At 62.6% G+C, this 112593-nt stretch carries 106 protein-coding genes (2 of these 106 running past the window's edge); 39 read left to right on the top strand and 67 right to left on the bottom strand.

All coding sequences use genetic code 11. The features are described 5' to 3' along the window. Positions 1 to 387, top strand: the final stretch of a protein-coding gene (locus HU737_RS24400) for an MFS transporter (RefSeq protein WP_186556578.1). The gene continues 858 nt to the left of window position 1, outside the view; only the last 387 of its 1245 coding nucleotides appear in the window; its start codon lies off the left edge, out of view; the stop codon is at positions 385 to 387. A gap of 111 nt (positions 388 to 498) precedes the next feature. Here HU737_RS24400 and HU737_RS24395 read toward each other — a convergent pair whose 3' ends face one another. The 11 genes from HU737_RS24395 to pilM all read right to left on the bottom strand — a co-directional run bounded on the left by HU737_RS24395 (position 499) and on the right by pilM (position 15586). Beyond that, entirely contained in the window at positions 499 to 846 is a 348-nt protein-coding gene (locus HU737_RS24395) for a YgiW/YdeI family stress tolerance OB fold protein (protein WP_186556577.1), read from the bottom strand. Between the two features lie 156 nt (positions 847 to 1002). Continuing rightward, complete coding sequence (hemE, locus tag HU737_RS24390) at positions 1003 to 2067, bottom strand: uroporphyrinogen decarboxylase (protein WP_186556576.1); 1065 nt, start codon at positions 2065 to 2067, stop codon at positions 1003 to 1005. Positions 2068 to 2250: 183 nt separating this feature from the next. After that, on the bottom strand, positions 2251 to 3669 hold the full coding sequence (locus HU737_RS24385) for an FAD-dependent oxidoreductase (protein WP_186556575.1): 1419 nt from the start codon (positions 3667 to 3669) through the stop codon (positions 2251 to 2253). A gap of 123 nt (positions 3670 to 3792) precedes the next feature. Beyond that, positions 3793 to 8238 carry a glutamate synthase large subunit gene (gltB, locus tag HU737_RS24380; protein ID WP_186556574.1) on the bottom strand — a complete coding sequence of 1482 codons (4446 nt, stop codon included), beginning with the start codon at positions 8236 to 8238 and terminating at the stop codon, positions 3793 to 3795. Between the two features lie 374 nt (positions 8239 to 8612). Next, the gene (locus HU737_RS24375) at positions 8613 to 10229 is read right to left on the bottom strand and encodes an AAA family ATPase (protein ID WP_186556573.1); all 1617 of its coding nucleotides are present in this window, start codon (positions 10227 to 10229) and stop codon (positions 8613 to 8615) included. A 15-nt stretch (positions 10230 to 10244) separates the two neighbouring features. Beyond that, the gene (aroB, locus tag HU737_RS24370; protein ID WP_186556572.1) at positions 10245 to 11342 is read right to left on the bottom strand and encodes a 3-dehydroquinate synthase; all 1098 of its coding nucleotides are present in this window, start codon (positions 11340 to 11342) and stop codon (positions 10245 to 10247) included. Positions 11343 to 11440: 98 nt separating this feature from the next. After that, a complete protein-coding gene (gene aroK / locus HU737_RS24365) occupies positions 11441 to 11959 on the bottom strand; it encodes a shikimate kinase AroK (protein ID WP_186556571.1) in 519 nt (172 codons plus the stop codon). Positions 11960 to 11963: 4 nt separating this feature from the next. Beyond that, entirely contained in the window at positions 11964 to 13235 is a 1272-nt protein-coding gene (locus HU737_RS24360; protein ID WP_225915642.1) for a type IV pilus secretin PilQ, read from the bottom strand. Then, positions 13153 to 14169, bottom strand: coding sequence for a pilus assembly protein PilP (locus HU737_RS24355; RefSeq protein WP_217838543.1), 1017 nt, complete (start codon positions 14167 to 14169; stop codon positions 13153 to 13155). Before HU737_RS24355 ends, HU737_RS24360 begins: the two co-directional genes overlap by 83 nt. After that, positions 14166 to 14702 (bottom strand): PilN domain-containing protein, encoded by a 537-nt coding sequence (locus HU737_RS24350; protein ID WP_186556612.1) that lies wholly within the window; start codon positions 14700 to 14702, stop codon positions 14166 to 14168. Before HU737_RS24350 ends, HU737_RS24355 begins: the two co-directional genes overlap by 4 nt. Continuing rightward, a complete protein-coding gene (pilM, locus tag HU737_RS24345; protein ID WP_186556611.1) occupies positions 14702 to 15586 on the bottom strand; it encodes a type IV pilus biogenesis protein PilM in 885 nt (294 codons plus the stop codon). Before pilM ends, HU737_RS24350 begins: the two co-directional genes overlap by 1 nt. 162 nt (positions 15587 to 15748) lie before the next feature. Here pilM and HU737_RS24340 point away from each other — a divergent pair, with 162 nt between their 5' ends. Beyond that, a complete protein-coding gene (locus HU737_RS24340) occupies positions 15749 to 18205 on the top strand; it encodes a penicillin-binding protein 1A (protein ID WP_186556569.1) in 2457 nt (818 codons plus the stop codon). Positions 18206 to 18327: 122 nt separating this feature from the next. On the opposite strand, the gene HU737_RS24335 is transcribed toward HU737_RS24340, so the two are convergent. The 3 genes from HU737_RS24335 to rpmE all read right to left on the bottom strand — a co-directional run bounded on the left by HU737_RS24335 (position 18328) and on the right by rpmE (position 20815). Next, positions 18328 to 19596, bottom strand: a complete 1269-nt coding sequence (locus tag HU737_RS24335) for a malic enzyme-like NAD(P)-binding protein (RefSeq protein ID WP_186556568.1) — start codon at positions 19594 to 19596, stop codon at positions 18328 to 18330. Positions 19597 to 19775: 179 nt separating this feature from the next. Continuing rightward, positions 19776 to 20597: a thermonuclease family protein gene (locus HU737_RS24330; protein WP_186556567.1), complete on the bottom strand. Its 822-nt coding sequence runs from the start codon at positions 20595 to 20597 to the stop codon at positions 19776 to 19778. Positions 20598 to 20599: 2 nt separating this feature from the next. Continuing rightward, on the bottom strand, positions 20600 to 20815 hold the full coding sequence (rpmE, locus tag HU737_RS24325) for a 50S ribosomal protein L31 (protein ID WP_029614303.1): 216 nt from the start codon (positions 20813 to 20815) through the stop codon (positions 20600 to 20602). A 179-nt stretch (positions 20816 to 20994) separates the two neighbouring features. Between rpmE and HU737_RS24320 the strand changes: the two genes are divergently transcribed. From HU737_RS24320 to HU737_RS24310, 3 genes are all read left to right on the top strand, one after another. After that, complete coding sequence (locus tag HU737_RS24320; protein WP_186556566.1) at positions 20995 to 23214, top strand: primosomal protein N'; 2220 nt, start codon at positions 20995 to 20997, stop codon at positions 23212 to 23214. 202 nt (positions 23215 to 23416) lie between these two features. Next, a complete protein-coding gene (gene argS, locus HU737_RS24315) occupies positions 23417 to 25153 on the top strand; it encodes an arginine--tRNA ligase (protein ID WP_186556565.1) in 1737 nt (578 codons plus the stop codon). Between the two features lies 1 nt (position 25154). After that, positions 25155 to 25853, top strand: coding sequence for an SPOR domain-containing protein (locus tag HU737_RS24310; RefSeq protein ID WP_186556564.1), 699 nt, complete (start codon positions 25155 to 25157; stop codon positions 25851 to 25853). Positions 25854 to 25895: 42 nt separating this feature from the next. On the opposite strand, the gene HU737_RS24305 is transcribed toward HU737_RS24310, so the two are convergent. Next, the gene (locus HU737_RS24305; protein ID WP_186556563.1) at positions 25896 to 26315 is read right to left on the bottom strand and encodes an NINE protein; all 420 of its coding nucleotides are present in this window, start codon (positions 26313 to 26315) and stop codon (positions 25896 to 25898) included. Between the two features lie 169 nt (positions 26316 to 26484). Here HU737_RS24305 and HU737_RS24300 point away from each other — a divergent pair, with 169 nt between their 5' ends. Then, positions 26485 to 27114: a C40 family peptidase gene (locus HU737_RS24300; RefSeq protein ID WP_186556562.1), complete on the top strand. Its 630-nt coding sequence runs from the start codon at positions 26485 to 26487 to the stop codon at positions 27112 to 27114. Positions 27115 to 27208: 94 nt separating this feature from the next. Here the strand turns inward: HU737_RS24300 and HU737_RS24295 are convergent, their stop codons facing one another. Further along, a complete protein-coding gene (locus HU737_RS24295; protein WP_186556561.1) occupies positions 27209 to 28207 on the bottom strand; it encodes a type IV pilus twitching motility protein PilT in 999 nt (332 codons plus the stop codon). A 65-nt stretch (positions 28208 to 28272) separates the two neighbouring features. On the opposite strand from HU737_RS24295, the gene HU737_RS24290 reads away from it, so the two are divergent. From HU737_RS24290 to HU737_RS24250, 9 genes are all read left to right on the top strand, one after another. Further along, positions 28273 to 28959, top strand: coding sequence for a YggS family pyridoxal phosphate-dependent enzyme (locus HU737_RS24290; protein ID WP_186556560.1), 687 nt, complete (start codon positions 28273 to 28275; stop codon positions 28957 to 28959). A gap of 38 nt (positions 28960 to 28997) precedes the next feature. Continuing rightward, complete coding sequence (proC, locus tag HU737_RS24285) at positions 28998 to 29816, top strand: pyrroline-5-carboxylate reductase (RefSeq protein ID WP_186556559.1); 819 nt, start codon at positions 28998 to 29000, stop codon at positions 29814 to 29816. 10 nt (positions 29817 to 29826) lie between these two features. Beyond that, on the top strand, positions 29827 to 30417 hold the full coding sequence (locus tag HU737_RS24280; protein WP_186556558.1) for a YggT family protein: 591 nt from the start codon (positions 29827 to 29829) through the stop codon (positions 30415 to 30417). Positions 30418 to 30504: 87 nt separating this feature from the next. Next, entirely contained in the window at positions 30505 to 31644 is a 1140-nt protein-coding gene (gene metX / locus HU737_RS24275; protein WP_186556557.1) for a homoserine O-succinyltransferase MetX, read from the top strand. Between the two features lie 7 nt (positions 31645 to 31651). Continuing rightward, the gene (metW, locus tag HU737_RS24270) at positions 31652 to 32272 is read left to right on the top strand and encodes a methionine biosynthesis protein MetW (RefSeq protein WP_186556556.1); all 621 of its coding nucleotides are present in this window, start codon (positions 31652 to 31654) and stop codon (positions 32270 to 32272) included. A gap of 26 nt (positions 32273 to 32298) precedes the next feature. Further along, a complete protein-coding gene (locus tag HU737_RS24265; protein WP_186556555.1) occupies positions 32299 to 32733 on the top strand; it encodes a DUF4426 domain-containing protein in 435 nt (144 codons plus the stop codon). Beyond that, positions 32730 to 33326 (top strand): RdgB/HAM1 family non-canonical purine NTP pyrophosphatase, encoded by a 597-nt coding sequence (gene rdgB / locus HU737_RS24260; RefSeq protein ID WP_186556554.1) that lies wholly within the window; start codon positions 32730 to 32732, stop codon positions 33324 to 33326. Before HU737_RS24265 ends, rdgB begins: the two co-directional genes overlap by 4 nt. After that, entirely contained in the window at positions 33323 to 34537 is a 1215-nt protein-coding gene (gene hemW, locus HU737_RS24255) for a radical SAM family heme chaperone HemW (protein ID WP_225915641.1), read from the top strand. Before rdgB ends, hemW begins: the two co-directional genes overlap by 4 nt. A gap of 9 nt (positions 34538 to 34546) precedes the next feature. Beyond that, positions 34547 to 34873, top strand: a complete 327-nt coding sequence (locus HU737_RS24250; RefSeq protein WP_016393360.1) for a DUF3392 domain-containing protein — start codon at positions 34547 to 34549, stop codon at positions 34871 to 34873. 262 nt (positions 34874 to 35135) lie between these two features. Here the strand turns inward: HU737_RS24250 and trmB are convergent, their stop codons facing one another. From trmB to HU737_RS24230, 4 genes are all read right to left on the bottom strand, one after another. Continuing rightward, the gene (trmB, locus tag HU737_RS24245) at positions 35136 to 35858 is read right to left on the bottom strand and encodes a tRNA (guanosine(46)-N7)-methyltransferase TrmB (RefSeq protein ID WP_186556553.1); all 723 of its coding nucleotides are present in this window, start codon (positions 35856 to 35858) and stop codon (positions 35136 to 35138) included. Positions 35859 to 35867: 9 nt separating this feature from the next. Next, a complete protein-coding gene (locus HU737_RS24240; protein ID WP_186556552.1) occupies positions 35868 to 36662 on the bottom strand; it encodes a thiazole synthase in 795 nt (264 codons plus the stop codon). A gap of 52 nt (positions 36663 to 36714) precedes the next feature. Beyond that, complete coding sequence (gene thiS / locus HU737_RS24235) at positions 36715 to 36915, bottom strand: sulfur carrier protein ThiS (protein ID WP_099814494.1); 201 nt, start codon at positions 36913 to 36915, stop codon at positions 36715 to 36717. 102 nt (positions 36916 to 37017) lie between these two features. Then, a complete protein-coding gene (locus tag HU737_RS24230; RefSeq protein ID WP_186556551.1) occupies positions 37018 to 37389 on the bottom strand; it encodes a DUF423 domain-containing protein in 372 nt (123 codons plus the stop codon). Between the two features lie 64 nt (positions 37390 to 37453). Between HU737_RS24230 and mtgA the strand changes: the two genes are divergently transcribed. Beyond that, positions 37454 to 38164, top strand: coding sequence for a monofunctional biosynthetic peptidoglycan transglycosylase (gene mtgA, locus HU737_RS24225; RefSeq protein ID WP_186556550.1), 711 nt, complete (start codon positions 37454 to 37456; stop codon positions 38162 to 38164). Positions 38165 to 38319: 155 nt separating this feature from the next. On the opposite strand, the gene rpoH is transcribed toward mtgA, so the two are convergent. The 4 genes from rpoH to ftsY all read right to left on the bottom strand — a co-directional run bounded on the left by rpoH (position 38320) and on the right by ftsY (position 42548). Next, on the bottom strand, positions 38320 to 39174 hold the full coding sequence (rpoH, locus tag HU737_RS24220) for an RNA polymerase sigma factor RpoH (protein WP_186556549.1): 855 nt from the start codon (positions 39172 to 39174) through the stop codon (positions 38320 to 38322). 112 nt (positions 39175 to 39286) lie between these two features. Further along, a complete protein-coding gene (ftsX, locus tag HU737_RS24215; RefSeq protein ID WP_186556548.1) occupies positions 39287 to 40312 on the bottom strand; it encodes a permease-like cell division protein FtsX in 1026 nt (341 codons plus the stop codon). Beyond that, the gene (gene ftsE, locus HU737_RS24210) at positions 40309 to 40980 is read right to left on the bottom strand and encodes a cell division ATP-binding protein FtsE (RefSeq protein WP_186556547.1); all 672 of its coding nucleotides are present in this window, start codon (positions 40978 to 40980) and stop codon (positions 40309 to 40311) included. Before ftsE ends, ftsX begins: the two co-directional genes overlap by 4 nt. Further along, positions 40977 to 42548 (bottom strand): signal recognition particle-docking protein FtsY, encoded by a 1572-nt coding sequence (gene ftsY / locus HU737_RS24205; protein WP_186556546.1) that lies wholly within the window; start codon positions 42546 to 42548, stop codon positions 40977 to 40979. Before ftsY ends, ftsE begins: the two co-directional genes overlap by 4 nt. Positions 42549 to 42780: 232 nt before the next feature. Between ftsY and HU737_RS24200 the strand changes: the two genes are divergently transcribed. The 4 genes from HU737_RS24200 (at position 42781) to HU737_RS24185 (ending at position 47294) form a co-directional block, all read left to right on the top strand. Next, the gene (locus tag HU737_RS24200) at positions 42781 to 44136 is read left to right on the top strand and encodes a M16 family metallopeptidase (protein ID WP_186556545.1); all 1356 of its coding nucleotides are present in this window, start codon (positions 42781 to 42783) and stop codon (positions 44134 to 44136) included. After that, entirely contained in the window at positions 44129 to 45625 is a 1497-nt protein-coding gene (locus HU737_RS24195; RefSeq protein ID WP_186556544.1) for a M16 family metallopeptidase, read from the top strand. The genes HU737_RS24200 and HU737_RS24195 overlap by 8 nt, the downstream gene beginning before the upstream one ends. Beyond that, positions 45625 to 46227 (top strand): 16S rRNA (guanine(966)-N(2))-methyltransferase RsmD, encoded by a 603-nt coding sequence (rsmD, locus tag HU737_RS24190; RefSeq protein WP_186556543.1) that lies wholly within the window; start codon positions 45625 to 45627, stop codon positions 46225 to 46227. Before HU737_RS24195 ends, rsmD begins: the two co-directional genes overlap by 1 nt. Before the next feature lie 74 nt (positions 46228 to 46301). After that, positions 46302 to 47294 (top strand): hydrolase, encoded by a 993-nt coding sequence (locus HU737_RS24185; protein WP_186556542.1) that lies wholly within the window; start codon positions 46302 to 46304, stop codon positions 47292 to 47294. A 37-nt stretch (positions 47295 to 47331) separates the two neighbouring features. Here the strand turns inward: HU737_RS24185 and HU737_RS24180 are convergent, their stop codons facing one another. Further along, complete coding sequence (locus HU737_RS24180) at positions 47332 to 48186, bottom strand: sulfurtransferase (RefSeq protein ID WP_186556541.1); 855 nt, start codon at positions 48184 to 48186, stop codon at positions 47332 to 47334. A 35-nt stretch (positions 48187 to 48221) separates the two neighbouring features. Continuing rightward, on the bottom strand, positions 48222 to 48887 hold the full coding sequence (locus HU737_RS24175) for a TetR/AcrR family transcriptional regulator (protein ID WP_186556540.1): 666 nt from the start codon (positions 48885 to 48887) through the stop codon (positions 48222 to 48224). A gap of 147 nt (positions 48888 to 49034) precedes the next feature. Between HU737_RS24175 and HU737_RS24170 the strand changes: the two genes are divergently transcribed. From HU737_RS24170 to ggt, 4 genes are all read left to right on the top strand, one after another. Continuing rightward, complete coding sequence (locus HU737_RS24170; protein WP_186556539.1) at positions 49035 to 50465, top strand: coniferyl aldehyde dehydrogenase; 1431 nt, start codon at positions 49035 to 49037, stop codon at positions 50463 to 50465. Positions 50466 to 50685: 220 nt separating this feature from the next. After that, positions 50686 to 51165 (top strand): pantetheine-phosphate adenylyltransferase, encoded by a 480-nt coding sequence (gene coaD, locus HU737_RS24165; protein WP_186556538.1) that lies wholly within the window; start codon positions 50686 to 50688, stop codon positions 51163 to 51165. A 109-nt stretch (positions 51166 to 51274) separates the two neighbouring features. Next, positions 51275 to 51526, top strand: a complete 252-nt coding sequence (locus tag HU737_RS24160) for a YfhL family 4Fe-4S dicluster ferredoxin (RefSeq protein ID WP_011531711.1) — start codon at positions 51275 to 51277, stop codon at positions 51524 to 51526. Continuing rightward, entirely contained in the window at positions 51526 to 53208 is a 1683-nt protein-coding gene (ggt, locus tag HU737_RS24155) for a gamma-glutamyltransferase (RefSeq protein ID WP_186556537.1), read from the top strand. Before HU737_RS24160 ends, ggt begins: the two co-directional genes overlap by 1 nt. Positions 53209 to 53302: 94 nt before the next feature. On the opposite strand, the gene mutM is transcribed toward ggt, so the two are convergent. Both mutM and HU737_RS24145 read right to left on the bottom strand, forming a co-directional pair. Continuing rightward, positions 53303 to 54115, bottom strand: coding sequence for a bifunctional DNA-formamidopyrimidine glycosylase/DNA-(apurinic or apyrimidinic site) lyase (gene mutM / locus HU737_RS24150; protein ID WP_186556536.1), 813 nt, complete (start codon positions 54113 to 54115; stop codon positions 53303 to 53305). 3 nt (positions 54116 to 54118) lie between these two features. After that, complete coding sequence (locus tag HU737_RS24145) at positions 54119 to 54937, bottom strand: HDOD domain-containing protein (RefSeq protein WP_186556609.1); 819 nt, start codon at positions 54935 to 54937, stop codon at positions 54119 to 54121. Between the two features lie 293 nt (positions 54938 to 55230). On the opposite strand from HU737_RS24145, the gene HU737_RS24140 reads away from it, so the two are divergent. Then, entirely contained in the window at positions 55231 to 56427 is a 1197-nt protein-coding gene (locus tag HU737_RS24140; RefSeq protein ID WP_186556535.1) for a class I SAM-dependent rRNA methyltransferase, read from the top strand. A gap of 505 nt (positions 56428 to 56932) precedes the next feature. On the opposite strand, the gene mgtE is transcribed toward HU737_RS24140, so the two are convergent. Then, positions 56933 to 57988, bottom strand: a complete 1056-nt coding sequence (gene mgtE / locus HU737_RS24135) for a magnesium transporter (protein ID WP_186555919.1) — start codon at positions 57986 to 57988, stop codon at positions 56933 to 56935. Positions 57989 to 58482: 494 nt separating this feature from the next. Here mgtE and ilvD point away from each other — a divergent pair, with 494 nt between their 5' ends. Then, positions 58483 to 60324: a dihydroxy-acid dehydratase gene (gene ilvD / locus HU737_RS24130; RefSeq protein ID WP_186555918.1), complete on the top strand. Its 1842-nt coding sequence runs from the start codon at positions 58483 to 58485 to the stop codon at positions 60322 to 60324. Positions 60325 to 60485: 161 nt separating this feature from the next. On the opposite strand, the gene HU737_RS24125 is transcribed toward ilvD, so the two are convergent. Continuing rightward, complete coding sequence (locus tag HU737_RS24125; RefSeq protein ID WP_186555917.1) at positions 60486 to 61541, bottom strand: HAD family hydrolase; 1056 nt, start codon at positions 61539 to 61541, stop codon at positions 60486 to 60488. 243 nt (positions 61542 to 61784) lie between these two features. Between HU737_RS24125 and HU737_RS24120 the strand changes: the two genes are divergently transcribed. Next, positions 61785 to 63176, top strand: a complete 1392-nt coding sequence (locus HU737_RS24120; protein WP_186555916.1) for an L-cystine transporter — start codon at positions 61785 to 61787, stop codon at positions 63174 to 63176. 31 nt (positions 63177 to 63207) lie between these two features. On the opposite strand, the gene HU737_RS24115 is transcribed toward HU737_RS24120, so the two are convergent. Then, entirely contained in the window at positions 63208 to 63726 is a 519-nt protein-coding gene (locus HU737_RS24115; protein ID WP_186555915.1) for a dihydrofolate reductase, read from the bottom strand. Positions 63727 to 63780: 54 nt separating this feature from the next. Between HU737_RS24115 and HU737_RS24110 the strand changes: the two genes are divergently transcribed. Then, positions 63781 to 65172 carry a DUF2868 domain-containing protein gene (locus tag HU737_RS24110; RefSeq protein ID WP_186555914.1) on the top strand — a complete coding sequence of 464 codons (1392 nt, stop codon included), beginning with the start codon at positions 63781 to 63783 and terminating at the stop codon, positions 65170 to 65172. After that, entirely contained in the window at positions 65165 to 66529 is a 1365-nt protein-coding gene (locus tag HU737_RS24105) for a GTPase/DUF3482 domain-containing protein (protein ID WP_186555913.1), read from the top strand. Before HU737_RS24110 ends, HU737_RS24105 begins: the two co-directional genes overlap by 8 nt. Before the next feature lie 264 nt (positions 66530 to 66793). Here HU737_RS24105 and HU737_RS24100 read toward each other — a convergent pair whose 3' ends face one another. The 5 genes from HU737_RS24100 to HU737_RS24080 form a co-directional block, all read right to left on the bottom strand. After that, the gene (locus HU737_RS24100) at positions 66794 to 67819 is read right to left on the bottom strand and encodes a putative 2-aminoethylphosphonate ABC transporter substrate-binding protein (RefSeq protein WP_186555912.1); all 1026 of its coding nucleotides are present in this window, start codon (positions 67817 to 67819) and stop codon (positions 66794 to 66796) included. 30 nt (positions 67820 to 67849) lie between these two features. After that, complete coding sequence (locus HU737_RS24095) at positions 67850 to 69574, bottom strand: putative 2-aminoethylphosphonate ABC transporter permease subunit (protein WP_186555911.1); 1725 nt, start codon at positions 69572 to 69574, stop codon at positions 67850 to 67852. A gap of 1 nt (position 69575) precedes the next feature. Beyond that, positions 69576 to 70640, bottom strand: a complete 1065-nt coding sequence (locus tag HU737_RS24090) for a putative 2-aminoethylphosphonate ABC transporter ATP-binding protein (protein WP_186555910.1) — start codon at positions 70638 to 70640, stop codon at positions 69576 to 69578. A gap of 257 nt (positions 70641 to 70897) precedes the next feature. Then, on the bottom strand, positions 70898 to 71761 hold the full coding sequence (locus HU737_RS24085) for a LysR family transcriptional regulator (protein WP_186555909.1): 864 nt from the start codon (positions 71759 to 71761) through the stop codon (positions 70898 to 70900). 9 nt (positions 71762 to 71770) lie between these two features. Beyond that, on the bottom strand, positions 71771 to 74032 hold the full coding sequence (locus HU737_RS24080) for a heavy metal translocating P-type ATPase (RefSeq protein ID WP_186555908.1): 2262 nt from the start codon (positions 74030 to 74032) through the stop codon (positions 71771 to 71773). Between the two features lie 82 nt (positions 74033 to 74114). On the opposite strand from HU737_RS24080, the gene cadR reads away from it, so the two are divergent. After that, positions 74115 to 74558, top strand: a complete 444-nt coding sequence (gene cadR, locus HU737_RS24075; protein ID WP_186555907.1) for a cadmium resistance transcriptional regulator CadR — start codon at positions 74115 to 74117, stop codon at positions 74556 to 74558. A gap of 35 nt (positions 74559 to 74593) precedes the next feature. Here cadR and HU737_RS24070 read toward each other — a convergent pair whose 3' ends face one another. The 3 genes from HU737_RS24070 to HU737_RS24060 are packed head-to-tail and all read right to left on the bottom strand — an operon-like array spanning position 74594 to position 77221. Then, entirely contained in the window at positions 74594 to 75565 is a 972-nt protein-coding gene (locus HU737_RS24070; protein WP_186555906.1) for a thymidylate synthase, read from the bottom strand. A 48-nt stretch (positions 75566 to 75613) separates the two neighbouring features. Then, complete coding sequence (gene lgt / locus HU737_RS24065; protein WP_186555905.1) at positions 75614 to 76423, bottom strand: prolipoprotein diacylglyceryl transferase; 810 nt, start codon at positions 76421 to 76423, stop codon at positions 75614 to 75616. A 15-nt stretch (positions 76424 to 76438) separates the two neighbouring features. Then, positions 76439 to 77221: a sulfite exporter TauE/SafE family protein gene (locus HU737_RS24060; protein WP_186555904.1), complete on the bottom strand. Its 783-nt coding sequence runs from the start codon at positions 77219 to 77221 to the stop codon at positions 76439 to 76441. 151 nt (positions 77222 to 77372) lie between these two features. Here HU737_RS24060 and HU737_RS24055 point away from each other — a divergent pair, with 151 nt between their 5' ends. Continuing rightward, on the top strand, positions 77373 to 78119 hold the full coding sequence (locus tag HU737_RS24055) for an NRDE family protein (RefSeq protein WP_186555903.1): 747 nt from the start codon (positions 77373 to 77375) through the stop codon (positions 78117 to 78119). Between the two features lie 157 nt (positions 78120 to 78276). Here the strand turns inward: HU737_RS24055 and ptsP are convergent, their stop codons facing one another. Both ptsP and HU737_RS24045 read right to left on the bottom strand, forming a co-directional pair. Continuing rightward, positions 78277 to 80556, bottom strand: a complete 2280-nt coding sequence (gene ptsP, locus HU737_RS24050) for a phosphoenolpyruvate--protein phosphotransferase (RefSeq protein WP_186555902.1) — start codon at positions 80554 to 80556, stop codon at positions 78277 to 78279. A gap of 22 nt (positions 80557 to 80578) precedes the next feature. Next, the gene (locus tag HU737_RS24045) at positions 80579 to 81058 is read right to left on the bottom strand and encodes an RNA pyrophosphohydrolase (protein ID WP_186555901.1); all 480 of its coding nucleotides are present in this window, start codon (positions 81056 to 81058) and stop codon (positions 80579 to 80581) included. Between the two features lie 141 nt (positions 81059 to 81199). Here HU737_RS24045 and HU737_RS24040 point away from each other — a divergent pair, with 141 nt between their 5' ends. Then, positions 81200 to 81856, top strand: coding sequence for a histidinol-phosphatase (locus HU737_RS24040; RefSeq protein ID WP_186555900.1), 657 nt, complete (start codon positions 81200 to 81202; stop codon positions 81854 to 81856). Positions 81857 to 81941: 85 nt separating this feature from the next. On the opposite strand, the gene HU737_RS24035 is transcribed toward HU737_RS24040, so the two are convergent. Together HU737_RS24035 and ilvA are read right to left on the bottom strand one after the other, a co-directional pair. Further along, entirely contained in the window at positions 81942 to 82367 is a 426-nt protein-coding gene (locus HU737_RS24035; protein ID WP_186555899.1) for a DUF2269 family protein, read from the bottom strand. Positions 82368 to 82501: 134 nt separating this feature from the next. Next, positions 82502 to 84016, bottom strand: coding sequence for a threonine ammonia-lyase, biosynthetic (ilvA, locus tag HU737_RS24030; protein WP_186555898.1), 1515 nt, complete (start codon positions 84014 to 84016; stop codon positions 82502 to 82504). A gap of 146 nt (positions 84017 to 84162) precedes the next feature. Here ilvA and rpiA point away from each other — a divergent pair, with 146 nt between their 5' ends. After that, entirely contained in the window at positions 84163 to 84837 is a 675-nt protein-coding gene (gene rpiA, locus HU737_RS24025; RefSeq protein WP_186555897.1) for a ribose-5-phosphate isomerase RpiA, read from the top strand. Positions 84838 to 84968: 131 nt separating this feature from the next. On the opposite strand, the gene HU737_RS24020 is transcribed toward rpiA, so the two are convergent. From HU737_RS24020 to HU737_RS24005, 4 genes are all read right to left on the bottom strand, one after another. Further along, the gene (locus HU737_RS24020; RefSeq protein WP_186555896.1) at positions 84969 to 85880 is read right to left on the bottom strand and encodes an SdiA-regulated domain-containing protein; all 912 of its coding nucleotides are present in this window, start codon (positions 85878 to 85880) and stop codon (positions 84969 to 84971) included. Between the two features lie 90 nt (positions 85881 to 85970). After that, positions 85971 to 86897 (bottom strand): SdiA-regulated domain-containing protein, encoded by a 927-nt coding sequence (locus tag HU737_RS24015; RefSeq protein WP_186555895.1) that lies wholly within the window; start codon positions 86895 to 86897, stop codon positions 85971 to 85973. A 221-nt stretch (positions 86898 to 87118) separates the two neighbouring features. Further along, positions 87119 to 87784 (bottom strand): fumarylacetoacetate hydrolase family protein, encoded by a 666-nt coding sequence (locus tag HU737_RS24010; RefSeq protein ID WP_186555894.1) that lies wholly within the window; start codon positions 87782 to 87784, stop codon positions 87119 to 87121. 25 nt (positions 87785 to 87809) lie between these two features. Then, positions 87810 to 89207, bottom strand: coding sequence for a D-2-hydroxyglutarate dehydrogenase (locus HU737_RS24005; RefSeq protein ID WP_186555893.1), 1398 nt, complete (start codon positions 89205 to 89207; stop codon positions 87810 to 87812). Between the two features lie 170 nt (positions 89208 to 89377). Here HU737_RS24005 and serA point away from each other — a divergent pair, with 170 nt between their 5' ends. Next, positions 89378 to 90607: a phosphoglycerate dehydrogenase gene (gene serA / locus HU737_RS24000; protein WP_186555892.1), complete on the top strand. Its 1230-nt coding sequence runs from the start codon at positions 89378 to 89380 to the stop codon at positions 90605 to 90607. Positions 90608 to 90748: 141 nt separating this feature from the next. Here the strand turns inward: serA and HU737_RS23995 are convergent, their stop codons facing one another. After that, entirely contained in the window at positions 90749 to 91225 is a 477-nt protein-coding gene (locus tag HU737_RS23995; RefSeq protein ID WP_186555891.1) for a DUF4399 domain-containing protein, read from the bottom strand. 225 nt (positions 91226 to 91450) lie between these two features. Between HU737_RS23995 and HU737_RS23990 the strand changes: the two genes are divergently transcribed. Continuing rightward, positions 91451 to 91939: a transporter substrate-binding domain-containing protein gene (locus tag HU737_RS23990; protein WP_186555890.1), complete on the top strand. Its 489-nt coding sequence runs from the start codon at positions 91451 to 91453 to the stop codon at positions 91937 to 91939. Between the two features lie 100 nt (positions 91940 to 92039). On the opposite strand, the gene HU737_RS23985 is transcribed toward HU737_RS23990, so the two are convergent. Together HU737_RS23985 and HU737_RS23980 are read right to left on the bottom strand one after the other, a co-directional pair. Beyond that, positions 92040 to 92543, bottom strand: a complete 504-nt coding sequence (locus HU737_RS23985) for a 2-thiouracil desulfurase family protein (protein WP_186555889.1) — start codon at positions 92541 to 92543, stop codon at positions 92040 to 92042. Then, positions 92530 to 93153 (bottom strand): 2OG-Fe(II) oxygenase, encoded by a 624-nt coding sequence (locus tag HU737_RS23980; protein WP_186555888.1) that lies wholly within the window; start codon positions 93151 to 93153, stop codon positions 92530 to 92532. Before HU737_RS23980 ends, HU737_RS23985 begins: the two co-directional genes overlap by 14 nt. Before the next feature lie 120 nt (positions 93154 to 93273). On the opposite strand from HU737_RS23980, the gene HU737_RS23975 reads away from it, so the two are divergent. Continuing rightward, positions 93274 to 94026 (top strand): DUF2059 domain-containing protein, encoded by a 753-nt coding sequence (locus tag HU737_RS23975; RefSeq protein WP_186555887.1) that lies wholly within the window; start codon positions 93274 to 93276, stop codon positions 94024 to 94026. Here HU737_RS23975 and bipL read toward each other — a convergent pair whose 3' ends face one another. Beyond that, complete coding sequence (gene bipL, locus HU737_RS23970) at positions 94027 to 94953, bottom strand: phospholipase BipL (protein ID WP_186555886.1); 927 nt, start codon at positions 94951 to 94953, stop codon at positions 94027 to 94029. It lies immediately after the preceding gene. Positions 94954 to 95083: 130 nt separating this feature from the next. Between bipL and HU737_RS23965 the strand changes: the two genes are divergently transcribed. Together HU737_RS23965 and HU737_RS23960 are read left to right on the top strand one after the other, a co-directional pair. After that, positions 95084 to 95665: a DUF6436 domain-containing protein gene (locus HU737_RS23965; protein WP_186555885.1), complete on the top strand. Its 582-nt coding sequence runs from the start codon at positions 95084 to 95086 to the stop codon at positions 95663 to 95665. A gap of 65 nt (positions 95666 to 95730) precedes the next feature. After that, positions 95731 to 96978 carry an S-type pyocin domain-containing protein gene (locus HU737_RS23960; protein WP_186555884.1) on the top strand — a complete coding sequence of 416 codons (1248 nt, stop codon included), beginning with the start codon at positions 95731 to 95733 and terminating at the stop codon, positions 96976 to 96978. A 41-nt stretch (positions 96979 to 97019) separates the two neighbouring features. Here HU737_RS23960 and HU737_RS23955 read toward each other — a convergent pair whose 3' ends face one another. Then, a complete protein-coding gene (locus tag HU737_RS23955; RefSeq protein WP_186555883.1) occupies positions 97020 to 97571 on the bottom strand; it encodes a sugar O-acetyltransferase in 552 nt (183 codons plus the stop codon). Positions 97572 to 97656: 85 nt separating this feature from the next. Here HU737_RS23955 and HU737_RS23950 point away from each other — a divergent pair, with 85 nt between their 5' ends. Then, on the top strand, positions 97657 to 100020 hold the full coding sequence (locus tag HU737_RS23950; protein ID WP_186555882.1) for a penicillin acylase family protein: 2364 nt from the start codon (positions 97657 to 97659) through the stop codon (positions 100018 to 100020). 36 nt (positions 100021 to 100056) lie between these two features. On the opposite strand, the gene HU737_RS23945 is transcribed toward HU737_RS23950, so the two are convergent. The 15 genes from HU737_RS23945 to oscA form a co-directional block, all read right to left on the bottom strand. Beyond that, positions 100057 to 100935, bottom strand: coding sequence for a transporter substrate-binding domain-containing protein (locus HU737_RS23945; protein ID WP_186555881.1), 879 nt, complete (start codon positions 100933 to 100935; stop codon positions 100057 to 100059). Then, on the bottom strand, positions 100932 to 101705 hold the full coding sequence (locus HU737_RS23940) for an amino acid ABC transporter ATP-binding protein (protein WP_186555880.1): 774 nt from the start codon (positions 101703 to 101705) through the stop codon (positions 100932 to 100934). The genes HU737_RS23945 and HU737_RS23940 overlap by 4 nt, the downstream gene beginning before the upstream one ends. Next, the gene (locus tag HU737_RS23935; RefSeq protein ID WP_186555879.1) at positions 101702 to 102361 is read right to left on the bottom strand and encodes an amino acid ABC transporter permease; all 660 of its coding nucleotides are present in this window, start codon (positions 102359 to 102361) and stop codon (positions 101702 to 101704) included. The genes HU737_RS23940 and HU737_RS23935 overlap by 4 nt, the downstream gene beginning before the upstream one ends. After that, on the bottom strand, positions 102342 to 103007 hold the full coding sequence (locus HU737_RS23930; RefSeq protein WP_186555878.1) for an amino acid ABC transporter permease: 666 nt from the start codon (positions 103005 to 103007) through the stop codon (positions 102342 to 102344). Before HU737_RS23930 ends, HU737_RS23935 begins: the two co-directional genes overlap by 20 nt. Before the next feature lie 566 nt (positions 103008 to 103573). Then, positions 103574 to 104359, bottom strand: coding sequence for a MetQ/NlpA family ABC transporter substrate-binding protein (locus tag HU737_RS23925; protein WP_186555877.1), 786 nt, complete (start codon positions 104357 to 104359; stop codon positions 103574 to 103576). Between the two features lie 183 nt (positions 104360 to 104542). After that, positions 104543 to 105490: a sigma 54-interacting transcriptional regulator gene (locus tag HU737_RS23920; RefSeq protein ID WP_186555876.1), complete on the bottom strand. Its 948-nt coding sequence runs from the start codon at positions 105488 to 105490 to the stop codon at positions 104543 to 104545. Between the two features lie 65 nt (positions 105491 to 105555). Next, positions 105556 to 106137: an alpha/beta hydrolase gene (locus tag HU737_RS23915; RefSeq protein ID WP_186555875.1), complete on the bottom strand. Its 582-nt coding sequence runs from the start codon at positions 106135 to 106137 to the stop codon at positions 105556 to 105558. A 267-nt stretch (positions 106138 to 106404) separates the two neighbouring features. After that, positions 106405 to 106806 (bottom strand): ExbD/TolR family protein, encoded by a 402-nt coding sequence (locus HU737_RS23910; RefSeq protein WP_186555874.1) that lies wholly within the window; start codon positions 106804 to 106806, stop codon positions 106405 to 106407. 1 nt (position 106807) lies between these two features. Further along, positions 106808 to 107530 (bottom strand): MotA/TolQ/ExbB proton channel family protein, encoded by a 723-nt coding sequence (locus tag HU737_RS23905; RefSeq protein ID WP_186555873.1) that lies wholly within the window; start codon positions 107528 to 107530, stop codon positions 106808 to 106810. A 45-nt stretch (positions 107531 to 107575) separates the two neighbouring features. Then, positions 107576 to 108370, bottom strand: a complete 795-nt coding sequence (locus HU737_RS23900; RefSeq protein ID WP_186555872.1) for an energy transducer TonB — start codon at positions 108368 to 108370, stop codon at positions 107576 to 107578. Positions 108371 to 108688: 318 nt separating this feature from the next. Next, on the bottom strand, positions 108689 to 109678 hold the full coding sequence (locus HU737_RS23895) for a sulfate/molybdate ABC transporter ATP-binding protein (protein WP_186555871.1): 990 nt from the start codon (positions 109676 to 109678) through the stop codon (positions 108689 to 108691). Positions 109679 to 109681: 3 nt separating this feature from the next. After that, the gene (cysW, locus tag HU737_RS23890) at positions 109682 to 110554 is read right to left on the bottom strand and encodes a sulfate ABC transporter permease subunit CysW (protein ID WP_186555870.1); all 873 of its coding nucleotides are present in this window, start codon (positions 110552 to 110554) and stop codon (positions 109682 to 109684) included. Between the two features lie 14 nt (positions 110555 to 110568). Then, positions 110569 to 111387, bottom strand: a complete 819-nt coding sequence (gene cysT / locus HU737_RS23885; protein ID WP_186555869.1) for a sulfate ABC transporter permease subunit CysT — start codon at positions 111385 to 111387, stop codon at positions 110569 to 110571. 96 nt (positions 111388 to 111483) lie between these two features. Continuing rightward, entirely contained in the window at positions 111484 to 112491 is a 1008-nt protein-coding gene (locus HU737_RS23880; RefSeq protein WP_186555868.1) for a sulfate ABC transporter substrate-binding protein, read from the bottom strand. Positions 112492 to 112538: 47 nt separating this feature from the next. Then, positions 112539 to 112593, bottom strand: the 3' end of a protein-coding gene (oscA, locus tag HU737_RS23875; RefSeq protein WP_016489716.1) for a sulfur starvation response protein OscA. It continues 128 nt past the right edge of the window; only the last 55 of its 183 coding nucleotides appear in the window; the start codon falls outside the window, past its right edge; its stop codon occupies positions 112539 to 112541.

Genomic DNA, 112593 nt, shown 5'->3' with positions numbered 1-112593 from the left:
GCGCAGGTCGGTGCCCTTGCTGACAAGCTGGGGCGGCGCAAGGTGTTCTGGGCGAGCATCCTGGTGATGGCAGGTGGTCTGTTGCTGACCCTGGCCAGCCCGTTGGCGATGGTGATCCTGGGCATGCTGGTGTTCACCTTTGGCTTCTTTGGTGCGCACTCGGTGGCCAGCAGCTGGATTGGTCGACGCGCATTGAAGGCCAAGGGCCAGGCGTCTTCGCTGTACCTGTTCTGCTATTACGCCGGATCGAGTGTTGCCGGGACGGCCGGTGGGGTGTTCTGGCACATGGCCGGATGGAATGGGATTGGCCTGTTCATTGGCAGCCTGTTGGCGGTGGCGTTGCTGGTGGCGTTGCACTTGAGCCGGCTACAACCCAAGTCCCTCTGATCGAAGTGGCGCAACGTGAGAGCGAGCTTGCCCCGCGATAGCGCAGAAGACCTCTGCATCGCCATCGCGGGGCAAGCCCGCTCCCACGTTTTGATCAGGCATCAATGCTGATCAGTTAATGATCTCGACGATATCCACATCCACTTCGCGGCTCATCAGGTTCTTCTCGACTTCACCGGTCAGCTTGACCTTGGTCTTGTCGTTGAAGCCTGCCGCTGGCATGTCCTCATCGTCGATCTCGACTTTGATGGTGCCGGTGTTGTCCTTGAATTCGTACTTGTCGTCGTTATCCAGCTTCTTGGTCACGAAGCCTTGCAGGACCACGCGGGTGTCGTCAGCGGCGTCGTTGGCAGCAGCCACAGTGGTGACCGGTTGAGCACCTGGACCGGTGTAGGTATTGGCCAGGGCAGCGGTGCTGAACAGCGGCGCGAGAATCAGGGCGAAGTAGCGAGCCTTCATGAGGTCAGGTCCTGTATCGGTTGAGATGGGACCAGATTAACGACGATCGCTGAATTAAACCTTAATCCAAACGTATCGCGGGGCAAGCCCACTCCCACGCCTCGTCCCTGAGGACTTTTGCGTGGGAGCGGGCTTGCCCCGCGATAGATTCAACGCTTACTGATGATACTGCGCGGACAGCTCGTGCACCGCGTTGATGAACGCGCCTGCATGCTCTGGATCGACCTCTGGGGTAATGCCATGCCCCAGGTTGAATACATGCCCAGTGCCCTTGCCGTAGCTAGCCAGAATCCGCGCAACTTCCTGGCGAATCGCGGCAGGCTTGGCATACAGCACGGTTGGGTCCATGTTGCCCTGCAGGGCCACCTTGTCGCCGACCCGGCGGCGGGCATCGCCAATCTCGCAGGTCCAGTCCAGGCCCAACGCGTCAGCGCCAGCCTCGGCGATGCTTTCCAGCCACATGCCGCCGTTCTTGGTGAACAGGATCACCGGCACCTTGCGCCCGTCGTGCTCGCGGATCAGGCCGCTGACGATTTTGCGCATGTAGGCCAGGGAGAACTCCTGGTAGGCCGCCGCCGACAGGTTGCCACCCCAGGTGTCGAAGATCTGCACCGCCTGAGCACCGGCCTGGATCTGGCCGTTGAGGTAGCTGGTGACCGACTGGGCCAGCTTGTCCAACAGCAGGTGCAGGGCCTGCGGGTTGTCGTAGAGCATGGCCTTGGTCTTGCGAAAATCCTTGGAGGAGCCGCCTTCGACCATGTAGGTAGCCAGGGTCCAGGGGCTGCCGGAGAAGCCGATCAGCGGTACACGGCCATTGAGCTCACGGCGGATGGTGCTGACCGCGTCCATCACGTAGCCCAGGTCCTTGTGCGGATCAGGGATCGGCAGCGCTTCGATGTCCGCCAGGGTGCTGATGACCTTCTTGAAACGCGGGCCCTCGCCAGTTTCGAAGTACAGGCCCTGGCCCATGGCATCGGGGATGGTGAGGATGTCCGAGAAGAGGATCGCTGCGTCCAGCGGGTAACGGTCCAGCGGCTGCAGGGTGACCTCGCAGGCGAACTGCGGGTTCATGCACAGGCTCATGAAGTCACCCGCCTTGGCCCGGCTGGCGCGGTACTCCGGCAGGTAGCGGCCGGCCTGGCGCATCATCCAGACTGGAGTGACGTCTACGGGTTGCTTGAGCAGTGCACGCAGGAAACGATCGTTCTTCAGGGCAGTCATGTCGGCATCCGGAAAAAAAGTGCGGGCATTTTCTCAGACGTACAGAGAAAAGGCACGGTTGTTTGTCTATCCGTCTGCCTTGGATCAATTATTTTTGTATACAAAAAGCATCGCGGGGCAAGCCCGCTCCCACGCAGCACACACTTCTGCATGGCAGCGGGCTTACCCCGCGATAGCGATCGATCAGACTTCGAGGTAGTCCAGGATCCCTTCCGCAGCGGTGCGCCCTTCGAAGATCGCCGTCACCACCAGGTCAGAACCGCGCACCATGTCGCCACCGGCAAACACTTTAGGGTTGCTGGTCTGGTGCTTGAACTTGGCCTTCTCAGGTGCAACCACCCGCCCTTGGCTGTCGGTTTGAATGCCGTACTGCTCGAACCACGGCGCTGGGCTCGGACGGAAACCGAAGGCGATCACCACGGCATCGGCCGGCAGGATCTCCTCGGAGCCCGGAATCGGCTCAGGGCTACGACGGCCACGGGCATCCGGCTCGCCGAGACGGGTCTCGACCACCTTCACCCCTTCAACCTTGTCTTCGCCAACGATGGCGATCGGCTGGCGGTTGTAGAGGAATTTCACCCCCTCTTCCTTGGCGTTCTTCACCTCTTTGCGCGAACCGGGCATGTTCGCCTCGTCACGACGATAGGCACAGGTCACCGACTTGGCGCCCTGGCGGATCGAGGTGCGGTTGCAGTCCATCGCGGTATCGCCACCGCCAAGCACCACCACCTTCTTGCCCTGCATGTCGACGAAGTCTTCCGGCGACTTTTCAAAGCCCAGGTTGCGGTTGACGTTGGCGATCAGGAAGTCCAACGCATCGTGCACGCCCGGAAGGTCTTCACCTGGGAAACCGCCCTTCATGTAGGTGTAGGTGCCCATGCCCATGAACACTGCGTCGTACTCGGCGAGCAGTTGTTCCAAGGTGATGTCCTTGCCCACTTCGGTGTTCAGGCGGAACTCGATGCCCATGCCGGTGAAGACTTCGCGGCGATTGCTCAGCACGGTCTTTTCCAGCTTGAACTCGGGGATGCCGAAGGTCAGCAGGCCACCGATTTCAGGGTTGCGGTCGAACACCACCGGAGTCACCCCGGCACGCACCAGCACGTCAGCGCAACCCAGGCCGGCCGGGCCGGCACCGATGATGGCGACACGCTTGCCGGTCGGCTTGACCTTGGACATGTCCGGACGCCAGCCCATGGCGAAGGCGGTGTCGGTGATGTACTTCTCCACCGAGCCGATGGTGACGGCGCCAAAGCCGTCGTTGAGGGTGCAGGCACCTTCGCACAGACGATCCTGCGGGCACACGCGGCCACAGACTTCCGGCAGGGTGTTGGTCTGGTGCGACAGTTCCGCCGCGGCCAGGATGTTGCCTTCGGAGACCAGCTTCAACCAGTTGGGGATGAAGTTGTGCACCGGGCATTTCCATTCGCAGTACGGGTTGCCGCAACCCAGGCAACGGTGCGCCTGGTCGACGGACTGCTGGGGCTTGAAGGGTTCGTAGATCTCGACGAACTCCTTCTTGCGCTGACGCAGCAGCTTTTTCTTCGGGTCTTTGCGCCCGACTTCGATGAACTGGAAGTCGTTATTCAGACGTTCAGCCATTTTTCAAAACCTCTCAACAGCAGCTGCAAGCGATAAGCTGCAAGCCGCAAGACGATCACGTAAGCCCGGCAAACCTCGCACTGCGGTCACTTGCAGCTTGAGGCTTGCCACTTGCAGCTGCTTTTACTGCGGGTTGGCACGGGTACTGGACAGCAACTGCTTGAGATTGGCCGCCTTCGGCTTGACCAACCAGAAGCGCCGCACGTAGTCGTCCAGGTTCTCCGAGAGCTCACGCCCCCACTCGCTGCCGGTCTCTTCGACGTATTCGGCAAGGACCCGCGCCAGGTGGCTACGGTAAGCCTCCATCGCTTCACCACTGATACGCTGGATTTCCACCAGCTCGTGGTTGAGCTTGTCGACGAAGCTGTTGTCCATGTCGAGCACGTAGGCGAAGCCGCCAGTCATGCCAGAACCGAAGTTGTAACCGGTCTTGCCCAAGACGCAGACAAAGCCGCCGGTCATATATTCACAGCAGTGATCGCCGGTGCCCTCGACCACAGCGTGGGCGCCGGAGTTACGTACAGCGAAGCGCTCACCTGCGGTACCGGCGGCGAACAGCTTGCCGCCAGTGGCACCGTACAGGCAGGTATTGCCGACGATGGCGCTGTCCTGGGTTTTGAACGGGCTGCCAGCAGGCGGCACGATGGTCACCTTGCCACCGGTCATGCCCTTGCCGACGTAGTCGTTGGCATCGCCTTCGAGCAGCAGGTTCAGGCCACCGGCGTTCCACACGCCGAAGCTCTGCCCGGCAGTACCCTTGAAGCGGAAGGTGATCGGCTTGGCGGCCATGCCCTGGTTGCCGTACAGCTTGGCGATTTCGCCAGAGATGCGCGCACCAATCGAACGGTCGCAGTTGCAGATGTCCAGGCTGAACTCACCACCGGCCTGGTCGCGGATCGCCGGCAAGGCCATCTCGACCATCTTCTCGGCCAGCTCGCCTTGGTCGAACGGCGGGTTCTTGTCGACTTCGCAGAACTGCGGCTTGTCAGCCGGGATGTGCGAGCTGCCCAACAGCGGGCTGAGGTCGAGGTACTGCTGACGCTCGGTGTCGCCTGGCAATACTTCGAGCAGGTCGGTGCGACCGATCAGCTCGCCGAGGCTGCTGACGCCGAGCTTGGCCAGCCACTCACGGGTTTCTTCGGCGACGAAGGTGAAGAAGTTGATCACCATGTCGACCGTGCCGATGTAGTGATCCTTGCGCAGCTTGTCGTTCTGGGTGGCGACGCCAGTGGCGCAGTTGTTCAGATGGCAGATACGCAGGTATTTGCAGCCCAGGGCGATCATCGGCGCGGTGCCGAAACCGAAGCTTTCGGCGCCGAGAATGGCGGCCTTGATCACGTCCAGGCCGGTTTTCAGGCCACCGTCGGTCTGCACCCGAACCTTGCCGCGCAGGTCGTTGCCGCGCAGGGTCTGGTGGGTCTCGGCCAGGCCCAGCTCCCACGGTGCACCGGCGTACTTGATCGAGGTCAGCGGCGAAGCGCCGGTACCGCCGTCGTAGCCGGAGATGGTGATCAGGTCGGCATAGGCCTTGGCCACGCCGGCGGCGATGGTGCCCACGCCAGCTTCAGCGACCAGCTTGACCGAGACCAGCGCCTGCGGGTTGACCTGCTTGAGATCGTAGATCAGCTGGGCCAAGTCTTCGATCGAGTAGATGTCATGGTGCGGCGGCGGCGAGATCAGGGTCACGCCCGGAACCGCATACCGCAGCTTGGCGATCAGGCCATTGACCTTGCCGCCCGGCAGCTGACCACCTTCGCCCGGCTTGGCACCCTGGGCCACCTTGATCTGCAGCACTTCGGCGTTGACCAGGTATTCGGGGGTGACACCAAAGCGGCCAGTGGCGACCTGCTTGATCTTGGAGCTACGCACGGTGCCGTAACGCGACGGGTCTTCACCGCCCTCACCGGAGTTGGAGCGCGCGCCCAGGCGGTTCATCGCCTCGGCCAGGGCCTCGTGGGCTTCTGGCGACAGCGCGCCCAGGGAGATACCGGCAGAGTCGAAGCGCTTGAGGATCGCCTCCAGCGGCTCGACCTGATCCAGCGCCAGCGGCTGCTCGGCCACCTTGACCTTGAGCAGGTCGCGGATCATCGACACCGGCCGGGTGTCGACCAGCGTGGTGTATTCCTTGAACTTGGCGTAGTCGCCCTGCTGCACGGCGGCCTGCAAGGTGTTGACCACATCCGGGTTGTAGGCGTGGTATTCGCCACCATGGACGAACTTGAGCAGCCCGCCTTGCTGGATCGGCTTGCGCGCGCTCCAGGCTTCGGCGGCGAGCAGCTTCTGGTCACCTTCCAGGTCGACGAAACGCGCGCCCTTGATGCGGCTCGGCACGCCCTTGAAGCTCAGCCCGACCACTTCGTCGGACAGGCCGATGGCTTCGAACAACTGCGCGCCACGGTACGAGGCGATGGTCGAGATCCCCATCTTCGACAGGATCTTCAGCAGACCCTTGGAGATGCCCTTGCGGTAGTACTTGAACACTTCGTCCAGATCGCCCAGCACTTCGCCGGTACGGATCAGGTCGGCCAGCACTTCGTAGGCCAGGTAGGGGTACACCGCCGAGGCACCGAAGCCCAGCAGCACGGCGAAGTGATGCGGGTCACGGGCGGTAGCGGTTTCTACCAGGATGTTGCTGTCGCAGCGCAGGCCCTGTTCGGTCAGGCGGTGATGCACCGCGCCCACGGCCAGCGAAGCGTGCACCGGCAGTTTGCCAGGGGCGATGTAACGGTCGCTCAGCACCAGCTGGGTCTTGCCTGCCCGCACCGCTTCTTCAGCCTGATCGGCGATGTTGCGGATGGCAGCTTCCAGGCCAATGCTTTGTTCGTAGTTGAGGTCGATCAGCTGACGCTCGAAGCCTTCGCGCTCCAGGTTCATCAGCGAGCGCCACTTGGCTGGCGAGATCACTGGCGAGCTGAGGATCACCCGCGAAGCATGCTCCGGGGACTCCTGGAAGATATTGCGCTCGGCCCCCAGGCAGATCTCCAGCGACATCACGATCGCTTCGCGCAGCGGGTCGATCGGTGGGTTGGTCACCTGGGCGAACTGCTGGCGGAAGAAGTCGTACGGCGAACGCACGCGCTGCGACAATACTGCCATCGGCGTGTCGTCACCCATCGAACCGACCGCTTCCTGGCCCTGCTCGCCGAGCGGACGCAGGACCTGGTCACGCTCTTCGAAGGTGACCTGGAACATCTTCATGAATTGCTTGAGCTGGTCAGCATCGTAGCTGGCGGCGCCCTGGTCATCGCTCAGGGTCGCCTGGATGCGCGTGGCGTGCTGGCGCAACCAGCGCTTGTACGGATGGCGCGACTTGAGGCGGTTGTCGATGGCGTCGGTGTCGAGGATCTGCCCGGTCTCGGTGTCCACGGCAAAGATCTGCCCCGGACCAACCCGGCCCTTGGCGACCACGTCCTCTGGTTTGTAGTCCCACACGCCGATTTCCGAGGCGAGGGTGATGTAGCCGTTGCGCGTGGTGACCCAGCGCGCCGGGCGCAGGCCGTTGCGGTCGAGCAGGCAGACGGCATGGCGACCTTCGGTCATGACGATACCGGCCGGGCCGTCCCACGGCTCCATGTGCATGGAGTTGTATTCGTAGAAGGCACGCAGGTCGGCGTCCATGGTCTCGACGTTCTGCCACGCTGGCGGCACCAGCATGCGCACGCCGCGGAACAGGTCGATGCCGCCGGTGACCATCAGTTCGAGCATGTTGTCCATGCTCGAGGAGTCCGAACCTACGCGGTTGACCAGCGGGCCAAGCTCTTCGAGATCGGGAATCAGGTCGTTGGCGAATTTGGTGCGACGGGCCATGGCCCAGTTGCGGTTGCCGGTGATGGTGTTGATCTCGCCGTTGTGGGCGAGGAAGCGGAACGGCTGGGCCAACGGCCACTTCGGCAGGGTGTTGGTCGAGAAACGCTGGTGGAACACGCAGATCGCGGTTTGCAGGCGTGGGTCATCGAGGTCTGGATAGAACGCCGCGAGATCGCGCGGCATCATCAGGCCTTTGTAGATGATGGTCTTGTGCGAGAAGCTACAGATGTAGTGGTCGCTGTCGTGGGCGTTGGCCACAGACGAGCGACGACGGGCACTGAACAGCTTGATGGCGAACTCTTGGTCGCTCAGGCCTTCACCGCCGATGAATACCTGCTCGATCTGCGGCAGGCGCTCCAGGGCCAGGCGGCCAAGCACGCTGGTGTCGATCGGCACTTTGCGCCAGCCGACCAGCTTCAGGCCAGCGGCGAGGATCTCGCGGTCCATGTTGGCGCGTGCGGCTTGCGCTTTAACCGGGTCCTGGTTGAAGAACACCATGCCTACCGCGTACTGCTTGGGCAGCTCGACGGCGAAATGCTCTTGGGCCACGGCGCGCAAGAACTGATCGGGCTTCTGCATGAGCAAGCCGCAACCGTCGCCGGTCTTGCCGTCGGCGTTGATCCCACCGCGGTGGGTCATGCAGGTCAACGCCTGCATGGCAGTTTGCAGAAGGTGGTGACTTGGCTCGCCCGTCATATGGGCGATCAGGCCGAAACCACAGTTGTCCTTGAATTCTTCCGGATGGTACAGACCTGTTTTCATAGACACATTCTCACCAGGTTCACCTCTCGACGGAGGCAAATCTCTTTTTAGTACAACCACTTACCATCCACACCGGTCGAATGCCAGCTTTTTTGCGGGGGGCAACGTGAAACCATTGTTGCACAGCGACAGTGAAGCTCACAAATTCTAACGACGAATCGTTGTAAATTTATGTCGCAATTTTGAATGTTTTTGACCTGTCGCCGTGGTACGGCATTGGTCGGAGTCTGAAGCGTTTCAGCCTGGACTGCAAGAGAGGGCTTGTGGCCGGCAGTCTGGGACAGAAAAGCCTGCCGCGTTTGAACGCAGCAGGCTAGACGAAAGTCAGGAGTCGCTCAGCATCTGGGCAGCGGGGTGGTGCCGCCCGGAAGGTATCAGCGAGCCGTAGCCAGCTCTTGTTGGACGCTGGCAACGGTACGTGGCCAAGGTTTACCAGCCTGGACCTTCGCTGGCAAGTTCTTGATTGCCGCAACCGCTGCATCACGGTTGGCGAAGTTGCCGTAAGTGACGACGTACAGTGGCTTGCCCTGCAGGGTTTTCTTGAAGTAGCGATAGTCGCCACCCTGCGCTTTGACGAACGACTGGGCCGATGCTTCGGAGCTGGTGCCGAGGATCTGCACCACGTAATTGCCAGGTTTTTGGCCCGAGTACCAGCCGCTGTTACCACTACCACCAGCAGCAGGTTTAGCCGCTGGCTTGGCGGTTGCAACCTGAGTCGGAGCGGGCGCTGGCTTGGCAGGCGCTACCGGTTTGGCCGGCTGGGTTGCAACAGGCTTTGGCGCAGGCGCAACCGGCTGGCTTGGCGCGCTGGCGATTGGCTGCGCAGGCGCCGCAGCTGGCCCCGCAGGAACACCTTCAGGCGGCGCAATGGTGGTAACGGTCGGCGGGTTGGCGGGTTGTAACGCAGTGTTGCCAGCTGGACCGCCCTCTTCGCCATCGCCCATGCCTGCGGCCTGGGCTAGCGGCTCGCGCATGACCGGCTGCGACTGACCTACCAGCGGCAGTGGCATTGGCTGGGAGGAGCCGGAGAACTCGATGGCAGGGTTGCCATTGTTGGCCTGGGCGTTGCCCGGCTGGCCTTCACCCAACGGCAGCTGGGCCTGGGCCGCAGGCGCGTCGGTAGGGGCTTTATCGGCGCCCTTCTTGGGCATCAGGACCGCCGCAGCAACGGCGACCACTACGACAGCAGACAGCGCGAGCACGTGTTTTTTAGGCATTTTGAACCCCATGGATGGTCGCTTCGCCGTACTGCGGGTGGCGATCATGGCTTCGATCAAGGTATCGCGGGCGACCTGGTTGATAGTGCCAGGCCAGCCGTCCGAATGTTCATGGATATCGACGATCTGTTCAGCGCTGAACACCTCGATGCCCCGGCCAGCGCCCTCCAGGCGTTGCTCCAGATACTCGCGGGTTTCTTCCTCGCTGTAGGGGGCAAGCTCGATGACGTGGAAACGATCACCATCAGCATTGAGCTCATCCAACCCTGCGATCAGCGAGGGCTCACCGAACAGGAACACGTGCGGACGCCCTTCCGGAACCCCCGCCGCCAACTCCAGCAACGCTTGGAGTGCCGACTCGCCGAGTTGTTCCGCATCGTCCACCAACAGATAGACTTCCTGGCCGGTCAGCGCCAGTTGTACCACCTGGGACAGAATGGCTTGCACCTCGGCCTGGGCTACCCCAAGCGCCTGGGCCACCTGGCCGAGCACGCTGGCAGCATCGCTGGCGCCACGGGCAGAAACCACCACGCTCTGTACCGACTGTTTGTTGGTGCTTGCCACCAGCGCCTGGCGCAGCAGGGTCTTGCCGCTGCCCACCGGGCCGGTGACTACCAGCATCAGCTGGCTGTAGCGGGCCAGGTGATGCAGTTGCCCCAACACCGGCTTGCGCTGGGCGGGGAAGAACTTGAAGCCGGGCACACGCGGCGCGAACGGATCGTGGCTCAGTTGGTAATGGTCGAGAAACGCCTCATCGGCATGCAAACTGGTCATTGCGCTGTCACAACCTCAAAGCTGGGCCACGATCGCGCGGTAATCCGCTGCCAGCGTGGCCTGAAGGATCTCTTTCGGATAGTCGTCGGTAATCACGGCACCGCCCAGCTGGCGCAACAGCACCAGGCGCAAGCGACCGTCGAGAACCTTTTTGTCGACCGCCATATGCTCCATGAAATGCGCCGGGGTCATTTCCTGTGGGGGCACCACCGGCAATCCTGCGTCCTGCAGCAGGCGAATAGCGCGATCACGCGCCGGCTGGTCGATCCAGCCCAGGCGCATGGACATTTCCAGGGCCATTACCGTGCCTGCTGCCACGGCTTCGCCGTGCAGCCAGACGCCGTAGCCCATGTGGGTCTCGATGGCATGGCCAAAGGTATGACCCAGGTTGAGGGTCGCACGCACGCCAGACTCACGCTCGTCAGCCCCGACCACCGCAGCCTTGGCCGCGCAGGAGCGGCGAATGGCCTCGGTCAGGGCAGCGTTATCCAGGCCACGCAGGGCCGTCATATTTTCTTCGAGCCAGTCAAGGAACGGCTTGTCGCAGATCAGGCCGTACTTGATGACTTCGGCAAGCCCTGCCGACAGCTCGCGCTCTGGCAGGGTCTTGAGGGTAGTGGTGTCGATCAGCACCGCATTGGGCTGATAGAAGGCACCGACCATGTTCTTGCCAAGCGGGTGGTTGATGCCGGTCTTGCCGCCAACCGAGGAATCGACCTGGGACAACAGCGTGGTCGGCACTTGAATGAAATCGACACCGCGCTGATAGCAAGCGGCAGCGAAACCCGCCATGTCACCGATCACCCCTCCGCCCAGTGCGACCACGGTGGTACGCCGATCATGGCGTGCGCTGAGCAGGCCATCGAAGATCAGTTGCAGGGTTTCCCAGTTCTTGTAGGCTTCGCCGTCGGGCAGCACCACATGCACCACCGAGTAGGCGCCCAGGGTGCGACTCAAGCGTTCGAGATACAGCGGCGCGACGGTCTCGTTGGAAACGATGGCGACTTGCCGGCCGGCAATGTGCGGTGCCAGCAACTCAGGCTGGTCCAACAGGCCTTCGCCAATGTAGATCGGGTAGCTGCGTTCGCCCAGATCGACCTTTAGTGTCTGCATGTATCCCCACAATGTGCTTGGGCGCGGCATCGCCAGTGCAATCCGCGCGGTAACGTTGAACCCTGCCTCGGCATTGGCTGCCGAGGATAGTCCCCGGCTCAGCGGGGCGGCAACTTCTCCAGGCGCTCGAGGATGTCGAGCACCACCATGCGCGGTGGCCGTTCGTCGGTTTCCACCACCAGGTCAGCGATCTCGCGGTAGAGCGGATCGCGCGATTCCAGCAGCGCACGCAAGGTCGCCTCGGGATTGGCTGTGCGCAACAGCGGGCGATTGCGATCACGTGCGGTGCGGCCGACCTGCTGCTCCACCGAGGCGTGCAGGTAGATCACTCGTCCGCCGGCGTGCAGTGCCTGGCGATTGGCCTCACGCATCACTGCGCCGCCACCGGTGGCCACGACCACGCCGTCCAGCTCGCAGAGCTCGGCGATCATCGCCTCTTCACGATCACGGAAACCCGGTTCGCCTTCCTTGTCGAAGATCCACGGGATATTGGCGCCGGTTCGCAGCTCGATTTCCTTGTCGGAATCCTTGAACAGCAAACGCAGCTCTTTGGCCAAAAGGCGACCGATGGTGCTTTTACCAGCACCCATGGGGCCTACAAGTATCAAATTTCGCACAGAATCAACGACTCACAGCAATCGCCTGGTCACTCATGATACGCGGAGTCAGGAAGACCAGCAGCTCGGATTTTTTCTCTTGTAATGCATCGCGTCGAAACAGCCGCCCAACATACGGCAGATCGCCGAAAAATGGCACCTTGTCGACCACATTGTTTTGCGAAGTCGAGTAGACGCCACCGATGACAATGGTTTGGCCATCCGCCACCCGGACCTTGGCATTGACCTCGTTCTTGCGAATCGGCGGTACGTTGTTCAAGGCATTGACGAAGTCTGGCTCGTCCTTGGTCACCTTGACCGTCATGATAACGCTACCGTCTGGCGTAATTTGTGGTGTGACCTCCAGCGACAGCGATGCTTCGCGAAAGGAGATAGAGGTCGCGCCGTTTCTGCTGGTCTCCTGATAGGGCACCTCGGTGCCCTTGAGGATGCGGGCGGTCTCCTTGTCTGCCGTAACCACTTTGGGCTGGGAGATGATCTCGCCATTGCCGCTTTTTTCCATGGCACTGAGCTCAAGATCGAGCAACGTATCGCCACGCAGCAACCCCAAACCCACCCCGGATGTGGCGCGATCGACACCAAGGTCGACAAACAGGCCGTTAGTCAGCTGCGCATCGCCCGCCGAGAATGACGCGCCCCAACGCACACCCAGGCTTTTCTCGTAATCGACATTGGCCTCGACGATGCGCGCCTCGATCATGACCTGACGCACAGGCACATCCAGTTGCGCGACCAAGCGTCGCAACTCTTTGAGTCGCGCTGCCGGCTGGTGGGCAACCAAGGTGTTGGTGCGCACATCCACGCTCAGGCTGCCGCGCCCAGCTTCTCCCGCTTCGGCGAGCGTGGCCCGCAACAGCTCGGCAAGTTCGCTCGCCTTGGCGTGATGGATGGGCAGCAGCTCGCGAACCAGCGGCTGCAACTGTGCATCGAGCTCCAGCCCCAACTGCGCCTCGCGTGACTGCCCCGCCAACTCGGCCACTGGCGCTACCAGCAGGACACTCCCCTCTTGGCGCCGGGCCAGCCCCTTGCTGCGCAGTACCAGGTCCAAGGCCTTATCCCAGGGCACCTGCTCCAGCCGCAAGGTGATGTTGCCAGTGACCGAGTCGCTGACCACCAGATTGATCCCGGCGTAGTCAGCCAGCACTTGTAGGATCGAGCGCACTTCTACGTCCTGGAAGTTCAACGACAACGGTTCACCCTCGTAAGTCGCCGCTGACGCCCCCTGAATCCACAGGATCATTGCCACTACCCACACCGACAGCTGCTTCACGCTCATCCTTGACCCCTTTGCCCGCGCGCTTCCTGAGCGCGAGATACGTCGACCGGTGCTGCCAGGCACCCCCGAGGAACACTCGTTCAAGCACTTCTATCTGGCGCTCATCGATGCGCGTGACGACGCCCTCATCCCTGCCCAGGGGATCGCCCACCTTGACCCGATAGATTCGGCCCGCTGACCACACCAGCGCCTGCGATTGGCCAGCACGCGAAAGGCTGCCGACCATTTCCAGTTGTGCCAGCGGCACCCTGGCCAAACCATCCACTGCGAGCCTCGATGACCAAGATTGGAACGGATCTGAGCGAGGCGCCTCGGTGGCTTCCCGGGCTGGTTCATGAGCCAGCGACAATGGCAGCGGCAGCGTATGCCCGGCGTGATAAGCCTGAACCTGCAGACGCATCCGCAACACGCCTGTGCGGCCCTGCGCTGCTTCCAGGCGCAGCCCTGAGGGGCGCAACAAGCGCATTTGCCCCAGCCACTCGTCGAGCCACATGCGCAACGCCGAATAGCTACCCATGACTTCAATCTGCAAAGGCGCAACCCAATAGTCGCTGGCCTGGACCTCCTCCAGCACATCGAGCCGTTCGAACGACAGTCCATGGGCGTGTCCGGAACTGGCCAATTGGTCGAGCAGATCACTCATGTCCTCTCCCGCCGCGAGGCGCCAACGGGCGTCTTGTAGCTGGACTTGGCTATCAGCCAGCGCGGCCTTGATAGTCGGCAGATCCTGCATCTGCTGCGACTTTTGCGCGTGCGCCCGCGCCAACTCGACGAGCACCTCAGAACCCTGCCGATACGATTGCTGTGGCTCTTGCAGTCGTAACAGCCAGCCCAGGCCCAACACCAGCAAGGCGGGAGCAGCCAGGGCCACTACCTTGAACGCTCGAGAACTGACAGCAAGCCCCTGCCATTCGGGCAACCACGCGCCAATCACTTGGAAAGCGCCGGCAAACGGGCCAGCAGCAGGAACTCATCGCCCTGGGAATGCGCCTTGATTTGCTTGAGTTCCAACCCTTCAAGTAGCCGTGACTGTTGCAGTTCGCGCATAAACTGAGCGACCACAGCCGAAGACGCCGCCAGCCCGGTCAATTCAAGCTGCCCGTCTTGCAAGGACAGGTCGGTGAGTTGCAGCCCCTCCGACAACGCCCTTTCCAACTCGGCGAACAGTCTTGGCAGTACGCCCTGGTCCACCCTCAAGGCCGCCAGGGCAACTGATTGTGCCAGCGTGCGCTCACGCGCCTGGCGCAACTGAGCAAGGCTCTCCAGTTGTCCATCCAGCTGCGCGAGGCCAGCTTGGCGCTCAGCAATCCTTGAGGCTTGCTGGAGCCCACGCTGACGCGCCATATGGTCCAGCACCATGACCGCGCAAAGCGCGAACAGTAGGCTAACCACTAGACCACGCTGAAACCGTCGCACTGCCGCCAGTCGCTGTCGCTCACGCCAGGGCAATAGATTGAGGCGAACCATCATTGTCCCCCTCCCAGCGCCAAGCCGCAGGCCAGTGCCATGGACGGCGCGAGCAAAGAGAGTTCTTTTACATCGCCCCGCACCCCATGTAGAGCGCGGAACTGATCGCAAGGTATCCCCAAGCGCTGCTGTAAGCCGTCGATCCAGCCAGGCTCTATAGGTTGCGTTGCAACCATCAGCCCCTGCGGGGTGGCACCATGGAAAAGCTGGGCAACCCGCTCCAGACGCGCTTCGCAAGGTTCAGATGGGGCAAAGCGCACCTCCTGACGTTGCGGCAAGCCCGTGTCAGACCAGGTATGCAGAGCTGCACCAGCCGATTCAATCCGCAGCAAAGCGTGGTTGCCAGCCGGTAGAACCCGTCGCAGGGCGATACTGTCGACCTCCACCGCTACGGCCTGCAAACCTGCCTCTTCAAACATCTGCTCCAACAGCTCGAGTGAGCGCTGACGACAGGCAGCCACCAGGACATCCACATGTCCCTCAGCCTGCGGCGAAACGCCCATGACCTGAAAATCCATGGCCAGGTCTTCGAGTGGAAAAGGAAACAGCCGCTCTGCGTCTGCGAGCAGCCGCTCCTCCAGCTGCGCGGCGGTCAGCCCTGCCGGTAGAGAGCAAACCTTGCAGATCACCTCAGCACCAGGCAGCGCTACGGCGACTTGCGGGCGCTTGCAGCCACTGCGCAGATAGGCGCTGCGCAGCGCTTTGATCAGTGGCTGATAGTCTTTTGACCAATCTGCGTGCAATGGCACGTCCAGCGCTTCTTGCGCCCAGGCGAGTACCCGGTAGCGCCCTTGTCGACGCTGCACTTGCAGCATGCGTATCGAGTCATGGGCTATTTCCACCCCCAGTAGTGAACCGGCATCCTTGCCAAAGCGTCCAAGCATCGCTGCCTCCCTGCTCCATCGTCGCCAAACCGCGCCCACCGATCCGGTGGCCAGGGCCGGCCGGTCGCCCGGAAAGGCGAAAAATGCTTATAATGCCCAGCGTTTTTTTCTGTCCGCCGGACCCGCGTGCAATCCACTTCTCAATCTGGACACCCCAAAGCCTTGATACGCCTGCTGAAGTTTTTCTGGTGGTCTTTCGTCGCAGTCATCTGTGCGCTCGTACTCGGTCTGAGCGGTGCGTTTCTGTATCTTAGCCCCAGCCTGCCTTCGGTCGAGTCGCTACGAAGCATCCAGTTGCAGATCCCCCTGAGGGTGTACAGCAGCGATGGCAAGCTGATTGCCGAGTTCGGCGAAATGCGGCGGTCTCCAATCCGTTTTGCGGAAATTCCCCCACAGTTCATTCAGGCGCTTCTGTCAGCCGAGGACGACAATTTCCTCAATCACTATGGCGTCGATCCGAGCAGCTTGATGCGCGCCGCGACCCAGTTGGTGAAGTCTGGTCACATCCAGACTGGCGGCAGCACCATTACCATGCAGGTGGCGAAGAACTTCTTCCTCACTAGCGAGCGCAGCTTCTCGCGCAAGACCAACGAAATTCTCCTGGCCCTGCAGATCGAACGCGAGCTAACCAAGGACGAGATCCTTGAGCTGTACGTCAACAAGATCTACCTGGGCAACCGCGCCTACGGCATCGACGCCGCCGCACAGGTCTACTACGGCAAATCGATCCGCGATGTCAGCCTGGCGCAGATGGCCATGATCGCCGGCCTGCCCAAGGCGCCGTCACGTTTCAACCCGCTGGCCAATCCGGTGCGCGCCAAAGAGCGCCGCGACTGGATCCTGGGCCGCATGTACAAGCTGGGCAAAATCGACGAAGCCAGCTATCAGGCCGCCTTGGCCGAGCCGCTCAACGCCAGCTATCACGTGCCAACCCCGGAAGTGAGCGCGCCCTACATCGCCGAAATGGCCCGCGCCGAAATGGTTGGCCGCTATGGCAGCGATGCCTACACCGAAGGTTTCCGCGTGACCACCACGGTGCCGAGCGACATGCAGAACATGGCCAACAGTGCCGTGCTCAATGGTTTGTCCGACTATGACGAGCGCCATGGCTACCGCGGGCCGGAATCGCGCTTCCCCGGCAAGACCCACGCCGCCTGGCTGCAAGAGCTGAGCAAGCAGCGCACCCTCGGCGGCCTGGAGCCGGCCATCGTCACCCAGGTCGACAAGGCTGGGCTGAAGGTGCTGACCCGCAATGGCGAAGAGCAGGATGTCGCCTGGGACACCATGAAATGGGCCCGGCCGTATCTGAACAACAATGCCCAGGGCCGTGCACCGCAGTCGCCGGCAGACGTGGCCCAGATCGGCGACCTGATCCGCGTCCAGCGCCTGGAAGAAGGCAAGCTCAAGTTCAGCCAGGTGCCTGCCGCGCAGAGTGCGCTGGTCACCCTCGACCCTTATAACGGTGCTATCCGCGCCCTGGTCGGCGGCTTCTCGTTCGAGCAAAGCAACTACAACCGCGCCATGCAGGCCAAGCGCCAACCGGGCTCGAGCTTCAAGCCGTTCGTTTATAGCGCGGCCCTGGACAACGGCTACACCGCCGCCAGCCTGGTCAACGACGCACCGATCGTGTTCGTCGACGAGTACCTGGACAAAGTCTGGCGACCGAAGAACGACACCAACACCTTCCTCGGGCCGATCCGCATGCGTGAGGCGCTGTACAAGTCGCGCAACCTGGTGTCGATCCGCCTGCTGCAAGCGATGGGCGTAGACCGCACCATCGACTACATCGCCAAGTTCGGTTTCAACAAGCAGGACCTGCCGCGCAACCTCTCGCTGGCGCTGGGCACCGCGACCCTGACGCCCATGGAGATCGCTACCGGTTGGAGCACCTTTGCCAACGGCGGCTACAAGATCAGCCCGTACCTGATCGAGCGCATCGAGAGCCGCAGCGGTGAAACCCTGTTCACCGCCAACCCGGCTCACGTGCCGCAAGGTGGTGGCGAAGACCAGGCCGGCATTGCCGCGCCAGAGCAGCCGATCAGCACCGTCGCCATGCCGGGCGAAGCGCCGTCGGCCCTTGGCCAGGTCGCTCCGGCCCCGCAGACACCGGTGATTGCCGAGCAGATCATCGATGGGCGCACCAGCTACATTCTGACCAGCATGCTTCAAGACGTGATCAAGCGCGGTACCGGGCGCCGCGCCTTGGCGCTGGGCCGTACTGACCTGGCAGGCAAGACCGGTACCACCAACGAGTCCAAGGACGCTTGGTTCTCTGGCTATAACGCTGATTACGTGACCACTGTGTGGGTCGGTTTCGACCAGCCGGAAACCCTGGGCCGGCGTGAGTACGGTGGTACGGCAGCGCTGCCGATCTGGATGAGCTTCATGGGTGCCGCCCTGAAGGACAAACCGAACCATCCACCTGCCGAGCCTGAGGGCATTCTCAGTCTGCGGGTCGACCCGGTTAGCGGTCGTGCGGCTACGCCGAATACGCCCAATGCCTACTTCGAGCTATTCAAGGCTGAAGACTCGCCGCCGTCGGTGGATGAGCTGGGCAATGGTGCAGCGCCGGGCAGCCCGCTGCCAGCGGATGAAGCGGCGCCGATGGATTTGTTCTGATACCGGCCCGGTCTCTCCTTATCAAACGACGCTAGTATTTGGGGCTGCTTTGCAGCCCCAAAATCCCCACAAAAAAGCCCCGACTCTCACGAGCCGGGGCTTTTTCATGACGCTACGGACAATCAGCCGTTGAACACGTCATCCACGCTTTTCAGCGGGTAGTGCTGCGGGTACGGCAGGGTCGCCACGCCGCTTTCGATCGCGGCCTTGGCCACGGCATCGGATACCAGGGTGATCAGGCGTGGGTCCATTGGCTTCGGAATGATGTACTCACGACCGAATTCCAGGGCCTGAACGCCGTAGGCCTCGCACACTTCCTTCGGCACTGGCTGCTTGGCCAGGTCTTTCAGGGCAATGGCAGCGGCGATCTTCATTTCTTCGTTGATGCGCTTGGCGCGAACGTCCAGGGCACCACGGAAGATGAACGGGAAGCCCAGTACGTTGTTGACCTGGTTCGGGTAGTCGGAGCGACCGGTAGCCATGATCACGTCGTTACGCGTGGCGTGGGCCAGCTCAGGCTTGATCTCTGGGTCCGGGTTCGAGCAGGCGAACACGATCGGGTTGGCAGCCATCGACTTCAGGCCTTCAGGGCTCAGCAGGTTCGGGCCGGACAGGCCAACGAACACGTCTGCGCCTTGCAGGGCGTCGGCCAGGGTGCGCTTGTCGGTAGCGTGGGCGAACTGGGCCTTGTACTGGTTCAGGTCGTCGCGGCCAGCGTGGATCACGCCGGTACGGTCGATCATGAAGATGTTCTCGACCTTGGCACCCATGCTGACCAGCAGCTTCATGCAGGAGATAGCGGCAGCACCGGCGCCGAGGCAGACGATCTTCGCCTCTTCGAGGGTTTTGCCAGCGATTTCCAGGGCGTTGATCATGCCGGCCGCGGTGACGATGGCGGTGCCATGCTGGTCATCGTGGAAGACCGGGATGTCGCACTGCTCGATCAGGGTGCGTTCGATTTCAAAGCACTCAGGCGCCTTGATGTCTTCCAGGTTGATGCCACCGAAGGTGATCGAGATGCGGCGCACGGTGTCGATGAACGCTTGCGGGCTTTCCGACTCGACTTCGATGTCGAATACATCGATACCTGCGAAACGCTTGAACAGCACCCCCTTGCCTTCCATGACCGGTTTGGAGGCCAGTGGGCCGAGGTCACCCAGGCCAAGAATGGCGGTACCGTCGGAAATCACTGCGACCAGGTTGCCCTTGCCGGTGTACTTGTAGGCCAGCTCTGGATCACGACCGATCTCGCGCACGGGTTCGGCGACGCCCGGGCTGTAGGCCAGGGACAGGTCACGCGCGGTGGCGGTCGGTTTGGTGAGCTCGACGCTCAGTTTCCCCGGACGAGGCTGAGCATGGTATTCGAGAGCGGCGGTTTTCAGGTCTGACATGGTGGGCAATTCCGCTATTTACTGTTCTGACGGACCGCCGAGGATACGCAAAGAGCCGGGGGGCGACAAGACTGCCCGGTCACTTGTGTCAAGGCCCTTGGCCTACGACTTTACGCTATAACCCACGGGGCATGCGGGCTTCAGTGTGTACAATCCAATATTGAAATGTCTACAATTTTTTAGTCAGAAGTGCGCTCCAGCATGCTCGGGTCGGTCAGCGGCAAAACCCAGCGCCGCTGTCCGGGCTGCAAACCACCCTTGCGGGAACGATCCAGCACCCAGCCGCGCGCTTCGACCTGGCGCCCTTTGAGGTTATCGAAGAAGCTGGCGGGGAAGTTGCGTTGCAGACGAGCGGGTACTTGCAGCACCAGAGCATCGTCAAGTTCCAACCAGACTCCACCACGATTGCGCTGGATACCTTGAATTTTGCCGCTGATAACCGCAAAGCCCGATTGTTGGATATCGCGATCGCGCTGCACCGGTGATTGCCGCCAAAGCCCTGCACGGACAGCGCGGGCAGCCTGTTCGGCATCCTGCTGGCAGCCGGCAAGGCTGACATTAGGGGCCACTGCAACGCGGTAGCCGAGCCCCTCACTGAGCAGCACAGCCTCGAAATTGTCGCCACGCTTGCCGTAGATGTGGGCCAGGGTCCGCCCATATTTGTCCTTGGCTTCTACCCCAGGGACCAAGCCCACCTGGCCATCACTGGCTTTCACCAAGGCCTGGAGACGCCGCTTGGCCGCCTCGGCATAGGGCTCGCTGGTGCGCCCCTTGCGGCCGATCTCAGGGGCGTTGATGCCAATCAGGCGCACGCTGCGCCCGTCGTTCAAGCGCAGGGTATCGCCATCCACCACCTGGCGAACGGCTACCCGTTGGGGCTGCTCAGGCAGCGGACAAAATGCCAGGGCTGGCAACTGCCAGATCGCGCCCACAAAAAAAGCGCCCACAAGGGGCGCCTTTTTTAGCAGCAGCGCGAAACCCGAAGGATTCGCCATGCGCATGATTACTTCTTGGTACCGAACATACCGAAGCGATCGGCGAACTTCTGTACGCGACCACCGGTGTCCAGGACTTTCTGCTTACCAGTGTAGAACGGGTGGCACTGGGAGCACACGTCGATCGCCAGCGGCTTGGCCAGGGTCGAACGGGTTTCGAATTTGCTGCCGCAGCTGCAGGTGACTGCAACTACTTCGTAGTTCGGATGAATATCTGCTTTCATGGTCACTTCCTCGAGCTGCGTGCCGCCACCCAACACCTATTGTTGAATACCGCACGTAATTAGGCGGCGAATAATACCAGAGCTCAGCCTCAGCGCAAGTTGTCGCTTGCACCGACTGTCGTCTGCTAGGCTCGGCGCATTCCGTACCCGTCCCCAAATGCCCTTCAGAGACCTTCTGCGTGTCCGACGTCATCCTGCGCCTTGCCCTGCCCTCGCCCCTGCGTCGCCTGTTCGACTACCGGGCCACGGCCGCGATGGCGCGCCTGCCGCTGACGCCGGGAATGCGCTTTCGGGTGCCATTTGGCCGGCGCGAGATGATCGGCGTGCTGGTGGAGGTGTGCGACAAGAGCGAAGTGCCCGCCGACAAACTCAAGCCCGCCAGCGCCCTGCTCGACCCGGTCTCACCGCTGCCGCCAGCACTGTTCAAGCTGTGCCTGTGGACTGCCCAGTACTATCAGCACAGCCTGGGCGACACCTTGAGCTGGGCCTTGCCGGTGCTGCTGCGCCAGGGCGAGCCGGCCGAGATACGCCAGGAGCGCTTCTGGCAGGTGACCCCGGGCGCGCGCCTGGAAGATCCGCGCATCGCCCGCGCACCGCGTCAGCGTGATGCCCTCAAGACCTTGTCCCAGCACCCGCACGGCGTGGCTCATAGCCTGTTGAGCAAGCTGGGGCTGAACAAAGACAGCCTCGACCTGCTGCTGGCCAAGGAGCTGGTCCAGCTCGAAGTGCGCCGGCACCTGCCGGCCGCGCGCCATGAACACTGGCTGGCCCAGCCTGAACTGCCGCTCAACGAAGAGCAACTGGCCGCATTCGAAGCCGTGCGTTCCGGCTTCGGCAGTTTCCACGCATTTCTCCTCGCTGGGGTCACCGGCAGCGGCAAGACCGAGGTCTACCTGCAACTGATCCGCGAAACCCTGGAGGCCGGCAAGCAGGCGCTGATCCTGATCCCGGAGATCAACCTCGGCCCGCAAACCCTGGCGCGCTTCGAGCAGCGCTTCAACGCGCGCATCGCGCTGCTGCACTCGGCGGTCAACGACCGCGAGCGCCTGGATGCCTGGCTGGCGGCCCGCGACGGCGAGGCCGATATCATCATCGGCACCCGCTCAGCGTTGTTCACACCGATGAAAAACCCCGGCCTGATCATCATCGACGAAGAACACGACGGCTCGTATAAACAGCAAGAAGGCCTGCGCTATCACGCCCGCGACCTGGCGCTGGTACGCGCACACCAGGAAAACATCCCGATCCTGCTCGGCTCCGCCACGCCGTCGCTGGAAAGCCTGCACAACGCCCATACCGGACGCTATGGCCTGCTGCGCATGAATCAACGCGCCGGCGGCGCCCGGCAGCCACGTTTCATGCGTCTGGACGTTCGCAGCCGGCCGCTGGACAGCGGCATCAGCGGCCCCTTGCAGCAGGCTATCGGCCAGACCCTGCAAGCCGGGCAGCAGGTGCTGGTGTTTCTCAACCGTCGTGGCTTTGCCCCGACCCTGTTGTGCCACGACTGCGGCTGGCTGTCCGAATGCCCGCGCTGCGATGCGCGAATGACCGTGCACCAGCGCTCCAATGTGCTGCGCTGCCACCACTGCGGTTACGACGAGCGGCTGCCGCTGCAGTGCCCCAAGTGCGCGCATGTCGACCTGCGGCCGGTAGGCGCTGGCACCGAACGCGCCGAGGAGCGGTTGAAGATTCTGTTCCCGGACTACCCAGTCCTGCGCGTCGACCGCGACAGCACCTCGCGCAAGGACGCCATGCACAACCTGTTCACCACCATCCAGCGTGGCCAACCGAGCATCCTGGTCGGCACCCAGATGCTGGCCAAGGGGCACCACTTCCCTCGGGTGACCCTGGTGGCCATTCTCGATGCTGACGGCGGGCTGTTCTCGGGCGATTTTCGCGCCAGCGAACGCATGGCTCAGCTGATCGTCCAGGTCGCGGGCCGCGCCGGTCGCGCCGAAGAGCCCGGCAAGGTGATCATCCAGACCCACCTGGCCGAGCATCCCTTACTGGTGCAACTGACCGAGCAAGGCTACTTCGCCTTTGCCGAGCAAGCGCTGAGCGAGCGCCGCGCTGCCGGCCTGCCGCCGTTTGCCCACCTCGCCTTGCTGCGCGCCGAAGCGCACAAGCCAGGCCAGGCCGAAGGCTTCCTCGATGAGGCGTGCAGCGCTGCCGAGCGCATCGTGGCGGAACAAGGCCTGCAAGGCATCGAACTGCTCGGCCCGGTGCCCGCCCCGATGGAGCGACGAGCGGGGCGTTTTCGCGCGCAACTATTGCTCCAGGCCAATGCCCGGGCGCCCTTGCATCGACTGATCAGTGCCTGGTTGCTAGTGTTGGAGCAGATGCCAGCAGGGCGCCAAGTACGCTGGTCGCTAGACGTGGATCCAGTCGATCTCTATTGACGCCGTGGGAGCGGGCTTGCCTCGCGATTACCAAGCATCGTTCACCTCCGCAATCGCGGGTCAAGCCCGCTCCCACACGGCACCCGCTCAGCCGGACATGCCCTGAAAGGTTGGCAACCGCGGCCCAGCCACGGATAATGCTCAGTTTTTCCACCTGCGCATCGAAGCGCCCCGCCGCGCTTGCGGTCGAAAAGAGAATCTCATGAAAGACACCATTCGCCAGCTGATCCAGCAAGCCCTCACCCAACTCGTCACCGACGGTGTGCTGCCTGAAGGGCTGACGCCGGCGATCCAGGTGGAAAACGCCCGTGACAAGACCCACGGCGACTTCGCCAGCAACATCGCCATGATGCTGGCCAAGCCAGCCGGCATGAAGCCGCGCGACCTGGCCGACAAACTGATCGCCGCCCTGCCTGCCAGCGCCGACATCAGCAAGGTCGAGATCGCCGGCCCCGGCTTCCTCAACTTCTTCCAGAACACCGACGCCCTGGCCAATCGCCTCGACGCCGCCCTGGCAGACGCCCACCTGGGCGTGCGCAAGGCCGGCCCGGCCGAGAAAGTCGTCATCGACATGTCGGCGCCAAACCTTGCCAAAGAGATGCACGTTGGCCACCTGCGCTCGACCATCATCGGCGACAGCGTTGCCCGCGTGCTGGAGTTCCTCGGTGACAACGTCATCCGCCAGAACCATGTTGGCGACTGGGGCACGCAGTTCGGCATGCTGATGGCCTACCTGGAAGAAAACCCGATCACCAGCGACGAGCTGTCGGACCTGGAGAATTTCTACCGCGCGGCGAAAAAGCGCTTCGACGAGTCCGAAGAGTTCGCCACCCGCGCCCGTGGCCTGGTGGTCAAGCTGCAAGCTGGCGACGCGGAATGCCTGGCCTTGTGGACGCGCTTCAAAGACATCTCGCTGTCGCACTGCCAGAAGACCTACGAGCTACTCAACGTCAAACTGACCATGGCCGACGTGATGGGCGAGAGTGCCTATAACGACGACCTGGCCAACGTCGTCGCCGACCTCAAGGCCAAGGGCCTGCTGGTCGAGAGCCAAGGCGCCCAGTGCGTATTCCTCGACGAATTCAAGAATGCCGAAGGCGAACCGCTGCCAGTGATCGTGCAGAAGGCCGACGGCGGCTACCTGTACGCCACCACCGACCTGGCGGCTGTGCGCTATCGCAGCAACACCCTGCAAGCCGATCGCGCCCTGTACTTCGTCGACCAGCGCCAGGCCCTGCACTTCAACCAAGTGTTCGAAGTGGCCCGTCGTGCCGGCTTCGTCGGCCACCCGATGCAAATGGAACACATGGGCTTCGGCACCATGAACGGCGCCGATGGCCGTCCGTTCAAGACCCGTGACGGCGGCACCGTCAAGCTGATCGACCTGCTCACCGAAGCCAAGGAGCGTGCGTACGCCCTGGTCAAGGAAAAGAACCCGAGCCTGGCCGAAGACGAGCTGCGCCATATCGCTGAAGTGGTTGGCATCGGCGCGGTCAAGTACGCCGACCTGTCCAAGCACCGCACCAGCGACTACAGCTTCAACTTCGAGCTGATGCTCAACTTCGAAGGCAACACCGCGCCTTACCTGCTGTACGCCTACACCCGTGTGGCGGGCGTGTTCCGCAAACTGGGCAAGGGCTACCATGAAGTCGACGGCCAGATCGTATTGCAGGCAGCTCACGAGCAGGACCTCGCGGCGCGCCTGGCGCAGTTCGGCGAAGTGCTCAACAACGTGGCTGAAAAAGGCACTCCACACGTGCTGTGCAGCTACCTGTACGACATCGCCGGTTTGTTCTCCAGCTTCTACGAGAACTGCCCGATCCTCTCTGCCGAAACTGCCGAACAGCAGCAAAGCCGCCTGCGCTTGGCTGCGCTGACCGGTCGTACGCTCAAGCAAGGCCTGGAGCTGCTCGGCCTGGAAACCCTGGAGCGTATGTAAGTTGGCTGCCAAGAAAAAACCCGCACCCAAGCGCGGCGCCAGCCGCCAACAGGCGCCGGCCAAACAGCCGATCCCAGGCTGGGTTTGGCTGGCGGTCGGCCTCACCGTGGGCGCGTTCATCGTCTTCCTGATGAAGCTTGAGCCCGGCGGCGATGACATCAAGCGCGCCAAGCCTGAACAGCAGAAGCCGGCCAAAGTCGCCGAAACGGCGAAAAACACCGCCCCGACGCCACAGCAGCCGGTCAAGCCGAAGTACGACTTCTATACCCTGCTGCCAGAGTCGGAAGTGATCGTGCCGCCTGAAGCGGTGCCGGAGAAAACGCCGCCCGTGCCTGCCCAACCGGTCACCCCCGTGACGCCGGCGGAAGCGGCCAAGATCGATACCGCTCGCGCCCAGGCTGCGCTGCTGGGGCAAACCCCACCACCGCCACCACCGGTGATCAAGCCGGCAGCGACCACCCTGTTCTTCCTCCAGGCCGGCTCGTTCCGCAAGCAGGCCGATGCCGACAAGGTCCGCGCACAGATCATTCTGCTCGGCCAGGCGGTGAAGGTGGAGTCGGGAACGGTCAAGGAAGAGACGTGGTACCGGGTTTTGGTCGGCCCGTTCAGCAACCGCGAACAGCTGACCGTGGCGCAGAAGCAGTTGGCCGGCGCAGGGTTCAGCAACCTGCTCTTGCAACAGCGACAGACCCGCCAGTAATGAAAAAGGCCTTGCCGCTCCCGTGCGACAAGGCCTTTTTTCTTAAGCTCTACCAGCGTTGACTTCGGAAACCTGCCGGTTCAGCGTCCAGAAGTCGTAGAGCACACCCAGCAGGAACAACCCACCGGTGAAGAAGTAGATGATCGCGCTGATCCACTTGCCCTGGTACAGCCGGTGCGCGCCGAAGATGCCGAGGAAGGTCAACAGGATCCAGGCCAGGTTGTAGTCCACCCGCCCGCCCTGGAAGCGCATATCGGCCTCACGATCCATCGACGGGATCAGGAACAGGTCAATCAGCCAGCCAATTCCGAGCAGCCCCAAGGTGAAGAACCAGATGGTCCCGGTAATCGGCTTGCCGTAGTAGAACCGGTGCGAGCCGGTGAAGCCGAAAATCCACAGCAAATAGCCGAGGACCTTGCTGTGGGTGTCGTGAAACGGCCCCCCTTGTTGATAACTGTTCATTCTTAGCCCTCGTGGCTTAGCCAAAAATTTTCCAAGAAAAAATGTGACTTTTTCGTGTGAAGTCGACGTGTGGCACCCTGCCAGTCGACCAACGGATCATTTTTTGAGCAAAAAGCTGTTATAAAGTTGCGCGCCAATACCTAATTCAAACATATCAAGAGCTTCAACTATGCCGCCTTTGTTCAAGACATGGCTGACCCTCTGCCTATTATTGCCCCTGGCCGCCCACGCCACCAACCGTGAGCAACGTCTTCCCAACGGCTTCACTGGCTATACCACCAACGCCACCGTGAAGCGCGCTCCGGTCAAACATGCCAACACCCTGCGTGCTCGCCCAAGCAATGCCGCCAAGGCTCGTGACGGCTTGCCTGCCGTCGCCATGTCGGCCAAGCAAAGCAGCGATGTACTCAGCCGCGCCGTCAATGTCCTCGGTACCCCCTATCGTTGGGGCGGCAGCAGCCCAAGTAAAGGCTTCGACTGCAGCGGGCTGGTCAAATATGCCTTCAACGACGTGGCTGACGTCGACCTGCCGCGCACCTCCAATGCCATGGCCCAAGGCCACGGGGTCAAGGTGGCACGCAGCGATCTCAAGCCTGGCGACCTGATCTTCTTCAACATCAAGAGCCGCCGGGTCAATCACGTTGCCATCTACCTGGGCAACGACCGCTTCATCCACGCACCGCGCCGTGGCAAGCGAGTGAGCATCGATCAACTGAGCAAGCCGTATTGGCAGAAGCACTATGTAGTGGCCAAGCGAGTGCTGCCTAAAGACCAGCAGCTGAGCCTGGCCAAACGCTGATCATTTCCACCTTATCGCGGGGCAAGCCCGCTCCCACGCAACTCGACCTCACGCGTGGGAGCGGGCTTGCCCCGCGATAAGGTCGCTGCTCAAATCAGAGCGACTCGATGACACCCTGCGCACGCAAACACTGCAACGCCGCCTCCATCGTCTGCATCCCCGCCGCCCCACCCGCCTGCATCACTGAATACAGCTGCGCCATCCGCCCCTCGCGAATCAGGTTACGCACCGCAGCAGTGGCCACTAGCACCTCCCTGGCCGCCACCCGCCCGCCACCAACGCGCTTGACCAGCACCTGCGCCACCACCATGCGCAGCGACTCGGCGAGCATGGCCCGCACCAGCGGCTTTTCCTCGGCAGCGAACACCTCTACCAGCCGGTCGATGCTGTTGACCGCAGAACGCGTATGCACGGTGGCCAGCACCAAATGCCCCGTCTCCGCAGCCCGCAACGCCAGGCGGATGGACTCAAGATCACGCAGCTCGCCGATCATGATCACATCAGGGTCCTGGCGCAGGGCACTGCGCAGCGCCTGGGCAAAGTCGCGACTATCGCGGCCAATCTCACGCTGGGTGAGCAGGCTGCGCTGGCCGCTGTGGATAACTTCGACGGGATCTTCAAGGGTGATGATGTGCAGCGAGCGCTCGCGATTGAGCCAATCGATCAGCGCGGCGAGGGTGCTCGACTTGCCACTGCCAGTTGGGCCACCCACCAGCACCAGCCCGTCCGTGCAGTGCGCAATAGGTTGAAACACATCAGCCAAGCCCAGTTCATCCAGCGTCGGCACGCCACTGGGGATCAGCCGGAAACTGGCTGCCAAGCCATTGCGCTGGCGAAACAGATTCACGCGCAGGCGACCCAGTTGGGGCAGGCTCAAGGCCAGGTCGAGCTCATCGCCCGCCAGCCATTGGCGCCGCTGCTCCTGCTCCAGCCAAGGGGCCAGGCCCTCCTCCAGCTGGCAGGCCTGCAACGGCGGTAGCTGTATACGCTGCAATTGCCCATCCAGGCGCAGCATCGGTTTCTCGCCCACGGCCAGGTGCAAGTCGGATGCCCTTGCAGCTGCGGCGTGGGCCAACAGGTCAGTCACGTCCATGAGACTCCCCAAAGGCCTTCAAGCAGGTAGAATGCCGCAGACCCCTGAGCCGTCGGCATAGATCCATGTCCACCATAGCAGACAACCTTTGCGCGCTCGCCGCACGCATCAGCCAGGCAGCGCAAGCCTGCGGGCGCGATCCAGCCAGCATCCAGTTGCTGGCCGTGAGCAAGACCAAACCCGCCGCCGCCGTACGCGAGGCCTACGCTGCCGGCGTGCGCGACGTCGGCGAAAACTACCTGCAAGAAGCCCTGGCCAAGCAGCAAGAATTAACCGACCTGCCCTTGACCTGGCACTTCATCGGCCCCATCCAGTCGAACAAGACCCGTGCAATTGCCGAACATTTCGACTGGGTACATTCCGTGGATCGCCTGAAGATTGCCCAACGCCTGTCAGAGCAACGCCCTGCCGAGCTGCCAGCGCTGAACATCTGCCTGCAAGTCAACGTCAGCGGCGAGGACAGCAAGTCTGGCTGCGCACCGGCCGACCTGCCGGCGCTGGCCGCTGCCGTTGCGGCCCTGCCCGGCCTGCGCCTGCGCGGACTGATGGCGATCCCCGAACCGACTGATGACCGCGCCGCCCAAGAAGCTGCCTTCGCTCGCCTGCGTGAGTTGCAAGAGCAACTCACGCTCGGCCTGGACACCCTTTCGATGGGCATGAGCCACGACCTGGAAGCGGCGATCGCCCAGGGTGCGACCTGGGTACGCATCGGCACCGCCCTGTTTGGCGCGCGTGATTACGGGCGCGCCTGAAACCATGCTTTACTCACTCTTTCCCTCAAGGACCTGACATGAGCAACACACGTATTGCCTTTATCGGCGCCGGCAACATGGCCGCCAGCCTGATCGGTGGCCTGCGTGCGCAGGGCCTGGATGCCACGCAGATCCGCGCCAGCGACCCGGGCGCAGAGACCCGCAGCCGCGTCCACGCCGAGCACGGCATCGAGGTATTCGAAGACAACGCCCAGGCTGTCGCTGGCGCTGACGTGATCGTCCTGGCGGTCAAGCCACAGGTCATGAAGAGCGTCTGCCAGGCCCTGCAGCCGAGCCTGCACGAAGGCCAGCTGATCGTTTCCATTGCCGCCGGCATTACCTGCGCCAGCCTGCAAGATTGGCTGGGCGCCCGCCCGGTGGTGCGCTGCATGCCTAATACGCCGGCGCTGCTGCGCCAGGGCGTCAGCGGCCTGTACGCGACCGCCCAGGTGTCGCCTACGCAACGCCAGCAGGCCCAGGAGCTACTCTCGGCCGTGGGCACTGCCTTGTGGCTGGACCAGGAGCAGCAACTGGACGCCGTCACGGCTGTTTCCGGCAGTGGCCCGGCCTATTTCTTCCTGCTGATCGAGGCCATGACCGCTGCTGGCGAGAAACTCGGCCTGCCACGTGAGACGGCCTCCCAGCTGACCCTGCAAACCGCGTTGGGCGCCGCACACATGGCCGTGGCCAGTGATGTCGACGCTGCCGAACTGCGCCGCCGGGTGACCTCGCCAGCTGGCACCACCGAGGCGGCAATCAAGTCCTTCCAAGGCAACGCTTTCGAGGCCATCGTGGAACAGGCGCTGCAGGCTGCGGCTACCCGTTCCGCCGAGTTGGCCGAACAATTGGGCAAATAAGGAGCTGTTGATGAATGCACTGTCCGGCGCCGCGATCTTCGTGGTGCAAACCCTGGTCAGCCTGTACCTGGTGATCGTCCTGCTGCGCTTCGTCCTGCAGCTGGTCAAGGCCGATTTCTACAACCCGCTGAGCCAGTTCGCGGTGCGCGCCACCCAGCCACTGCTCAAGCCGATCCGCCGGATCATCCCGAGCATTGCCGGCCTGGACACCTCGTCGCTGTTGCTGGCGATCCTGATCCAGGCGTTGCTGATGGCCTTCGTGCTGATGGTCAGCTACGGCACTTTCGGCGATGTCCTGCACCTGCTGCTGTGGGCGATCATTGGCATCACCTCGCTGTTCCTGAAGATCTTCTGGGTGGCGATGATCGTCATGGTGATCGTTTCCTGGGTCGCGCCTAACAGCCACAACCCTGCTGCCGAGCTTGCCTACCAGATCAGCGAGCCGGTGCTGGCGCCGTTCCGCCGCCTGGTGCCGAACTTGGGCGGCATGGACATTTCGCCGATCTTCGCCTTCCTGGCGATCCAGGTGATCCAGTCGTTCGTCATGCCGCCGCTGGCTGCCTATGCCGGCATGCCGCAAGAGCTGTGGCGGATGATTTGACCCACATCCCCCTAGCGGCAAGCCTTTGCTTGCCGCTAAGGGGAGTGCTCTTTAGACTTACGCCTCCGTCAAGCGTGAGCAGGGTCGATGTCCACTGTCCTTCCCGAAGATTCCGTCGGTCTGGTAACACCGCAGATCGCCCGGTTCGATGAACCGCTGGCCCTGGCCTGTGGCCGATCGCTGGCCAGCTACGAGCTGGTCTATGAAACCTATGGCACGCTCAACAGCACGGCCAGCAACGCTGTGCTGATCTGCCATGCGCTGTCCGGCCATCACCATGCCGCGGGCTACCATGCCGACACCGACCGCAAGCCCGGCTGGTGGGACAGCTGCATTGGCCCCGGCAAGCCGATCGATACCAATCGCTTCTTCGTGGTCAGCCTGAACAACCTCGGCGGCTGCAATGGCAGCACCGGTCCGAGCAGCGTCAACCCGGCCACCGGCAAGCCCTATGGCGCCGACTTCCCGGTGCTGACCGTGGAAGACTGGGTGCACAGCCAGGTGCGCCTGGCCGACCGCCTGGGCATCGGCCAGTGGGCTGCGGTGGTCGGCGGCAGCCTGGGTGGCATGCAGGCGCTGCAATGGACCATCACCTACCCGGATCGAGTGCGTCACTGCGTCGACATCGCCTCGGCGCCGAAACTGTCGGCACAGAACATCGCCTTCAACGAGGTGGCGCGCCAGGCGATCCTCACCGACCCGGAGTTTCACGGCGGCTCGTTCCAGGACCAGGGCGTGATCCCCAAGCGCGGCCTGATGCTGGCGCGCATGGTTGGCCACATCACCTACCTGTCGGACGACTCGATGGGTGAGAAATTCGGTCGTGAGCTCAAGAGCGACAAACTCAACTACGACTTCCACAGCGTGGAATTCCAAGTCGAGAGCTACCTGCGCTATCAAGGTGAGGAGTTCTCCGGGCGCTTCGACGCCAACACCTACCTGCTGATGACCAAGGCCCTGGACTACTTCGACCCGGCCGCAGCGCACGCTGGCGATCTTGCCGCGACCCTGGCCCACGTTAGCGCCGACTACTGCATCATGTCGTTCACCACCGACTGGCGGTTCTCGCCGGCCCGCTCGCGGGAGATCGTCGATGCCCTGATGGCGGCGCGCAAGAACGTCTGTTACCTGGAAATCGACTCCCCCTACGGGCACGATGCCTTCCTGATCCCCACGCCTCGCTACATGCAGGGATTCTCGAACTACATGAACCGCATCGCCATCTGAGGACAGCATGAGAGCCGACCTGGAAATCATCCACGACTGGATCCCCGCCGGCAGCCGGGTACTTGACCTTGGCTGCGGCAACGGCGAGCTGCTGGCTTCGTTGCGCGACCGTAAAGGCGTTACCGGCTACGGCCTGGAAATCGACGCCGACAACATCGCCGCCTGCGTGGCCAAGGGCGTCAACGTCATCGAGCAGGACCTGGACAAAGGCCTGGGCAACTTCGCCAGCAACAGCTTCGACGTAGTGGTCATGACCCAAGCGCTGCAGGCCGTCGAGTATCCCGACCGGATTCTCTCGGAGATGCTGCGAGTGGGCCGCGAGTGCATCATCACCTTCCCCAACTTCGGCCACTGGCGCTGCCGTTGGTACCTGGCGACCAAAGGCCGCATGCCGGTCTCGGACTTCATGCCGTATACCTGGTACAACACGCCGAACATTCACTTCTGTACCTTCGCCGACTTCGAGAACCTGTGCCACGAGCACCGGGCCAAGGTCCTCGACCGTTTGGCGGTCGACCGTTTGCACCGTAATGGGTTGGGCGGGCGGGTATGGCCTAATCTTCTAGGTGAGATCGGCATCTATCGCCTCAGCAGCCCGGGCCTGACGGAACATCAGGTCGCGGTCTGATCTGCCCACCCCGGAGGAATGGCACCATGCGTCGTCTAGCTCTTTTCCTGATCAGCCTGTGCCTGGCCCTGCCAGTACTGGCTGCCGATGCTGCCAAGCCTGAGCGCAAGCAGGACTTCGGCGACGTCACGGTGCACTACAGCGCCTTTACCTCGAGCATGCTGCAGCCAGAGATCGCCGCCGCCACCGGCCTGACCCGCAGCAAGAATCAGGGCGTACTGAACATTGCCGTGCTCAAGGCCGGCAAGCCGGGCATGGCGGTGGTCAGCGGCACCGTCAAAGACCTGACCGGACGCAGCAGCCCGCTGTCGTTCAAGCAGATCGCCGACCAGGGCGCGGTGTACTACATCGCGCAGTTCAAGATCGACCAGGCAGAAACCCTGACCTTCGACTTGAACATCGAGACTGGCGGCGTCAGTCATAAACTCAGCTTCAACCAGGAAGTGTTCCCAGGCGAATGATGAATTTCCAGCAACTCGTATTGGCCAGCCATAACGCTGGCAAGCTCAAGGAGCTCCAGGCCATGCTCGGCGCGTCCGTGCAGCTGCGCTCGATCGGTGAATTCAGCCAGGTCGAGCCGGAAGAGACCGGCCTCTCGTTCGTCGAGAACGCCATCCTCAAGGCCCGTAACGCTGCGCGTATTTCCGGCTTGCCGGCGCTGGCCGATGACTCGGGGCTGGCGGTGGACTACCTTGGCGGCGCACCCGGGATCTACTCGGCTCGCTACGCTGACGGCAAGGGCGACGCGGCGAATAACGCCAAGCTGCTCGACGCCCTCAAGGATGTCCCGGACGATCAGCGCGGCGCGCAGTTCGTCTGCGTCCTGGCCTTGGTTAGGCATGCCGACGACCCGCTGCCTATCCTCTGCGAAGGCCTGTGGCACGGCAGCATCCTGCATGCCGCCAGCGGCGAACACGGCTTTGGCTATGACCCGCTGTTCTGGGTTCCGGAGCGCGAGTGCTCCAGCGCCGAGTTGAGCCCTGTCGAAAAGAACCAGCTCAGCCATCGCGCCCGCGCCATGGTCCTGCTGCGTCAGCGTTTGGGACTGGCATGACCGAAAAGCCGTCCATCCAGCTGCTCCACCCCGGAGCGGTTGGGGCCAGTCTGCACGTGCCACGCCTGGCGCTGCCGGAACTGCCGCCGCTGTCGCTGTACATCCATATCCCCTGGTGCGTGCGCAAGTGCCCTTACTGCGACTTCAACTCGCACCAGGCCGGCCCACAGCTGCCAGAGGCTGAATACGTCGACGCGCTGCTGGCCGATCTCGATCAAGAGCTGACTGCCGTTCAGGGCCGAGCGATCAGTTCGATCTTCTTTGGTGGCGGCACGCCGAGCCTGTTCAGCGCCGATGCGCTGGGGCGCCTGCTGCGCGGGGTGGAGCAACGTATCCCGTTCGCTGCGGATATCGAGATCACCCTGGAAGCCAACCCCGGGACCTTCGAGCAGGACAAGTTCAAGGCCTACCGGCAGACCGGTATCAATCGGCTGTCGATTGGCGTGCAGAGCTTCCAGCCAGCCAAGCTTCAGAAGCTGGGCCGCATCCATAATGGCGACGAAGCAATTCGAGCAGCCGACATGGCCCGTGCAGCGGGCTTCGACAACTTCAACATGGACCTCATGCACGGCCTGCCTGAGCAGTCGCTGGACGACGCCCTGGGCGACCTGCAACAGGCCATCGACCTCGGCCCCACGCACTTGTCCTGGTACCAGCTGACCGTGGAGCCGAACACGGTGTTCTGGAACCAGCCACCGGAGCTGCCCGAAGACGATATCCTCTGGGATATCCAGGAAGCCGGCCAGGCGCTGCTCGCCCAGCACGGCTTCGCTCAATACGAAGTCTCCGCCTACGCCCAGCCAGACCGGGCAGCGCGGCACAACCTCAATTACTGGCGCTTTGGCGACTTCATCGGCATTGGCGCGGGTGCCCACGGCAAGCTGTCGTTCGCCGATGGGCGCATCCTGCGCACCTGGAAGACCCGCCTGCCCAAGGACTACCTGAACCCGGCCAAGCCGTACAAAGCTGGCGAGAAGCTGCTGCCAGTCGATGAGCTGCCGTTCGAGTTCCTGATGAACGCCCTGCGCCTGACCCACGGAGTGGAAGCCGAGCTGTTCAGCCGCCGTACCGGCCTGCCGTTGGAGCAGCTTGCCCAAGCCCGTCGCGAGGCCGAACAAAAGGGCCTTTTGCAGGTCGAACCGGATCGACTGGCCGCGACCCCACGCGGCCAGCTGTTCCTCAATGACCTGCTGCAGTATTTCTTGACCTAAGGATGACCCATGGACCTGGTACTTGACCTGCTTGCGACCGTATCGCGCTGGAGCCGCAGCAATTTGTCGGAGATTTCCCTGGCACTGGTAGGCTGCCTGCTAGTGCTGTTCGGCACTGATATCAAGGCATGGGTAGAACAGCGTCTAGGCGGCCTGGCTGGTGCGCTGCGCGTGCCGTTCATGGCACTGCTGGTAATGATCGGCAGCGGCGCGGCGCTGATCTATGCGACGCCGTGGGTGGTGAAGGGGCTGAGCCAGTTCAACAACTATGCGCTGGCGCCGGTGCTCTTGGTGGTGCTGGTGTTGATTGGCGTGGTGGCTGATCGGCGGGGATGAAGCCAGCGCGCGGGATAGGCCAACGCCAACCCCTGTAGGAGCGGGCTTGCCCGCGAAGAGGCCGGTACATACCCATTGATGTAAGGCGAGGGCTTTGCCCTCGTTCGCGGGCAAGCCCGCTCCCACAAGAGCCAACTCAATCAGTTAGCTGGCATTGATTCTGCTGAGGCCGGATCAAAAAAAAACCGCCCCTCGCAGGGCGGTTTTTTTACCTGCACTACAGCAGGTTCTGCCATCCAAAGACCGGCTTGCAGCCCAGCGATCAGCTCAGCTTCTCGAACTTCAAGTCCCACACCCCATGCCCAAGTCGCTCGCCGCGGCGTTCGAACTTGGTGATCGGGCGTTCTTGCGGGCGCGGCACATAAGCACCATCTGCCGCCTGGTTGCGGTAGCCCGGCGCGGCGCTCATCACTTCCAGCATGTACTCGGCATACGGCTCCCAGTCGGTAGCCATATGGAATACACCGCCCGGCTTGAGCTTGCGTCGCACCAGCTCAGCGAACTCCAGCTGGACGATCCGGCGCTTGTGGTGGCGCGCCTTGTGCCATGGGTCGGGGAAGAACAGCATCAACCGATCCAGGCTGTTGTCGGCCACACAGCGGTTAAGCACTTCGATCGCGTCGCAGTCGTACACACGCAGGTTCTTCAGACCCTGGGTCAGCACGCCATTGAGCAGCGCGCCGACACCTGGACGGTGGACTTCGACACCGATGAAGTCCTGCTCAGGCGCGGCAGCAGCCATCTCCAGCAGCGAATGGCCCATGCCAAAGCCGATCTCCAGGGTGCGCGGCGCCGAGCGGCCGAACACTTGGTCGTAGTCCACTGGGCTGTCAGCCAGGGGCAGGATGAACAGGGGGCCGCCCTGGTCCAGACCACGTTGCTGGCCTTCGGTCATGCGCCCGGCGCGCATCACGAAACTCTTGATGCGGCGGTGTGGGCGCTCTTCGCCGTCAGCGGTGATCGGCGTTTCTTGCGATTCAGTCATCAGGGGCTCTTACTTGATCAGACCATCCAGCGGCGACGAGGCGCTGGCATAGAGTTTCTTCGGCATGCGCCCGGCGAGATACGCCAGACGACCAGCTACGATTGCATGCTTCATGGCTTCAGCCATCAACACCGGCTGCTGAGCGTGGGCAATGGCGGAGTTCATCAGCACAGCCTCACAGCCCATTTCCATGGCAATGGTGGCGTCAGAGGCGGTACCCACGCCTGCGTCGACCAATACCGGCACCTTGGATTCTTCGAGGATGATCTGCAGGTTGTACGGATTGCAGATGCCCAGGCCGGTACCGATCAGGCCTGCCAGCGGCATGACCGCGATGCAGCCGATCTCGGCCAATTGACGGGCAATGATCGGATCGTCGCTGGTGTAGACCATCACGTCGAAACCGTCCTTGACCAGCACTTCGGCGGCCTTGAGGGTTTCGATGACGTTAGGGAACAAGGTCTTCTGGTCGGCCAGTACTTCGAGCTTGACCAGGTTGTGGCCATCGAGCAGCTCGCGGGCCAGGCGGCAGGTACGCACGGCTTCGACCGCGTCGTAGCAGCCTGCGGTGTTCGGCAGGATGGTGTAGCGATCTGGCGGCAGCACGTCGAGCAGGTTCGGCTCGCCCGGATTCTGGCCAAGGTTGGTGCGGCGCACAGCAACGGTGACGATCTCGGCACCCGAGGCCTCGATGGCCAGGCGGGTTTCTTCCATGTCACGGTACTTGCCGGTGCCGACCAGCAGGCGCGACTGGAAAGTGCGCCCGGCCAGGGTGAAGGGCTTGTCGCTACGAACGTTGCTCATCTGTGTTCCTCTGGAAAGGTTGCGGGGCGTTCAGTGAATTGCCGGGGCAGGCTTAGCCGCCACCAATGGCATGGACCACTTCGACCTGGTCACCCTCGCTGAGCTGGGTGCTGTCGTGCTGGCTGCGCGGCACGATATCCAGGTTGAGCTCCACCGCCACCCGGCGACCGGTCAGCTCCAGCCGAGCGAGCAAGGCGGCAACGCTCTCGCCAGCGGGCAATTCGTAGGGTTCACCGTTCAGTTGAATGCGCATGCGCACGGCCACCATTGTTCTTTGGGGCCCGCATTCTAGCCCCGATCCACCGTTGAACCCAAGGGTGGCGGGCACCATTAGTCGCGATTGTGGACCAGTCGGTCAGCCCAGACGCCAGGCTGCCAGGCCCAGGCACAGCCAGCCCGCGAGCAAGCACAGGCCACCGATCGGGGTAATGATGCCCAGCTTGCCCAAGCCGCTCAGGGTCAACAGGTACAGGCTACCGGAGAACAGCACGATCCCCAGCGCGAACAGACCGCCGGCCCAGCCCACCAGGCGCCCCGGCAGGTGCGCGGCGAGCAGCGCAACAGCAAAGATCGCCAAGGTATGCACCAGTTGATAGGTCACACCGGTATGAAAGATGGCCAGGTACTCGGCGCTGAGGCGGTTTTTCAGACCGTGGGCAGCGAACGCACCCAGGGCGACACCGGTGAATCCGAAAAACGCGGCGAGCATCAGGAAGCTGCGAAGCATGGGACGACTCCTCGGAAGGGGTCTGTATAATGGCCCCTTCCATCGGTCCGGCCAAGCCATCGCCATGCTGTCATCTTTTTTCCGCCGCGTCGTCCGCGCCCTGCTCTGGTTTGCTGCTGGCAGTATCGTGCTGGTTCTGGTGCTGCGCTGGATACCGCCACCGGGCACGGCGCTGATGGTCGAGCGCAAGGTGCAGTCCTGGTTCAGTGGCGAGCCGATTGACCTGCAGCGCGACTGGGAGCCGTGGGAGCGCATTTCCGATGACCTGAAAGTGGCGGTGATTGCCGGCGAAGACCAGAAATTCGCCAATCACTGGGGCTTTGACATTCCAGCGATCCAGGCCGCACTGGCGCATAACGAGCGCGGTGGCAACATTCGCGGGGCCAGTACCTTGACTCAGCAGGTGGCCAAGAACCTGTTCCTGTGGTCGGGGCGCAGCTGGTTGCGCAAAGGGCTGGAGGCCTGGTTTACCGCATTGATCGAGCTGTTCTGGTCGAAGGAGCGGATCCTTGAGGTGTATCTGAACAGCGTCGAATGGGGGCCAGGGGTGTTTGGCGCCCAAGCGGCGGCGCGTTATCACTTTGGCGTGGATGCCAGCCGCCTTACTCGCCAACAGGCTGCGCAATTGGCGGCGGTGCTGCCGAGCCCACTCAAGTGGAATGCTGGCCGGCCCAGCGCCTATGTCGCGAGCCGGGCGGGGTGGATTCGGCGGCAGATGAGCCAGTTGGGCGGCACCAGCTATCTGATGCAGCTGGAGGCTTCACGGGGGCCTTGAGGCTCTATCGCGGGGCAAGCCCGCTCCCACGATCTGTCCGGCACGTTCAGTCTCTCGTGGGAGCGGGCTTGCCCCGCGATAGCACTAGCACTGCCCCAAAAAAAAACCGCCTGCCCCGTAAGGGACAGGCGGTTTTTTAACAGCCTGGCAACCAATCAGATGGCAATCAGCGCCTTGACCTTGTTCATCGCGTTCTTCTCCAGCTGACGAATACGCTCAGCCGACACGCTGTACTTCTCTGCCAGCTCATGCAGCGTGGCCTTTTCTTCGGCCAGCCAGCGCTGATAGAGGATGTCCCGACTACGCTCGTCCAGGCCACTCAAGGCCTCGTGCAGGTTGCTGGTGGAGTTGTCGCTCCAGTCGGCATCCTCAAGCTGCATGGCCGGGTCGTAGCGGTGGTCTTCCAGGTAATGCGCAGGCGACTGGAAGGCGCTGTCGTCATCAGCCTCTGCGGCCGGATCGAAAGCCATGTCCTGACCGCTCAGGCGGCTTTCCATCTCGCGGACTTCACGTGGCTCGACGCCGAGGCTCTCGGCAACCCGATGCACTTCGTCGTTGTTCAGCCAGGCCAGGCGTTTCTTCTGGCTGCGCAGGTTGAAGAACAGCTTGCGCTGGGCCTTGGTGGTAGCCACCTTGACGATGCGCCAGTTGCGCAGGATGAATTCGTGGATCTCGGCCTTGATCCAGTGCACCGCGAAGGACACCAGACGCACGCCCATTTCCGGGTTGAAGCGTTTTACCGCCTTCATCAGGCCAACGTTGCCTTCCTGAATCAGGTCGGCCTGGGCCAGCCCGTAGCCGGCATAGCTGCGCGCGATATGCACGACGAAACGCAGGTGGGCCATTACCATTTGCCGAGCGGCCTCAAGATCCTGCTCGTAAAAGAGACGCTCGGCCAGTTCACGCTCCTGCTCGGGCGTCAGCAGGGGAATGCTGTTGACCGTGTGCACATAGGCTTCCAGGTTTGCCCCGGGAACCAAAGCATATGCAGGTTGCAACGAAGTGGTCATTCAAGAACCTCCGACTCACTGGACTCGTGCCTTGTGGGCACTGCCAACATTGACCGGGAACCGCGAAACAAGTTCCCAGAACGGTAAGAAAGTCAATGCTGGCGCAAAAACATTATCGTGGGGCCAGCTCATTCAAGTGGCGGGCCACCGCAATCCATGCACCGATATACCCTAACAACACTGCACCAATCAAGAGCGACAGACCATCGGACGCTGGCACTCCGCCAAGTGCGAAATCACTACCATACAGGCCAGAAAGGCCGACTACCGCGTCGTTGAGCCAGTCCAGCCCGAACGCCAGGATGCCCCAGGCCAACAGCCCGGCACCCAGTCCATACAGCGCCCCCATGTACAGGAAAGGCCGGCGCACGTAGCTGTCCGTGCCGCCTACCAGCTTGATCACTTCGATCTCGACACGGCGGTTTTCAATATGTAGACGAATTGTGTTACCGATTACTAACAGCAAGGCAGAAATCAGCATCACAGCCAGGCCGAAGACGAACCGGTCGCCCAGCTTGAGAATCGCCGCCAGACGCTCGACCCAGACCAGGTCGAGCTGCGCCACTTCAACCTGTGGCAGCTCCGAGAGGCGCTGACGCAGGGCTTCCAAAGCGGGCTTGTCGACTTCGGTCGGGGTCACCACGACGACACCCGGCAACGGGTTGTCCGGCAACTCACGCAGTGCTTCGCCCAGGCCGGACTGTTGCTGGAACTCTTCCAAGGCCTGCTCGCGGCTGACGTATTGGGCATCGGCCACCCCGGGCATGCCCTTGATTTCATCGCGCAGCGCCTCACCTTCGCGGCTACCGGCATCAAGCTTCAGGTACAGCGAAATCTGTGCAGCACGCTGCCAGGAACCGCCCAGTTGCTCGACATTCTTCAGCAGCAGCGACAGGCCCATCGGCATGCTCAAGGCCACAGCCATCACCAGGCAGGTGAAGAAACTACCGATAGGCTGCTTGCCCAGTCGGCGCAGGCTGTCGGCCATGCTCGCCCGGTGGCTTTCCAGCCAGGCATTGAACAGGGTGCGAAAATCCGGGCCGTCGTCATCGTGGCCGCCGCGCTTCTTGCTCGGCTGCGGATCAGCAGGCTTGGGCGCGACGCGCTCGGAAACCTTTGGTGTACGTGTGGTGCTCATTGCCCGGCCTCCCCATCGCCGATCAGACGGCCGCGTTGCAGGGTCAGCATGCGGTGACGCATGCGCGCGATCAGGGCCAGGTCGTGACTGGCGATCAATACCGTGGTGCCCAGGCGATTGATGTCCTCGAACACGCCCATGATCTCCGCCGCCAGGCGTGGATCGAGGTTACCGGTCGGTTCGTCAGCCAGCAGCAAAGCTGGCTGATGGACGATGGCGCGAGCAATACCGACCCGCTGCTGCTGGCCAGTGGACAAGTCTGCCGGGAACAGCTCGCCTTTGTCACTCAACGACACGCGCTCGAGCGCCGAATCCACACGCTTGGCGATCTCGGCCTTGGACAAGCCGAGAATCTGCAGCGGCAGGGCGATGTTGTTGAATACCGTGCGATCGAACAGCAATTGGTGGTTCTGGAACACCACGCCGATCTGCCGACGCAGGAACGGGATCTGCGAATTGCTGATCTGTCCAAGGTCTTGCCCTGCCAGCAGCAGCTTGCCGCTGGTCGGACGCTCCATGGCCAGCAGCAGGCGCAGCAAGGTGCTCTTACCGGCGCCAGAGTGGCCGGTGACGAACAGGAACTCGCCCCGGCGCGCGCGGAAACTCAGTTCATGCAGGCCGACGTGGCCATTAGGGTAGCGCTTGGCAACCTGTTCGAATCGAATCATGAATGCTCCCGCTCGGCAAACAGGGCTTTGACGAAAGGCTCGGCCTCGAAGGTGCGCAGATCGTCGATGCCTTCACCGACGCCAATGAAGCGAATCGGCAGCTTGAACTGCTTGGCCAGGGCGAAGATCACCCCGCCCTTGGCGGTGCCGTCCAGCTTGGTCAGGGCCAGGCCGGTGAGCTCGACACTCTGGTTGAAGTACTTGGCCTGGCTGATAGCGTTCTGGCCGGTACCGGCATCGAGCACCAGCAGCACTTCGTGCGGCGCGTCGGCATCAAGCTTGGCAATGACCCGGCGGACCTTCTTCAGCTCTTCCATCAGGTTGTCTTTGGTATGCAGACGACCGGCGGTATCAGCGATCAGTACATCCGCGCCACGGGCCTTGGCGGCCTGCACGGCGTCGAAGATCACCGAGGCCGAATCGGCACCGGTGTGCTGGGCGATGACCGGAATCTGGTTACGCTCACCCCAGACCTGCAACTGCTCGACAGCCGCGGCGCGGAAGGTGTCACCGGCGGCCAGCATGACTTTCTTGCCATCGAGCTGCAGCTTCTTGGCCAGCTTGCCGATGGTAGTGGTCTTGCCGGCGCCGTTCACGCCGACCACGAGGATCACATAGGGCTTGTTTTGCGCTTCGACCTTCAGCGGCTGCTCGACCGGGCGCAGCAACGCGGCCAGTTCTTCCTGCAGCGACTTGTACAACGCGTCAGCGTCAGCCAGCTGTTTACGGGCAACCTTCTGGGTCAGGTTCTGGACGATGGTCGAGGTGGCCTCAACCCCAACGTCAGCGGTCAGCAGGCGGGTCTCGATCTCGTCGAGCAGGTCGTCGTCGATGACTTTCTTGCCCAGGAACAGGCTGGCCATGCCTTCGCCGATGCTGGCACTGGTCTTCGACAGGCCTTGTTTGAGGCGAGCGAAGAAGCCGAGCTTGGACTGCTCATTGGCAACCCCCGCTGGGGCCTGCTCAGGTTCAGGCTCGGCGACGATCGGCGCGGCTTCCACAGCGGGCGTTGGCTGCGCTTGGAGCACTGGCGCCACGACAACCGGCTCTGGCTCAGCTACGGCAGCAGTAGCAACAACAGGCTCGACAGGCTGCGGCTCGATGACCGGAGCCACGGCGACAGCTTCAGGCTGCAGCGCAGCGGGCTCGGGCGCCTGCACCACCGGGGCCACAGGTTCGACAGCCGGGCGCAGCGGGATCGCCGGGGGCTCCATAGGCTCAAGGTCAGGAACCAGCGCCACAGGCTCTTCGGCCACCGGCAAAACCAGCGAGCTGACAGGGGTGTGAGCCGGCTCGGCAGTCGGCGTCACGGTCGCGGCCACAGGGTTCTGTGGTGGCTGCTCGATTTCTGCCGCTGGCGAGCTCTGCACAGGGGCAGGCTCGGGCTGCGTCACCTGCGCGTCCGGAGCAGGCTGCTCAACGGGCACAATCGGCTCGGCAGCCTCAGGCTCAGGCGTTTGCGGCTGTTCGGCGACAGGTTGCTGCGGTTTCTTGCGGAACCAGCCGAACAGGCCTTTCTTCTCGCCAGCCTCGGCCGGCGCTTTTTTGTCGTCGTTGGAACCAAACATGGAAGACGGCTATCTCAGGGTAGCGATGGGCCATTAGCGGCGCATCTGGAATTCTCTATCACGCAGAACAGACTATCTTGAATCCGGCTGGTTCATGCGCAACGTTTTGTCGTAGGTCCTGCGGGCCAGAACGGCGACAGGCATGGTCGCCAGGCAACCGGATCAGTATCCTAGCACCTCCTGGCCCGCCGACGCTAAACCGAAGCGGGCCGCCGTACAGGTTAATCAACGTATGAATGCTCTAGCCCGCCGTGCCGCTGGCCTGTTGCTCAGCACGCTCTGCCTGCCGCTGGCAGCCCTCGCCGCCGATCCGCAACCGACCCACGAGTTCATCCTCGACAACGGCCTGAAAGTGGTCGTGCGCGAAGACCATCGCGCGCCAGTGGTGGTCTCGCAGATCTGGTACAAGGTCGGTTCCAGCTACGAGACCCCGGGCCAGACCGGTCTGTCGCATGCCCTCGAACACATGATGTTCAAAGGCAGCGCCAAGCTTGGCCCTGGTGAAGCCTCGCGCATCCTGCGTGATCTGGGCGCGGAAGAAAACGCCTTCACCAGCGACGACTACACCGCTTATTACCAGGTTCTGGCCCGAGATCGGCTGCCGGTCGCCCTGGAGCTTGAGGCCGACCGCCTGGCCAGCCTGCGTCTTCCGGCCGACGAATTCAGCCGCGAGATCGAGGTCATCAAGGAAGAGCGCCGCCTGCGCACAGACGACCAGCCCAATGCCAAGGCGTTCGAGCTGTTCAGCGCCATGGCCTACCCGGCCAGCGGCTACCACACCCCAACCATCGGCTGGATGGCCGACCTGGACCGCATGAAGGTCGAGGAGCTGCGCCACTGGTACGAGTCCTGGTACGCGCCGAACAACGCCACCCTGGTGGTGGTCGGCGATGTCACCGTCGATGAGGTCAAGGGCCTGGCGCAAAAGTACTTCGGTGCCATTCCCAAGCGCACGGTGCCGCCTTCCAAGCTGCCGCTGGAATTGGCCGAGCCTGGCCTGCGCCAACTCACCCTGCATGTGCGCACCCAGCTGCCGAACCTGATCTACGGCTTCAACGTGCCGGGCCTGGCCACTGCCAAGGACCCACGTAGCGTGCACGCCCTGCGCCTGATCTCGGCGCTGCTCGACGGCGGCTACAGCGCACGCATGCCCGCGCGCCTGGAGCGCGGCCAGGAACTGGTGGCCGGCGCATCCTCCGGTTACGACGCCTTCACCCGCGGCGACAGCCTGTTCCTGATCTCGGCCACGCCAAACGTGCAAAAGCAGAAAACCCTGGCGGATGTGGAAAAAGGCATCTGGCAGCTGCTCGACGAGCTCAAGACCACCCCGCCGACCGCCGAAGAGCTCGAGCGCGTGCGCGCCCAGGTCATCGCCGGGCTGGTGTATGACCGCGATTCCATCAGCAGCCAGGCCACCACCATTGGCCAGCTGGAAACCGTGGGCCTGTCCTGGAAGCTGATCGACAGCGAACTGGATGAGCTCAAGCGCGTGACCCCGCAGGACATCCAGGACGCCGCCCGCACCTATTTCACCCGCGAACGCCTGAGCGTTGCCCATGTACTGCCCGAGGAGTCCGCTCATGAGTGATCGCAGCGCCCCACGCTATACCCTGATCGGCCTGGGCATCATCGCGCTGGTAGTGGCCGCAGCCTTGCTGTTGGCCCGCCCTGCCCAATCGGACAACGCGGGCAAGGCCGACAGCGCTGCCGCCCGCCCGACCAATACCCTGCAATCGCTGGCCGAGCTGGACGGCAAGACGCCCAGCCGACGCGAGCTGAACATCCAGAACTGGACCACCGCCGAAGGCGCGCGGGTGCTGTTCGTCGAGGCCCGTGAGTTGCCGATGTTCGACCTGCGCGTGACCTTCGCCGCCGGTAGCAGCCAGGATGGCGACGTCCCTGGCCTGGCCACCTTGACCAACGCCATGCTCAACGAAGGGGTCGCCGGCAAGGACGTGACCGCCATCGCCGAAGGCTTCGAAGGCCTGGGCGCGGACTTTGGCAACGGCTCCTACCGGGACATGGCGGTCGCTACCCTGCGCAGCCTCAGCGCCCCGGACAAACGTGAACCGGCACTGAAACTGTTCGCTGAAGTCGCCGGTAAGCCGACCTTCCCTACCGACGCCCTCAAGCGTATCCAGAACCAGCTGTTGGCCGGTTTCGAGTACGAAAAGCAGAACCCAGGCAAGATCGCTGGCAAGGCGCTGTTCGCCAACCTGTATGGCAGCCACCCTTACGCGCACCCGAGCGACGGCACCGCCCAGAGCATCCCTGGGATCACTCAGCAACAGCTGCGCGACTTCCATGCCAAGGCCTATGCCGCAGGCAATGCGGTGATCGCCTTGGTCGGCGACCTGAGCCGTAGCGAAGCCGAAGCCATCGCCGCTCAAGTCTCCGCCGCGCTGCCTAAAGGTGCCGCCCTGGCCAAACCAGCCGAGCCGAGCGAGCCCAAGGCCGGCGTCACCCATATCGACTTCCCGTCCAAGCAGACCCACCTGATGCTCGCCGAGCTGGGTATCGACCGCCAGGATCCAGACTGGGCTGCGCTGTCGCTGGGCAACCAGATCCTCGGTGGCGGTGCTTTTGGCACCCGGCTGATGAGCGAAGTGCGGGAAAAACGCGGCCTGACGTACGGCGTCTACTCGGTGTTCAGCCCGATGCAGGTGCGCGGCCCGTTCATGATCAACTTGCAAACCCGCGCCGAACTGAGCGAAGGCACCCTCAAGCTGGTGCAGGATATCCTCGCCGACTACCTCAGCAATGGCCCCACCCAGCAAGAGCTGGACGACGCCAAGCGCGAACTGGCCGGCAGCTTCCCGCTGTCCAATGCCAGCAACGCCAGTATCGTCGGCCAGCTGGGCGCGATCGGCTTCTACAACCTGCCGCTGACCTGGCTCGAAGACTTCATGCAGCAGTCGCAGAGCCTGACCGTCGAGCAGGTCAAGGCAGCCATGAACAAACACCTGGCGGCGGACAAACTGGTGATCGTCACGGTTGGCCCGAAAGTGCCGCAAAAACCACTGCCACCGCCTACTGACAAACCCGCCGAGCAGCCGCTTGGCGTACCGGAGCATTAATGGCCAAGCCATCCACCCCCGCTCGCGCCGCCCAGGGCGCGAGCCAAGGCCAGGGCCACCTGCGCATCATCGCTGGCGAGTGGCGTAGCCGTCGCCTGGCGGTGCCTGCGGGCCAAGGCCTGCGCCCAACCCCTGATCGCGTACGCGAAACCGTGTTCAACTGGCTCGCCCCCTACATCGAGGGCGCCCAGGTGCTCGACGCTTTCACCGGCAGTGGCGCCCTGGTCCTTGAAGCGTTGTCTCGCGGCGCCGAAGATGCCGTGGCACTGGACAGCAACCCGGCAGCCATCAGCAACCTCAAGGACAACCTGGAACTGCTGCGCTGCCCACGCGGGCAGATCTTGCAGACCGATGCCCTGCGCTATCTGGACGGCGAGGCGAAAAAGCAGTTCGACGTGGTGTTCCTCGACCCACCGTTTCACCAGGACCTGCTGGCCAACACCTGCAACCTGCTCGAACAGCATCAGTGGCTACGTGAGCGCGCCTGGATCTACACAGAAAGCGAAGCCGCGCCATCCTCGCTGCAGATGCCAGCCAACTGGCGCCTGCACCGCGAGAAGAAAACCGGCCAGGTGCATTACGCGTTGTGGCAACGCGGCTGATTGCCGACCAATAGCGTAGGTACAGTGGCGGTGTTCCATGGCACTCTAGGCAGGCACACAAAGAGTCGCCCAGCATGCCCAGCCTCACCGCCACGTTCCGCCCGGCCACCGGGATTTCCAACCCCCACCTGCAAACCTTGTGGGGGCCGCTCTGGCGCAAGATGCCCGAATTGCAGCGCAGCCGAGAGCGGCTCTGGCTGGCCGATGGCGACTTCCTCGACCTCGACTGGCACGGCCCGCATCAGCATGACGCACCGCTGGTGCTGGTGCTCCACGGCCTGACCGGCTCATCCAACTCACCCTACGTCAAAGGCTTGCAGCAAGCCTTGCTGGCGCGTGGCTGGGCCAGTGTCGCGGTGAACTGGCGTGGCTGCTCGGGCGAGCCGAACCTGCTGGCCCGCAGTTATCACTCCGGCGCAAGCGAAGACCTCGCCGAAGCCATCAGCCATCTGCGTGCCCAGCGGCCACTGGCGCCGCTGTATGCAGTTGGCTATTCACTGGGCGGCAATGTGTTGCTCAAGTATCTGGGTGAAAGCGGCTCGGCCAGCCAACTGCAGGCAGCGGTAGCGGTGTCGGTGCCGTTTCGTCTGGACGAGTGTGCCGACCGCATCGGTCAGGGCTTTTCCAAGGTCTACCAGGCGCACTTCATGCGTGAAATGCTCGCCTACGTGCAGCACAAGGAGCGGCATTTGCGCGCTAACGGCCACCAGGAAGGGGTGGCGGCGCTGGAGCGCCTCGGCACTCTGCGCAATTTGCGCACGTTCTGGGATTTCGATGGCAAGGTGACCGCGCCGCTCAACGGCTTCAGCGATGCGCACGATTACTATCGGCGCTCATCGAGCCGCTATTACCTGGGCGAAAATCGCACGCCGACCCTGATCATTCACTCCAGCGACGACCCGTTCGTGTTCAGCCACAGCTTGCCCACGGCGGACGAGCTGGCGCCGCAGACGCACTTCGAGCTGCACAGCCGTGGTGGGCATGTCGGGTTTGTCGATGGCAGCCTGCGCAATCCGGGGTATTACCTGGAGCGACGGATTCCGCAGTGGCTGGTAGAGGGAGGCTGAGCCCGAATCGTTAGCCAGCCTCCACTTGAAGTCAGGTTCAGTCGCCTGTCGCAACCCCATGTTGCGGATCATTGATCCACTCGCTCCACGACCCCGCATACAGCCTGCCTAGCGGATACCCCGCCAATGCCAAGGCGAATAGGTTGTGACAAGCTGTCACCCCTGACCCGCAATACGCCACCAACTGCTCGGGCGCACGTCCCGCCAGCTTCTCGTCAAAGCGCTGCTTGAGCTGATCAGCAGGTAAAAAGCGCCCATCTGCGCCCAGATTGTCAGTAAATGCAGCGCATTGAGCGCCCGGAATATGCCCAGCCACCGGATCGATCGGTTCGACTTCACCGCGAAAACGCGGCAGACCGCGGGCATCGATCAGGGTCAACTCTGGTTTTTTCAGCGTCTTGGCCAGCTGTTCGGCATCGATCAACAGGTGCATGTCTGGCTCGCCGCTGAAGGTGCCTTCGCGCTTGGGTGCAGGATCCAGACTCAACGGTAGGTGCGCCGCGTGCCAGGCCTTGAGGCCGCCATCGAGAATCGATACCCCGTCGCGCTTACCCAGCCACGCCAGCAACCACCAGGCACGGGCCGCAAAGGCGCCGGGACCATCGTCATACAGCACCACCTGGCTGTCGTTATCCACACCCCACTCGCGCAAGCGCTCGACTAGGCGCTGCGGCTCGGGCAGTGGATGACGACCGGTCACGCCCTTGACCACCTTGCCACTCAAGTCCCGTTCCAGATCAGCAAAATGCGCCCCGGCGATATGTCCCTCGGCATAGCTGCGTTGGCCGTAGTCCACGTCTTCCAGGGCGAAACGACAATCGAGGATCACCAGTTTGGGCGAGTCGAGTTGCTCGGCCAGTTGTTGCGGGGTGATCAATTGCGCAAGGGGCATGACAATCTCCTGATCAATGGCACGAAAGCCCTGGCTCACTGCTCCAGGGCTTGGTTGAACGGTATGTGGAATTCCTGGCACAGCGCATCCACGGCAGTGCGGGCGTCAGCGGTGACGAAGCCGAGCTCCAGTACCAGCACCTGATAGACGCCGCGCTTGAAGGCTTCTTCACCCAAGTGCGCGGTATGTTCGCGAGTGGTACTGAGAAACCGTACCCAAGAGGTCAGCACAATCCAGGCGTTGATGGTCAGCGACTCAATCTGCGCAGGCTCCATGGCCAGAATCCCGGCATCGACGAAACCACGGTAGATCGCTTGGCCCTGCTGCAGGCAGCGTTGGGAAAAACGTCGATAGCGCGCAGCCAGCTCCAGGTCGCTTTCAAGCAGGTGCTCAAGATCACGGTGCAGAAAGCGAAAATTCCACATCGCGGCCAGCAAGGCCTTGAGATAGAAGCGCTTGTCCTCAACCGTCGCGGCGCGGCCCTGGGGCGGTCGCAGGAAACTGTCGACCAGCTCTTCGTACTGGCTGAACAGCACGGCGATAATCGCCTGCTTGTTAGGGAAGTGGTAATACAGGTTGCCGGGAGAAATCTCCATGTACGCGGCAATGTGATTGGTGCTGACGCTACGTTCGCCCTGTTGGTTGAACAGCTCCAGGCTGTTCTGCACGATGCGCTCACGGGTCTTGATGCGCGGGGCCATGCTCAGCTCCAGTCTGCAGGCTTGTAGATAGCTGCATCTTACGGTTAATCGCGACCAAGATGCACCGTTGCAGCAGGGGGAAAAACTCCAGCCAAGCGCCGCTTTAGAGTATAGGCTCTAGGGGTTGTGCAGCCTCTTGGAGCTCCCATGACTTCGTCTTTTTCCCTGCCCCCTGTGCATTCGGACCTCGACCTGCAGGCGTTGTTCTCCAGCCAGCGACAGGCGTTCGCCAGCCACCCGATGCCACCCGCAGCCCAGCGCCGACAATGGCTGAAAAGCCTGCGCGAAGCGTTGTTGGCGGACCAAGATGCACTGATCGAAGCGATTGACGCCGACTTCGATGGACGCAGCGCCGATGAAACCTTGCTTGCTGAGCTGTTGCCGTCGGTGCAGGGCCTGCGCCATGCCGAGCAACACCTGCAGCGCTGGATGAAGCCCGCGCGGCGCAAGGTAGGCCTGGCATTCCAGCCGGCGACCGGGCGCGTGCTGTACCAGCCGTTGGGCGTGGTCGGGATTATCGTCCCGTGGAACTACCCGCTGTTTCTCGCCATCGGCCCGCTGACCTGCGCCCTGGCGGCCGGCAACCGGGTGATGCTCAAGCTCAGCGAAGCCACGCCGGCCAGTGCCGCGGCGCTCAAAGCGCTGCTGGAGCGGGTATTTCCCGCTGATCTGGTCAGTGTCGTGCTCGGCGAGGTGGAAGTTGGCCAGGCCTTCGCCCGCCTGCCTTTCGATCACCTGCTGTTCACCGGTGCCACCAGCATCGGCCGCCAGGTGATGCTGGCCGCCGCGCACAACCTGACGCCGGTAACCCTGGAGCTGGGCGGTAAATCACCCGCTATCGTCTCGCCCAGCGCAGCGCTGGACGGCGCCGCCGAGCGCATCGCCTTTGGCAAGACCCTCAACGCCGGGCAAACCTGTGTCGCGCCCGACTATGTGCTGGTGCCTCGCGACCACTTAGGTGCATTCGCCGAGGCCTATCGACGTGCGGTCCGGCGCCTGTACCCAAGCATTGCCGACAACCGCGACTACAGCGCGATCATCAACCCGCGCCAGCTGCAGCGCCTTGAGCGGCTACTGGCCGATGCCAGCGACAAGGGCGCGCAGGTGCTCGACCTGTACCCCGACGAAACGCGCCAGGGTCGGCGCCTGCCCCCGCATTTGCTGTTCGATGTGAACGATGACATGCAGGTGATGCAGGACGAAATTTTCGGCCCATTACTGCCGCTAGTGCCTTATGACCGTCTTGAGGACGCCTTGGCCTACATCAACCAGCGTCCCAGACCACTGGCGCTCTACTATTTTGGCTACAACCGGGCCGAGCAGGACTACGTGGTGCATCACACCCACTCCGGCGGAGTGTGCCTGAATGACACCCTGCTGCATGTTGCCCAGGATGATCTGCCATTTGGCGGCATCGGCCCATCCGGCATGGGCCACTACCATGGCCAGGATGGTTTTCTGACCTTCAGCAAGGCCAAGGCCGTGCTGGCCAAGCAAAGGCTCAACGCGGCGCGATTGATCTATCCGCCGTATGGCAGGGCGTTGCAGCGCCTGGTCTACAAGTTGTTCATCCGCTAAGCCTGAACTGGGCCGATCGCGGGGCAAGCCCGCTCCCACGAATCGTGCGCCGATGGGCGTGGGAGCGGGCTTGCCCCGCGATTAGGCCAATACAGGCAAGCCACATGACAACCCATATCCGTACTGTCTATAGTGCCTTCGTCAGGCCGCACCGCTTGGCCGGGCGCAATCGCTGCGCTACCATCCGACTCCCCAACGCACTCCAAGCCAGGATGACGCGATGAACCGAGTGTTGTACCCGGGTACTTTCGACCCTATTACCAAGGGCCACGGCGACCTGGTCGAGCGCGCTTCGCGTCTGTTCGATCACGTGATCATCGCTGTGGCGGCCAGCCCCAAGAAAAATCCATTGTTCCCCCTGGAACAGCGGGTTGAGCTGGCCCGTGAGGTCACCAGGCACCTGCCCAATGTCGAAGTCATCGGCTTCTCCAGCCTGCTTGCGCATTTCGCCAAGGAGCAGAATGCCAATGTGTTCCTGCGTGGCCTGCGCGCGGTCTCGGATTTCGAGTACGAGTTCCAACTGGCGAACATGAATCGCCAGCTGGCACCGGACGTCGAGAGCCTGTTCCTGACGCCGTCGGAGCGCTATTCGTTCATTTCCTCGACCCTGGTCCGGGAAATTGCCGCATTGGGCGGTGACATCACCAAGTTCGTCCATCCGGTGGTGGCCGAGGCCCTGACCGAACGCTTCAAGAAGTGATCTACACGGCCTGACGTCGCGCCCGCGTGCACTGCGGGCGCGATTGCGGCACAATTGTGCCCATTAGGTCTGAAACATGCCCGGGCCCAGAGCCCCGGCCGGAGCCCCCATGTCCCTGATCATCACCGACGATTGCATCAACTGCGACGTCTGCGAACCCGAGTGCCCGAACGCCGCCATCTCCCAAGGCGAAGAGATCTACGTGATCGACCCAAACCTGTGCACCCAGTGCGTGGGCCATTACGACGAGCCGCAGTGTCAGCAGGTTTGTCCGGTCGACTGCATCCCCTTGGATGAAGCCCACCCGGAAACCGAAGACGAACTGATGGCCAAATACCGTCGGATCACCGGCAAAGCCTGATGCCGTTCGTCGGCGCGTTTCGCAGCGCAGCCCTGGGCGCCGTTCTGGCGCTGCTGGCAACTGCGGCCCACGCTCAAGGCCCTGGCCGCGCGGCAATCGCCAGCCCGCATGCGCAAGCCACTGCGGCGGCAGGCCAAATCCTTGCGCAAGGTGGTAACGCTTTCGATGCGGCAATTGCCGTCAGCGCTGCGCTGGCGGTGGTCGAACCCTATGGTTCGGGGCTTGGCGGCGGTGGTTTCTTCCTGCTGCGAGAAGCTGGGCAAACCCCGCGCTACCGCTTCCTCGACGCCCGCGAGCGCGCCCCTGGCGGCGCAACCGAGGACATGTACCTCAAGCAGGGCAAAGTCAGCCCGGGGCTTTCGATCAATGGCGCGTTGGCCGCAGCCATTCCCGGCCTGCCTCAAGCCCTGGCCGAACTCGCTGCCACTCACGGCAAGCTGCCGCTCAAGGACAGCCTTGCCCCAGCCATTCGCCTGGCGAACCAGGGCTTTACCGTGGACCGCATCTATCGCGACCGCGCCACCATGCGCCTGAGTGCGCTGCGTGACGATCCTGAAAGCGCACGGTTATTTCTGCTGAACAACCAAGTCCCGCCGCTGGGCGCGGTCATCCGCCAGCCAGAGCTGGCCCACACCCTGCAACGCATAGCCGATGACGGCCGTGATGGCTTCTACCGAGGCGTGCTGGCCGAACAGTTGGTAGATGGAATCCGCGAGGCGGGCGGTATCTGGACCCTCGATGACCTGGCCAACTACCGCACCGTCTGGCGCGAGCCGTTGCGTTTCAACCTGGCCAACCAACGCCAACTGATCAGCAGCCCACCGCCCTCGGCAGGTGGCGTGGCCTTGGCGCAAAGCCTGGCGATGCTCCAGCGCCTGCCCTGGCAAAGCGCCGAGCCGGTCCAGCGCAGCCATTACGTGATTGAAGTGCTGCGCCGGGCCTATCGAGATCGTGGACTACTGGGCGACCCGGATTACGTCAGCAACCCGATCAATCGCCTGCTGGCGCGCAACTACCTGACCGGGCTTGCCGACAGCATCGACGTCTACCAAGCCACGCCCAGCAGCACCTTGGCCCCCGCACCGGCATGGCGCGAAGGCGACCACACCACGCACTTTGCGGTGATCGACGCCGACGGCAATGCAGTGTCAGCCACCCTTTCGGTCAACTTGCCATTCGGCGCGGCCTTCACCGTGCCAGGCAGTGGCGTGGTGCTCAACAACGAGATGGACGACTTTGCCGCCGATCCACACGGCAGTAATAGTTATGGACTCGCTGGCAGCCAGGCCAATGCCGTGGCGGCGGGCAAGCGCCCCCTGTCGAGCATGAGCCCCAGCTTTATCGAGAGCCCGACCCAGCTGGCCAGCTTCGGCACGCCGGGTGGTAGCCGGATTCCGAGCATGGTGCTGCTGTCGGTGATGGGTTTTCTTGAGGGCCGACCGGTGAGCGAATGGCCGGCGACGGCGCGGTATCACCACCAGTATCTGCCGGACGTGGTTGAGCATGAGCCGGGGACGTTCAGCGCTGTGCAAAAAGCTGAGCTGGAGGCTCGCGGGTATCGCCTGAAGGACCTGGGGCGTAGCTACGGCAACCAGCAGGTGCTGTATTGGGACAAGGCGGCGGGGACGCTAGAAGCGGCAAGTGATCCGCGCGGTGTGGGCGAGGCTGTGATCGCTCCTTAACCTGAAGCAGGCAAATCGCGGGGCAAGCCCGCTCCCACGCCGTCTCAATATCGAAGAATGAGCTGCGTGGGAGCGGGCTTGCCCCGCGATAGCGTCAGCGCTGACAACGCGGGCAATAGACGCTAGCGCGCTGCCCCAGCTTCAGCTCACGCAAAGGGGTACCGCACAGCTTGCACGGCATCCCACCGCGCCCATAGACAAACAGCTCCTGCTGGAAGTACCCCGGCTGCCCATCGCCACCAATGAAATCGCGCAAGGTGGTACCACCGCGCTCGATGGCCGCCGCCAGCACCCGCTTGATTTCGATCGCCAGCTTCAAATAGCGCGCCCGGGAAATCCCACCCGCCTCACGCCGTGGATCGATCCCAGCGGCGAACAACGCCTCGGTCGCATAGATATTGCCCACGCCAACCACCACCGCGTTGTCCATGATGAACGGCTTGACCGCCATCGAGCGGCCCCGCGACAGCTGGAACAACCGATCACCATCGAACAGATCGGTCAGTGGTTCCGGCCCCAGCCGCAGCAGCAGCTCATGGTTCAGCGGATCGAGCGACCAAAGCATCGCGCCAAACCGACGCGGATCGGTGTAGCGCAGCGCCAGCCCTGACTCCAGCTCGATATCCACATGCTCGTGCCTGGCCGCGGGCAAGCCCAGCTCAACCAGGCGCAGGTTGCCCGACATACCCAGATGACTGATCAACGTCCCCACCTCGGCATTGATCAGCAGGTACTTGGCCCGCCGCTCCACCGTGACGATGCGCTGGCCGGACAGGCGCACATCCAGATCCTCCGGAATCGGCCAGCGCAAGCGCCGCTCACGCACCACCACGCGGCTGACCCGCTGGCCCTCCAGATACGGCGCAATACCGCGCCGGGTAGTCTCGACTTCGGGCAATTCAGGCATCGGTCAGTGCCCGCCCAGTTCGCGGATGGTCTGCTTGAGGTTTTCGAAGTCGTACTCCGACAAACCGATGTAGTCGAGCACCAGTGGGCCAACCACATTCCACTCATGGTCGACGTTCTGGTTGCCCAGCACCCGATAAGAGGCGCAGATGTGCTCGGCCATCTTCAACACCGCCAGCAGGTTCTTCAGCTGGGTCTGGGTATTGCGCGAGGACTCATCGCGGAACACCGCCAACGCATTGTGGTGGTTGGCGATCGCCGCACTGATGTGCTCTGGCAGGCGCCAGGACTTGGCGGTGAAGTAACCCACCACCGAATGGTTGGTGTTGAACACCCGGTTCTCGGTATCGACCACGCGGGTTTGTTCACTCGCCGTGGCATAGGCGTCTTCCAGCACGTCCATGTAATTGGGGAAGCGCTTGAGCATCAGCGGCACGCCGCAATCGTGGAACAGGCCCAAGGTGTAAGCCTCGTCTGCTGCCTGGATACCGGTGCGCTTGGCCAGGGTCAGGCAGGTCATCGCCACGTCCTGGGCAGTGTCCCAGAAGCGGTTGAGGGTGACGATGGTCTCGTCGCTCATTTCGCCCTTGATCGACTGGGCGTTGATCAGGTTGATGATCGAACGGCTGCCCAGCAGATTGACCGCCCGCTGGATCGAACCAATCTTGTTGGAAAGGCCGAAGTGCGGCGAATTCACCAGCTTGAGCAAGGCACCGGAGAGGCCCGGGTCCTGGGCGATCAGCTTGGCGATGGTTTCCAGATCCGGATCGGGCATGTACTGCTCGAACTGCAGGTCGACCATGATCTGCGGCTGCGGCGGAATGGTGATGCCTTGCAAGGCTTGTTGGATCTGTTCGGGGCTGAGTTCCTGGGACATTGGGCACACACTCGGTAAGGACATGGGATTCTAACCCTGTACTCCGGCAGGGCACCAATCACTGGATCGTTCGAACGGCGCTTAACTTTATACCTGAGATGTCCGCAGCGACCTGCGCGTGCTGTGAGTCTTGGCGTGATTGCGGCTAAACACGCGAACCCGCCCGCGCTTTGTCGCGCCCCACAGCGAAGCTGGGGCCAACACGTTATACTCCCGCTCTTTTTTCCCGGAGCGACGTCATGTCCCTGCCCAGCCTACGCCTCAAAGCCAATGCCGATCGCCGCCTGCGCGCCGGCCACCTGTGGGTCTACAGCAACGAAGTCGATGTCACCGCGACCCCGCTGCAAGGCCTGCAAGCCGGCCAACAGGCGATCCTCGAGGCAGCCAACGGCAAGCCACTGGGCATCGTCGCGCTGAGCCCGAACAACCTGATCTGTGCGCGCCTGCTGTCGCGCGACATCAAGCTGCCGCTGGACAAGTCGCTGCTGGTGCACCGCCTCAACGTGGCGCTGTCGCTGCGTGAACGGCTGTTCGACAAGCCGTGCTACCGCCTGGTCTATGGCGACTCCGACCTGCTGCCAGGCCTGGTGGTCGACCGTTTCTTCGACATCCTCGTGGTTCAGCTGGCCTCGGCGACCATAGAGCAGCACAAGGACGACGTGATCGCCGCCTTGGTCCAGGTACTCAAGCCAAGCGGCATCCTGTTCAAGAACGACTCCGCCGCCCGCGATGCCGAAGGCCTGCAGCGCTATGTCGAGACCGTCTACGGCGAAGTGCCGGATTGGGTCGCGCTGGAAGAGAACGGGGTGAAATTCGAAGCACCGGTACGTGAAGGACAAAAGACCGGCTGGTTCTACGACCACCGCATGAACCGCGCGCGCCTGGCGCCGTACGTCAACGGCAAGCGCGTGCTGGATCTGTTCAGCTACATCGGTGGCTGGGGTGTGCAGGCCGGCGCCTTCGGTGCCAGCGAAGTGTTCTGCGTCGATGCCTCCGGCTTCGCCCTCGATGGCGTCGAGCGCAACGCAGCGCTGAACGGCATCAGCGAGAAAGTCACCTGCATCGAAGGTGACGTGTTCGAGGCCCTACGCGAGCTGAAGGCCGCCGAAGAGCGCTTCGATGTGATCATCGCCGACCCACCCGCCTTCATCAAACGCAAGAAAGACCTGAAAAACGGCGAGGCCGCCTACCGCCGCCTCAACGAACAGGCCATGCGCATGCTGACCAAGGACGGCATTCTGGTCAGTGCCTCGTGCTCCATGCACCTGCCTGAAGATGACCTGAACAGCATCCTGCTGACCAGCGCCCGCCACCTGGACCGCAACATGCAGTTGCTGGAGCGCGGCGGCCAAGGCCCGGATCATCCGGTGCACCCCGCCATAGCTGAAACGCGCTACATCAAGAGCATCACTTGCCGGCTGCTGCCTAACAGCTGATCCAGGCCACGCCGCGTGAACGCGGCTGCGTGGGAGCGGGTGCGAGCGGGTATGTGGGCTGCGTGGGCTGCGTGGGCTGCGTGGGCTGCGTGGGCTGCGTGGGCTGCGTGGGCTGCGTGGGCTGCGTGGGCTGCGTGGGCTGCGTGGGCTGCGTGGGCTGCGTGGGCTGCGTGGGCTGCGTGGGCTGCGTGGGCTGCGTGGGCTGCGTGGGCTGCGTGGGAGCGGGCTTGCCCCGCGATAGCGATCGATCGCCAGACCTGCAGGTCGGATCGATCGCTATCGCGGGCAAGCCGCTCCCACGCAGCCGCGTTCACGTAGTCACCCTCACGTAGTCACCCTCACGTAGTCACCCTCACGTAGTCACCCTCACGTAGTCACCCTCACGTAGTCACCCTCACGTAGTCACCCTCACGTAGTCACCCTCACGTAGTCGCGTTCACGTAGTCGCGTTCACGTAGTCGCGTTCACGGAGCCGCTCCCACGCAGTCGCCTTGATCGCTACAGATCAGATATCCAGCACCTGCGATGCAATCCCGAAGTAGATCAACACCCCCACCGCATCGGCAATCGATGTCACCAGCGGTCCACTGGCCGTAGCCGGATCGAGCTTGAGCCGGGTGAACATGAACGGCAGGCTCATGCCAATCAAGCTGCCGATCAACACGATCACCAACATGCTGCTAGCCACGATCAGCGCGATCTCCGGTACGCCGCGCAGTACCCCCAGCGATGCCACCGCCACGGCCATGGTCGCACCCAGCGCCAACGCCACACCGCACTCACGCCCGAGCATGCGCAACCAGTCGCGCATCATCACCTCGCCCGTAGCGATCCCACGCACCATCAGCGTCGCCGACTGCGCGCCAGCATTGCCGCCGCTATCGACCAGCAGCGGCAAGAAGAACACCAGTGCGATATGGGCTGAGATAGTTTCCTCGAACGCCGCGATGCCTGCACCCGAGAACAGGTTGCCGAACACCAGCAACACCAGCCACAACACCCGCTTGCGATAAAGCAGACCGACGGTGGCATCGCGCAAATTGCCAATGTGGGTGGTGATCAACGCGCCTTTATGAAAGTCTTCGGTCGCCTCTTCCACCACCACATCCAACGCATCGTCGCAGGTGACGATACCCACCAGCCGCGCCAGTTCATCGAGCACCGGCACAGCCAGCAGGTCATGCTCACGAATCAGCCGGGCGACTTGCTCCTGGGCGGTACCGGTGGCCACGCAGATGACCCTGCGCTGCATGATCTGCTCGATGGGTTGGTCTGGGGCGGCCAGAATCAGCTCACGCAGCGAAACCGTGCCCAGCACGTTGCGCCGCTCATCGAGCACATACGACTGATAGATGGTTTCGGCATCGGCCGCCTCGCGACGCAGCATGTCGATTGCCTGACTGGCGCTCAGGCCATTGTCCAGGCTCGAATATTCGCTGGTCATCAAGGCCCCGGCGGTGCCTTCGTTATACAGCCCAGCCTGCAACAGGCCGTCTCGCCGAGCCTGGGCGGCTTCGCGCAGGTGGGCGTGTGCAGCGAGAAAATCAGATGAATAGTGCATAAGGTTCTCCAGGCGCCGACGCAGGCGCCCGCAAACCTCAGCCGCGTGGGCTCAAGCCTTCGGATGCCCTGGCGACAGCGCGCTCAGTGCCAGCGTGCAAGTTCGTGATGAACTGAAAACTGGGAAGGTCCATTGAGGATGTATCTCGTCAAGCCGCACATGCGGCGCGGGGATAATAGGCAGCGCGGGGGCAGGCGTCAGCAGGAAAAACGCGCCAACGAGGTATTTGGGAAGCGTCCTACGACAATTCGGCCATGCCAGGCTTACATCCCACCGGGCACATCAGCATTCCCTCGCGGCGCCAGCGGTGTAGAATCGGCGTATTCATCGCCAGACATCCCCCGGCGGGTTTATGAGCTCTGGTCGAGCCTGCGGCGATCCCGCAGTGTGTTCGACCTCATCCGTGCCAGCGGCAACCGGCCTAGGGCACTAAGGACAAGAGAAGCTCACTTCCCTATTTGTTACTGACCTGATTCAGCCGCCAGGAGTGCTTCATGCCTGATTATCGTTCCAAGACTTCCACCCACGGCCGCAACATGGCCGGTGCCCGAGCCCTGTGGCGCGCTACCGGGATGAAGGACGACGACTTCAAGAAACCGATCATCGCCATCGCCAACTCGTTCACCCAGTTCGTCCCAGGTCACGTGCACCTGAAGGACCTGGGCCAACTGGTCGCCCGCGAGATCGAACGCGCCGGTGGCGTGGCCAAGGAATTCAACACCATCGCGGTCGACGACGGCATCGCCATGGGCCACGACGGCATGCTCTACTCGCTGCCAAGCCGCGAGATCATCGCCGACGCCGTGGAATACATGGTCAACGCCCACTGCGCTGACGCCATCGTGTGCATCTCCAACTGCGACAAGATCACCCCCGGCATGCTGATGGCCGCCCTGCGCCTGAACATCCCGGTGATCTTCGTTTCTGGCGGCCCGATGGAAGCCGGCAAGACCAAACTGGCCAGTCACGGCCTGGACCTGGTCGACGCCATGGTCATCGCTGCCGACTCGTCGGCCTCCGACGAGAAAGTCGCCGAGTACGAGCGCAGCGCCTGCCCGACCTGCGGTTCGTGCTCTGGCATGTTCACTGCCAACTCGATGAACTGCCTGACCGAAGCCCTGGGCCTGGCCCTGCCGGGCAACGGCTCGACCCTGGCCACCCACTCCGACCGCGAGCAGCTGTTCCTCACCGCTGGGCGGACCATCGTCGAGCTGTGCAAGCGCTACTACGGCGAAAACGACGAATCGGTGCTGCCGCGCAACATCGCCAACTTCAAGGCGTTCGAAAACGCCATGATGCTCGACATCGCCATGGGCGGTTCGACCAACACCATCCTGCACCTGCTGGCCGCTGCCCAGGAAGCCGAGGTCGACTTCGACCTGCGCGACATCGATCGCCTGTCGCGCAAAGTGCCGCAGCTGTGCAAGGTTGCGCCGAACATCCAGAAGTACCACATGGAAGACGTCCACCGCGCTGGCGGCATCTTCAGCATCCTCGGCTCGCTGGCCCGTGGCGGCCTGCTGCACACCGACCTGCCGACCGTGCACAGCGCCAGCATGGAAGAAGCCATCGCCAAGTGGGACATCACCCAGACCGACGATGAAGCGGTGCACACCTTCTTCAAGGCTGGCCCCGCCGGTATCCCGACCCAGACGGCCTTCAGCCAGTCGACCCGTTGGCAAACCCTCGATGACGACCGCGCCGAAGGCTGCATCCGCAGCGTCGAGCACGCCTATTCGCAAGAAGGCGGCCTGGCGGTGCTGTACGGCAACATCGCCTTGGATGGCTGCGTGGTGAAAACCGCTGGCGTCGACGAGTCGATCCACGTGTTCGAAGGCAACGCCAAGATCTTCGAGAGCCAGGACAGCGCGGTGCGCGGGATTCTTGCCGACGAAGTGAAGGCCGGCGACATCGTCATCATCCGCTACGAAGGTCCGAAAGGCGGCCCGGGCATGCAAGAGATGCTCTACCCGACCTCGTACCTGAAGTCCAAAGGCCTGGGCAAGGCCTGCGCCTTGCTCACCGATGGCCGTTTCTCAGGTGGTACCTCGGGCCTGTCGATTGGCCATGCCTCGCCGGAGGCCGCAGCGGGTGGTGCCATCGGCCTGGTGCGCGATGGCGACAAGATCCTGATCGACATTCCCAACCGCTCTATCAATCTGTTGGTCAGCGACGAAGAGCTGGCGCAGCGTCGGGTTGAGCAGGACCAGAAAGGTTGGAAGCCGGTTGAAGTGCGTCCGCGCAAGGTCACCACCGCGCTGAAGGCCTATGCCCTGTTGGCGACCAGTGCTGATAAAGGTGCTGTGCGTAACAAAGCGATGCTCGATGGGCTGTAAGGCTTAGCGAGAGATAGAAAACGGCGCCTGGTGCGCCGTTTTTTTATGCCTGGGGCGACCTCATCGCGGGGCAAGCCCGCTCCCACGCAAGCCGCGACTGGCCGCGCCGTTGAGCAATCACCCACGCACTCGTGGGAGCGGGCTTGCCCCGCGATTGACCCTCACTGAATCTGCTCAGGGGTAACGATCACCCAGTTCTTGTCGGCCGTCACCGGCAAGCCTTCCTTGGCCTGAGCCGCCGCATGCTTGGCGATCATGCCGTTAAGCTGATCCAGGTACTTGGCCTTGCGATTGATCCACAGGTGAATCCCGCCCTTGCCGACATCGACCCCATGGAACTGCATGTAGCCGTCGCTGGTAGGGGTATCCCCCCCCACCAGCACCGGTTTCTTCCATTCATCGATATAGGTCAGGATCGCCGCCTGCTTGCCGGCCATCCAGGTCGCCGGGGTCCACAGATAAGGGGTCAGCTCCAGCGACTCATTGGCCTTGGGATCATAGTGCCCGGCCGAGATCTGCTTACGTGCCGTGGTCAGCTGACCGCTGTCGCGATCCTTGAGCAGCAAACTGACGCCAATGACGTTCTCAGGCTTCACGTTGTAACCGTACTTGGGATCGGCAGCGACCATGCGCACCAACTCTTCGGAAGCAGCGGAAATCACATAGACCTCGATGCCGTTCTCCATCAACTTGTTGAAAAGCTCGGTCTGGCCAGTGAACACCTTGGGCGGCTGCACCTCGATCGCCTTGACCTGATCCCCCTCAAAATAGGTGCTAGGCACCGGCTTGCCCGAGGCCATCAGCGCATCGACCTGCACCTTCAGCTCCTTGAGGGTAAAGCCCGCGAACACCTGGGCGACCCAGGGGTAGCAGACCATGTCGTCGATCTCACAGAGCCGGTAGTAATAGCTGAACAAGCTCTCCTTGTGCTCGGCGGTATCTTTGAACGGCATCAGCTTCAACGAAGGGTCGAGCTTGTCCCGACTGAGCAGGCCTTTGTTCTCCATGAACGGCAGCAAAGCTTCTTCGAGGTCGAAGCGGTAGCTGGTGTTGTCCATGTCGAACACCGCGTAATTACCCTTGTGGGCATTGGCGGCGATCATGCTGTCCAGTTGCTTGGCGGCCTCAGTGGGCCAGTGCTTGAGCTCGGTGGCCCAGGTGTCGAGGCTCAGGGCCAGGGCCAAGCCTGCCGCGAGCATCTTCGCAGCGTTCGTCATGTGCAACTCTCCTGAAAGGTTGGCCCAACAACGCTAGCCAACAATCCGCGCAGGGGATGGCCCACAACGACTTCAATACAGCTCGAAAGCGCCGCCTTGATTGCTCAATAGCGACAGCGCGTTATTCCAATAACGACTAAGCACATTCCATTTGAATATAAATTCGTTTGTTTTCAGGCTGTTAGCATTTGCGTTCGCAATCGCGCACAGACGCGACGCCTTGTATTCGATTCTGGAGCTTCAATGAACCTGCCGCTGTCACTCAATCTGCTGGCATTGCTGGCCCTGTTGCTGGGCCTGGCACAAACCCGCCGCACCCAGTGGAGCCTGGCCAAGAAAGTCTTGCTCGGTCTGGTGCTGGGCGTGGTGTTCGGCCTGGTCCTGCACACGATCTATGGCGCCGGCCATCCGGTGCTCAAGGCCACCATCGGCTGGCTCGACTTGATCGGTAACGGCTATGTCGGCCTGTTGCAGATGATCGTCATGCCGCTGATCTTCGCCTCGATCCTCAGCGCCGTCGCCCGTCTGCACAACGCCTCCTCGCTGGGCCGGATCAGCGTTTTGAGCATTGGCACCCTGCTGCTGACCACCGCCATTGCCGCGCTGATCGGTATCGTCCTGACCAACCTGTTCGGCCTCAGCGCCGAAGGGCTGGTAGCGGGCGTGCCGGAAGCGGCGCGCCTGCAAGCGATCCAGAGCGACTACGCCGGCAAGGTCGCCGACCTCAATATCCCGCAGCTGCTGCTGTCGTTCATCCCCAGCAACCCGGTAGCGGATCTGGCCCGGGCCAAACCGACCTCGATCATCAGCGTGGTGATCTTCGCCGTGTTCATGGGCCTGGCCGCGCTGCAGTTGATCAAGGACGACAAAGACAAGGGCGAGCGCGCCCTGTCGGCCATCGACACCCTGCAAGCCTGGGTGATGCGCCTGGTGCGCCTGGTGATGACGCTCACCCCTTACGGCGTGCTGGCCTTGATGACCAAGGTGGTCGCCAGCTCCAACCTGGACGACATCCTCAAGCTGGGCAGTTTCGTGCTGGTGTCCTACCTCGGCCTGGGGCTGATGTTCGTGGTTCACGGGGTGATCCTGGCCGCTACCGGCGTCAGCCCGCTGCGCTTCTTCCGTAAGGTCTGGCCAGTGCTGACGTTCGCCTTCACCAGCCGCTCCAGTGCGGCGAGCATTCCCCTGAACATCGAAGCGCAAACCCGCCGCCTGGGTGTGCCGCAGTCGATTGCCAGCTTCAGCGCCTCGTTTGGCACCACCATCGGCCAGAACGGCTGCGCCGGTCTGTACCCGGCCATGTTGGCGGTGATGGTTGCCCCAGCGGTGGGCATCAACACCTTCGACCCGCTGTGGATCGCCACGCTGGTGGCCATCGTCACCCTGAGCTCGGCAGGGGTCGCCGGGGTTGGCGGGGGTGCGACCTTCGCTGCGCTGATCGTGCTGCCGGCGATGGGGCTGCCGGTTGAACTGGTGGCGCTGTTGATCTCGGTAGAACCGCTGATCGACATGGGCCGCACGGCGTTGAACGTGAGTGGGTCGATGACCGCGGGCGTGGTGACGAGCCAGTTGCTCAAGCAGACCGATCATCACGTGCTGGGTGATGATCAGCATGCGCAGCTGAGTCATTCCTGAGCATTTTGGGGCCGCTTTGCGGCCCCCTGTCTCAACGCTTGTCCCACACCTCGAAATGATAAGCCGGCTTGCCGCCTTCGCTTGCCTGCGCCTGGCTGGAGGCCAGCGCCCACTGCGCCTGGTCGAACTCAGGGAACCAGGCATCACCTTCTGGCGACAGCTCGACCCGCGTCAGGTACATGCGGCTGACCAACCCCTGCTCCAGCGCCAGTGCGTACAGCTGCGCGCCGCCAATCAGCATCAGCTCATCGACGCCCTGCTCCTGGGCCCACTGCTCGGCGCGTTGCAGCGCCTGCTCCAGCGACGCGAACACTTCAGCGCCTTCAAGCTGCAACCCCGGCTGACGGCTGACGACGATGTTCAGCCGGCCTGGTAGCGGCCGGCCCAGCGAATCCCAGGTCTTGCGACCCATGATGATCGGCTTGCCCAAGGTGGTAGCCTTGAAGTACTTGAAATCCCCCGGCAGGTGCCAGGGCATGGAATTGTCGATGCCAATCACGCGGTTCTCGGCGCACGCCGCGATCAGGCTGAGGGGGAGTGATGTATTCATGTCGGCGAGGATAGCAAACCAAGCCTGGGTTAAGCTTGTGCCCTGACCTGTGCAATGGAAGACCTTGTGACTGCACCGACTCCACTCGACAAGCGCTGGCTCACCGAAGCGGTGCGCCTGCGCGAGGAACACGCCGGGCCCCTGGAAGACCAGGAAGCCAACCGCCGTGCCCGCCAGCTGGGCGGCGACCTGGCGGCACGCATCGAGAGCCGCGCCCTGTGGCTGGCCGAGCGCGATGGCATGGCCGAGGCCCTGCGCCACTGGAAGCAGGGCGCGCGCCTGGCCTTGCTGGCGCTGCTGCTGTTTGCCCTGTTCAGCGGCGCAGGCCTTGGCCTGGCGGCTTTGGGCGATGGCCAACGACCGGTGAATGTGTTCTGGGCACTGGGCAGCCTGCTTGGGCTGAACCTGCTGATGCTGATCGGCTGGGCCGTGAGCTTCACCACCGCAGGTGAACAAGGCGCAGTGCTGGGCCGCCTGTGGCTATGGCTCAGCGAGCGCTTTGCCCGCGATGCCAAGGCCGCACAACTGGCGCCGGCGTTACTGATTCTGCTGCAGCGCCAGCGCCTCAACCGCTGGCTACTGGGCGCGCTGGTCCATGGCTTGTGGCTGCTGGCGATGATCGCCGCATTGCTGATGCTATTGGCGTTGCTGGCGACTCGGCGCTATGGCTTCGTCTGGGAAACCACCCTGCTCGCCGCCGAGCCCTTCATCAGCCTCACGCATGCCCTCGGCGCCCTGCCCTCGTTGCTGGGCTTTGCCGTGCCCGATGAAGCCATGATCCGCGCCAGCGGCGATACGCTGCCGGCCCTCGACCTGGCGCGTCAGGCCTGGGCCAGTTGGCTGCTCGGGGTAGTGCTGGTGTACGGCCTGCTGCCGCGCTTGCTACTGGCGCTGCTGTGCCTGTGGCGCTGGCGCCAAGGTCGCGAGCGCTTGACGCTGGACTTGAGCCTGCCCGGCTATGCCCAACTGCGCGATGCATTGATGCCGCGCAGCGAACGCCTTGGCGTACAAGATGCGGCGCCAGATGCCCTGCCGCATTTCCAGCCGGGACAACTGGAGTCAGATGCCAGCGGCGCGTTGCTGGTAGGGCTTGAACTGGACGACCAGCGCCCCTGGCCGCCCAAGCTTGCCCCAGGCGTAACCAACGCTGGCATCCTCGACAGCCGCGAGTCTCGCAACAAGCTGCTCGAACAACTGAGCCGCTTTCCACCGGCGCGCCTGGCCATCGCCTGCGACCCACGCCGCTCGCCGGACCGCGGCAGCCTGGCGCTGCTCGCCGAGCTTGCCCGCAATGCCGGCGCCACGCGTATCTGGCTGCTCCAGGCGCTTCCCGGCCAAGCACTGGATGCGGCGCGCCTGGGCGACTGGCACGAAGCCCTCGACCGCCTCGGCCTGCCTCACGCCGATACCTCGCCCCTGACCTGGTTGGAGCATGGCCATGACTGAGCCGCTGAAACTGGCCGTGGTCGGCCACACCAACGTCGGCAAGACCTCGCTGCTGCGTACCCTGACCCGTGACGTCGGTTTCGGCGAGGTGTCGCACCGCCCCAGCACCACTCGCCATGTCGAAGGCGCACGGCTGTCGGTGGACGGCGAGCCGCTACTGGAGTTGTACGATACGCCAGGGCTGGAAGACGCCATCGCCCTGCTCGATTACCTGGAACGGCTGGAGCGCCCTGGTGAACGGTTGGACGGGCCGGCGCGTCTACAGCGCTTTCTTCAGGGCAGTGAGGCGCGCCAGCGCTTCGAGCAGGAAGCCAAGGTGCTGCGCCAGCTGCTGGCGAGCAATGCCGGGCTGTATGTGATCGATGCCCGTGAACCGGTGCTGGCCAAGTACCGCGATGAACTGCAAGTGCTGGCCAGCTGTGGCAAGCCGCTGCTGCCGGTGCTCAACTTCGTCGCCAGCAGCCAACACCGCGAGCCCGAATGGCGCGAAGCCCTCGCCCGCCTTGGCCTGCACGCGTTAGTGCGATTCGACAGCGTTGCCCCTCCTGAAGACGGTGAGCGGCGGCTGTATGAAAGCCTGGCCCTGTTGCTGGAGGATGCGCGCCCCTCGCTCCAGCGCCTGATCGACGACCAGCAGGCTCAGCGCCTGGCCCGCCAGCACAGCGGCAAACGCCTGATCGCCGAATTGTTGCTCGACTGCGCCGCCTGCCGACGCAGTGTCGAGGCCGAGCCTGCGGCTGAAGCCAAGGCCATCGAAGCGCTGCGCCAGGATGTACGTCAGCGTGAGCAGCGCTGTGTCGAAGCATTGCTCAAGCTGTATGCGTTTCGCCGCGAAGACGCCAATGCCGGCGACCTGCCGTTGCTGGACGGGCGCTGGGGAGATGATCTGTTCAACCCGGAAACCCTCAAGCTGTTGGGCGTGCGCCTGGGCAGCGGAGTTGCCGCCGGTGCTGCGGCCGGCGCCGGTGTGGATCTGTTGGTCGGCGGCCTGACCCTTGGCGCTGCCGCGCTGGCCGGGGCCATCGCTGGCGGCGCATTGCAGACCGCACGCAATTACGGCTCAAGGTTGATGGGCAAGTTGAAGGGCCAGCGCGAGCTGACCGTGGATGACAGCGTCTTGCGCCTGTTGGCGCTGCGCCAGCAGCAGTTGGTGCAAGCCTTGGAAAGCCGTGGGCATGCGGCGCAGGACAGCATTCGCCTGGGCGCAGCGGATGAAAAAGCCTGGCGCGAAGGCAAGCTGCCTGAGGCGCTGAACAAGGCCCGGGCGCATCCGCTGTGGTCGACGCTCAACCCTGGGGCGCGGGTCAACCAGGCGGAGCGCCAGGAGCAGTTGGAGGTGTTGGTTAGCCAGTTGTGATGGCGTCTTCTATGCCGGCCCCATCGCGGGCTCGTGGGAGCGGGCTTGCCCCGCGATAGGGCCGGCACAGCCCCCGCCCCCTTTCACAGCAACGCCAACGCCTTGCCCTTCAACACCTGCAAATCGATCACCGGCCACGCCCACCTCCTTGGCCTGCTCATCCCACAGCACGGCGCCGACGACTACATCGGCGAGGCCATCACTCAGCTCGAACATTCTCCTGGGCAATTGGTTATTGGGGCCGCTTTGTGGCCCCAGGCACCTTTACTGCTGGGCCACTTTCTCCGACTTGCCGTCATAGCGCTTGCGCCATTCAGCCAGGATCTGGTCGCGGTTCTTTGAGGCCCAGGCAAAGTCATTCTTGATCAAGCGCTGCTCGTAGTCCGCTGGCAGCTCGGTCTGTGGCTTGGCGATCCCTGGCGCGGCCAGCACTGCAAAGTTTTCTTTGTACAGCTCCATTGCCGCGGGGCTTGCGGAGAAGTCAGCCAAACGCTTGGCCGCCTCTGCCTTCGGCGTGCCCTTGATCACTGCAGTCGCTTCGATTTCCCAGCCTAGACCTTCTTTGGGCAGGATGATGTCCAGCGGCGCCCCTTGGCGCTTGAGCTGCACCGCCGGGTACTCGAAGGAAATACCAATCGGGAATTCACCCGAGGCTGCCAGCTTGCAGGGCTTGGAGCCGGAATGCACATACTGGCCGATGTTCTGGTGCAGCCCGTCCATGTAGGCCCAACCCTGCGGCTCGCCAAAGGTTTGCAGCCAGGCGCTGACGTCCAGGAAGCCGGTGCCGGAGGAGGCCGGGTTGGGCATGACGATCTTGCCTTTGTACTCAGGTTTGGTCAGGTCCTGCCAGCTGACGGGCTTGCTCAGGCCCTGCTTTTCGGCCTCGACGGTGTTGAAGCAGATAGTCGCGGCCCACACGTCCATGCCCACCCAGGCTGGCGGGTTGGCGGCGTCGCGGTAGTTTTTGGAGATCTTCTCCAGGTCTTTTGGCGCATAGGCTTCAAGCATCTGGTGCTGGTCGAGAATGGCCAGGCTGGAGGCCGCCAGCCCCCACACGGCGTCGGCCTGCGGGCGGTCTTTTTCCGCCAGCAGCTTGGCGGTGATGATGCCGGTGGAATCGCGCACCCACTTGATCTCGATGTCCGGGTTGGCCTTTTCGAAGGCCTGCTTGTAGCTCTTGAGCTGCTCGGCCTCCAGGGCGGTGTAGACCGTCAGCTGGCTCCCGGCGGCCGTAGCCTGCAGGCTGAATACAGCGGATACGGCAGCGGCAAGTGCAAAGGGCTTGAACATGTTGCGGTTCCTTTCAGGGTTGGCAGTCGGTCAATGGCCGGGGGCGCGTTGGCGCCAGGCCTGGGAGCGGCGCAGCAGGCCGCGAGAAGCTGCGGCTAGCAGCAATGAGGCGGTCGCACTGGTTAGCAGGATCAGGGTCGACATGGCGGCAGCGCCGCCGACGTTGCCGGCGTCGTCCATGTTCAGCACGGCGACGGCCGCAAGGATGGTGTCGGGGCTGTAGAGGAAGATCGCCGCCGACACCGTGGTCATCGCCGAGACGAACAGGTAGCGAATGATGTCCAGCAGCGCTGGCAGGCAGATCGGCACGGTCACCCTCAAGAAATGCCGATAAAGCGGCGCCTTGAGCGACAGCGCTGCCGCCTCGAACTCGCCGTCGAGCTGGCGCAAGGCGGTGGTCGCGGTCATCTGCGCGGTGGTCAGGTAGTGGGCGATGGTGCACACCACCAGCAGCGCCATGCTGCCGTAGAACACATGCAGCGGGTTGCCATTGAGATTGAAGAAGAACACGTAGCCCAGGCCCAGGACCAAGCCCGGCACCGCCATCGGGATGAAGCTCAGCAGCCGCAGCGATTGGTTGAGCAGGCGCTGGCCTTGGGTCTTCTCCATCAAGTAGGCACCAGCGAAGATCACCACGCTGCCGATCAACGCCGTGCAAAAGGCCATGGTCACGCTGTTGCGGTAGGCCAGCCAACCGCCGCCAGCGGTGTCCTCGAACCTGTAGTGCTTGAGCGACAGCGACAGGTTGTACGGCCAGAATTTGACCAGCGACGAGTACACCGCCATGCCGACGACCGCCAGCAGCACCGCACAGATCAGCAGCACGATGGCCAGGAACACGCCGTCACGCAGCCGCGATGGCTTGGGCTCGAACACCTGCGCACGGCCACTCAGCGCCTCGCCCTGGCGCCGACGCAACCAGGCATCGACGGCAAAGCTCAGCAGCGCTGGCACTAGCAGGACCATCCCAATCAACGCGCCACGGCCGAACTGTTGCTGGCCGACCACCGCCTTGTAGGCCTCCAGCGCCAGCACCTGATAATCGCCGCCGACGACGACTGGCACGCCAAAGTCGGTGATAGTCAGGGTGAACACCAGGCAGAACGCGGCGAACACCGCCTGACGCGTGGCCGGCCAGGTGATGCTGAAAAACGCCCGCACCGGGCCTGCGCCCATGCTCGATGCCGCATCGAACAAGCGCGCATCTGCCAGTGACAGCGCCGACAGCAGAATCATCAGGGCATGTGGAAAGGTGTAGATGGCCTCACCCAGGACGATGCCCCAGAAGCCATAGATATTGTCGCTAAGCAGCCCGCGCAGCAGGCCTTGGTTACCGAACAGATAGACCAGGGCGATGGCCGGCAGCATCGACGGCGCCAGCAGCGGCAGCAGGGAAACCCCTCGCCACAAGCCTTTGCCGGGGATCAGCGTGCGCTGCAAGGCGTAGGCGAACAGATAGGCCAGCGGGATGACGATCACCGCCACCGTGAATGCCACTGACAAACTGTTGCCGAGCAGCCAGTGGAAGTTGTCGCTGGCAAACAGCTCGCGCGCCGCCAGCAGGCCGCCGCCTTGGCCTGCGTCAGCGCTCAAACCTCGCCAGAAGATCGCCAGCAGCGGCATCAGTACCGCCAGCACCAGCAGAACCAGCAGCAGGCTCTTGCCGCCGACCACGAACAACCGGTCACCCAAGGCGACGCCATTGCCCGGCGCCGCCTTGGCTTGCTTGAGCGGCAAGGAGATTGGCGCGGCCATCTTAGGCAAACACCTGCAGGCTCTGTGGTGGCAGGGCCACCCAGATGTCTTGCGAACCCAGGCGCGGCATGGCTTCTGGGGCAATTTCCGCGAGCAGGGTATGCCCTGGCAGGGTTTTCAGCTCGAAGCTCATTCGGCAGCGGTTGCCGAGGAAGGTGATCTCCTGGACCTTGGCCGCGAACAGGTTTTCCTCATGCACCAGCGGGTTGACCGTGATCGCCTCCGGGCGGCAGAACAGCCGACCGCTGCTGGCGCGGGCCGCGTTTGGCCCCAGGCGCATGTTCATCCCGCCAACCTGGGCGTGGCTGTCGCCGCTGCGCTGGAACGGCAGCCAGTTGCCCTGGCCGACGAACTCGGCAACGAACGGCGTCGCGGGTTTGTCGTAGATTTCTTGCGGCGTGGCGTACTGCTCGACCTGACCGTTGTTCATCACGGCGATGCGGTCGGCCATCAGCATGGCCTCGTCCTGGTTGTGGGTAACCATCAAGGTGGTAATGCCGAGCTGGCGCTGCAACTGGCGTAGCTCAGTGCACAGATGCTCGCGAACGCGCGCATCCAGCGCCGACATCGGCTCGTCGAGCAGCAGCAACGAAGGGGCCGGAGCCAGGGCGCGGGCCAGGGCCACGCGCTGCTGTTGGCCACCGGAAAGCTGCCCGGGGTATTTCTTCTCGCTGCCCAGCAGGCCAACCAGTTCGAGCATCTCGGCCACGCGCTGGCGGGCTTGCTCACGGCTGGAGCCGGTCAGGCCGTAGGCGATGTTGGCTTCGACTGTGAGGTTGGGGAACAACGCGTAGGACTGGAACAGGATGCCGTAATCACGCGCCTGCGGTGGCAGCTCGGAAATGTCCCGATCACCGATGTACAGCGCCCCACGGTCCTGCCGTTCGAGGCCCGCGATGCAGCGCAGCAGGGTGGTCTTGCCACAGCCCGACGGGCCGAGCAGGCAGACCAGCTCGCCAGCGGCGATATCGAGGGAGACATCGTTGAGCGCGGTAAACGCGCCGAAGCGCTTGTGGATACCGCGCACTTTCATCTGTGCGCCTGGGGTGGCGATGGCGTGGGTCATGACAGGGCCTCGTCGAAGAGATGCAGGCCATGCTAGGAACCCAATGCGAAGCTTATGTGGCTTTAGGGCAAAAGCCGGTGATAGTGGTATTGGTGGATTTTGTAGTGGCCACGTTCAGTGTCGACTGCAGGCGCGATTGCGTGGGATTGGGCTTGCCCCGCGATGACGTCCTTGTGCTCACCATCGCCATCGCGGGGCAAGCCCGCTCCCACGAGGCCCGTGTGTAGCTCGCAGACGCCCCGTTGGCGCGGCATCGCCTACAGCCCCGCCACCTCTTGCGCCACCCCGAGGAACGCCGCCGGTAACCTGGCCTGGCGCCGCTCCTTCAGGCAGTACAGGTACTCATGCATCACCGGCGCATTCTCCAGCACCAGCACCCGCAGTTCAGGGTTATGCGGCACCTCATGGCGAGCAATGATGCTGATGCCGATGTTGCGCAACACCGCCTCGCGAATCGACTCGCGGCTGCCAATTTCCAGCAACGCACCGATCTTGACCCCGGCATCGGCGAGCATCTGCTCGGTCAGCTTGCGGGTGGTCGAGCCCTGCTCGCGCATCAGCAGGCAATGCCCGGCCAAGGCGTCGATGGCCACCACCTGGCGATTGGCCAATGGATGATTGCGGTGCACCGCTACCACCAGCGGATCAGTGCCGAGCACGCGGCGAATCAGGCGCGCATCTTCGAGCAGCTGCGATGACGCAGCAATGTCCACCCGATAGTCTTCGAGCATCTCCAGCACCTGCTGGGAGTTGCCGATCTCCACCGCCACGTCCACTTGCGGCAGGCGCTCGCGGAAGATCTTCACCAGGTCGAGGATGTAGTACGGCGCCGTCGCGGCAATGCGCAAACTGCCCTGGGCCTGGCCGCTGTTGCGCAGCTCGAATTCGATGTCGGCTTCCTGCTGCAGCAAAGCCTTGACCATCGGCAACAGCCGCGCGCCCTCCTCGCTCAACACCAGGCGCCGACCGCCGCGGTAGAACAGCTCAACCGCGTACTGGCTTTCCAGGTTGCGAATCTGCGTGGTCACCGTCGGCTGGCTGAGCCCGAGCTTCTTCGCCGCCAAGGTAATGCTGCCCAGGCGGGCCACCATGTAGAAGGCTTTGAGCTCGGCACTCAGCATGCAGGTTCCTTATTTGCGCAAAAGGCGCAGGCCGTTGAACACCACCAACAGGCTGACGCCCATGTCGGCGAACACCGCCATCCACATGGTGGCCATGCCGGCAAAGGTGATCGCCAGGAAAATCGCCTTGATCCCCAACGCCAACACGATGTTCTGGGTGAGGATCGCCGCACTTTGCCGCGACAGCCTGACGAAGGCCGGGATTTTGCGCAAGTCATCGTCCATCAGCGCCACGTCGGCGGTCTCGATCGCAGTGTCGGTGCCCGCCGCGGCCATGGCAAAGCCGATTTCGGCGCGCGCCAGGGCCGGCGCATCGTTGATCCCGTCGCCGACCATGCCGACCCGGTGTCCTTCGGCGTACAGCGCCTCGATGGTGTTGAGCTTGTCACTGGGCAGCAAATTGCCTTCAGCTCGGTCGATACCGACCTGGGCGGCAATCGCCTGGGCGGTGTGCGGATTGTCGCCGGTGAGCATGACCGTCTTGATGCCCAGCTCATGCAACTCGGCGATGGCCTGACGGCTGCTGTCCTTGACCGTGTCGGCGACGGCGAACAACGCCAACGGGCCGCTGCGGTCGAGCAGCAAGACCACGGTTTTACCCTGGCGCTCCAATGCATCGAGCTCGGCTTCCAGTTCAGGCGAGCACAACCCCAGCTCCTCGACCAGGCGATGGTTGCCCAGGTGATACAGCTCCCCGTCGATCTCGCCACGCACGCCACGCCCAGCCAATGCGGCGAACGCGCTGACCTCGCTCAGCGCCGTACCCTGTTCCTTGCCGAACTGGGCAATGGCACGGGAAACCGGGTGATCAGAACGCTCGCCGAGGCTTGCCGCCAGCGCCTGGGCACGGCCTTCGAACAGCGGCTCAAGCAGCTTGAAGTCGGTCTGTACCGGCTTGCCATAGGTGATCGTGCCGGTCTTGTCCAGGGCAAGGAAGTCCAGCTTGCGCCCCCCTTCGAGGTACACGCCGCCCTTGATCAGAATGCCCTTGCGCGCAGCGGCGGCCAGGCCACTGACGATGGTCACCGGCGTGGAGATCACCAAGGCGCATGGGCAGGCCACCACCAGCAGGACCAGGGCGCGGTAGATCCAGTCGAACCAGGCACCCGCCATGAACAGTGGCGGGATGATCGCCACAGCCAGCGCAACGGCGAACACCACCGGGGTGTAGATGCGCGAGAAGCGATCGACGAAGCGCTGGGTCGGAGCGCGCGCGCCCTGGGCCTCTTCCACGGCCTTGATGATGCGCGCCAGGGTCGATTGCCCGGCTGCAGCGCTCACCTGATACTCCAGCGCCCCCTCCTGGTTGATGGTGCCAGCGAACAACTTATCGCCTTTGTTTTTTTCCACAGGCAGGCTTTCGCCGGTGATCGGCGCCTGATCGACGCTGGACTGGCCATTGAGCACCTCGCCATCCAGACCGATCCGCTCGCCGGGACGTACCCGCACCACCGCACCGAGGGCCACCTCACGGACATCGACCTCACGCCACTGGCCGTCCGCCTGCTGCACGGTGGCCATGTCCGGGCTGAGCTGCATCAGGCCACTGATCGCGTTGCGGGCGCGGTCGAGCGAGCGTGCTTCGATCAGCTCGGCAACGGTGAACAGCACCATGACCATGGCCGCTTCTGGCCATTGGCCGATCAGCACGGCGCCGGTCACGGCGATGCTCATCAGCGCGTTGATGTTGAGATTGCGATTTCTCAGGGCGATCCAGCCCTTTTTGTAAGTGCCCAGGCCACAGCCAAGGATCGCCGCCAGCGCCAGCGCAGCGACCAGCCAACCAGGCGCAAGCGCAGTGAAATGCACCACCTCGGCAGCGATCGCCGCCACCCCGGACAGCGCCAGCGGCAACCAACGGGTCTTGGCTGCGGGGGCCGGGGCGGCTTCATCGGCATCGGTCAGCGGCTCGGCCTGCATGCCAAGGCTAGCGATGGCTTGCTCGATTGCGTGGGTACCGCTCAAGGTGTGACGCACACCGAGCACCCGGTTGATCAGGTTGAACTCCAGCTGCTCGACGCCGGCCATCTTGCCCAGCTTGTCCTGGATCAGGGTCTGCTCGGTAGGGCAGTCCATAGCCTGGATGCGGAAGCGGCTGAGCTGCGCATTGCTGCTAGCCTTCTCGGTCAGTTGCACCAAGGCTGGCGCAGCGGCAGCAGAGCCACAGCAGCTGTGCGCGTGGGTGTCGTGGCAAGAGGCTTTGCCGCCATGCTCATGGTCGTGAGCATGGGCGTGGTCGTGCGAGTGATCGGGGCTGACAGGCTGGTTCATGGATTCGTCCTTAAAGAGAGCCTGTTGCCAAGTGAACACCCTATAGCCACTATAGGGTCAAGCCATCTGCTGGAGATTCGTCATGAAGATCGGAGAATTGGCCAAAGCCACCGATTGCGCCGTCGAGACCATCCGCTACTACGAACGCGAGCAGCTACTGCCAGAGCCTGCCCGTAGCGAGGGCAACTACCGGCTGTATACCCAGGCACATGTCGAGCGGCTGACCTTCATTCGCAATTGCCGAACACTGGACATGACCCTCGATGAGATCCGCAGCCTGCTGCGCCTGCGTGACAGTCCGCAAGGCCAATGCGGCAGCGTCAATGCCTTGATCGATGAGCATATCGCGCACGTGCAGGCGCGCATCGATGGCTTGATGGCCCTACAGGCACAATTGGTGGAGTTGCGCCAACGCTGCACGGCACCCGGCGCTGAGTGCGCGATCTTGCAGCAGTTGGAAGTGAATGGGGCGGTATCGGTGCCGGAAACCGAGCACTCACATGTGGGGCGCAGCCACGGGCATTAGCTTCGGAGCCGCAAAGCGGCCCCGAAATTGTTGGATCAAACTGCCATCGGCGCAGTCATCGGCGCATGGTGTTCATACCCTTCCAGGCTGAAATCACTCGGCTCGATCTTCTCCAACCACTCAGGCTCATACTTGCCGGTCTTGGCAAACTCCGGCACGCGACCACTGATCACCAGCTTCGGCGCCGCCAGCGGCTCGCGCTTGAGCTGCTCGTTGAGCATGTCCAGGTGGTTCTCGTACACATGGGCATCGCCGATGAAGTAGGTGAACCAGCGCGGGGTGTAGCCCGTCAGGCGGCCGAACAGCGACAGCAACGCGGCGCCTTCGGTGAGGTTGAACGGCGTGCCCAGGCCCAGGTCGTTGGAGCGGATGTAGAGGGTCAGGGAGATTTCCTTGGTCTCGACATTGGGGTGGAACTGGTACAGCAGATGGCACGGCGGCAGGGCCATTTCATCGAGCTGGGCGCAGTTCCAGCCGTGGAACAGGATGCGCCGGCTGCCTGGATCGTTGGCGATGGTGTCCAGGCACTGGCGCACCTGGTCGATGGCCTTGTAGAGGATGACGAACGCCTGGCCGTCTTCCTCGTCCTGGGCAATCTTGCGAAAGCCTTGCTTCTCAGCCATCTCGATGGCGGCCGGGTTGCTCAGCGGCACGCGCTTGTAACCTGGCCACTGGCGCCACTGCACACCGTAGATCTCGCCGAGGTCGTCATGCCCCTGGCGGAACGGGTTGGCCAGCCACTGGGCGTTCTCGTTGGCGTTCTGGTCCCAGACCTTGCAGCCCAGTTCGCGGAACTCACCGGCGTTCTTCACCCCACGCAGGAAGCCGACCATCTCGCCAATCGCCGACTTGAACGCCAGCTTGCGGGTGGTGATGGCCGGGAAGCCCTTCTGCAGGTCGAAGCGCAGCATGGCGCCGGGCAGGCTGATGGTGCGGATGCCGGTACGGTTACCCTGCAGGGTGCCGTTTTCGATAACGTCGCGGACCAGATCTAGATATTGTTTCATGGCTTACCTGTAACAAGAACGGCAGGGGGATCGCCCCTGCCGTGAAAATCAGACGGTGGCCTTGGCCGTTGGTTTACGGTTGTAGGCCCACCAGATCAAGAAGATGCCCGCAGCGATCATCGGCACGCAGAGCAACTGACCCATGGTCAACCAGCCGAAGGCAATGTAGCCAAGCTGGGCATCGGGTACCCGCACGAATTCGACGATGAAGCGGAAGATGCCGTAGAACAGCGCGAACATGCCGGAAACGGCCATGGTCGGGCGCGGCTTGCGCGAGTACAGCCAAAGGATGACGAATAATGCCACACCTTCCAGGGCGAACTGGTACAGCTGCGACGGGTGACGCGGCAACTGCGCCGGGTCGCTGAACGGCGGGAAGACCATCGCCCAAGGCACGTCGGTGGCCTTGCCCCACAACTCGGCATTGATGAAGTTGCCGATGCGCCCGGCACCCAGGCCAATCGGCACCAGCGGGGCGACGAAGTCCATCAGTTCGAAGAACGACTTGTTGTTGCGCTTGCCGAACCACAGCGCCGCCAGCATCACGCCGATGAAGCCGCCGTGGAACGACATGCCGCCTTTCCACACCTCGAAGATCAGCGTCGGGTTGGCCAGGTAGGCCTGCAGGTCATAGAACAGCACGTAGCCCAGGCGTCCACCGACGATCACCCCCATCGACAACCAGAACACCAGGTCGGAGAGTTTCTCCCGGCTCCAGGTGGCATCGAAGCGGTTCAGCCGGCGCGAGGCCAACAGCCAGGCGCCGCCGATGCCGATCAGGTACATCAGGCCGTACCAGTGAATTTTCAGCGGCCCGAGCGCTACGGCGACGGGGTCGATCTGCGGGTAAGGCAGCATTGCGGTTCCTCTCGATCAAATCAGGAAGCTAAGCCCGACGCAAAACAGCAGCGCGGCGAACAGACGTTTAAGCAGGCGCGGCGACAGCTTGTGCGCCAGCCGCGCGCCGTAGCGGGCGAAGAACATGCTGGTCACGGCGATGCCGAGCAGCGCCGGCAAGTACACATAGCCCAGGCTGTGCGCCGGCAGGTGGCTTTCGTGCCAGCCCAGCAGCATGAAGCTCAAGGCGCTGGCCAGAGCGATCGGCAGGCCACAGGCCGAGGACGTTGCCACCGCCTGCTGCATGGGCAGGCTGCGCCAGGTCAGGAACGGCACGGTCAGCGAGCCACCACCGATGCCGAAGATTGCCGAGGCCCAGCCGATCACCACGCCGGCGCCGGTTAACCCAGGTTTGCCAGGGATGCCGCGACTGGCCTTGGGCTTGAGGTCCAGGGCCATCTGCACGGCGATCACCAGGGCGAACACGCCGATGATCTTCTGCAGCATCGGCCCCTGGATCAGCGAGGCGGTCTTGGCACCGATGCCGGCACCGATGAGGATGCCGAGGGTCATCCAGGCGAAGATCGGCCAGCGCACCGCGCCCTTGCGCTGGTGTTCACGCACGGCATTGATCGAGGTGAAGACGATGGTCGCCAGTGAGGTGCCCACGGCCAGGTGGGTCAGCACCGAGGGATCGAAGCCTTGCAAGGTGAAACTGAACACCAGCACCGGCACGATGATGATCCCGCCGCCCACGCCGAACAGCCCGGCCAGGACGCCGGCGCAAGCGCCCAGCAGCAGATAGAGTACGAACTCCATTCGTCGACCCCTTGAAATTCAATCCGGCATGGTAACGGAAGCCGGGGTCTGGGCTCTAGTGAACTCTATGACAGACACTGGTGAACACTGTGACAGGATGGATCAACCGCCCCCCAGTGGGTAGAGTGAGGCAAAACACAGAGGCCAACCTATGTGCCTGATCGTATTTGCCTGGCGGCCGGGGCACGCCCTGCCGCTGATCGTCGCGGCCAACCGCGACGAGTTCCACGCTCGACCGACCCAGGCGCTGGCGGCTTGGGAAGATGCGCCAGGCGTCTATGCCGGGCGCGACCTGGAAGCGGGCGGGACCTGGCTGGGTGTCGGGCCGGGCGGACGCTTTGCGGCTTTGACCAATATCCGCGACCCACGCCAGCCGCTTGGGCCGCGTTCGCGTGGCGAGCTGGTGGCGGCGTACTTGCGAGGGGAGCTGGCGGTCGAGGCTTACCTGGATCAGGTGGCCAGCCGCAGCGCCCAGTATTCAGGGTTCAATCTGTTGGTGGGCGATGCTGAGCAGCTGGGCTACTTGCACGCACATGAGCCCGCGCCGCGCCTGCTGGAGCCTGGGGTGTACGGGCTGTCCAACGCAGGGCTGGATACGCCATGGCCGAAGCTGGTGAAAACCCGTGAGGGGCTGGCGCGGTTACTGGATGATCCTGATCCACGGCAACTGCTGGGCTTGCTTGCCGATGGCGAACCTGCGGCGGATGCCGAGCTGCCGGACACCGGGGTTGGCTTGGCGACCGAGCGGCTGCTGTCCAGTGCGTTTATCGCCAGCCAGAACTACGGGACGCGGGCGAGTACGGTGCTGATTGTCGACAAGCAGGGCCGGCGGCGGATGGTCGAGCGCAGCTTTGGGCCGTTTGGCGGGCATCTGGGGGAAGTCGAGCTGACAACCTGAGACCCCAGCGAGGTACGGGCTGGTTGGGAGCGGGCTGCGTGGGAGCGGGCTTGCCCCGCGATAGCGTCGCTGAACCCACTTTGAGCTATCGCGGGGCAAGCCCGCTCCCACGAGTCGATCACGAATCGATCACGAGTCGATGTCTTTCCAGGCTGACTCAGAGGGTCTTGTTCGCCCCAGGCCCGATCATCCGCGCTAGCCCCAGGTTCTTCAGCGCCAGCTGCAGCGAGCTGTGGATAACTTGCGGGTTGTCATGGCTCATGGCATCGGCGAGCAATTCCTTGGCCTTGCTCATGTTGATCTGGCGCAGCATCCACTTCACCTTCGGCAGGTTGGTGGCGTTCATCGACAGGCTGTCGAAGCCCATCGCCATCAGCAGGATCGCCGCCGCCGGATCACCGGCCATCTCGCCGCAGATACTCACCGGCTTGCCCTCGGCATGGGCATCGCGGACCACAGTCTGCACCGCCTGCAACACCGCTGGGTGCAGGTAGTCATACAAATCGGCGACCCGCGGGTTGTTGCGGTCGACCGCCAGCAGGTACTGGGTCAGGTCGTTCGAACCGACGGAAAGGAAATCCACCTGCCGCGCCAGCTCCTTGGTCTGGTACACCGCAGCCGGAATCTCGACCATCACCCCCACCGGTGGCATCGGCACGTCGGTGCCTTCATCGCGCACCTCGCCCCAGGCCCTGTGGATCAGGTGCAGCGCCTCTTCCAGCTCATGAATACCGGAAATCATCGGCAGCAGGATGCGCAAGTTGTTCAGGCCTTCGCTGGCCTTGAGCATGGCGCGGGTCTGCACCAGGAAGATTTCCGGGTGGTCTAGCGTCACGCGAATACCGCGCCAACCGAGGAAGGGGTTTTCTTCCTTGATCGGGAAATACGACAGCGACTTGTCACCGCCGATATCCAGGGTCCGCATGGTCACCGGCAGCGGATGGAACGCCGCCAGTTGTTCGCGGTAGATCGCTAGCTGTTCTTTCTCGCTGGGGAAGCGCTGGTTGATCATGAACGGCACTTCGGTGCGGTACAGGCCGACGCCTTCGGCGCCGCGCTGCTGGGCGCGGGCGACATCGGCGAGCAAGCCAGTGTTGACCCACAGCGGCATGCGATGGCCGTCCGGGGTCACGCAAGGCAGCTCGCGCAGCGCGTCCAGGCCCTGGGCCAGCTGGCGCTCCTCCTCGACGACGTCGCTGTACTGCTTGCGCAGCACGTCGCTGGGGTTGGTGAACACCTCGCCCTTGTAGCCGTCGACGATCATCTCGATGCCGTCGACCTTCGAATACGGCAGGTCGACCAGGCCCATGACCGTCGGGATACCCATCGCCCGGGCCAGAATCGCCACGTGCGAGTTACCCGAACCCAGTACGGACACCAGGCCCGCCAGCTTGCCTTCCGGCACTTCGCCGAGCATCGCCGGGGTCAGCTCTTCGCTGACCAGGATGGTGTTTTCAGCGTACACCAGCGACTGCGAGCGGGCCTCTTGCAGGTAGGCCAGCAGTCGCCGGCCGAGGTCTTTGACGTCCGAGGCGCGCTCACGCAGGTAGTCGTCGTCCATCAGTTCGAAGCGATTGACGTGCTCGCCCACCACTTGGCGCAGGGCGCCCTGGGCCCATTGGCCAGTCTTGATGACTTCGACCACTTCGCCACCCAGGGCGGCGTCTTCGAGCATCATCAGGTACACGTCGAACAATGCCCGCTCTTCCGGGCGCAGCTGGGTGGCGAGTTTGGCCGACAGCTTGCGCATGTCGGCGCGCACGCCTTCCAGGGCGTTGTTGAACAGTTTCAGCTCGGCGTCGATGTCATCGACGGTTTTATCGGGCACCACTTCCAGGTCGGCCGGCGGCAACATGACCACGGCGCGGCCGACCGCAGCGCCGGGCGAACCCGGCACGCCGACGAAGCGCGCCTCCTGGATGCCCTTGCCTTGGCGGCCCAGGCCACGAATCGAGCCGGTCGCCTCGGCATGGGCGATGACCCCGGCGAGCTGAGCGCTCATGGTGACTAGAAACGCTTCTTCACCTTCATCGAACTGGCGGCGCTCTTTCTGCTGGATGACCAATACCCCGACCACTCGCCGGTGGTGGATGATCGGTGCGCCGAGGAAGGAGGCGAAGCGCTCTTCGCCGGTTTCGGCAAAATACCGGTAACGCGGGTGATCGGCGGCGTTTTCCAGGTTCAGCGGCTCTTCGCGGGTACCGACCAGGCCGACCAGACCCTCGTTGGGCGCCATGCTGACCTTGCCGATCGAGCGCTTGTTCAGACCCTCGGTGGCCATCAGCACGAAGCGGTTGCTTTCCGGGTCGAGCAGGTAGACCGAGCAGACCTGGCTGCCCATGGCCTCCTTGACGCGCAAGACAATGATCCCCAACGCCGTCTTGAGATCTTTGGCGGAGTTCACTTCCTGGACGATCTTGCGCAGCGTATTGAGCATGGCTCGGGGTCGAACTCCGTCGTCAGTCGCGCGTCAGCAGGCGCGGTGCTAGCTCTTTCAGGGCGCGACGGTAGACCTCGCGCTTGAATGTCACCACCTGGCCCAGCGGATACCAATAGCTGACCCAGCGCCAGCCGTCGAATTCCGGTTTACCGGTCAGGTCCATCCGTACCCGCTGCTCATTGGTGACCAGGCGCAGCAGGAACCATTTCTGTTTCTGGCCAATGCACAACGGCTGGCTGTGGGTCCGTACCAGACGCTGGGGTAAACGATAACGCAACCAGCCACGGGTGCAGGCAAGAATTTCCACATCGTCGCGCTCAAGGCCGACTTCTTCATTCAGCTCGCGGTACAGGGCGTCCTCTGGCGTCTCGTCGGGGTTGATGCCCCCCTGGGGAAACTGCCAGGCATCCTGGTTGATCCGCCGAGCCCATAGCACCTGCCCGGCATCATTGGTCAGAATGATGCCGACATTAGGGCGAAAACCATCCGGGTCGATCACGGCAGCAACCTCGCAAACGCATGTCACCGCATTGTTCCACAAAGCTCACAAGCGCAGCAACGCGCCCGCCACGCTTATGTGCAGCGAGGTGAAAACTCCGTATTCTGCGGGGCCACCCTGTGCCTTAAGCGAGTGACCTTGATGCGCCTGGCTTTATTCGACCTGGACAATACCCTCCTCGGCGGCGACAGCGATCACGCCTGGGGTGACTACCTGTGCGAACGGGGCATTCTTGACCCTGTCGCCTATAAGCAGCGCAACGATGCGTTCTACCAGGATTACCTCAACGGCACCCTGGACCTGCAGGCCTACCTGGCCTTCTCGATGGAGATCTTCGCCGCCACCGAACCGACCCAGCTCGATCAATGGCACCGCGAATTCATGCGCGACTGCATCGAGCCGATCATCCTGCCCAAGGCCCTGGCCCTGCTGCGCCAGCACCGCGAGGCGGGCGACAAACTGGTCATCATCACCGCGACCAACCGCTTCGTGACCGCCCCCATTGCCCGGCGCCTGGGTGTGCGCACTCTGCTGGCCACCGAGTGCGAACGCGAGGGCGAGCGCTACACCGGGCGTAGTACCGATATACCGTGCTTTCGTGAAGGCAAAGTGACGCGGCTCAAGCGCTGGATGCTGGAGAATGGCTATGACCTGGAGGACAGCTACTTCTATAGCGACTCGATGAACGATGTGCCGCTACTGGAGCAGGTGACGCATGCAGTGGCGGTAGACCCAGACCCAAAGCTGCGTGCCCATGCCCAGCAGCGTGGCTGGCAGGTTATTTCCCTGCGCGATTGATCCCAGCTATCGCGGGGCAAGCCCACTGCCACGCTGGTTACGCAGGTTGCGTGGGAGCGGGCTTGCCCCCCGATCGGCTACACCCTCAGACTGGCTTGGCGCCCATCAGCCCGGCGATGGACAAGAAACACACACCACTGAACACCGCCAATGCCAGAGTAAAGCGCAGCCCAGTAGGCTCAGCCCGACGCAGCCGGTTCAGCCGCACCAGCAACCACCAGGCACTGAACGCGCCAAAGGTATAGATGACGCTGGAGGCCAACACCCAGGTCTGCCCCAGCGGCCAACCGATCAGGTGCACCAGCCACCAGCCGGTAAACGGCATGCTCAGCAGGCACACGCCCATCAACAGCCAGACGAACAGCAGCGGGCGGCGCAGCAGTTGGCTGTAGACCGTGGCGTCACCGCGCCGACGTGCACGCCAGGTCCAGATCGCCAGGCCCAGGGCGCTGGCGAGCAGCAGCACGGTGGCGATGATGTGGGCGGCCTTGAGGGTAGTCAGGTATTCCATTTTCGAGTCCTTGGTTGGGCTTGCGGGCTTCATCGCGGGGCAAGCCCGCTCCCACGATAGTGCAACCGTTACACAGGCTTGGCGTGGGAGCGGGCTTGCCTTGCGATGAGGCCTTTGAAGCCTAGCTTAGCCCTTTAGCCCAAAAACAACCGGTACGCCGGGTTCTCGGTCTCGTCCCAATACGGATAGCCAATCTTGGCCAATGCCGCTGGCACCAGGTGACGCTCGTCTTCCGGTACTTGCAGCCCCGCCACCACCCGGCCATCGGCAGCGCCATGGTTGCGGTAATGGAACATCGAGATATTCCAGCGCCCACCGAGCTTGTTGAGGAAGTTGAACAATGCCCCCGGCCGCTCGGGGAACTCGAAGCGCAGCACGATCTCATCACTGGCGCCCGCCGAATGCCCACCGACCATGTGGCGAATGTGCAATTTGGCCAGTTCGTTGTCGGTCAGGTCGGTAACCGGGAAGCCTTGCTCGATCAACTGCTGAACCAACATAGCCCGCGGGTCGTTCTCCGGATGGGTCTGCACGCCGACGAAGATATGCGCCTCGTCCGAGGTGTGCTTGCGGTAGTTGAACTCAGTGATCTGGCGTTTGCCGATGGCTTCGCAGAAGGCCTTGAAGCTGCCTGGACGTTCTGGGATGGTCACGGCGATGATCGCTTCGCGCTTTTCGCCCAACTCGGCGCGCTCAGCGACGTGGCGCAGGCGGTCGAAGTTGACGTTGGCGCCCGAGTCGATAGCCACCAGGGTATGGCCGGTCACGCCGGTCATCTCAACGTATTTCTTGATCCCAGCAACGCCCAAGGCGCCAGCAGGTTCGGTGATCGAGCGGGTATCGTCGTAGATATCTTTGATTGCCGCACAGATCTCGTCAGTGCTAACGGTGACCACTTCATCGACGTGGAGCTTGCAGATATCAAAGGTATGCTGGCCGATCTGCGCCACTGCCACGCCATCGGCGAACAGCCCGACTTGCGGCAGGACCACCCGCTCACCAGCGGCCATAGCCGCTTGCAGGCAGTTGGAATCATCTGGCTCGACGCCGATTACCTTGATTTCCGGGCGCAGGTATTTGACGTAGGCAGCGATACCGGCGATCAGCCCACCGCCGCCGACCGGGACGAAGATCGCGTCCAGCCGGCCTGGGTGCTGACGCAGGATTTCCATGGCCACGGTGCCCTGCCCGGCGATGGTGTGCGGGTCATCGTAGGGGTGGATATAGACGAAGCCTTTTTCCTCGACCAGCTTCAACGAATAGGCCAGTGCCTCGGGGAACGAGTCGCCATGCAGCACGACCTTGCCGCCGCGCGAGCGCACTCCTTCGATCTTGATCTCGGGGGTGGTCTTGGGCATCACGATGGTAGCCTTGATGCCCAGCTCGCGGGCCGCCAGGGCAACGCCCTGGGCATGGTTGCCGGCCGAGGCAGTGACCACGCCACGGGCCAGTTCTTCCGGGCTCAGCTGGGCCAGCTTGTTGTATGCCCCGCGGATCTTGAACGAGAACACCGGCTGTAGGTCTTCGCGCTTGAGCAGGATCTGGTTGCCCAGGCGTTTGCTCAGCTGGCCGGCGCTGTGCAGCGGGGTTTCGACGGCGACGTCGTAGACGCGCGAGGTGAGGATCTTCTTGACGTACTGTTCGAGCATCGGGAAAGCATCACTGGGCCGCGGGACAAGGCCTGCGAGTCTACCCCAGCGCTACGTCGGCGGACCACAGCAAAGCCGAGGTTTTGCCGGCGCTTGCCGCTATACTATGCGCCTCTCGAAACTCCCCAGCCCCACTCGGAGCCCGCATGACCCAGGACCAACTCAAACAGGCCGTCGCCCAGGCCGCTGTCGATTTCATTCTGCCCAAGCTGGATGATAAAAGCGTTGTCGGCGTCGGCACCGGTTCGACCGCCAACTTCTTCATCGACGCCCTGGCTCAGCACAAGACGGCGTTTGACGGCGCGGTCGCCAGCTCCGAAGCCACTGCCCAGCGCCTGAAGGGCCATGGCATTCCGGTGTACGAGCTGAACACGGTCAGCGAACTGGAGTTCTACGTCGATGGCGCCGACGAGAGCGACGCGCACCTGAACCTGATCAAGGGCGGTGGCGCGGCCCTGACCCGCGAGAAGATCGTTGCGGCCGTGGCCAAGACCTTCATCTGCATCGCTGACGGCAGCAAGCTGGTGCCGGTGCTCGGCGCCTTCCCGCTGCCAGTCGAAGTGATCCCGATGGCGCGCAGCCATGTCGCCCGTCAGTTGGTCAAACTCGGTGGGGATCCGGTGTACCGCGAGGGTGTGGTAACCGACAACGGTAACGTGATCCTCGATGTGTATAACCTGCAGATCACCAACCCGGTGGAGCTGGAAAGCCAGATCAATGCGATCGTGGGTGTAGTGACCAATGGCCTGTTCGCGGCGCGTCCGGCGGATTTGCTGTTGCTGGGGACTGCTGAAGGTGTGAAGAGCCTCAAGGCCGAGTAATGCATCGCGGGGCAAGCCCGCTCCCACGTACTGCGCTGCGCCCAGGAAGTTGAACACCAATCCATTTTCTTGGGGCAGCTCACTTACGACGTGGGAGCGGGCTTGCCCCGCGATAGAGCCCTCAAGGGCAATCATTCAGCCGGCTGTTTGAACACATAGAACAGGTTCGGCTCGCTTACCAGGTAGATCGTCCCCGCATCATCCATGGCGATCCCTTCTGCCTGCGGCACGGTCTTCTTCAAGCCTTGATAACCCTTGCTCAACGACAAGGTGCTCAATGGCTTGCCCTTCACATCCAACTCGACCACCAAGCGCGATTCATCGGACAGCGCCAGCAAGTGCCCGCTACGCTCATCGAACTGCAAACTCGACAGATCACGCACGAACAAGCGTGAATCGCGCTTGCGATCCTGCACCACGTGCACCGCATAGGGCTGCTCTGGGTTTTCATGGGGGAAGCCGTGAACCTCGTAGATCACCATCGGGTCACGTTCCTTGGCGACGAACAGGCGCTTGCCCGCCGAGTCGTAGGCCAGCCCCTCAAAACCCTTGTTGCCATTGAGGCCGATGCCCAAGGTCAGCTGCTCGGCATCGTTGGCGTCGAGAAACAGCGTGTCGTCATCCAGGCGAACCCGGATCAGCCGCTGCTGACGCTCGTCGGTAATCACGAAACTGTTCGAGCCGACATACTCCACCGCCTCCGGATCACCGAAGCCGGTCAGGGGGACGCGGCGCAGAATGCGCCCATCCAGCGACAGCTCGATCAGCTCGGAACGTTTGTTGGTAACGCTGAACAGGGTCTTGCGCTCAGGATCGTAGGTGAGCGCCGAGATGTCGTCGTCCAAGCCCTCAATTGGCTGGGCCTCTAGGACCACCTGGTAACGCCCAAGTCCAATGCCTTGCTCGGCAGGCTGCCACCAGGTCTTGAGATTGAACCAGCCGCGCTCGAACAGGCGAAACTCATGCGCCGCCAGGCCAATCACCAGCAGCGAGGACAAGCCCAGAAACAGCAGTAACAACGGCAAGCGAAAATAACGGCGCATGAAGGCAGACTCGGCGAAAGGGAGGCGAATCTAACCACGATCAGCTGAAGTAAAGCTTAATGCCATCACTGTCGCCTGAGCAGACGGCCGTCAGTGCTTCTTGAATCGATAGAACAGGTCGGGCTCGCTGACGATATACAGGGTGCCCTGGTCATCCATGGCCACACCTTCGGCACGCGGCACGCGATTGTTGAGGCCATTGAAACCGCCAAGCAGGGTCATGAAGCTGACTTGCTCGCCGTTCTCGTCCAGCTCCAGCAACATGTTCGAATCCGCCGACAAGGCCAACAGGTGGCCGGTGCGCGGATCAACGCCCAGCGCCGACAGGTTGCGCAAATCAAGCTGATCGTTGGGCAGCGGCTGCTTGTCGCCGGTCAGCGGGCTGCGGCCATCGGTGTTCCAGGTGAACAGCTTCGGGGGCCGCTCCTCGCCGATCACCAGGCGCTGGCGTACGGGGTCCCAAGCGATCGCCTCGAAACCTTTGTTGTCGTCGGCGGACTTACCCAAGTCATAGCGCTTGAAATCGTCGCGTTTGAGCGAAGTGGTGCTGGCGTCGACCTTGACCAGGGTGAGGTCATGACTGCGCTCATCGACGATTGCGATCTGGCCATCTTCCAGCACCGCCACGCCTTCGGGGTTGTCCCAGCCCAGTAGCGGCATCTTGCGCAGGACGTCGCCATCCAGGCTCAACTCGACCAGGAACGGGTTATTGCCCATGACGGCGAACAGGGTGCGGGTATGCGGGTTGAACGCCAGGTCCGAAGCTTCGTCATCGGCCATGCCAGGCAACACTTTGGCATCGATATCGGCAATGTAGTCGGGCAGCCAGACACTTTCACTGCGCTCGGCAGTGCTTTCGAAGCGCTCTTTGATCCACAGTTGGCCGCGATCGTCCCAGTGCATGGCAACTGACAAGCCATAGCCGATGACCGCCACCACGCCCAGCACGAAAGGCCAACGCAGGAACAGGCGACGCTTGCGCGGTGGAGGAAGTGAAGCGCTGGAGGGCGTTGCCATAGAGGTAGTGATCCTGGGGATGCCGCGTTTTTCCTAACGCCGGCGAATGGACGAAATTGCGTGCATTATCCGGATTGTTTGTGAAAAAAACGCTAATTGCTGCCAGGACAGGTGGCTCAGTCATGGCCTCTTCGCGGGCAAGCCCGCTCTCACAGGTTTGTGCAGCGCTGCAAGGTGCTGTGAGGCGGTTTTACCCGTGAAGAAGGTGCGGCGGTATCAGATCAGAGCACCCGGCTCTCGAAGCGGACCACACCCGGCAGTTCCAGCACCAACTCATCACCGACATTGAACGGCCCGACACCCGCTGGAGTACCGGTCAAAATCACATCCCCCGGCTGCAGCGAGAAATGCGAGGCAATGTGCTGGATGATCGGCACGATCGGATTGAGCATCAGCGCGCTGTTGCCATCCTGGCGCACTTCGCCGTTGATGGTCAGGCGCACCGGAATGTCCTTGAGGTCTTCAAAGGTGCCGGCAGAAACGAATGGCGGCAGCACGCAGGCGCCGTCGAAGCTCTTGGCCAGTTCCCACGGCAGGCCCTTCTCCTTGAGTTTGGCCTGCAGGTCGCGCAGGGTCAGGTCCAGCGCCGGGGCGAAACCGGAGATGGCATCGAGCACCTCTTCTTCCGAAGGATGGGCTGACAGCGGCTTGCCCAGCAGCACGGCGATTTCCGCTTCATAGTGCACCGAGCCACGCTCAGTCGGGATCTTGAAGCCACCTTCCAGCGGCACCACGCAACTGCCCGGCTTGATGAACAGCAGCGGCTCGGTCGGAATGGGGTTGTCCAGTTCCTTGGCATGTTCGGCGTAGTTGCGCCCGATGCACACCACTTTGCCCAGCGGGAAGTGAATGCGCGTGCCGTCTACGTACTGGTGCTGGTAACTCATGGCCGACTCCTTCTGCTTACTGCTTTTATTCAGGAGCGAAGATCTTACCCGGATTCATGATGCCGTTAGGGTCGAAAACGGCCTTTATGGCTTTCATGCAGGCGATTTCATGCGCTGAGCGGCTATAGCCCAGGTAGTCGCGCTTGGTCATGCCCACGCCATGCTCGGCGGAAATCGAGCCGTTATAGCGCTCGACGATCTCGAATACCCACTTGTTGACCTTGGCGCAGGAGGCAAAGAAGTCGTCCTTGCTCATGTCGTCGGGCTTGAGGATGTTCAGGTGCAGGTTGCCATCGCCGATATGGCCGTACCAGACCACTTCGTAATCGGGGTAGTGCTGGCCGACGATCGCATCGATTTCGCGCAGAAACGCCGGCACCTTGGAGACGGTGACGGAGATGTCATTTTTGTACGGGGTCCAGTGGGAGATGGTCTCGGAAATGTACTCACGCAGCTTCCACAGGTTTTTCAGCTGGGTTTCGCTTTGGCTCATCACCCCGTCCAGCACCCAACCTTGCTCGACGCAATGCTCGAAGGTGGCCAAGGCGTCGTTGGCTACATCTTCAGTGAGGGCCTCGAACTCCAGCAGCGCATAGAACGGGCAATCAGTAGCGAACGGCGGCGGTACATCGCCACGACCCATGACTTTGGCCAGGGCCTTGTCGGAGAAGAACTCGAAAGCGGTCAGGTCAAGGCGACCCTGGAAGGCATGCAGCACCGGCATGATCGAGTCGAAGTCCGGCGTGCCCAGCACCATCGCGGTGAGGTTGCGCGGCGCGCGGTCAAGACGCATGGTCGCTTCAACCACAAAGCCCAATGTGCCCTCGGCACCAATGAACAGCTGACGCAGGTCGTAGCCCGTGGCGTTCTTGATCAGGTCTTTGTTCAGCTCCAGCAACTCGCCCTTGCCGGTAACCACTTTCAGCCCAGCGACCCAGTTGCGGGTCATGCCATAGCGAATCACCTTGATTCCGCCGGCATTGGTGCCGATGTTGCCGCCAATCTGGCTGGATCCCGATGAGGCGAAATCTACTGGGTAATAAAGGCCGTTATCTTCGGCAAACTGTTGCAGCTGACGGGTCACCACACCGGGTTGGCAAACCACCGTGCGGTCGAATTCATTGAAAGCCAGAATCTGGTTCATGTAATCGAACGCAACGACCACTTCACCATTGGCCGCCACCGCACCTGCCGAGAGCCCCGTTCGTCCGCCAGAGGGCACCAGTGCTACCTTGTGCTTATTGGCCCAGGCGACGATAGCCTGCACCTGTTCGGTGGTCTTGGGCAGCACAATGGCGCTGGGCGCGGGAGGGTAATGCTTGGTCCAGTCCTTGCCGTAAGCCTCGAGCGAAGCGGGATCGGTAAGGACCTTGCCAGGGTCGACCAGGGTCATCAGCTCATCAATTACCGCAGGGTGGGTCATCGCTGGAACTCTCGACTTATTCATAGTCACCCTGAGCACTCTTCACCTGTCGGTATGGGCTCAGATTGTGTCGCGTATGCTAGCATAGCCCTCCCGCTGTTCGTGCTAAGGCCGACGCCGCGCCGCTTTACCCCCTCGCCATTTTTTCTCCGGGATACAGGTTTACGCAGATGAGCAAGACTTCTCTCGACAAGAGCAAGATCCGGTTCCTTCTTCTTGAAGGTGTGCACCAGAACGCGGTCGATACCCTCAAGGCTGCCGGCTACACCAACATCGAGTACCTCACGGGTTCCTTGCCAGAAGCAGAGCTCAAGGAAAAGATCGCCGACGCCCACTTCATCGGCATCCGCTCGCGCACCCAGCTGACTGACGAGATCTTCGACTGCGCGAAGAAACTGGTCGCGGTCGGCTGCTTCTGCATCGGCACCAACCAGGTCGACCTGGAAGCGGCCCGCGAGCGCGGTATTGCCGTGTTCAACGCCCCTTACTCGAACACCCGCTCGGTGGCCGAGCTGGTGCTGGCCGAGGCCATCCTGCTGCTGCGCGGCATCCCTGAGAAGAACGCCTCGTGCCACCGTGGCGGCTGGATCAAGAGCGCGGCCAACTCGTTCGAAATCCGCGGCAAGAAGCTGGGCATCGTCGGCTACGGCTCGATCGGCACGCAACTGTCGGTCCTGGCCGAGAGCCTGGGCATGCAGGTGTACTTCTTCGACCCACTGACCAAGCTGCCACTGGGTAACGCCACTCAGGTCGCCAGCCTGACCGAGCTGCTGGGCCTGGCCGACATCGTCTCGCTGCACGTGCCTGAGCTGCCATCCACCCAGTGGATGATCGGCGAGAAGGAAATCCGCGCGATGAAGAAGGGCGCGATCCTGATCAACGCCGCCCGTGGCACCGTGGTCGAGCTGGACCACCTGGCCGCCGCGATCAAGGACAAGCACCTGATCGGCGCTGCCATCGACGTATTCCCGGTCGAGCCGCGCTCCAACGACGAAGAGTTCGAAAGCCCGCTGCGCGGCCTGGACAACGTGATCCTGACCCCGCACATCGGTGGCTCCACCGCCGAAGCACAGGCCAACATTGGCCTGGAAGTGGCCGAGAAGCTGGTCAAGTACAGCGACAACGGTACTTCCGTGTCGTCGGTCAACTTCCCGGAAGTTGCCCTGCCGGCTCACCCAGGCAAGCACCGCCTGCTGCACATCCACCAAAACATCCCGGGTGTGCTCAGCGAGATCAACAAAGTGTTCGCCGAGAACGGTATCAACATCTCCGGTCAGTTCCTGCAGACCAACGAGAAAGTGGGTTACGTGGTCATCGACGTAGATGCCGAGTACTCGGACCTGGCCCAAGAGAAACTGCAGCACGTCAACGGCACTATTCGCTCGCGCGTATTGTTCTAAGTTCTCTGGCTGGATGAAAAAGGGAGGCCCTGGTGGCCTCCCTTTTTTCGTTGGGTCAGTTGCGGCGCAGGGACTGGCGTGGGAGCGGGCTGGCCCCGCGATGAGGCGTTAACTACCCCAGCCAATCCTGCTAAATGTTCATTACTTGACCGTAACAGTGATCTTCTGCGACTCAACGCCCGGTTTGAACGGCACGTGATACTGGTCACCCAGCACCAGCTGCAGGGTGTGCTTGCCCGGCGTCAGGGTGATGGTGGCTTCTGTCTGCGCCTTGCCGAAGTGCAGCACCTGCGGCCCAGCCGGCAGCGGCGCGTTATTCTCTGGCATCAGGCTAGTCGGCAGCGGCATGTCCTTGACCGGCTCTTTGTCGACATCCACCAGCAAGTGGTGATGGCCGCTGTGCGGGGTCTGGTCGCCCGCAGGTTTAAGCTCCATGCCCTCGATACCGAATTTGACGGTGAAGGTCTTGTCGACCGTAGCGCCATCGGCGGGGGAAACGATGAAGACCTTGGCGCCCGTCGGCGGCTCCTGGCTCTTGAGGGCATCCGCGGCACTGGCAAACAGCGACGCCCCCATCAGCAGACCGGCAACCGCAGCACGCGAAAATAGGCTGTTCATTCACTTCTCCTGTGATTCACTTCAATAACCGCTACCGATAAACGAAAGGCAGCGGAAGTTCAACATAGACCAATTGTGGCCAAAGGTGTCTAAAACCCACGTTATAAAAAAATCAGGGCAGACTAAAACATTAATCGGGACACAAGGTCATAGCCTGCGTTCGACCGAGGCAAGACAGAAAGCCGCGGCGAATGAAATTCACCTGCCGAACCAGAAGGGGCTCTCATGCGTTTGACCATTGGCGTACTGCTGGCAGTACTGATCACTCCGTTGGCTCAGGCCGAGCTGATAGACGAAATCAACGACCGGGGCGAACTGCGCATTGCCGTACAAGCCGACACACCGCCCTATGCGTTCAAGGACGCAGAGCACCTGACCGGGTTCGATATCGAATTGGGCCAGGCACTGGCCAAGGAGCTGGACCTGCGCGCCGAGTTCATCGAGGCGCCGGCCGAAGAGGTGTTGCCGGGTGTGGAAAGCGGCAAGTTCGATATTGCCTTGAATCAGATGAGTGTCGAGCAGAAGGTCGAAGGAGCCCTGGATGTCAGCCAATCGTTTGGCAAAGCCAAGCGGGTTATTCCATTCCAGAAAGACAACCCGGCGTTCGAGAGCTCAGTGAACAACGCATTGCAGCGGATCAAGGATGACGGCCGCTTGGCGGCGCTGGAGAAAAAATGGCTTGAGGGTGGCGAGCAAGCTACGGCAGGTCAGTGACGCCCTCATCGCGGGGCAAGCCCGCTCCCACGAGCTCCCGACAGGCAGCGTGGGAGCGGCGTCGTGGGAGCGGGCTTGCCCCGCGATGAGGCCGGCACCTTCAGCGCATTAATGCCTGAACAGCCTGCTCTGCCTGATCCAGTTCCAGCTCACTGAACACCAACACCCCCTCGCGCCGCAGCAGCGCGGTGGTCACCCCTTCGCCCGGCACCTTCACCCCACTGAAGCTGCCATCGTAGGTCAAGCGGTTACCGCACGAAGGGCTGCCAGACTTGAGCACCGCCACCCGGATGCCATGCCGTCGAACCACCGCCAGGGCCAGCTGAGCACCCGCCAGAAACGCCTCGCTGACATCCTCACCCGACACCGCGATCACTCGCGCCTGACCGGCAAGTACCTGCGCGCCCTGCCCGCCCGGAATCTCCGCCGGCGGACGCGGGGTTGGCAGCCCACCGGCCACCTCTGGACACAACGGCACTACCCGGCCCTCGGCCTGCCAGCGTTGCAGCAAATCCGGATGGCCGCTGGCGCGCCCGTCATAGCGAACCGGCTGGCCGAGCAGGCAGGCGCTGACCAGCACCTTGGCGCACTCAGAACGGCTCATTGCCACGCCGCCGGAACCAGCCGGTCAAGGACAGTCGATCTCGCCTGGCTGCCAATACTTCGTGGGGGATATCCCCGGAAAGGAACACCACCAGGGTGCCCGCCGTAGGCTGCACATCGCGTACGACCTCATCGGCAAGGAACATGCGCAGCTCGCCACCATCGCCGGGCTGCCAGTTTTCATTGAGGTAAAACACCGCCGAGACCGCCCGTCGATCGTCATCACGGAAGCGATCCAGGTGCCGGCGGTAGAAGGCCCCTGGTGGATACAGGGCGAAGTGGCACTCGTAGTCCTCAAGACCGATGAACAACCCCTGGTTGATCGCCAGGCGCAGCTCATCCATGGCATCGAGGTACTGATCGCAGTCGTCAGACTCGCCAGGGTCGAGCCATAGGATGTGATCGCCACGGATCGCCTCGCGAACCTCTTGGGCAGCGCCGCGCCCAACCCCGGCAGGGTTGAGTTCGCCTTCGGCAGCGCGGCGTCGGCATTCGGTCGCCAGTGCGCGAACCAGGTCGGCAGGCAGAAAGTTGGCCTGCTCAGACCAGCCACGGGTGGCCAGGTCATCGACAACAGCCGACAGCATGGGAGATTCGAGAGTATTGTGCATGGCGCATCATATCCATTCGCCCTGCCCCCCTCCAGCGCCACTTGGCTGACGTTCGTCATTGCGTCTCGACAAACTCACGCCACGCCACGGACAATAGCGCACTGCCGACAGGAGTCCTGAATGCGCCGTTTGTTTTCCCTGCTCTTGCTGATGATCTGCACCATGCCTGTCTGGGCAGACACTCTCGATCAGCTGTACAAGGCCGCCGGCTGGCCCGACCAGCGCGCCCATTTCACCGATGCCGTGAGCGCCGCCCAACAGCGCTACCGCAATAGTCTGCCGCCTGCGGTTTACCAGGCGTTGGTGAGCAACAGCAACCAACGCTTCCAAGCCCAGGCCATGGACCAACGGGCCCAGGCCCAGCTGCGCAGCAACCTGAGCAATCCGGCGCCCGCCCTGGCCTTCTTCCAGTCGCCGCTGGGGCGCAAGGTGGTGGCCGCCGAGCTGCTGGCCACGCGCAAGGACCAGTTGGCGAAAAACGCCAAGGGCCTGCCGAAGATCCAGGCCAGTGACACCCGTCAGTTGATCATCGGCCACCTGGCCCAGGCCCTGCCGGCCCGCGAAGCCGGCGCTGAAGTCAGCCTGGCGATTGCCGGGGTCGCCGCCGACAGCCTGAGCTCGATGATTCCCGGCCTGTTTGGCGCAGGACAAGCCCAGGGCCTGCTCGACGGCCAGCGCCAGCGGCTGATGAACCAGATTGGCGAAGATCTCAACAACACCCTGCTGTACGTGTACCGCGACCTGAGCGATGCCGAGCTGGAACAGTTCTCGACCTTCGCCGAATCGGCAGAGGGCCAGGCCTACTACAAGGCCGCGCTGGCCGCAGTACGCGCAGGCCTGGCGGTCGGCCAGAGCGCCAACGACCTCAAGTGATCAGCCAAGGCGCTGATCGATGAAATCGAAATAGCGCTGACGAATGGCCGGCAGCTCGTTGGCCAGATGATGCCGCGCCTCAGGCAGCATCAGGATTTGCGGCTCAGCGAACTTGGCCTTGAGCACCTTGAGGTTGTAGGGCCAGTCGACCGTACCATCGGCCTCCCCTTGCACGATCAACGGCCGCCGCGCACTGCGCGGTGCGGCCTCGATGCGTTTGACCCAAGCCATCAGCGCCCCGACCCAGGCCGTCGGCAGACGGCGCGGCTGCAGCGGGTCGGCTTGCAGAAATGGCAGGAATGCCGGGTCGTTGCTGTTCTCGCTGAAACGCCGCTCGATGCCGTTGACGAAGTGGCGCAGCACCCGATAACTGAGCTTCGACCAGCGCCAGGACTGTGGCCGTACCAGCGGCGCCAGCAGGATGACCTGGCCGTCCACCGGGCTGCGCTCGCCGCTGTAGAGCAAATGATCGACCGCAATCGCGCCGCCGGTACTCTGCCCGCACAGGTGCCAAGGGCGCGGCAGATCAAGGCCACGCGCTTGCTCGAACAAGGCGTCCAAGGTCTGCTGGTAGAGGGCAAAATCAGTGATGCTGGCCCGCTCGCCGCTCGATAGCCCGTGCCCTGGCAGGTCGCAACTGATCACCGCGTAGCCCTGGCCCAGTGCCCATTCGATCACGTGGCGATACAGCCCCATATGGTCGTAGTAGCCGTGCAGCAACAGCAGCGTGGCCACCGGTTGCAGCGGCAGCCAGACCTGCCCGACCAGTTCGAAGCCACCGGCCTTGAAGCCCCCCAACCAGCTCTGCGCCGGCAGGTCCAGGCCATAGAAGCGCTGATACTCCAAAGCCTGCGCCGATAACGGATGGCGCTCGGTCAAGGGGGCCAGACTGGCACGCAGCAGGTCGGGATGCAGTGAAGCGGGCATGGGGTAAATCCACAGCGATATTGACCTGTGATATTCAGCTTATGCTCGCGACATGGCAAGCTGAGCGCCCCTTAACAGACACCACCGCTCCTACAGGGTTCTGCGGCGGCCATTGGTCTACGGACAACCCATGCCGACACGATCCATCAAGATGCTGCTGGGCACGCTCATGGCAGTACTCTGCGCCGCCGTTGTCTGGTGGGCCTACGACAGCTTCCAATCCCGCTACCTACGTCCCTTCGACAATCAAACCACCCTGTTCGACGGCAGCTCGCTGCGCCTGCCCGCCGAGCTCGCCGGACCTGGGCCGATTCGCGTGGTGCACTTCTGGGATCCGGCCTGCCCGTGCAACGTCGGCAACCAGCAGCACCTGAGCGAACTGATCGAGCATTTCACACCGCTGGGGGTCAATTTTCATCTCGTGCAAAGGCCAGCCAGCCAGGGTCAGCTGCCCGCCGACCTTGCTCGTCTGCAGTTGATTGCCAACCTCCCCGGCAGCGAGCAACTACCCGCCAGCCCTGCCGTAGCCATCTGGGACCGTCAAGGGCGGCTGGCCTATTTCGGCCCTTACAGCGAAGGGGCGGTGTGCAATTCCAGTAACAGCTTCATCGATCCGATCCTCAAGGCGCTGCTGGAAGGCCGCCAAGTACAGGCCTCCAACACCTTGGCCATAGGGTGTTATTGCCCCTGGCAAATAGCCCGGACGCAATAAATATGTACCGCATTAGCGGCTCAGCGCGCACCTAGCTTAGGAACCTCCAAAACGAGGAGAACTGTATGGCTAGCCAACGCTTCAGCAATCTGTCCCCCGCTAATGCAAACCAGGATCGCTCTCGGGCAAATCAAAGCGAACGACAGCAGTCTCGGATCAACCGGCAGCTTGAACAGAGCGAACAAAAGCTCAATCAACTGCTTGTCACTCAGCAGCAATACCAACTGGCCCGCTCAAGCGTGGAAGATCTGCTCAGTACCCTCGACCGCCCATCTCAGCTTGCTCGCGAACTCGAGCAGCAAACCTCCGAGCTGATCAAGGCCCGCACCAGGTTGCGTGAGCTTTCGTTCGAAACGGTATTGCGCGCGCAGTTGCTGCAGAGCGAACCCGCCAGTATCGATTTAGCCCTGCGCCTGCAAAGACGCCCATTGCCGAACGACCGCAGGCAAGAACTCACTGAGCTCAGAGCTCGTATCACCAGCATCCTCGACAATCATCTGCGCACCTGGCCGAACGAGAACGAAGTGGCCGACGCCCTGCAAACAATTGCTGCTCGCGTGATCAATACGGCATTCGACCAGCAGTCATCGCTCGCAACGCAAAGCAGGGTCACCTTCAATGCCTGGACTGCCAGCACCTCCCATGCCTTGGTGCTGGCTACCTCACGTGGCGGCATCGCCCACTTCGAGTCGGTATGGGGGCGCCTCGGTGAGTCGCTGCAAAGCCTTGCCCCGCGCCTTCTAGAGCAAGCGCTAGATACCAATGACAGGCAGGCAAGCTTGATGCGCTACTCGGCGCGGTTGGGCGATGGTGGGCGCATGGGCGTCAGCGTACCGCTGTCCTACATGACCCCAGGCACAAACCTTGCCCAACAAGCTAACCAACTGATCGACCAAACCCTGGCTCTGCAGCTGCACATGACGGTTGCAGCAGTTGCCGAACAGACTGAGGTGGCACTGGTAGCTACCGGCAGCACGCGCGATGTGCGTGTACGTCAGGCACTGTGGGACGCTGACCTGGGCGCCTATCGCTTCAACACCGAAGGACCAGGCTTGGCCAGCATTCGGTGGCACCCGACGACACCGCCGTCCAGCCTGCCCACCATCGATCCCGAGACCGGCAACGCCATCGCACCGCCACCAATCGACGAGGAGGTGCAAACCCACTTCCCAGGTAGCATAAGCGTGCCTCGCGAGCCGGAGATTCGCAGCGTGCTGCCAACGAGCGAGGCGCAGGTCGATGACTACGTCATCACCTTCCCTGCCGACTCGGGGCTGGCGCCGATCTATCTGATCCTGCGCAATCAGCTGTAACCACCCTCAGCCCTGCGACCATCACCGCAGGGCTGTACGCCTCACCCGCGCACCCGCGCCGGGTTACCTACGACCGTCGCCCCCGCCGGTACATCACGGGTCACCACGCTGCCAGCTCCGACCACGGCATTGTCGCCAATGGTCACGCCCGGCAGGATGATCGCCCCGCCGCCAATCCAGACATTATTGCCGATGGTCACCGGCCGTCCGCTTTCCAGCCCAGTGCGGCGCACTTCAGGGTCCATAGGGTGATCGGCGGTGTAGATCTGCACGCTGGGGGCAATTTGGCAGTCGTTGCCGATGCGCACCGGCAGGACGTCGAGGATCACGCAGTTGAAGTTCATGAAGGTGTTGGCACCCACACTGATGTTGTAGCCGTAGTCGCAAAAGAACGGCGGGCGGATAACCACCCCTGCGCCGGCATGCGCAAAGTGCTCGACCAACAAAGCATGCCTGCCGTCGTTGAGCAGCTCGGCGCTGTTGTTGTAGCGCTGCATCCAGTGTTTGTTGGCGATCTGCTCGGCCTGTAGCTCAGGGCAGCTGGCGTGATAGAGCTGACCGCTGAGCATTTTCTGTTTTTCGCTTAGGGACATGCTAACTCCTTTCGGGACTATTCTCTGATCGCGAATCCGTCGATGATCGGACCACAGTTTGCCCCCGAATGCACAAGGAGTCCTGATGAAACGCAGCCTGACCGTGTTGGCTATCGTCGTCGCCGTGGCCGCTGGCGCCGGTTACTGGTACGTGCAGGGCAAGCAGCCGCAGCGTACCGGCGAGGTGGTTATCAGCGGCCTGCAAGCGCCGGTCAGCGTGCGCTATGACGCCCGCGGCGTCCCGCATCTGCAGGCGCAGAATGAAACCGACCTGTACCGCGCACTGGGCTACGTGCATGCCCAGGACCGATTGTTCCAGATGGAGATCATGCGCCGCCTGGCGCGGGGTGAACTGGCCGAAGTGCTGGGCAGCAAATTGCTGCCCACCGACACCCTGTTTCGCAGCCTGCGCATTCGCGAGCAGGCTGAACGCATGGTCCAGCGCCAGGACCGTCAAGGCCCGGCCTGGAAGGGCCTGCAAGCCTATCTGGATGGGGTCAACCAATGGCAGGCCAGCCATCCCAAACCCATGGAGTTCGACATCCTTGGTATCCCTGCACGCCCCTTCACCGCCGAAGACACCCTGAGCATCGCCGGCTACCTGGCCTACAGCTTTGCCGCAGCGTTTCGCACCGAGCCTGCCCTGACCTACATTCGCGATCAACTGGGCCCTGAGTACCTGAAGATCTTCGACCTCGAATGGCAGCCCGATGGCGCCCTTGCAACGCCCCTGGCCAGTGCCGATTGGCGCAGCCTGGAACAGTTGGCGCGGCTCAGTCACGACGCGCTGGGCGAGGTAGGCATCCCGCAGTTCGAGGGCAGTAATGCCTGGGCCATATCCGGCAGCCGCACGCGCAGCGGTAGGACGCTGCTGGCGGGCGACCCCCACATCGGTTTCGCCGTGCCAGCGGTGTGGTATGAAGCCGAGCTTTCTGCCCCAGGCTTCAGCTTGTATGGCTATTTCCAGGCGCTCAACCCCTTCGCGCTGCTGGGCCACAATCGCGACTTTGGCTGGAGCCTGACCATGTTCCAGAACGACGACGTCGACCTGATCGCCGAGAAGGTCAACCCAGCCAATGCCGAGCAAGTCATGATCGACGGCCAGTGGCAAACGCTGCTGCAGACCCAGCAGCAGATCGCGGTGAAAGGTGAGGCACCGGTGGATATCACCTTGCGCCGCTCGCCCCACGGCCCGATCGTCAATACCGTGCTGGGCGAAAACGCCGGACCTGCGCCAATCGCCATGTGGTGGGCCTTCCTGGAAACGGAAAACCCGGTGCTTGAAGGCTTCTACCAGCTCAACCGCGCCGATACCCTGGGCAAGATGCGTTTGGCGGCGGTGAAGATCCAGTCACCAGGGCTCAATCTGGTATGGGCCAACGCCGGCGGCGATATCGGTTGGTGGGCGGCAGCGCAACTGCCGATCCGTCCCGATGGGGTCAACCCGGCGTTCATTCTCGACGGCAGCAGCGCACAGGCACAAAAGCTTGGTTTCTATCCCTTCAGCGTCAACCCGCAACAGGAAAACCCAGCCAGCGGCTACATCGTCTCGGCCAACTACCAGCCACCTGCCGCCGTGCCGGTGCCCGGCTACTACAACCTGGCGGATCGCGGCCGCCAACTCGACCGTCACCTGGTCAACCCTGAGGTGAAGTGGGACGTGGAGAATAGCCAGGCACTGCAACTCGATACCGCCAACGATTATGGCCCGCGCACCCTAGCGCCGCTGCTGGCCACCCTGCGCAGCGTTGCCGAGGGCGATCAGGAGAAGGAGCTGGTTGAACAATTGGCAGCCTGGCGCGGCGACTACCCCGTTGACTCGATCACTGCCACGCTGTTCAACCAGTTCCTTTACGAACTGGCGTATGCAGCGTTGCATGACGAGCTGGGCGACAGTTGGTTCCCGGTGCTGATCAGCACCCGCGCCATCGACGCCGCCTTACCGCGCCTGGCCGCCGATGCCGAATCGCCCTGGTGGAATCAGCGCGGCGCCAACCAGCGTACCGACCGCGATGCCATCGTTCGTCAGGCCTGGGGCAAAAGCCTGACGCACTTGCGTGAGACCTTCGGCAAGGACCCGGCCAGCTGGCAGTGGGGCAAGGCCCACACCCTGACGCACGGCCATCCGCTGGGGGTGAAAAAACCGCTGAATCTGTTGTTCAACGTCGGGCCGTTTGCCGCACCGGGCACCCATGAGGTGCCGAACAATTTGTCGGCGAAGATCGGCCCGGCGCCTTGGCCGGTGACTTATGGACCTTCGACACGGCGGGTGGTGGATTTTGCCGATGCGGGGCAGGCGCTGAGCATCAACCCGGTTGGGCAGAGTGGGGTGCCGTTTGATCGGCATTATCGCGATCAGGCCGAGGACTATATCGAGGGGCGTTATCAGAAGGCGCAGATGGGGGTGATTCCGGCGCGCAGTACCCTGAGATTGATACCGGCTGAATGATTGTTGGGGCCGCTTGGCGGCCCCAACATCTTCAGATCACCCCTGCCACTTACCGCCTTCGACAATCACGCTCTCAGGCTTGGTGTCATCAGAAAGCTCTTTACGCACATACTGGTCATACAGCTTGAGCAGGAATTTCTCCTCACCCAACTTGGCCAGCTCGGCATTGACCCAATCGCGCAGCTCGGTGTTGCCCTTCTTCACCGCCGGCGCAATCGGCGCTTCCTCACCCAGCAGCTCCGGCAGCACGCGATAGCCCGGATTCTGCTTGGCCCAGCTGAACAGAATCAGGTTGTCCTGGGCGTAAGCATCGCCACGGCCGTTGGCCAGGGCTTGCAGCGATTCGCTGTTTTTCTCGAACTTGAGCAGTTTCCAGTCCGGATGGTTCTTGGTCAGCCAGATGTCAGCGGTAGTCCCCGTGGTGACGATGATGGTCTTGTCGGCCAGGTCATCGAGCTTCTTCACCGCGCTGCCGTCAGCCACGATGGCCTGCACCGCAACGCGCAGGTTGGGGTTGGTGAAATCCACCGCTTCCTTGCGCTCCGGAGTCACGGTCATGTTGGCCAGGATCAGGTCGACCTTGTCGCTCTGCAAAAACGGAATACGACTGGCCGGCTCGACCGCGACGAATTCCACCTTGTTCTCGTCGCCCAGCAGATCAAGGGCCAGACGCCGGCCGATATCGGTATCAAAGCCCACATAACGCCCGCTTTCATCGACGAAACCGAACGGCGGTTTGTCGGTGAACACACCGACGATCAGCTTGTCGCGGGCCTTGATCACTTCCAGGTAGCTGGTGGCCGGCGCCGGGGTTGCCGCGCCGGGTTTGGCCGGCTCTTCAGCCTTGTTGCAGCCGGCCAGCAGGGCCAGGCTGAACAACGGCGCCAGCAGTTTGGTGAGGTTGGCAGTTTTCATGACAGTTCCTTTTCTAATGTCTTCGGCAGGCTTTCGACGAAGGAGAATTTCTCCAGGAACTGCTGCGCGCGTGCGGTTCGCGGTTGGGTGAAGAAGCTCTCGGGGTCGCTTTGTTCAAGGATCCTGCCGGCCTCCATGAACACGATGCGGTCGGCCACCGCGCGGGCGAAGGCCATTTCATGGGTAACGATGAGCAGGGTCATGCCGTCGCGGGCCAACCCTTGGATAACTTGCAGCACTTCCTTGACCATTTCCGGATCGAGCGCGGCGGTGACTTCATCGAACAGCATCACCTGCGGATTCATGCACAGCGAACGCACGATCGCGATGCGCTGCTGCTGACCGCCGGACAGCTGACGCGGGAAGGCGTCGCGCTTGTCCAGCAAGCCAACCCGCGCCAGCAGTGCTTCAGCCTGGGCCTGGGCTTCACCGCGCTGGCGCTTCTGCACCTTGAGCGGGCCGAGCAGCAGGTTGTCGATCACGCTCATGTGGCCGAACAGGTGATAGCTCTGGAACACCATGCCGACCCGTTGGCGCACCTGGCGCCAGTCGGTGCCCGGTTCAAGCAGTTCTTGGCCTTCCAGGCGCAAGTGGCCGCTGTGGGCCTGTTCCAGGCCATTGAGGCAACGCAGCAAGGTGCTCTTGCCGCAGCCGCTGGGGCCGAGGATTACCACCACTTCGCCGGCGTGAACCTGCAGGTCGACATCTTTGAGTACCTGCTGCTCGGCAAAGTATTTGTTGAAGCCTTGGAATTCGATCAGTGCGTTCATGCGTGGGCCCAGCGACGTTCCAGCGCGCGCGAGGCGGCGGACAGCGGATAGCAGACAAAGAAGAAGAACAGGAACAGCGCGCCATAGATCAGCACCGATTCGTAGGTGCGTTCGATGATCTGCTGGCCGGCCTTGATCACCTCGACCACGCCGATCAGCACCGCCAGCGAGCTGGTCTTGATGATCCGCGTGTAGATGTTGATGGTCGGCGGGGTCATGCGCTTGAGCGCCTGCGGCAGCAGCACGTAGCCATACAGCTGCCAACTGGCCAGGCCAATCGACAGCCCCGCCTCACGCTGGCCACGCGGCAGCGACTGCAACGCACCGCGCACTACCTCCCCCACTTCGCTGGCGCCCCACAGGCCCAGCACCAGCACCGCGCACCAGAAGCTGGGGATGCTGATGGAAAAGAAGATCGGCAGGCCGAAAAACACCAGGTACAACCAGACCAGCACCGGGATCGCCCGGAACAGCTCCAGGTACACCTGCAACAGCAAGTTCAGCAGCCGGTTGCCAACTGTAGCGAGCACGCCATAAAGCACCCCACCCAGGGTCGCGAAGACAATTCCCAGCGCCGAAATAGCCAAGGTTTGCCCTGCCCCTGCCGCCAGTTGCGGCAGCGAGATCAGCAGCAGCTCAGGAGCCGAACTGGCCATGTTGCAGCCTCCTTTCGACATAGCGCAGCAGCAGCGACAGCGGCAGGAACAGCAACACGCAGAGCAGGGTCAGCACGGCCAGCATTTCGTAAGTCTTGTAGTACAGGGCGATGTAGTTCTTGGTGGTGTAGAGAATCTCCGGCACCGCTACCGCCGAGACCACGGTGGTCTCCTTGAGCAGGAAGATGAAGTTGGCGAACAGCGCCGGCAAGCTGAGGATGCCGGCCTGGGGCAGGATCACATGGCGCAGCAGCTGGCCCTCGGACAAACCAATCGAGCGCCCCGACTCCAGCTGTGCGCGCGGCACCGCCTCGACACCCGCCCGCAGGACTTCGGTCAGGTAGGCACCGCCCATGAACGTCATGGTGATGATTGCCGCGGCAAAGCCGGACACCTTCACCCCAAGGGTGGGCAAGGCGAAGTAGATGAAGAACAGCTGGATCAACAGCGGCGTGTTACGCGCCAGTTCCACGTAACCCTTCACCAGGCGCCACAGGTAGGGGGTGCGAAACACCAGGATGGTGGCGTTGATCACGGCCACCAGCAACGAGGTGGCGATAGCGATCAGGCCGACTTGCAAGGTCACGCCAACGGCTTGGAAAAACGCCGGCAAGGTGCTGAGCATGAACGCGGTGTCGAAGGTCATGGCTGGCGCCTCGACACGAGGTTGCAGGGGTACGGCATTGGAGTCATTCCCAGTCGGCGCGAGGGTCACTCGGCGTCGTTGTCGATCAAATCAGGGGGTGCGGGTAAGCACGCTGGGTAGACTCTAAAGGTATAAAAAACTTTCTCTAAATACCCTTATTGCATATTGATATCACTTGATGGGCTAACCAGAAATTTCCTACCTAAGCTTGGGATCTTTCATGGAAAAAGTGCCTCAAACAGGTTTCAAACTGTGACCTGCACGGCCCATCAAACTAACAAGGACGATAACGATGAACAGCCCTTGCACCCCTACTTCGAACGAACAACTTCAGTGGTTGCTGGCTTTGCGCAAGGCCCTTGCTGGACAGCGCTGATTCCTGTTTGTCAGGTTAGGCCCTATCGCGGGGCAAGCCCGCTCCCACGCAGTAATCCAACGTTTAAAACATCGCGTGGGAGCGGGCTTGCCCCGCGATAGCGCCGGCACTGACAACCCAGCACCCCCGGCACAAACAAAAACGCCGACGCAAATGCGTCGGCGTTTTTATACGGGATAACCCAGACGTATCAGAACGCCGGCAGCACCGCACCGCTGTACTTCTTGGCGATGAATTCCTTCACCTCTGGGCTGGTCAGGGCCTTGGCCAGCTTCTGGATGGCGTCGCTGTCCTTGTTGTCAGGACGCGCCACCAGGAAGTTCACGTAAGGCGAGTCGGCACCTTCGATCACCAGGGCGTCCTTGGCTGGGTTCAGGCCAGCTTCCAGGGCGTAGTTGGTGTTGATCATATCCAGGTCGACCTGGTCCAGCACACGCGGCAGCATGGCCGATTCCAGCTCGCGGAACTTCAGCTTCTTCGGGTTCTCGGCGATGTCTTTCGGGGTCGCCAGGGCGTTCTTCGGATCCTTCAAAGTGATCAGGCCAGCCTTCTGCAGCAGCAGCAGGGCACGGCCGCTGTTGCTCCCTTCGTTAGGGATGGCAACGGTGGCGCCTTCCTTGAGCTCGCTCAGGCTCTTGACCTTCTTCGAGTAGCCGCCGAAGGGTTCGACGTGCACGCCGATCACGGTTTCCAGGTGGGTGCCCTTGCCTTCGTTGAAGTTCTGCAGGTAAGGCAGGGTCTGGAAGTAGTTGGCGTCCAGACGCTTCTGGTCGACCTGCACGTTCGGCTGAACGTAGTCGGTGAAGACCTTGATCTGCAGGTCGACGCCTTCTTTGGCCAGGGTCGGCTTGATCAGCTCGAGGATCTCGGCGTGGGGTACCGGCGTTGCGGCAACCACCAGTTTTTCAGCCGCGTGGGCCAGGCCAGTCAGCGACAGGGCAGCAGCCAGGGCCGCAGTCAGCAGGGATTTCTTCATGGTGATCCTTAATCAAGCTGGGCCATCGGCGATGGCAATGTTGGGTGCCCAGCGCAGGCTGCGGTGGGCGTGAGGCGGACAATACCGGGATTTTTTATTCCGGAACAATATCTTTTGCTTAGCTGCTTATTCCAAAAACAAACTGCCATTACCGCATTTGCTTATGAGCGGCTACGCGCCGCTCTAGCGCGCAGGTTGCTCAAGGTTGGCCAAGGCGTTCTCCAGCAGCTGGCGCAGGGCGGCGGCGGTTTCTGGCTCGCGGCTACTGCTCAGTTGTGCCAGCTGGGCGGCGAGGCTGGCCAGCGGCGCGGTGTCGGGCAGATCGAGATGCTCGGGGAGAATTTCCTCGCCGTCGCTGACCAGCAACGCGAAGTGAATGACGTTTTCCAGCTCACGGGTATTGCCCGGCCAGCTGTGAGCTTCCAGCGCCTGTTGCGTTTGCTCGCTGATCAGCGGCAGCGGCCGCTCCAGGCGCACGCTATAGATCCCGACGAAGTACTCGGCCAACGGCAGGATGTCGCCGACCCGCTCACGCAACGCCGGCAACGCCAGTTCGCCTTCGTGCAGGTAATGATACAAGCGCTCATTGAAGCGCCCCGCCCGGACCGCCAGGCCCAGGTCGATGCTGGAGGCGGCGACCAGGCGCACATCCACTGGCTGCGGATGCTGCGCACCGACGCGGGTGACTTCACGGTTTTCCAGGGCGGCGAGCAGCTTGCCCTGGATGGCCAGCGGCAGGTCGGCGATTTCATCCAGATACAGCGTGCCGCCATTGGCCGAGCCAAACCAGCCCGCACGGCTGCTGGCGGTGCCGCCATGGGTACCAGCGCTGTAGCCGAACAACTCGGCATCGGCGTAGGTGTGGCTGATGGCCGCGCAATTGACCGAAACGAACAGGCCGCCACGGTCGCTGGCCCGGTGGATCTGCCGCGCCAGCAGCTCTTTACCGGTACCGGTCTCGCCACGGATCAACACCGGCAACGGCTGTGGCGCCAGGCGCTCAAGGTCTTGGCGCAGCTGCTGCGAACGTGGGTCGACGAACACCAGCGCCTTGGCGCGGATGCTCAGCGGGCTTTTATCCAGTTCCGGGAAGGTCAGCAGGGGCTGGCCGAAAGGGCTGTGAAAAGTCATGACAAACTCCCGCCCGGGGCCGCTACCGGCCGGGCGTCTCAGGCATTGTGTGGATAACCGCCGGATCAGGCGCGGCGCAGTGCGCGTTGCTCGATTCGGCCCTGCAGGCGGTAGAGGTAAGCGAAACCCTGCTCCCAGCGCTCATGGCCGGACTTGACGTTGATATGCCCGGCATTGGCCAGCAGGCCAACCTCGGCACCCCACGACTGGGCCAGGTACAACGCTCGCGGCACGTTGACCGCCGGGTCGTTGTCGGAGCTGACCACTTGGCTGGGGAACGGCAAAGCCTGCATCGGGATCGGCGCGAAATTGCGCAGCGCCGGCGCGCAGGTGGGCCGCTCGACATCAGCCGGGGCCACCAGCAAGGCACCGCGTACTTTGCGCAACAAGGCTGGGCTGGCCTGCGCCGCCCAATGGGCAACCGTGATGCAACCCAGGCTATGGGCGATGAGAATCACCGGCGAGCTGTCGGCGCTGATCGCCTGCTCAAGCGCCTGCACCCAATCGCTGCGCAGCGGCGTCAACCAATCGTGCTGCTCGACCCTGGCGCTGTTGGGCAGGCTGCGTTGCCAGTGACTCTGCCAATGATTGTCTGGCGATCCTTGCCAGCCCGGCACAATCAGGTACCGAATCGACTCATTGCGCATGGGGGACGCCTCCTGGAAGTTTGCGTGCTTGCAGACAAGTATAGGGAGGGAGTTATATTCGTAAAGGAATAAGAAGCTATTTATTTATAACCTATATTACGATTCATACAATGCGTGGGAGCGGGCTTGCCCCGCGATAGCGAGATCAACTTCACCATCGCTATCGCGGGGCAAGCCCGCTCCCACGCATTTCTCGACACTAAAAAAAGGGCCATCCCCTGCCAAGAGATATGGCCCTGAAGCACTTGCCTGAAGAAGGTTTGCCAATCAGCGCGCGGTAATCACCGCCAGCTTGGTAATGCCAGCACGCTCGATGGCCGCCATGGCCCGCGCCACCTCGCCATAGTTAACGCCATCGTCAGCCTGCAACTGCACACGCAGCTCGGCGTCCTTGGCCTTGGCATCCTTGAGGTTGGCTTCCAGCAGGTCGGGCTGGATTTCATCCTTGTTGATGAACAATTTGCCGCCGCCATCGATGCTCACCACCAACGGATCCTTCTGCTCCACCGGGGCTACGGCCTCGGTCTTGGGCAGGTTGATCGGAATGGCGTTGGTCAGCAGTGGCGCGGTGACGATGAACACCACCAACAGCACCAGCATGACGTCGACCAGTGGCGTAACGTTGATTTCACTGAGGACTTCGTCGCTGTCCTGGGTCGAGAAGGCCATATCAGGACGCCTCCTTCACAGGCTGGGTGAAACCGGTCTGGGCCTTGTGCACGGCAGGGTGGACCAGCACGCGGAAGGCACTCTTCTGCGCCAGGCTGTAGAAGTCGTGGGCAAAATCATCGAGGTCGGCGGCGGTCAGCTTGAGCCGGCGCAGGAAGTAGTTGTAGACCAGCACCGCAGGCACGGCGACGGCGATACCGACACCCGTGGCAACCAACGCCGCACCGATCGGACCGGCCACGGTTTCCAGGCTGGCCGAGCCTGCCGCACTGATGCCTTTAAGCGCTTCCATGATCCCCCACACCGTGCCGAACAGGCCGATGAACGGTGAGGTGCTGCCGATACTGGCTACCACTGCCAAGCCGGTTTCCAGCGAGCGGCGCTCGCGCACGATCTGTTGGCGCAGGGCACGTTCGAGGCGGTCCTGATGGTTGATCGACTGGCTCAGGTCGCTGGCATGGCCTGGCTCACCCACCGCGATAGCGGCGTAACCGGACTGAGCGACACGGGCAGCAGGGCCGGGCAGTTCATGGCTGATTTCAGCAGCTGAATCGAGGCTTGAGGCGGCCCAGAATTGCTGATGGAAGCGTTTGTCCTGGTTCTTCAAGCGCACGAACTGCACCACCTTGACCAAGGCCAGGCCCCAGGTGACGACAGAGAAGCCAACCAGCAGCCAGATGACTGCGCTTTCTACGGATTCGAGAGGGGATGCCAACAGGCTCATGATGAGGTCTTCCTATGTTCTGCCAATGTTCTGTTCAGGTGCGTATTAACGAAGCTTGAAATCGATCGGGACACTGACCCAGCCGGACTGGGCCACATCGCCCTGCTTGGCTGGGACGAAGCTCCAGCGCTTGACCGCAGCCAACGCGGCGGCGTCCAGCGCATCGCGGCCGCTGCTCTTCTGGATCTGGATCTGCCCCGGCTTGCCGCTGGCCAGTACCTCGACCCGCAGCAGCACGGTGCCTTCCCAGCCGCGGCGCTGGGCCATCTGCGGATACTCCGGCGCCGGGTTCTTCAGGTAGGCGGCGTTGGCCGATGGCGGCGTGACCGGCGCTGGAGCAGGCGGCGCTACTGGCGCGGGCGCGGCGACGGGGGGCGGCGGCGTTTCGACCGGCTTGGGCTCGGGCTTGGCCACAGGCTTGGGCGCAGGCTTGGGTTTAGGTTTTGGCACTAGCTTGGGTGCCGGCTTGGCTGCCAACTCGTCGACTACCGGCGGCGGTGGCGGCTCGACGATTGGCGGCGCAGGCGCAGGAGGCGGTGGCTCGACCACCGGTGGCGCCGGTGCGGCGAACTCGATGGTCATCGGTGGAATCTGCGGCGGCACCACTGGCAACGGTGGGGTTGGCGACTGGCTGACCCAGTAAGCGGCGGCGCCGTGCAGGGCGACAACCAGCAAGGCCAGGGCCCATTTGTCGCGGCGCTTGAGGCCGCTGACCGGCGTGCGTTGCAGGCGCAGTTGGCCGAGTGGCAGGCGAAGCGTCCGTCCAAGCTCGACCAGGTCGCCCGGGGCCGGACGCCATGGCTGGTCGTAGGCCCTGACGGCCGACTGGACATTACCCATTGATCAAACTCCTGGGGTGTTGATTCAGGTCTTCAGCCCTCCTTGGGTGGGCCTCGTGGCTGAATCATCGACGCCAGACGCTTATCTCTGAAAGTAATGTTTAAAATTAAAGCTAGATCGTTATCGAATAAATGATTTTACTAATTTAGGCAAAGCCACGTCGTTGTTGGGCTGTGGCGAACCTGCGAAAATCCCATGCATTAGCGGCATGTGAAATATTCACGCAAGGCATCCCCGTCTTGCCTGAAACACGCTCCCACGAAGTAGTGGCCCAAAAAAAACCGGGCGTTCGCCCGGTTTTTCAACTCACTCAGATGCTCAAATATCCGCCACCTTCTGCCAAACCTTGGGCCGGAAGAACAACGTCTCCCCGCGCGCCAGTCCGGTCAGGCTGTCGTGATCCTTGACCACCTCGGCCTCGATCAGCTCGCTCTGCCCAGCCACTTTCAAGGTCACCCGAGTGGTCGCGCCCAACGGCCGAATATCACGCACCTCAGCCGCATGATGGCCCTCGGTCTCATGCCGCGACAGCGACACCTCGTGCGGGCGGAACAGCACGTGGTTACCCTCGCTCAACGCCAGACGGTTCGAATCACCGAGGAAGTGATAGACAAAATCGTTGGCCGGCTGCTCATACACCTCACCCGGCGAGCCAATCTGCTCGATTACGCCCTTGTTCATCACCACGATGCGGTCGGCCACTTCCATCGCCTCTTCCTGGTCGTGAGTGACGAACACCGAGGTCAGGTTGATGTCCTCGTGCAGCCGCGCCAACCAGCGACGCAGCTCCTTACGCACCTTGGCATCCAGCGCGCCGAACGGCTCGTCGAGCAGCAGCACCTTGGGCTCGACCGCCAGGGCGCGAGCCAGGGCAATACGCTGGCGCTGGCCGCCGGACAGTTGCTCGGGGTAGCGGTCGGCCAACCAGTCGAGCTGGACCATGTTCAGCAGCTCATGGACCTTCTCGGCGATCTTGCTCTCGCTCGGCCGCTCGCCCTTGGGCTTCATGCGCAGGCCGAAGGCGACGTTGTCGAACACGCTCATGTGGCGGAACAGTGCGTAGTGCTGGAACACGAAACCGACGTTGCGATCACGCACGTCATGCCCAGAAACGTCCTCGCCATGGAACACGATGCTGCCATCATCCGGCGTCTCCAGGCCGGCGATGATCCGCAGCAGGGTGGTCTTGCCGCAGCCGGAGGGGCCGAGCAACGCCACCAGCTCACCGCTGTGGATATCCAGGTTGATGTTGTCCAGAGCCTGGAAGCTGTTGAAGCGCTTGCTGACGTTACGAACTTCGATCGACATGAATTATTCCTCCGCTGCGCTTTGGCGCAGGCGGTTAATACGGTTCTCGCTCCACTGCTTGAGCAGCAGGATGAAGAGCGCCAGGATCAGCAGCAGGCTGGCCACGCTGAAAGCTGCGACGTGGTTGTATTCGTTGTAGAGGATCTCGACGTGCAGCGGCAAGGTGTTGGTCACCCCGCGAATGTGCCCGGAAACCACCGACACCGCACCGAACTCGCCCATCGCTCGCGCAGTACACAGCACCACGCCATAGATCAGGCCCCATTTGATGTTCGGCAAGGTCACGTGCCAGAACATCTGCCAGCCATTGGCACCGAGCAGGCGCGCGGCCTCCTCTTCCTGGGTGCCCTGCTCCTGCATCAGCGGGATCAGCTCACGGGCCACGAACGGCACGGTGACGAAGATGGTCGCCAGGACGATCCCCGGCAGGGCAAAGACGATCTGGATATCGTGATCCTGCAGCCACGGCCCGAACAGGCCCTGGGCGCCGAACATCAGCACGTAGACCAGGCCGGCGATCACCGGCGAGACCGAGAACGGCAGGTCGATCAGCGTCACCAGGATGCTCTTGCCGCGGAAGTTGTACTTGCTCACGCACCACGCGGCGCTGACGCCGAATACCAGGTTCAGCGGCACCGAAATGACCACCGCCAACAAGGTGAGCTTTAGGGCCGACAAGGCATCGGGCTCGAAGATCGCTTCGAAGAACGTGCCAAAGCCATTCTTCAGTGCCTGCGACACGACGATGACCAGCGGCAACAGCAGGAACAACGCAAACACCAACCAGCCAAGGCCGATCAGCACACGCCGCGAAGTGGCGCTGCCACGGCGGGCGGCGTTGGCGGCGGCCGCCGCGCCAATAGTTGAACTAGACATGAGCCGGGCCTCCTTCAAGGGGTTTCGATGCGCCGCTGCAACAAGTTGATCAGCAGCAGCAGGATGAAGGAAACCACCAGCATCAACACGCCGATGGCAGTGGCGCCGGTGTAGTCGTATTGGTCGAGCTTGACCATGATCAGCAGCGGCAGGATCTCGGTCTTCATCGGCATGTTGCCGGCGATGAAGATCACCGAACCATACTCACCCACACCGCGGGCGAAGGCCAGGGCGAAGCCGGTCAACCAGGCCGGCAGCAGTGCCGGCGCAAGGATGTAGCGAAACACCTGCAAGGGTTTCGCGCCCAGGCAGGCAGCGGCTTCTTCGACCTCGCGCGGGATGTCCGCCAACACCGGCTGCACGGTCCGCACCACGAACGGCAGGGTGACGAAGGTCAGGGCCAGGGTGATACCCAGCGGGGTATAGGCGATCTTGAAGCCAAGGTCGGTGGCGAACTGACCGACCCAGCCAGCCGGTGCGTACAGCGCGGTCAGTGCAATACCGGCCACGGCCGTGGGCAAGGCGAACGGGAGGTCGATCATCGCATCGATGATCTTGCGGCCAGGAAAGGTGTAGCGCACCAGCACCCAGGCCAGCAGGGTACCGATCACGCCATTGATGATGGCGGCGAACAGGGCGGTGCCGAAACTCAGCTTGAGCGCGGCAATGACCCGCGGCGCACTGATGATGTTCCAGAACTGCTCCCAGGTCAGCTGCGAGGCATGAATGAACATGGCCGCCAGCGGTATCAGCACGATCAGGCTGAGGTACACCAAGGTGTAGCCCAGCGTCAGCCCGAAGCCGGGTATGACGGGGGAAATACGACGTGACATAAAGGTCCCTGGTTGAACGCACGAAGCCCGGGACGAGTCCCGGGCCAGTACAGGCTACTGAAGGGTGTTGCTCCCGAGAGGCACTGTAAGGGTGACTTACTGCGCCTGATAGATCTGGTCGAACACGCCACCATCGTTGAAGAACTTAGGTTGTGCAGTCTTCCAGCCACCGAAGTCCTTGTCGATGGTTACCAGATCGAGTTTGGGGAATTGCTTGCCAAATTCGGCGGCGACTTTCTCGTCACGTGGACGGTAGAAGTTTTCTGCGGCGATTTTCTGGCCAGCTGGGCTGTACAGGTGCTTGAGGTATTCCTCGGCGATCTTCTCGTTGCCCTTTTTCTGGGCGTTCTTGTCGACCACCGCCACTGGCGGCTCGGCGAGAATCGATAGCGAAGGCACGACGATTTCGAACTTGTCGCTGCCGCCATCTTCCTTGAGCGCCAGGAACGCTTCGTTTTCCCAGGCCAGCAGGACATCGCCCTGGCCGTTGTTGACGAAGGTGATGGTCGAGCCACGCGCGCCGGTATCGAGCACCGGTACGTGCTTGAACAGCTCTTGCACGTAGGCCTTGGCTTTGTCTTCGCTACCACCGGTTTTCAGGCCATAGGCCCAGGCGGCGAGGAAGTTCCAACGCGCACCGCCGGAGGTTTTCGGGTTCGGGGTGATCACCGAAACGTCTTTCTTGATCAGGTCGCCCCAATCCTTGATGCCTTTCGGGTTGCCCTTGCGCACCAGGAACACGATGGTCGAGGTGTAAGGGGTGCTGGCGTCCGGCAGGCGGCTCTGCCAGTTCTCTGGCAGGGTCTTGCCGAGCTTGGCGATTTCGTCGATGTCGCCGGCCAGGGCCAGGGTCACGACGTCGGCGCGCAGGCCGTCGATCACTGCCCGGCCTTGTTTGCCCGAGCCACCGTGGGATTGCTGGATCTTCACCTTGTCGTCCGGGTGAGCCTGTTGCCAGTGCTTGATGAACTCGGCGTTGTACTGTTGGTACAGCTCACGGGTCGGGTCGTAGGACACGTTCAGCAGTTCGTAGTCCTTGGCGATTGCGGAACCGGCAAAAACGGCACTGGCCAGGGCGGCAAGCGCATAACGGCGGATGGACATGGTGAAGCTCCCGATTGGCATTTTTCTAATTAGTAAGTGAAGCGGTATCAGCCGGACTTGTTGCCGGGCTGTTGCAGGCGGAACTTCTCCTTGCGCTCGATC

It is taken from the genome of Pseudomonas urmiensis, assembly GCF_014268815.2.
Classification (GTDB): domain Bacteria; phylum Pseudomonadota; class Gammaproteobacteria; order Pseudomonadales; family Pseudomonadaceae; genus Aquipseudomonas; species Aquipseudomonas urmiensis.
Note: the sequence above shows the minus strand (reverse complement) of the source record. Positions and strands in the feature narration are given on the sequence as shown.

Excerpts from the sequence above, each read along its gene's own strand:
- HU737_RS24395 (WP_186556577.1), bottom strand. The coding sequence starts at position 846 with ATGAAGGCTCGCTACTTCGCCCTGATTCTCGCGCCGCTGTTCAGCACC.
- hemE (WP_186556576.1), bottom strand. The coding sequence starts at position 2,067 with ATGACTGCCCTGAAGAACGATCGTTTCCTGCGTGCACTGCTCAAGCAA.
- HU737_RS24385 (WP_186556575.1), bottom strand. The coding sequence starts at position 3,669 with ATGGCTGAACGTCTGAATAACGACTTCCAGTTCATCGAAGTCGGGCGC.
- gltB (WP_186556574.1), bottom strand. The coding sequence starts at position 8,238 with ATGAAAACAGGTCTGTACCATCCGGAAGAATTCAAGGACAACTGTGGT.
- HU737_RS24375 (WP_186556573.1), bottom strand. The coding sequence starts at position 10,229 with ATGACCAGTTTGCATGCCGATGAGGCGTTTCTCGACCATTACCAACTG.
- aroB (WP_186556572.1), bottom strand. The coding sequence starts at position 11,342 with ATGCAGACACTAAAGGTCGATCTGGGCGAACGCAGCTACCCGATCTAC.
- HU737_RS24360 (WP_225915642.1), bottom strand. The coding sequence starts at position 13,235 with ATGAGCGTGAAGCAGCTGTCGGTGTGGGTAGTGGCAATGATCCTGTGG.
- HU737_RS24350 (WP_186556612.1), bottom strand. The coding sequence starts at position 14,702 with ATGGTTCGCCTCAATCTATTGCCCTGGCGTGAGCGACAGCGACTGGCG.
- pilM (WP_186556611.1), bottom strand. The coding sequence starts at position 15,586 with ATGCTTGGACGCTTTGGCAAGGATGCCGGTTCACTACTGGGGGTGGAA.
- HU737_RS24335 (WP_186556568.1), bottom strand. The coding sequence starts at position 19,596 with ATGTCAGACCTGAAAACCGCCGCTCTCGAATACCATGCTCAGCCTCGT.
- HU737_RS24330 (WP_186556567.1), bottom strand. The coding sequence starts at position 20,597 with ATGCGCATGGCGAATCCTTCGGGTTTCGCGCTGCTGCTAAAAAAGGCG.
- rpmE (WP_029614303.1), bottom strand. The coding sequence starts at position 20,815 with ATGAAAGCAGATATTCATCCGAACTACGAAGTAGTTGCAGTCACCTGC.
- argS (WP_186556565.1), top strand. The coding sequence starts at position 23,417 with ATGAAAGACACCATTCGCCAGCTGATCCAGCAAGCCCTCACCCAACTC.
- HU737_RS24305 (WP_186556563.1), bottom strand. The coding sequence starts at position 26,315 with ATGAACAGTTATCAACAAGGGGGGCCGTTTCACGACACCCACAGCAAG.
- HU737_RS24300 (WP_186556562.1), top strand. The coding sequence starts at position 26,485 with ATGCCGCCTTTGTTCAAGACATGGCTGACCCTCTGCCTATTATTGCCC.
- HU737_RS24295 (WP_186556561.1), bottom strand. The coding sequence starts at position 28,207 with ATGGACGTGACTGACCTGTTGGCCCACGCCGCAGCTGCAAGGGCATCC.
- HU737_RS24290 (WP_186556560.1), top strand. The coding sequence starts at position 28,273 with ATGTCCACCATAGCAGACAACCTTTGCGCGCTCGCCGCACGCATCAGC.
- proC (WP_186556559.1), top strand. The coding sequence starts at position 28,998 with ATGAGCAACACACGTATTGCCTTTATCGGCGCCGGCAACATGGCCGCC.
- HU737_RS24280 (WP_186556558.1), top strand. The coding sequence starts at position 29,827 with ATGAATGCACTGTCCGGCGCCGCGATCTTCGTGGTGCAAACCCTGGTC.
- metX (WP_186556557.1), top strand. The coding sequence starts at position 30,505 with ATGTCCACTGTCCTTCCCGAAGATTCCGTCGGTCTGGTAACACCGCAG.
- metW (WP_186556556.1), top strand. The coding sequence starts at position 31,652 with ATGAGAGCCGACCTGGAAATCATCCACGACTGGATCCCCGCCGGCAGC.
- HU737_RS24265 (WP_186556555.1), top strand. The coding sequence starts at position 32,299 with ATGCGTCGTCTAGCTCTTTTCCTGATCAGCCTGTGCCTGGCCCTGCCA.
- rdgB (WP_186556554.1), top strand. The coding sequence starts at position 32,730 with ATGATGAATTTCCAGCAACTCGTATTGGCCAGCCATAACGCTGGCAAG.
- hemW (WP_225915641.1), top strand. The coding sequence starts at position 33,323 with ATGACCGAAAAGCCGTCCATCCAGCTGCTCCACCCCGGAGCGGTTGGG.
- HU737_RS24250 (WP_016393360.1), top strand. The coding sequence starts at position 34,547 with ATGGACCTGGTACTTGACCTGCTTGCGACCGTATCGCGCTGGAGCCGC.
- trmB (WP_186556553.1), bottom strand. The coding sequence starts at position 35,858 with ATGACTGAATCGCAAGAAACGCCGATCACCGCTGACGGCGAAGAGCGC.
- HU737_RS24240 (WP_186556552.1), bottom strand. The coding sequence starts at position 36,662 with ATGAGCAACGTTCGTAGCGACAAGCCCTTCACCCTGGCCGGGCGCACT.
- thiS (WP_099814494.1), bottom strand. The coding sequence starts at position 36,915 with ATGCGCATTCAACTGAACGGTGAACCCTACGAATTGCCCGCTGGCGAG.
- HU737_RS24230 (WP_186556551.1), bottom strand. The coding sequence starts at position 37,389 with ATGCTTCGCAGCTTCCTGATGCTCGCCGCGTTTTTCGGATTCACCGGT.
- mtgA (WP_186556550.1), top strand. The coding sequence starts at position 37,454 with ATGCTGTCATCTTTTTTCCGCCGCGTCGTCCGCGCCCTGCTCTGGTTT.
- rpoH (WP_186556549.1), bottom strand. The coding sequence starts at position 39,174 with ATGACCACTTCGTTGCAACCTGCATATGCTTTGGTTCCCGGGGCAAAC.
- ftsX (WP_186556548.1), bottom strand. The coding sequence starts at position 40,312 with ATGAGCACCACACGTACACCAAAGGTTTCCGAGCGCGTCGCGCCCAAG.
- ftsE (WP_186556547.1), bottom strand. The coding sequence starts at position 40,980 with ATGATTCGATTCGAACAGGTTGCCAAGCGCTACCCTAATGGCCACGTC.
- ftsY (WP_186556546.1), bottom strand. The coding sequence starts at position 42,548 with ATGTTTGGTTCCAACGACGACAAAAAAGCGCCGGCCGAGGCTGGCGAG.
- HU737_RS24200 (WP_186556545.1), top strand. The coding sequence starts at position 42,781 with ATGAATGCTCTAGCCCGCCGTGCCGCTGGCCTGTTGCTCAGCACGCTC.
- HU737_RS24195 (WP_186556544.1), top strand. The coding sequence starts at position 44,129 with ATGAGTGATCGCAGCGCCCCACGCTATACCCTGATCGGCCTGGGCATC.
- rsmD (WP_186556543.1), top strand. The coding sequence starts at position 45,625 with ATGGCCAAGCCATCCACCCCCGCTCGCGCCGCCCAGGGCGCGAGCCAA.
- HU737_RS24185 (WP_186556542.1), top strand. The coding sequence starts at position 46,302 with ATGCCCAGCCTCACCGCCACGTTCCGCCCGGCCACCGGGATTTCCAAC.
- HU737_RS24180 (WP_186556541.1), bottom strand. The coding sequence starts at position 48,186 with ATGCCCCTTGCGCAATTGATCACCCCGCAACAACTGGCCGAGCAACTC.
- HU737_RS24175 (WP_186556540.1), bottom strand. The coding sequence starts at position 48,887 with ATGGCCCCGCGCATCAAGACCCGTGAGCGCATCGTGCAGAACAGCCTG.
- HU737_RS24170 (WP_186556539.1), top strand. The coding sequence starts at position 49,035 with ATGACTTCGTCTTTTTCCCTGCCCCCTGTGCATTCGGACCTCGACCTG.
- coaD (WP_186556538.1), top strand. The coding sequence starts at position 50,686 with ATGAACCGAGTGTTGTACCCGGGTACTTTCGACCCTATTACCAAGGGC.
- HU737_RS24160 (WP_011531711.1), top strand. The coding sequence starts at position 51,275 with ATGTCCCTGATCATCACCGACGATTGCATCAACTGCGACGTCTGCGAA.
- ggt (WP_186556537.1), top strand. The coding sequence starts at position 51,526 with ATGCCGTTCGTCGGCGCGTTTCGCAGCGCAGCCCTGGGCGCCGTTCTG.
- mutM (WP_186556536.1), bottom strand. The coding sequence starts at position 54,115 with ATGCCTGAATTGCCCGAAGTCGAGACTACCCGGCGCGGTATTGCGCCG.
- HU737_RS24140 (WP_186556535.1), top strand. The coding sequence starts at position 55,231 with ATGTCCCTGCCCAGCCTACGCCTCAAAGCCAATGCCGATCGCCGCCTG.
- mgtE (WP_186555919.1), bottom strand. The coding sequence starts at position 57,988 with ATGCACTATTCATCTGATTTTCTCGCTGCACACGCCCACCTGCGCGAA.
- ilvD (WP_186555918.1), top strand. The coding sequence starts at position 58,483 with ATGCCTGATTATCGTTCCAAGACTTCCACCCACGGCCGCAACATGGCC.
- HU737_RS24125 (WP_186555917.1), bottom strand. The coding sequence starts at position 61,541 with ATGACGAACGCTGCGAAGATGCTCGCGGCAGGCTTGGCCCTGGCCCTG.
- HU737_RS24120 (WP_186555916.1), top strand. The coding sequence starts at position 61,785 with ATGAACCTGCCGCTGTCACTCAATCTGCTGGCATTGCTGGCCCTGTTG.
- HU737_RS24115 (WP_186555915.1), bottom strand. The coding sequence starts at position 63,726 with ATGAATACATCACTCCCCCTCAGCCTGATCGCGGCGTGCGCCGAGAAC.
- HU737_RS24110 (WP_186555914.1), top strand. The coding sequence starts at position 63,781 with ATGGAAGACCTTGTGACTGCACCGACTCCACTCGACAAGCGCTGGCTC.
- HU737_RS24105 (WP_186555913.1), top strand. The coding sequence starts at position 65,165 with ATGACTGAGCCGCTGAAACTGGCCGTGGTCGGCCACACCAACGTCGGC.
- HU737_RS24100 (WP_186555912.1), bottom strand. The coding sequence starts at position 67,819 with ATGTTCAAGCCCTTTGCACTTGCCGCTGCCGTATCCGCTGTATTCAGC.
- HU737_RS24095 (WP_186555911.1), bottom strand. The coding sequence starts at position 69,574 with ATGGCCGCGCCAATCTCCTTGCCGCTCAAGCAAGCCAAGGCGGCGCCG.
- HU737_RS24090 (WP_186555910.1), bottom strand. The coding sequence starts at position 70,640 with ATGACCCACGCCATCGCCACCCCAGGCGCACAGATGAAAGTGCGCGGT.
- HU737_RS24085 (WP_186555909.1), bottom strand. The coding sequence starts at position 71,761 with ATGCTGAGTGCCGAGCTCAAAGCCTTCTACATGGTGGCCCGCCTGGGC.
- HU737_RS24080 (WP_186555908.1), bottom strand. The coding sequence starts at position 74,032 with ATGAACCAGCCTGTCAGCCCCGATCACTCGCACGACCACGCCCATGCT.
- cadR (WP_186555907.1), top strand. The coding sequence starts at position 74,115 with ATGAAGATCGGAGAATTGGCCAAAGCCACCGATTGCGCCGTCGAGACC.
- HU737_RS24070 (WP_186555906.1), bottom strand. The coding sequence starts at position 75,565 with ATGAAACAATATCTAGATCTGGTCCGCGACGTTATCGAAAACGGCACC.
- lgt (WP_186555905.1), bottom strand. The coding sequence starts at position 76,423 with ATGCTGCCTTACCCGCAGATCGACCCCGTCGCCGTAGCGCTCGGGCCG.
- HU737_RS24060 (WP_186555904.1), bottom strand. The coding sequence starts at position 77,221 with ATGGAGTTCGTACTCTATCTGCTGCTGGGCGCTTGCGCCGGCGTCCTG.
- HU737_RS24055 (WP_186555903.1), top strand. The coding sequence starts at position 77,373 with ATGTGCCTGATCGTATTTGCCTGGCGGCCGGGGCACGCCCTGCCGCTG.
- ptsP (WP_186555902.1), bottom strand. The coding sequence starts at position 80,556 with ATGCTCAATACGCTGCGCAAGATCGTCCAGGAAGTGAACTCCGCCAAA.
- HU737_RS24040 (WP_186555900.1), top strand. The coding sequence starts at position 81,200 with ATGCGCCTGGCTTTATTCGACCTGGACAATACCCTCCTCGGCGGCGAC.
- HU737_RS24035 (WP_186555899.1), bottom strand. The coding sequence starts at position 82,367 with ATGGAATACCTGACTACCCTCAAGGCCGCCCACATCATCGCCACCGTG.
- ilvA (WP_186555898.1), bottom strand. The coding sequence starts at position 84,016 with ATGCTCGAACAGTACGTCAAGAAGATCCTCACCTCGCGCGTCTACGAC.
- rpiA (WP_186555897.1), top strand. The coding sequence starts at position 84,163 with ATGACCCAGGACCAACTCAAACAGGCCGTCGCCCAGGCCGCTGTCGAT.
- HU737_RS24020 (WP_186555896.1), bottom strand. The coding sequence starts at position 85,880 with ATGCGCCGTTATTTTCGCTTGCCGTTGTTACTGCTGTTTCTGGGCTTG.
- HU737_RS24015 (WP_186555895.1), bottom strand. The coding sequence starts at position 86,897 with ATGGCAACGCCCTCCAGCGCTTCACTTCCTCCACCGCGCAAGCGTCGC.
- HU737_RS24010 (WP_186555894.1), bottom strand. The coding sequence starts at position 87,784 with ATGAGTTACCAGCACCAGTACGTAGACGGCACGCGCATTCACTTCCCG.
- HU737_RS24005 (WP_186555893.1), bottom strand. The coding sequence starts at position 89,207 with ATGACCCACCCTGCGGTAATTGATGAGCTGATGACCCTGGTCGACCCT.
- serA (WP_186555892.1), top strand. The coding sequence starts at position 89,378 with ATGAGCAAGACTTCTCTCGACAAGAGCAAGATCCGGTTCCTTCTTCTT.
- HU737_RS23995 (WP_186555891.1), bottom strand. The coding sequence starts at position 91,225 with ATGAACAGCCTATTTTCGCGTGCTGCGGTTGCCGGTCTGCTGATGGGG.
- HU737_RS23990 (WP_186555890.1), top strand. The coding sequence starts at position 91,451 with ATGCGTTTGACCATTGGCGTACTGCTGGCAGTACTGATCACTCCGTTG.
- HU737_RS23985 (WP_186555889.1), bottom strand. The coding sequence starts at position 92,543 with ATGAGCCGTTCTGAGTGCGCCAAGGTGCTGGTCAGCGCCTGCCTGCTC.
- HU737_RS23980 (WP_186555888.1), bottom strand. The coding sequence starts at position 93,153 with ATGCACAATACTCTCGAATCTCCCATGCTGTCGGCTGTTGTCGATGAC.
- HU737_RS23975 (WP_186555887.1), top strand. The coding sequence starts at position 93,274 with ATGCGCCGTTTGTTTTCCCTGCTCTTGCTGATGATCTGCACCATGCCT.
- bipL (WP_186555886.1), bottom strand. The coding sequence starts at position 94,953 with ATGCCCGCTTCACTGCATCCCGACCTGCTGCGTGCCAGTCTGGCCCCC.
- HU737_RS23965 (WP_186555885.1), top strand. The coding sequence starts at position 95,084 with ATGCCGACACGATCCATCAAGATGCTGCTGGGCACGCTCATGGCAGTA.
- HU737_RS23960 (WP_186555884.1), top strand. The coding sequence starts at position 95,731 with ATGGCTAGCCAACGCTTCAGCAATCTGTCCCCCGCTAATGCAAACCAG.
- HU737_RS23955 (WP_186555883.1), bottom strand. The coding sequence starts at position 97,571 with ATGTCCCTAAGCGAAAAACAGAAAATGCTCAGCGGTCAGCTCTATCAC.
- HU737_RS23950 (WP_186555882.1), top strand. The coding sequence starts at position 97,657 with ATGAAACGCAGCCTGACCGTGTTGGCTATCGTCGTCGCCGTGGCCGCT.
- HU737_RS23945 (WP_186555881.1), bottom strand. The coding sequence starts at position 100,935 with ATGAAAACTGCCAACCTCACCAAACTGCTGGCGCCGTTGTTCAGCCTG.
- HU737_RS23940 (WP_186555880.1), bottom strand. The coding sequence starts at position 101,705 with ATGAACGCACTGATCGAATTCCAAGGCTTCAACAAATACTTTGCCGAG.
- HU737_RS23935 (WP_186555879.1), bottom strand. The coding sequence starts at position 102,361 with ATGGCCAGTTCGGCTCCTGAGCTGCTGCTGATCTCGCTGCCGCAACTG.
- HU737_RS23930 (WP_186555878.1), bottom strand. The coding sequence starts at position 103,007 with ATGACCTTCGACACCGCGTTCATGCTCAGCACCTTGCCGGCGTTTTTC.
- HU737_RS23925 (WP_186555877.1), bottom strand. The coding sequence starts at position 104,359 with ATGAAGAAATCCCTGCTGACTGCGGCCCTGGCTGCTGCCCTGTCGCTG.
- HU737_RS23920 (WP_186555876.1), bottom strand. The coding sequence starts at position 105,490 with ATGACTTTTCACAGCCCTTTCGGCCAGCCCCTGCTGACCTTCCCGGAA.
- HU737_RS23915 (WP_186555875.1), bottom strand. The coding sequence starts at position 106,137 with ATGCGCAATGAGTCGATTCGGTACCTGATTGTGCCGGGCTGGCAAGGA.
- HU737_RS23910 (WP_186555874.1), bottom strand. The coding sequence starts at position 106,806 with ATGGCCTTCTCGACCCAGGACAGCGACGAAGTCCTCAGTGAAATCAAC.
- HU737_RS23905 (WP_186555873.1), bottom strand. The coding sequence starts at position 107,530 with ATGAGCCTGTTGGCATCCCCTCTCGAATCCGTAGAAAGCGCAGTCATC.
- HU737_RS23900 (WP_186555872.1), bottom strand. The coding sequence starts at position 108,370 with ATGGGTAATGTCCAGTCGGCCGTCAGGGCCTACGACCAGCCATGGCGT.
- HU737_RS23895 (WP_186555871.1), bottom strand. The coding sequence starts at position 109,678 with ATGTCGATCGAAGTTCGTAACGTCAGCAAGCGCTTCAACAGCTTCCAG.
- cysW (WP_186555870.1), bottom strand. The coding sequence starts at position 110,554 with ATGTCTAGTTCAACTATTGGCGCGGCGGCCGCCGCCAACGCCGCCCGC.
- cysT (WP_186555869.1), bottom strand. The coding sequence starts at position 111,387 with ATGTCACGTCGTATTTCCCCCGTCATACCCGGCTTCGGGCTGACGCTG.
- HU737_RS23880 (WP_186555868.1), bottom strand. The coding sequence starts at position 112,491 with ATGTCCATCCGCCGTTATGCGCTTGCCGCCCTGGCCAGTGCCGTTTTT.